General features: G+C 62.2%; 86 protein-coding genes and 7 pseudogenes (1 of these 93 running past the window's edge). 69 read left to right on the forward strand and 24 right to left on the reverse strand.

The features are described 5' to 3' along the window. Positions 1–175 precede the first annotated feature (175 nt). Positions 176–1639 carry an efflux transporter outer membrane subunit gene (locus tag VSR82_RS25500; RefSeq protein ID WP_429463408.1) on the reverse strand — a complete coding sequence of 488 codons (1464 nt, stop codon included), beginning with the start codon at positions 1637–1639 and terminating at the stop codon, positions 176–178. Between the two features lie 96 nt (positions 1640–1735). Here VSR82_RS25500 and VSR82_RS25505 point away from each other — a divergent pair, with 96 nt between their 5' ends. From VSR82_RS25505 to VSR82_RS25525, 5 genes are all read left to right on the forward strand, one after another. Next, positions 1736–2353 carry a TetR/AcrR family transcriptional regulator gene (locus tag VSR82_RS25505; RefSeq protein ID WP_368581472.1) on the forward strand — a complete coding sequence of 206 codons (618 nt, stop codon included), beginning with the start codon at positions 1736–1738 and terminating at the stop codon, positions 2351–2353. An 81-nt stretch (positions 2354–2434) separates the two neighbouring features. Further along, positions 2435–3550 carry an efflux RND transporter periplasmic adaptor subunit gene (locus tag VSR82_RS25510; RefSeq protein WP_429463411.1) on the forward strand — a complete coding sequence of 372 codons (1116 nt, stop codon included), beginning with the start codon at positions 2435–2437 and terminating at the stop codon, positions 3548–3550. Then, positions 3547–6687, forward strand: coding sequence for an efflux RND transporter permease subunit (locus tag VSR82_RS25515; protein ID WP_498858201.1), 3141 nt, complete (start codon positions 3547–3549; stop codon positions 6685–6687). Before VSR82_RS25510 ends, VSR82_RS25515 begins: the two co-directional genes overlap by 4 nt. Before the next feature lie 74 nt (positions 6688–6761). After that, on the forward strand, positions 6762–7568 hold the full coding sequence (locus VSR82_RS25520; RefSeq protein WP_498858202.1) for an oxidoreductase: 807 nt from the start codon (positions 6762–6764) through the stop codon (positions 7566–7568). A gap of 554 nt (positions 7569–8122) precedes the next feature. Beyond that, positions 8123–9877, forward strand: coding sequence for a methyl-accepting chemotaxis protein (locus VSR82_RS25525; protein WP_498858203.1), 1755 nt, complete (start codon positions 8123–8125; stop codon positions 9875–9877). Between the two features lie 246 nt (positions 9878–10123). On the opposite strand, the gene VSR82_RS25530 is transcribed toward VSR82_RS25525, so the two are convergent. The 5 genes from VSR82_RS25530 to VSR82_RS25550 all read right to left on the reverse strand — a co-directional run bounded on the left by VSR82_RS25530 (position 10124) and on the right by VSR82_RS25550 (position 16007). After that, on the reverse strand, positions 10124–11221 hold the full coding sequence (locus tag VSR82_RS25530) for a LacI family DNA-binding transcriptional regulator (RefSeq protein WP_429463419.1): 1098 nt from the start codon (positions 11219–11221) through the stop codon (positions 10124–10126). Positions 11222–11280: 59 nt separating this feature from the next. Then, positions 11281–12240 (reverse strand): dihydrodipicolinate synthase family protein, encoded by a 960-nt coding sequence (locus VSR82_RS25535; RefSeq protein WP_368581478.1) that lies wholly within the window; start codon positions 12238–12240, stop codon positions 11281–11283. A gap of 38 nt (positions 12241–12278) precedes the next feature. Further along, positions 12279–13598 carry an MFS transporter gene (locus tag VSR82_RS25540; RefSeq protein WP_429463421.1) on the reverse strand — a complete coding sequence of 440 codons (1320 nt, stop codon included), beginning with the start codon at positions 13596–13598 and terminating at the stop codon, positions 12279–12281. 53 nt (positions 13599–13651) lie between these two features. Further along, a complete protein-coding gene (gene rbsK / locus VSR82_RS25545; protein WP_429463689.1) occupies positions 13652–14572 on the reverse strand; it encodes a ribokinase in 921 nt (306 codons plus the stop codon). Between the two features lie 496 nt (positions 14573–15068). After that, positions 15069–16007, reverse strand: coding sequence for an alpha/beta fold hydrolase (locus VSR82_RS25550; RefSeq protein ID WP_498858204.1), 939 nt, complete (start codon positions 16005–16007; stop codon positions 15069–15071). A 147-nt stretch (positions 16008–16154) separates the two neighbouring features. On the opposite strand from VSR82_RS25550, the gene VSR82_RS25555 reads away from it, so the two are divergent. After that, positions 16155–16808, forward strand: coding sequence for a TetR/AcrR family transcriptional regulator (locus VSR82_RS25555; protein ID WP_410848394.1), 654 nt, complete (start codon positions 16155–16157; stop codon positions 16806–16808). Positions 16809–17053: 245 nt separating this feature from the next. On the opposite strand, the pseudogene VSR82_RS25560 reads toward VSR82_RS25555, so the two are convergent. After that, positions 17054–17176, reverse strand: a pseudogene (locus tag VSR82_RS25560) (CopG family transcriptional regulator); the annotation flags it as partial. On the opposite strand from VSR82_RS25560, the pseudogene VSR82_RS25565 reads away from it, so the two are divergent. Beyond that, positions 17177–17935, forward strand: a pseudogene (locus tag VSR82_RS25565) (extracellular catalytic domain type 1 short-chain-length polyhydroxyalkanoate depolymerase); the annotation flags it as partial. Between the two features lie 248 nt (positions 17936–18183). Further along, a complete protein-coding gene (locus VSR82_RS25570; RefSeq protein ID WP_410842393.1) occupies positions 18184–18951 on the forward strand; it encodes a DUF72 domain-containing protein in 768 nt (255 codons plus the stop codon). A gap of 390 nt (positions 18952–19341) precedes the next feature. On the opposite strand, the gene VSR82_RS25575 is transcribed toward VSR82_RS25570, so the two are convergent. Beyond that, positions 19342–19812 (reverse strand): PRC-barrel domain-containing protein, encoded by a 471-nt coding sequence (locus VSR82_RS25575; RefSeq protein ID WP_368581687.1) that lies wholly within the window; start codon positions 19810–19812, stop codon positions 19342–19344. Between the two features lie 1939 nt (positions 19813–21751). Between VSR82_RS25575 and VSR82_RS25580 the strand changes: the two genes are divergently transcribed. Continuing rightward, complete coding sequence (locus tag VSR82_RS25580) at positions 21752–22330, forward strand: hypothetical protein (protein ID WP_429463428.1); 579 nt, start codon at positions 21752–21754, stop codon at positions 22328–22330. Further along, positions 22327–22863: a hypothetical protein gene (locus VSR82_RS25585; RefSeq protein WP_429463430.1), complete on the forward strand. Its 537-nt coding sequence runs from the start codon at positions 22327–22329 to the stop codon at positions 22861–22863. The genes VSR82_RS25580 and VSR82_RS25585 overlap by 4 nt, the downstream gene beginning before the upstream one ends. Positions 22864–23165: 302 nt before the next feature. Here VSR82_RS25585 and VSR82_RS25590 read toward each other — a convergent pair whose 3' ends face one another. Then, the gene (locus tag VSR82_RS25590; RefSeq protein WP_498858205.1) at positions 23166–24398 is read right to left on the reverse strand and encodes a YncE family protein; all 1233 of its coding nucleotides are present in this window, start codon (positions 24396–24398) and stop codon (positions 23166–23168) included. A 740-nt stretch (positions 24399–25138) separates the two neighbouring features. Continuing rightward, positions 25139–25520, reverse strand: a pseudogene (locus VSR82_RS25595) (site-specific integrase); the annotation flags it as partial. A 32-nt stretch (positions 25521–25552) separates the two neighbouring features. Between VSR82_RS25595 and VSR82_RS25600 the strand changes: the two are divergent. Continuing rightward, positions 25553–25892 (forward strand): annotated as a pseudogene (locus VSR82_RS25600) (3'-5' exonuclease); the annotation flags it as partial. 36 nt (positions 25893–25928) lie between these two features. Here the strand turns inward: VSR82_RS25600 and VSR82_RS25605 are convergent. Continuing rightward, a complete protein-coding gene (locus VSR82_RS25605) occupies positions 25929–26885 on the reverse strand; it encodes an EamA family transporter (RefSeq protein WP_429463436.1) in 957 nt (318 codons plus the stop codon). 70 nt (positions 26886–26955) lie between these two features. Here VSR82_RS25605 and VSR82_RS25610 point away from each other — a divergent pair, with 70 nt between their 5' ends. Next, positions 26956–27588 (forward strand): CGNR zinc finger domain-containing protein, encoded by a 633-nt coding sequence (locus VSR82_RS25610; protein WP_429463438.1) that lies wholly within the window; start codon positions 26956–26958, stop codon positions 27586–27588. Between the two features lie 685 nt (positions 27589–28273). Here VSR82_RS25610 and VSR82_RS25615 read toward each other — a convergent pair. Then, positions 28274–28822 carry an aspartate carbamoyltransferase gene (locus VSR82_RS25615; RefSeq protein ID WP_410848400.1) on the reverse strand — a complete coding sequence of 183 codons (549 nt, stop codon included), beginning with the start codon at positions 28820–28822 and terminating at the stop codon, positions 28274–28276. A gap of 764 nt (positions 28823–29586) precedes the next feature. On the opposite strand from VSR82_RS25615, the gene VSR82_RS25620 reads away from it, so the two are divergent. Next, on the forward strand, positions 29587–32079 hold the full coding sequence (locus VSR82_RS25620; RefSeq protein WP_498858206.1) for a glycogen/starch/alpha-glucan phosphorylase: 2493 nt from the start codon (positions 29587–29589) through the stop codon (positions 32077–32079). Positions 32080–32268: 189 nt separating this feature from the next. Here VSR82_RS25620 and VSR82_RS25625 read toward each other — a convergent pair whose 3' ends face one another. Continuing rightward, entirely contained in the window at positions 32269–32973 is a 705-nt protein-coding gene (locus VSR82_RS25625) for a GntR family transcriptional regulator (RefSeq protein ID WP_368581489.1), read from the reverse strand. A gap of 301 nt (positions 32974–33274) precedes the next feature. Between VSR82_RS25625 and VSR82_RS25630 the strand changes: the two genes are divergently transcribed. The 9 genes from VSR82_RS25630 (at position 33275) to VSR82_RS25670 (ending at position 44540) form a co-directional block, all read left to right on the forward strand. Further along, positions 33275–33736 carry a hypothetical protein gene (locus VSR82_RS25630; protein WP_410848503.1) on the forward strand — a complete coding sequence of 154 codons (462 nt, stop codon included), beginning with the start codon at positions 33275–33277 and terminating at the stop codon, positions 33734–33736. Then, a complete protein-coding gene (locus VSR82_RS25635) occupies positions 33726–34091 on the forward strand; it encodes a hypothetical protein (protein WP_368581491.1) in 366 nt (121 codons plus the stop codon). The genes VSR82_RS25630 and VSR82_RS25635 overlap by 11 nt, the downstream gene beginning before the upstream one ends. Positions 34092–34338: 247 nt before the next feature. After that, positions 34339–35460, forward strand: coding sequence for a porin (locus VSR82_RS25640; protein WP_429463444.1), 1122 nt, complete (start codon positions 34339–34341; stop codon positions 35458–35460). 173 nt (positions 35461–35633) lie between these two features. Next, on the forward strand, positions 35634–36875 hold the full coding sequence (locus VSR82_RS25645) for an MFS transporter (protein WP_498858207.1): 1242 nt from the start codon (positions 35634–35636) through the stop codon (positions 36873–36875). Between the two features lie 616 nt (positions 36876–37491). Next, complete coding sequence (locus VSR82_RS25650; RefSeq protein WP_429463450.1) at positions 37492–39003, forward strand: aldehyde dehydrogenase family protein; 1512 nt, start codon at positions 37492–37494, stop codon at positions 39001–39003. A gap of 28 nt (positions 39004–39031) precedes the next feature. Continuing rightward, entirely contained in the window at positions 39032–40672 is a 1641-nt protein-coding gene (locus VSR82_RS25655) for a GMC family oxidoreductase (protein WP_368581495.1), read from the forward strand. A gap of 167 nt (positions 40673–40839) precedes the next feature. Next, positions 40840–42102 (forward strand): MFS transporter, encoded by a 1263-nt coding sequence (locus VSR82_RS25660; protein WP_368581496.1) that lies wholly within the window; start codon positions 40840–40842, stop codon positions 42100–42102. A 73-nt stretch (positions 42103–42175) separates the two neighbouring features. Then, the gene (locus VSR82_RS25665) at positions 42176–43465 is read left to right on the forward strand and encodes a DUF3422 family protein (protein WP_368581497.1); all 1290 of its coding nucleotides are present in this window, start codon (positions 42176–42178) and stop codon (positions 43463–43465) included. A gap of 175 nt (positions 43466–43640) precedes the next feature. Continuing rightward, a complete protein-coding gene (locus tag VSR82_RS25670) occupies positions 43641–44540 on the forward strand; it encodes a LysR family transcriptional regulator (protein ID WP_368581498.1) in 900 nt (299 codons plus the stop codon). Positions 44541–44665: 125 nt separating this feature from the next. Here VSR82_RS25670 and VSR82_RS25675 read toward each other — a convergent pair whose 3' ends face one another. From VSR82_RS25675 to VSR82_RS25700, 6 genes are all read right to left on the reverse strand, one after another. After that, a complete protein-coding gene (locus VSR82_RS25675; RefSeq protein WP_410848408.1) occupies positions 44666–45991 on the reverse strand; it encodes an MFS transporter in 1326 nt (441 codons plus the stop codon). 124 nt (positions 45992–46115) lie between these two features. Continuing rightward, positions 46116–49697: an indolepyruvate ferredoxin oxidoreductase family protein gene (locus VSR82_RS25680; protein ID WP_429463452.1), complete on the reverse strand. Its 3582-nt coding sequence runs from the start codon at positions 49695–49697 to the stop codon at positions 46116–46118. A gap of 40 nt (positions 49698–49737) precedes the next feature. Continuing rightward, positions 49738–50748 carry an Ldh family oxidoreductase gene (locus tag VSR82_RS25685; RefSeq protein WP_429463454.1) on the reverse strand — a complete coding sequence of 337 codons (1011 nt, stop codon included), beginning with the start codon at positions 50746–50748 and terminating at the stop codon, positions 49738–49740. Continuing rightward, a complete protein-coding gene (locus tag VSR82_RS25690) occupies positions 50745–51449 on the reverse strand; it encodes a GntR family transcriptional regulator (protein ID WP_429463456.1) in 705 nt (234 codons plus the stop codon). The genes VSR82_RS25685 and VSR82_RS25690 overlap by 4 nt, the downstream gene beginning before the upstream one ends. A gap of 6 nt (positions 51450–51455) precedes the next feature. Then, positions 51456–52610, reverse strand: a complete 1155-nt coding sequence (locus VSR82_RS25695; RefSeq protein WP_368581502.1) for a UxaA family hydrolase — start codon at positions 52608–52610, stop codon at positions 51456–51458. 4 nt (positions 52611–52614) lie between these two features. Continuing rightward, the gene (locus VSR82_RS25700) at positions 52615–52905 is read right to left on the reverse strand and encodes a UxaA family hydrolase (protein ID WP_368592638.1); all 291 of its coding nucleotides are present in this window, start codon (positions 52903–52905) and stop codon (positions 52615–52617) included. 298 nt (positions 52906–53203) lie between these two features. Here VSR82_RS25700 and VSR82_RS25705 point away from each other — a divergent pair, with 298 nt between their 5' ends. The 15 genes and pseudogenes from VSR82_RS25705 to VSR82_RS25775 all read left to right on the forward strand — a co-directional run bounded on the left by VSR82_RS25705 (position 53204) and on the right by VSR82_RS25775 (position 69187). Further along, positions 53204–54175 carry a zinc-binding dehydrogenase gene (locus tag VSR82_RS25705; protein WP_410848412.1) on the forward strand — a complete coding sequence of 324 codons (972 nt, stop codon included), beginning with the start codon at positions 53204–53206 and terminating at the stop codon, positions 54173–54175. Between the two features lie 28 nt (positions 54176–54203). After that, positions 54204–54998 (forward strand): TauD/TfdA dioxygenase family protein, encoded by a 795-nt coding sequence (locus tag VSR82_RS25710; protein WP_368581505.1) that lies wholly within the window; start codon positions 54204–54206, stop codon positions 54996–54998. A 163-nt stretch (positions 54999–55161) separates the two neighbouring features. Next, positions 55162–56307, forward strand: a complete 1146-nt coding sequence (locus tag VSR82_RS25715; protein WP_429463464.1) for a Re/Si-specific NAD(P)(+) transhydrogenase subunit alpha — start codon at positions 55162–55164, stop codon at positions 56305–56307. 10 nt (positions 56308–56317) lie between these two features. Further along, positions 56318–56644, forward strand: coding sequence for an NAD(P) transhydrogenase subunit alpha part 2 (locus VSR82_RS25720; RefSeq protein ID WP_410848414.1), 327 nt, complete (start codon positions 56318–56320; stop codon positions 56642–56644). A gap of 14 nt (positions 56645–56658) precedes the next feature. Next, positions 56659–58110: an NAD(P)(+) transhydrogenase (Re/Si-specific) subunit beta gene (locus tag VSR82_RS25725; RefSeq protein ID WP_498858231.1), complete on the forward strand. Its 1452-nt coding sequence runs from the start codon at positions 56659–56661 to the stop codon at positions 58108–58110. A 21-nt stretch (positions 58111–58131) separates the two neighbouring features. Beyond that, on the forward strand, positions 58132–58806 hold the full coding sequence (locus VSR82_RS25730) for a histidine phosphatase family protein (protein ID WP_429463466.1): 675 nt from the start codon (positions 58132–58134) through the stop codon (positions 58804–58806). A 19-nt stretch (positions 58807–58825) separates the two neighbouring features. Further along, positions 58826–59857: a phosphotransferase family protein gene (locus VSR82_RS25735; protein ID WP_498858208.1), complete on the forward strand. Its 1032-nt coding sequence runs from the start codon at positions 58826–58828 to the stop codon at positions 59855–59857. Positions 59858–59934: 77 nt separating this feature from the next. Next, positions 59935–60699 carry an SDR family oxidoreductase gene (locus VSR82_RS25740; protein ID WP_368581510.1) on the forward strand — a complete coding sequence of 255 codons (765 nt, stop codon included), beginning with the start codon at positions 59935–59937 and terminating at the stop codon, positions 60697–60699. 81 nt (positions 60700–60780) lie between these two features. Continuing rightward, the gene (locus tag VSR82_RS25745) at positions 60781–62013 is read left to right on the forward strand and encodes an acyl-CoA dehydrogenase family protein (protein WP_410848416.1); all 1233 of its coding nucleotides are present in this window, start codon (positions 60781–60783) and stop codon (positions 62011–62013) included. A 38-nt stretch (positions 62014–62051) separates the two neighbouring features. Continuing rightward, positions 62052–63245 (forward strand): beta-ketothiolase BktB, encoded by a 1194-nt coding sequence (gene bktB / locus VSR82_RS25750; RefSeq protein ID WP_498858209.1) that lies wholly within the window; start codon positions 62052–62054, stop codon positions 63243–63245. A 24-nt stretch (positions 63246–63269) separates the two neighbouring features. Then, a pseudogene (locus VSR82_RS25755) lies at positions 63270–64115 on the forward strand (3-hydroxybutyryl-CoA dehydrogenase); the annotation flags it as partial. A gap of 119 nt (positions 64116–64234) precedes the next feature. Beyond that, the gene (gene gltA, locus VSR82_RS25760) at positions 64235–65575 is read left to right on the forward strand and encodes a citrate synthase (protein ID WP_429463475.1); all 1341 of its coding nucleotides are present in this window, start codon (positions 64235–64237) and stop codon (positions 65573–65575) included. A 189-nt stretch (positions 65576–65764) separates the two neighbouring features. Next, positions 65765–66106 (forward strand): BON domain-containing protein, encoded by a 342-nt coding sequence (locus VSR82_RS25765; protein ID WP_368581514.1) that lies wholly within the window; start codon positions 65765–65767, stop codon positions 66104–66106. Positions 66107–66642: 536 nt separating this feature from the next. Beyond that, positions 66643–67353 (forward strand): DsbA family oxidoreductase, encoded by a 711-nt coding sequence (locus tag VSR82_RS25770; protein WP_429463477.1) that lies wholly within the window; start codon positions 66643–66645, stop codon positions 67351–67353. 481 nt (positions 67354–67834) lie between these two features. Continuing rightward, positions 67835–69187 carry an MFS transporter gene (locus VSR82_RS25775; RefSeq protein ID WP_429463481.1) on the forward strand — a complete coding sequence of 451 codons (1353 nt, stop codon included), beginning with the start codon at positions 67835–67837 and terminating at the stop codon, positions 69185–69187. A 48-nt stretch (positions 69188–69235) separates the two neighbouring features. Here VSR82_RS25775 and VSR82_RS25780 read toward each other — a convergent pair whose 3' ends face one another. Next, positions 69236–70300 carry an Ldh family oxidoreductase gene (locus VSR82_RS25780; RefSeq protein ID WP_498858210.1) on the reverse strand — a complete coding sequence of 355 codons (1065 nt, stop codon included), beginning with the start codon at positions 70298–70300 and terminating at the stop codon, positions 69236–69238. A gap of 153 nt (positions 70301–70453) precedes the next feature. Between VSR82_RS25780 and VSR82_RS25785 the strand changes: the two genes are divergently transcribed. After that, entirely contained in the window at positions 70454–71398 is a 945-nt protein-coding gene (locus VSR82_RS25785; protein WP_429463485.1) for a LysR family transcriptional regulator, read from the forward strand. Positions 71399–71719: 321 nt separating this feature from the next. Here VSR82_RS25785 and VSR82_RS25790 read toward each other — a convergent pair whose 3' ends face one another. Next, entirely contained in the window at positions 71720–72439 is a 720-nt protein-coding gene (locus tag VSR82_RS25790) for a TetR/AcrR family transcriptional regulator (RefSeq protein WP_368581518.1), read from the reverse strand. 348 nt (positions 72440–72787) lie between these two features. Between VSR82_RS25790 and VSR82_RS25795 the strand changes: the two genes are divergently transcribed. From VSR82_RS25795 to VSR82_RS25820, 6 genes and pseudogenes are all read left to right on the forward strand, one after another. Continuing rightward, entirely contained in the window at positions 72788–74053 is a 1266-nt protein-coding gene (locus VSR82_RS25795; RefSeq protein WP_498858211.1) for a Zn-dependent hydrolase, read from the forward strand. A gap of 125 nt (positions 74054–74178) precedes the next feature. Further along, complete coding sequence (locus VSR82_RS25800) at positions 74179–75564, forward strand: NAD(P)-dependent oxidoreductase (protein ID WP_429463489.1); 1386 nt, start codon at positions 74179–74181, stop codon at positions 75562–75564. 48 nt (positions 75565–75612) lie between these two features. Next, on the forward strand, positions 75613–76893 hold the full coding sequence (gene preA, locus VSR82_RS25805) for an NAD-dependent dihydropyrimidine dehydrogenase subunit PreA (protein WP_410848424.1): 1281 nt from the start codon (positions 75613–75615) through the stop codon (positions 76891–76893). 54 nt (positions 76894–76947) lie between these two features. Next, positions 76948–78450 (forward strand): NCS1 family nucleobase:cation symporter-1, encoded by a 1503-nt coding sequence (locus VSR82_RS25810; protein ID WP_429463492.1) that lies wholly within the window; start codon positions 76948–76950, stop codon positions 78448–78450. Positions 78451–78492: 42 nt separating this feature from the next. Further along, entirely contained in the window at positions 78493–79950 is a 1458-nt protein-coding gene (hydA, locus tag VSR82_RS25815) for a dihydropyrimidinase (RefSeq protein WP_429463494.1), read from the forward strand. Positions 79951–80098: 148 nt separating this feature from the next. After that, positions 80099–80545 (forward strand): annotated as a pseudogene (locus tag VSR82_RS25820) (IS6 family transposase); the annotation flags it as partial. Here VSR82_RS25820 and VSR82_RS25825 read toward each other — a convergent pair. After that, positions 80527–80598: pseudogene (locus VSR82_RS25825) on the reverse strand (IS6 family transposase); the annotation flags it as partial. The pseudogenes VSR82_RS25820 and VSR82_RS25825 sit on opposite strands and share 19 nt — an antisense overlap. Positions 80599–80944: 346 nt before the next feature. Between VSR82_RS25825 and VSR82_RS25830 the strand changes: the two are divergent. From VSR82_RS25830 to VSR82_RS25860, 7 genes are read left to right on the forward strand one after another with little or no spacing between them, the layout of a single operon-like run. Then, entirely contained in the window at positions 80945–82510 is a 1566-nt protein-coding gene (locus VSR82_RS25830; RefSeq protein ID WP_368581524.1) for a multicopper oxidase domain-containing protein, read from the forward strand. 43 nt (positions 82511–82553) lie between these two features. Then, entirely contained in the window at positions 82554–84146 is a 1593-nt protein-coding gene (locus tag VSR82_RS25835; protein ID WP_368581692.1) for a multicopper oxidase domain-containing protein, read from the forward strand. A 17-nt stretch (positions 84147–84163) separates the two neighbouring features. Beyond that, positions 84164–92305: a cadherin-like domain-containing protein gene (locus VSR82_RS25840; RefSeq protein WP_429463496.1), complete on the forward strand. Its 8142-nt coding sequence runs from the start codon at positions 84164–84166 to the stop codon at positions 92303–92305. Beyond that, positions 92302–92802: a hypothetical protein gene (locus VSR82_RS25845; RefSeq protein WP_368581526.1), complete on the forward strand. Its 501-nt coding sequence runs from the start codon at positions 92302–92304 to the stop codon at positions 92800–92802. Before VSR82_RS25840 ends, VSR82_RS25845 begins: the two co-directional genes overlap by 4 nt. A 38-nt stretch (positions 92803–92840) precedes the next feature. Further along, positions 92841–93623 (forward strand): outer membrane lipoprotein-sorting protein, encoded by a 783-nt coding sequence (locus VSR82_RS25850; protein WP_368581527.1) that lies wholly within the window; start codon positions 92841–92843, stop codon positions 93621–93623. Between the two features lie 26 nt (positions 93624–93649). Beyond that, entirely contained in the window at positions 93650–94492 is an 843-nt protein-coding gene (locus VSR82_RS25855) for a hypothetical protein (protein WP_368581528.1), read from the forward strand. A gap of 2 nt (positions 94493–94494) precedes the next feature. Then, complete coding sequence (locus VSR82_RS25860; protein ID WP_429463499.1) at positions 94495–96129, forward strand: cytochrome c/ABC transporter substrate-binding protein; 1635 nt, start codon at positions 94495–94497, stop codon at positions 96127–96129. A gap of 39 nt (positions 96130–96168) precedes the next feature. Here the strand turns inward: VSR82_RS25860 and VSR82_RS25865 are convergent, their stop codons facing one another. Continuing rightward, positions 96169–96777, reverse strand: a complete 609-nt coding sequence (locus VSR82_RS25865) for a lytic transglycosylase domain-containing protein (protein WP_429463501.1) — start codon at positions 96775–96777, stop codon at positions 96169–96171. 193 nt (positions 96778–96970) lie between these two features. Here VSR82_RS25865 and VSR82_RS25870 point away from each other — a divergent pair, with 193 nt between their 5' ends. Further along, complete coding sequence (locus tag VSR82_RS25870; RefSeq protein ID WP_498858212.1) at positions 96971–97288, forward strand: hypothetical protein; 318 nt, start codon at positions 96971–96973, stop codon at positions 97286–97288. Between the two features lie 77 nt (positions 97289–97365). Next, a complete protein-coding gene (locus tag VSR82_RS25875; protein WP_176108491.1) occupies positions 97366–98154 on the forward strand; it encodes a response regulator in 789 nt (262 codons plus the stop codon). Between the two features lie 33 nt (positions 98155–98187). On the opposite strand, the gene VSR82_RS25880 is transcribed toward VSR82_RS25875, so the two are convergent. Beyond that, positions 98188–99339 carry a sensor histidine kinase gene (locus tag VSR82_RS25880; protein WP_429463506.1) on the reverse strand — a complete coding sequence of 384 codons (1152 nt, stop codon included), beginning with the start codon at positions 99337–99339 and terminating at the stop codon, positions 98188–98190. A gap of 422 nt (positions 99340–99761) precedes the next feature. On the opposite strand from VSR82_RS25880, the gene VSR82_RS25885 reads away from it, so the two are divergent. From VSR82_RS25885 to VSR82_RS25960, 16 genes are all read left to right on the forward strand, one after another. Further along, entirely contained in the window at positions 99762–100343 is a 582-nt protein-coding gene (locus tag VSR82_RS25885; RefSeq protein ID WP_429463694.1) for an SCO family protein, read from the forward strand. A 28-nt stretch (positions 100344–100371) separates the two neighbouring features. Then, the gene (locus VSR82_RS25890) at positions 100372–101061 is read left to right on the forward strand and encodes a response regulator (RefSeq protein ID WP_410848433.1); all 690 of its coding nucleotides are present in this window, start codon (positions 100372–100374) and stop codon (positions 101059–101061) included. A 169-nt stretch (positions 101062–101230) separates the two neighbouring features. After that, positions 101231–101680 (forward strand): type II secretion system major pseudopilin GspG, encoded by a 450-nt coding sequence (gspG, locus tag VSR82_RS25895; protein ID WP_429463696.1) that lies wholly within the window; start codon positions 101231–101233, stop codon positions 101678–101680. A 26-nt stretch (positions 101681–101706) separates the two neighbouring features. Beyond that, positions 101707–102906 (forward strand): type II secretion system F family protein, encoded by a 1200-nt coding sequence (locus VSR82_RS25900; protein ID WP_368581534.1) that lies wholly within the window; start codon positions 101707–101709, stop codon positions 102904–102906. A 20-nt stretch (positions 102907–102926) separates the two neighbouring features. Then, on the forward strand, positions 102927–104639 hold the full coding sequence (locus VSR82_RS25905) for a GspE/PulE family protein (RefSeq protein ID WP_498858213.1): 1713 nt from the start codon (positions 102927–102929) through the stop codon (positions 104637–104639). Then, positions 104620–105495 carry a hypothetical protein gene (locus VSR82_RS25910; protein WP_429463511.1) on the forward strand — a complete coding sequence of 292 codons (876 nt, stop codon included), beginning with the start codon at positions 104620–104622 and terminating at the stop codon, positions 105493–105495. The genes VSR82_RS25905 and VSR82_RS25910 overlap by 20 nt, the downstream gene beginning before the upstream one ends. Beyond that, positions 105492–106022 (forward strand): PilN domain-containing protein, encoded by a 531-nt coding sequence (locus VSR82_RS25915; protein WP_429463513.1) that lies wholly within the window; start codon positions 105492–105494, stop codon positions 106020–106022. The genes VSR82_RS25910 and VSR82_RS25915 overlap by 4 nt, the downstream gene beginning before the upstream one ends. Continuing rightward, positions 106019–106591 carry a hypothetical protein gene (locus VSR82_RS25920; RefSeq protein WP_429463515.1) on the forward strand — a complete coding sequence of 191 codons (573 nt, stop codon included), beginning with the start codon at positions 106019–106021 and terminating at the stop codon, positions 106589–106591. The genes VSR82_RS25915 and VSR82_RS25920 overlap by 4 nt, the downstream gene beginning before the upstream one ends. Beyond that, positions 106588–107322, forward strand: coding sequence for a hypothetical protein (locus VSR82_RS25925; RefSeq protein WP_429463517.1), 735 nt, complete (start codon positions 106588–106590; stop codon positions 107320–107322). Before VSR82_RS25920 ends, VSR82_RS25925 begins: the two co-directional genes overlap by 4 nt. Beyond that, positions 107319–109595: a secretin GspD/PilQ domain-containing protein gene (locus VSR82_RS25930; RefSeq protein ID WP_429463519.1), complete on the forward strand. Its 2277-nt coding sequence runs from the start codon at positions 107319–107321 to the stop codon at positions 109593–109595. Before VSR82_RS25925 ends, VSR82_RS25930 begins: the two co-directional genes overlap by 4 nt. A 3-nt stretch (positions 109596–109598) precedes the next feature. Further along, the gene (locus VSR82_RS25935; protein ID WP_176108502.1) at positions 109599–110156 is read left to right on the forward strand and encodes a type II secretion system protein; all 558 of its coding nucleotides are present in this window, start codon (positions 109599–109601) and stop codon (positions 110154–110156) included. Between the two features lie 8 nt (positions 110157–110164). Continuing rightward, positions 110165–110554 carry a type IV pilin protein gene (locus VSR82_RS25940; protein ID WP_429463698.1) on the forward strand — a complete coding sequence of 130 codons (390 nt, stop codon included), beginning with the start codon at positions 110165–110167 and terminating at the stop codon, positions 110552–110554. Between the two features lie 53 nt (positions 110555–110607). Further along, positions 110608–111156, forward strand: a complete 549-nt coding sequence (locus tag VSR82_RS25945; protein ID WP_429463522.1) for a type II secretion system protein — start codon at positions 110608–110610, stop codon at positions 111154–111156. 374 nt (positions 111157–111530) lie between these two features. Continuing rightward, positions 111531–112034 (forward strand): hypothetical protein, encoded by a 504-nt coding sequence (locus tag VSR82_RS25950; RefSeq protein WP_368581543.1) that lies wholly within the window; start codon positions 111531–111533, stop codon positions 112032–112034. Positions 112035–112547: 513 nt separating this feature from the next. After that, positions 112548–114137 (forward strand): ABC transporter substrate-binding protein, encoded by a 1590-nt coding sequence (locus VSR82_RS25955; RefSeq protein ID WP_429463524.1) that lies wholly within the window; start codon positions 112548–112550, stop codon positions 114135–114137. Positions 114138–114656: 519 nt separating this feature from the next. Next, positions 114657–115343, forward strand: partial view of an acyl-CoA dehydrogenase family protein gene (locus VSR82_RS25960; protein WP_410848441.1) — the 5' portion only. It continues 537 nt past the right edge of the window; 687 of the gene's 1224 nt are visible here — the first part of the coding sequence; the start codon lies at positions 114657–114659; the stop codon falls past the right edge of the window.

Genomic DNA, 115343 nt, shown 5'->3' on the forward strand with positions numbered 1-115343 from the left:
TGTTCCAGTACCATTCGCACAGCCCGCTCACGAACTTCCGGCGAGTACCTCGGGGACTTCTTCTTCGTGTTTTCCATAGCTCCATTTTCTCAAGAAGTGGAGTCTCCGGAAAACCCGGGGCGCTTCATTGCGAGCTTCCCGACGCCGCTTTGCGTGCTTTCGGCGCGTGCGCCAGCTACCTGGTGGCTACCGTCGCCGCGGATTCGCCGGCTTGCCAACCACCCCCGAGCGCCTTGAAAGCAGCAACTGCTGCCCGGGCTGACTCCGTTTGTGCCTGCACTCGCGCATCGGAGGTGCGTAGCAGGCTGTCGTCGGCTTGCAGGACTTCGATCAGGCTGACCACGCCTTTTTGATAGGCTGCAAAAGAGGCAGCTCTTGCGCGGCCGAGCGAGTCCACGCCCTGGTTGAGCACAGCGGCCTGTTCCTCGCGCTTGACCAGTGCCGAAAAAGCGTTCTCCACGTCCTCAGTTGCATGTAGTGCGGCAAGCCGGTACGCAGCCAGCATCTCGGACTGCTGGCCCTTGGCCTGGTTGATCTGCGCATCGATCCGGCCGAAGTCGAACAGACGCCAGCGCAGACCGAGCACGCCGGCGGCCTGGCTGGCGCCGCTCGAGAACAGATTGCCGCTAGCCACGGATGTCGCGCTGCCGATCAGTCCGCTGAGGGAGACCTTGGGGTAGTACTCGGCGATCGCCACTCCAATACGTGCATTCGATGCGGCGAGGTGTCGCTCGGCCACGATCAGGTCGGGCCGGCGTCTGAGCAGCGCGCGGGGGGATCCGGTGGCTCCGATCTGTGGGGGGACGGGGATGTCGCCGGCTTCGAGCAACTCGGCCCGGTGTACGCCGGGCTGGGCGCCGAGCATCACATCCAGTGCATTCATGGCCGCGTCGAGGCCCGTCTCGAGGACCGGGACGGAGGCCCGGACCTGGGCAAGTGCCCCCTCCGCCTGTCTGACCTGAAGCTCGGCTGCCAACCCCTTGCCATACAGAAGGTTGATGGTGGAGAGCAGATCCTGCTGCGTCTGCACCTGCCGCCGCGCAACGTTCAGACGGGCTTGCAATCCGCGGATGCTGATGTAGATGTCGGCGGTCTGTGCCGCCACGGCCAGGCGTGTGGCCGCGGCGCCGGCTTCCGAAGCCTCGTACTCGGCGAGCGCCGCTTCCCGTCCACGACGCAGGCCTCCGAACACATCCAGTTCCCAGCTCGCGCTGAGATTGGCTTCGTAATCGTTGCCGTAGCGGTCGAAACTGGGCGTCGAGTTCAAAACTCGCCCGAGGGGCGTTTCAACCGACTGGTAGACCCTGGCTGCCTGGCCGCTGACATTGCCGGAAGGCAGCAGCGCGGCATTCGCCGCCCCAAGTGCCGCACGTGCCTGGGCGACACGAGCAGAAGCTTGCGCGAGGTCAAGGTTCTGCTCCAGCGCAAGCGCGACGAATCGCGTCAGTTGCGGATCGCCGAACCCCGTCCACCAGGTGTCGAGGTCCGCAGTGGCCGTCGCATGCCGCTGATCGACCGCGGCCTGGCCGATGAACCGCTCCGGCATCGGTACATCGGGCCGAACGTATTCGGGACCTACCGCGCAGCCTGCCGATAGGCTGGCGGCGATAAGCATGGCAAGGGTGCGTTTGGGCAGCATGAGCTTCTTCCGGGGCGAGGAGGGCGGATGAAAGTGACTATAATACAATTTAGTCACTTGTTGTCGATTTTCGGGAGCGGCGGTAAGCTAGGAACCATGAAAAATGCAGCCACCTATCCCATTTCGGCCCGCGGCCCAGCCGACCATGAGGTGCGCGATCAGATCGTTGCGGCGGCCACCGAGCACTTCAGCCGGTATGGCTACGAGAAAACGACCGTCTCTGATCTCGCCAAGTCCATCGGCTTTTCCAAGGCGTATATCTACAAGTTCTTCGAGTCCAAGCAGGCGATTGGCGAGATGATCTGCGCGAACTGCCTGCGTGAGATCGAAAGCGAGGTCAAAGCTGCCGTCGAAGAGGTCGACCGGCCGCCAGAGAAACTGCGGCGGATGTTCAAGGCGATCGTCGAGGCGAGCCTTCGCCTGTTCTCCCAGGACCGCAAGCTTTACGAGATTGCCGCGTCGGCCGCCACCGAGCAGTGGCAGGCGACGCTCGCCTATGAAGAGCGCATCCAGAAGCTGCTTCAGGACATCCTCCAGGAGGGGCGGCAAAGCGGGGACTTCGAGCGCAAGACGCCGCTGGATGAGACCGCGATGGCGATCTACCTGGTTTTGCGCCCGTACCTCAACCCTCTGATCCTGCAACACAGCTTCGATTACACCGATGAGGCGCCGGCGAAGCTGTCCAGTCTGGTGCTCCGAAGCCTCTCACCTTAACGCGCACGAATGGTGACTGTTGACTATATTGGTCACTAGAACCATAATCGGATCCATCATCTTTTCGTCGATGGGTCTTTCATGCTTGCGCGTCGCCTCGCCACCTCAGCCGTCGTCTTCTCCTTGCCGCTTGCGCTGGCCGCTTGCGGCGCAAAAGCACCGCCCGATCCGCGCACGGAGGCGCCGCTGGTGCGCTCCGCCGTCGTTCGGGACGCACCGCCTGCCTCGCGCTCATTTACCGGTACGGTAGCCGCCCGGGTGCAGAGCGACTTGGGGTTTCGGGTCTCCGGCAAGGTGCTGGAGCGGCTGGTCAATGCCGGGCAGAGCGTCAGGCGCGGCCAGCCGCTCATGCGCATCGATCCCGTCGATCTGAAGCTGGCCGCGCAGGCGCAGCAGCAGGCCGTCGCTGCCGCGCGGGCACGGGCGCAGCAGACTGCGGAAGATGAAGCGCGCTACCGCGATCTGCGCGGCACGGGCGCGATTTCCGCGTCGGCCTACGACCAGGTCAAGGCTGCGGCGGATGCTGCCAAAGCCCAGCTCAGCGCAGCCGAAGCCGAAGCCGACGTCGCGCTGAATGCGAGTCGCTATACGGAGCTGGTGGCCGACGCCGATGGTGTCGTCATGGAAACGCTGGCCGAGCCCGGCCAGGTCGTCAACGCCGGGCAGACCGTAGTGCGCCTGGCTCACGCCGGACGTCGCGAGGCCGTCATCCAGTTGCCGGAAACCCTGCGCCCTGAGGTCGGTTCCGTCGCGCAGGCAACGCTCTTCGGCAAGCAGGACGTCACGGTTCCCGCCGAATTGCGGCAACTGTCCGATGCTGCGGACCCGCTCACCCGCACCTTCGAGGCTCGATACGTGCTCGACGGCACGCTGTCCGATGCACCGCTAGGAGCAACGGTCACCATCCAGATCCCGGATGCGCATCGTTCCGCGCAAAGCGCGCTGAAGGTGCCGCTTGGCGCCCTTTTCGATGCGGGCAAGGGACCGGGAGTATGGGTCGTCGACGGTGAGCCGCCGAAGGTCTCATGGCGGCCGGTCACGGTCCAGCATGTGGATGACGACGACGTCCGCATCATCGGCCAGATCAAGCAAGGCGACCGGATCGTCGCGCTCGGCGCGCATCTGCTACGCGAAGGTGAACTGGTCCGTGTGGCGGGGCAGGCTCCCGTGACCGCGACCGAGGGAGCCCGTCCGTGAGCGAAGGTCGTTTCAACCTCTCCGCGCTCGCCGTGCGCGAGCGCTCCATTACCCTGTTCCTGATCTGCCTGATCTCGCTGGCCGGACTCGTTTCATTCTTCAAGCTCGGCCGTGCCGAAGATCCCGCCTTCACGGTCAAAGTGATGACCATCATCACTGCCTGGCCGGGAGCCACCGCGCAGGAAATGCAGGACCAGGTCGCCGAAAAGATCGAAAAGCGCATGCAGGAACTGCGCTGGTATGACCGTACGGAGACCTCCACGAGACCGGGCCTCGCCTTCACGACCTTGACCCTGCTTGACAGCACACCGCCTTCGGAAGTGCAGGAACAGTTCTACCAGGCCCGCAAGAAAATCAGCGACGAGGCAGGCAACCTGCCGCCTGGTGTGATCGGGCCGATGGTCAACGACGAATACGCGGATGTGACGTTTGCGCTTTTCGCGCTCAAGGCGAAGGGCGAACCGCAGCGCCTGCTGGTACGCGACGCCGAGACTCTGCGCCAGCGGCTGCTGCACGTGCCGGGGGTGAAGAAGGTCAACATCATTGGCGAGCAGGCGGAGCGGATCTATGTCGAGTTTTCGCATGATCGTCTGGCGACGCTGGGCGTCAGTCCGCAGGACGTGTTCGCCGCGCTGAACGGCCAGAATGCCCTGACGCCCGCCGGCTCTGTGCAGACGAGAGGCCCGGAGGTGTTCATACGCCTCGACGGCGCGTTCGACGCGTTGCAGAAGATCCGCGATACGCCCGTCGTGGCGCAGGGACGCACGCTGAAGCTATCGGACATTGCCACCGTCACGCGTGGCTATGAAGATCCGGCGAGGTTCCTGATCCGCAACAACGGCGAACCTGCGCTGCTGCTGGGCGTCGTGATGCGCGACGGCTGGAACGGGCTCGATCTCGGTCACGCGCTCGACCGTGAGGTGGGCGCGATCAACGGCGGGCTGCCGCTCGGCATGAGCCTGACGAAGGTCACCGACCAGGCCGTCAACATCAGTTCGGCGGTCGATGAGTTCATGGTGAAGTTTTTCGCTGCCCTGCTGGTGGTCATGCTGGTGAGCTTCGTGAGCATGGGCTGGCGCGTGGGCCTGGTGGTTGCCGCGGCCGTGCCGCTAACACTGGCGGTGGTCTTCCTGGTGATGCTCGCGACCGGCAAGAACTTCGACCGCATCACGCTGGGGTCGCTGATCCTGGCGCTGGGCCTGCTGGTGGACGACGCCATCATCGCTATCGAAATGATGGTGGTGAAGATGGAAGAGGGCTACAGCCGCGTTGCCGCCTCCGCTTATGCGTGGAGTCATACCGCGGCGCCCATGCTCTCCGGCACGCTGGTCACGGCGGTCGGCTTCATGCCCAATGGCTTCGCCCGATCCACTGCGGGCGAGTACACCAGCAACATGTTCTGGATCGTTGGAATCGCGCTGATCGCATCGTGGGTGGTCGCCGTGGTGTTCACCCCCTACCTCGGCGTCAAGATGCTGCCCGACTTCAGGAAAGTCGAAGGTGGCCACGACGCGCTTTATGACACGCCGCGATACAACCGTTTCCGTCAGGTGCTGGAGCGCGTCATTGCGCGCAAGTGGCTGGTCGCCGGGTCGGTCGTGGGCCTCTTCGTGCTGGCCGTCCTCGGCATGGCGGTAGTCAAGAAACAGTTCTTCCCGATCTCCGACCGCCCTGAAGTGCTGATCGAGGTGCAGATGCCGTATGGCACGTCGATCGCCCAGACCAGCGCCGCCACAGCGAAGGTCGAAGGCTGGCTGGCCAGACAGAAGGAAGCGAGAATCGTCACAGCCTATGTCGGTCAGGGCGCCCCGCGGTTCTACTTCTCGATGGGACCGGAACTGCCCGATCCGTCATTTGCCAAGATCGTGGTGCGCACGGATAACCAGGACGAGCGCGAGGCACTCAAACAGCGGCTGCGCCAGGCCATTGCCGATGGGCTTGCGCCCGAGGCGCGCCTGCGCGTCACGCAGCTCATATTCGGCCCTTACTCGCCGTTCCCGGTCGCTTACCGGGTCACGGGTCCGGACCCGGACAAGCTCCGCGGTATCGCGGAGCAAGTTCAGCAGGTGATGGATGCGAGTCCGATGATGCGCACCGTCAACACCGACTGGGGCACGCGCACGCCCACGCTGCACTTCACCCTGCAGCAGGACCGGCTGCAGGCCGTGGGGCTGACATCGAGCGCGGTCGCACAACAACTGCAATTCCTGCTCACCGGTGTGCCTGTCACCGTCGTCCGCGAGGACATTCGCACGGTGCAGGTCATCGCGCGCTCGGCTGGCGAGGTCCGGCTCGACCCGGCGCGGATCGGCGACTTCACGCTCGCTGGCGCAAACGGCCAGCGCATCCCGCTGTCGCAGGTGGGCAAGGTCGATGTGCGCATGGAGGAACCGATCATGCGCCGGCGCGACCGGGTGCCGACGATTACCGTGCGCGGCGACATCGCGGAGAGTCTGCAGCCCCCAGACGTGTCAACGGCGATCACAAGGCGGCTTCAGCCCATCATGGACAAGCTGCCGGACGGCTACCGTATCGAGCAGGCCGGCTCGATCGAAGAATCAGGCAAGGCGACCACAGCCATGTTGCCGCTCTTTCCGATCATGCTCGCAGTCACGCTGCTCATCATCATCCTGCAGGTGCGCTCGATCTCCGCGATGGTCATGGTCTTTCTGACCAGCCCGCTGGGACTGATCGGTGTCGTGCCAACCTTGATCCTTTTCCGGCAGCCGTTCGGTATCAATGCGCTGGTCGGCCTCATTGCGCTATCGGGAATAGTGATGCGCAACACGCTGATTCTGATTGGCCAGATTCATCAGAACGAACAGGCCGGGCTGGATCCGTTCAATGCCGTGATCGAGGCAACCGTGCAGCGTGCGCGCCCCGTGATCCTGACCGCGCTGGCGGCGATCCTGGCGTTCATCCCGCTGACTCATTCGGTGTTCTGGGGGACGCTCGCTTATACGCTGATCGGTGGCACTTTTGCAGGGACGATCCTGACCCTGGTGTTCCTGCCGGCCATGTATTCCATCTGGTTCAGGATCCGGCCGGGCGATACCACTGAACTGCACGGAGGCAGGCATAAGCAGGCGCAGGCTGCGAAAGACCTGCCGCAAGACGTACTCGCTGCCAGGCAATGAACCTTGGCTGCAAGATCAATCGGAGCGGCTGATCCGCCTTTTATTCCCATTCACGTGCATTGAAGGAAACTGTCATGTCCAATTCCAAAGTCGTCGTGGTTACCGGTGGGTCGTCGGGGATCGGACGAGCCACCGCGGAGAAGTTTGCCAGGCAGGGTTGCCGGGTATTCGGCACCGTACGCAACGCTACAACCACACAATCGATCCCCGGTGTGGTGCTGGTCGAGATGGATGTCTGTAACGACGCCTCAGTGCAACGGGCAGTCCAGAGCGTCATCGCAGAAGCCGGGCGCATCGACGTGCTTGTCAATAGCGCGGGCGTGACGCTGCTCGGCGCGACGGAAGAAACGTCGATTGCCGAGGCTCAGTCGCTATTCGATACCAACGTTTTTGGTATCTTGCGCACAACACAAGCGGTACTGCCGCACATGCGCTCGCAACGTTCGGGAAGAATCGTCAATGTGAGCTCAGTGCTCGGCTTCCTTCCGGCTCCGTACATGGGGCTCTATTCAGCATCCAAGCATGCCGTCGAGGGAATGTCTGAAACCTTGGATCATGAGGTGCGCAAGTTAGGAATCCGCGTGGTGCTTGTCGAGCCTTCCTATACCAGAACCAATCTGGATCTCAATGCACCGCATGCGGCTTCCAGAATCGCAGCTTATGACGATGAGCGCGCCATCGTGTCCCGCGCGATTCAAAAGAACGTCGATGAGGCGCCAGCGCCTGATGGCGTTGCAACCACGATTGTCGATGCCGCGTTGGGCGCATGGAGAATGAGGCGCACTCCTAAAGGCCAGGCTTCTCTGCTAAGCAAATTGCGTCGCTTCATGCCTGCCGGACCCGTCGACGCAAACCTGAGAAAGACATTTGGACTCTCGTGATGTTGCCTACCGACTTCACGTCACAACCAGAATTTAAATGAGCTTTCTGCGAAAAGATCCGGCGCACCTAATTGCCGGACGAGCCCTATGACCGTAATTCCGATCACTGACTGGAACGCTCGGTAAGAACCTTCGCGGGAACGGTTTGGTTGCACGGGGCGGTAAGCGTGGTCTCGCGCGAATGGCGCCGTTCCCTCGCAAACTCATGTCGGGACTGCCAACCGAATTTAAAAATCGCTTTCGCGAAGATCACGATTTATTTGCAACGCCAGAGAAAATTGGTGTGATCTCCTATATTAGCCGATCCTATTTCGTCTGATAAAAACGCGCTTAAACAATACCTAAACCGCGATAGTACAAATCAATGCCGCGCCAACGTTTGCGCAATTGATCGGCGGGTCAATCCTGGCTTCAGTTCATTAAGTCCGCCGCCGTAAATACATATGCGAGGCGCATCAGTTTCCACGGGCGCGGCCGCATACCGGTGCGTGACTCGGGCATCAACAACGGTCGCCCGCATTTACGTATCTTTCCGTCGAAAATGGAAGCGAAAAATGATCCTGAATAACTTGTCCGTGAAGACAAAGCTTACGGTTGCTTTCGGAGCATTGGCCGTTGTTGTACTGATTGTTTCAGGACTCGCCTTGAAGGAGCTGAACGACGCGAATGACCGCTTTTCCGGCTACATCAATGGTATTAACGCACGAGCCACAGTGGCTGAAGCTGTCCGCACTGCAGTGGATGATCGGGCCGTGGCGGTGCGCAATCTGGTGCTGGTCACCACGCCTGCCGACATCGAACTTGAAAAGGCCGCCGTCATCGACGCTGAACGCAGAGTCGAGGCTAACCTGGAAAAGTTCAATACCATGGTAGCGGGCGCTTCCGACATGACCGACAAGGCACGCGGACTCGCGGCTGAACTTCCCAGGATCGAGGCGCTTTACCGTCCCGTGGCCCTGGAAATCAACAGGCTGGCGGTGAGCAATCAGCGCGACGCGGCGATTGCGGCAATCGATACCCAATGCAGGCCACTGCTTTCGGCCCTGATCAAGGCGTCCAACGAGTACGAGAACTTCACCCGTGAACGCGCCCAACAACTGGTCCGCGAATCGAGCGATCAATTCGCGACTCAGCGGAATCTGTTGATTGCAATCTGTCTGGTTGCGCTCGTGCTGGCGGTCGTGGCAGGCGCAGTCATCACCCGCAGCCTGCTACGCGCTTTGGGCGCCGAGCCCACGGCACTGGTCGAAGTGACGCAGCGCGTGGCCGGCGGCGACCTGAGCCCGGTGCCGGGGGCGAACAGTGCGCCGACCGGAAGCGTGCTCGCCTCGATGGGCAAGATGCAGGTCAGCCTCGTTCACCTGATCGGTCAGGTTCGTACTTCGGCTGACAATATCGCGACGGGTTCGAGCCAGATCGCGTCGGGCAACGTGGATCTTTCCACGCGTACGGAACAGCAGGCTGCGTCACTGCAGGAAACCGCCGCAAGCATGGAGGAGCTGACGTCGACGGTGAAGCAGAATGCCGAAAACGCGCAGCAGGCGAGCTCGCTCTCGGCCAACGCATCCGAAGTGGCGGGACGGGGCAATCAGGTCGTTGGCGAGGTGGTCGATACGATGAGCGAAATCAGGACGAGTTCTACCAGGATCGCGGATATCACCGGGATCATCGAGGGGATCGCCTTCCAGACCAACATCCTCGCGCTGAATGCCGCGGTGGAGGCCGCCCGTGCAGGCGAGCAGGGACGTGGGTTCGCGGTGGTCGCGAGCGAAGTGCGCAACCTCGCTCAGCGCTCGTCCAGTGCCGCGAAGGAGATCAAGGATCTGATCAACGCGTCCGTGCAGAAGATCCAGAATGGGTCGTCGCTTGCCAACGAGGCGGGGAAGACGATGGCGGAGGTGACACAGGCCGTGGCGCGGGTGACCGACATCATGGGGGAAATCGCAGCCGCGTCGACCGAGCAGAGCCGCGGGATCGAGCAGGTCAATCAGGCGATTACGCAGATGGACGAAGTGACGCAGCAGAATGCCGCGCTGGTGGAAGAAGCGGCGGCGGCGTCGAAATCGCTCGAGGATCAGGGCCGGCAGCTGAACCAGGCCGTGTCGTTCTTCCGTCTGGATTCCCAGGCCGCTGGGCACGCACCGGGCAGACCCGTTGCCCCGGCAAGCGTCCCGGTGGCACGGGTGCGGACTGCGCCGCGAGCACCCCGGAATACCTCAGCCAACACGAGGCCGGTCGCGCTGACGGCTAATGCGACACGCGCCGCTGCAGCCACCACAGTCAACGGAGAAAGCTGGGACACGTTCTGACGCGCGCAGTGGCGACACCCCAGGCCGCGTGGATCGCCCGCGCCGGCGTCAGGCCATTTGATCGCGTGTATTGCGAAAGCGCATGAGCAAGAGTGCGAACAGCACGCTGCCGATCGCTGCGGGCCTCAGTGGGATGTTGCCGCCCGAGCGCATCGGCGGCGGCAATAGATGTTGGCTAGATGCGGCGCGCGTGCGCAACCTTCGAAGGGCAGACCTTCGTGCCCCAGGCAGCAACATCAACAACGGTCATCCCACGCACGGCCCGGTTGACCCGCGCACTTTCAATTCCGCCGGCACGGCGTACCCTTGCCGCGTCGGTCGTCCATCCAGCGCATCGAGCAGATGCTTCGCGGCGACCGTGCCGATCTCGCGCGTGTCCACGTGCATCGTCGTCAGAGGCGGCCGCGCTTCGCGCGCGATCGCGAGATCGTCGAAGCCGGTGACCGAAAGCTGCTCAGGAATCGCGATGCCGAGTTCTTCCGCCTCGCGCAAGACGCCCAGCGCAATATGATCGTTGCCGCAGATCACCGCGGTTGGACGCGGCCCCGGTTGTTGCCAGAGCGCACGCAACGCCCGCCTTCCAAAATCGAGTGTGGATTCGCCTTCGATCAGATGCTCAGGCCGAACCGCGAGACCATGACGTTCGAGCGCGACGCGAATTCCCGCGAGTCGCGCCTGCACGCGGTCGTTATCCCGCGTCGGCTGGATGCAGACCGCGAATGACCGGTGTCCGAGCCCGACGAGATGTTCGGTGATCTGCTCATAGGCCGCACGGTTGTCGAAGCCGATGCAATCGTGGGTGCTTCCCTCGCGCCACGCATAGAGCACGACGTAAGGCACGCGCCACACGCGCAGCGCTTCGAAGAGTTCCGGCGGATGCGCTTCGCCCACGACCGCGATCGCCTCCACGCCACGCGCGAGCATCGCGTGAACCTGCGAGAGCGCTTCATTGGGGTTGTAGTTCGAACAGCCGAGAAAAAGCGTGATGCCGCGCGCGGCGAACTCCGCCTGCATGCCGCTCACCTGCGAGGCGAACACCTGATCGTCGAGCGTCGGAATCACGATGCCCGCGATGTGACTGCGGGTGGACGCGAGCGCGCGCCCGGCCGCATTCGGAAACCAGTTCAGCTCCAGTGCGGCCTGTTCGACGCGCTCGCGCACGCTGTCGGACACCTTGCTGGGCTCGTTGTAGACGCGCGATACCGTCGCCGTTGACACGCCCGCGCGTTTTGCGACATCCGACAGGACAGGGCGGCCCGCGCCGCGGCGGGCGCGCCCGCCGGCCGAACGTCCGGTCGGCGACGGTTCTTCGAGAGTGGAGGCGGAGTCAGAGGAGCGAGCCATCAACGGTGTGATTCGAAAAGAACGCCCGTCATCTTACCCGCGGCGGGGTGACTGATGGGTCAAATCCCCGCGGCGATGCGCGAACGGAAATGCTCGGTGCCTTCGACGATCCTGTCGAGCACCGCGTCGAGCGCCCAGAAGCGCTCGCGCACGTCGTAGTCGATCGCGCGGCAACGAATCGACTGAAACGTGCCGATCCGCTGGTGATACATCTTCGCGAGCGCCGGATAGCCGAGCGCCTCCGATACCGCCGCGAGTACGAGAAAGATCGAAAGCTCCTGTGCGAGCGCCGGGTTCTCGTCGGCGCGGTTGCGCAACCAGTTGTACAGGTCCGGATGAAAGTTCGTGAACACACCGTTGAAACCTGCCGAGCCGGCTTTCATCGCGTCCCAAGCGATCGCGGCATTCGCGTTCAGGATCTTCATCGGCGAGCCCTTCGCCAGCGCGACGCGGCGCTTCACGGTGTCGAGATCGCAGCTGACGTCCTTCAGCATCACGAAGCGGCCGGTATCGATGCACATCTTGAGTTCGTCGTCGGACAGCAGGCGCCGATAAGGGGCGGGGCACTCGTACAGCCCCAGCGGGATGTCCGAGGGCAGGCGGCTCATCAGGCGGTGAAGGTTCGCCGAGAACGCTTCGGTGCCTTCGCGGCGCGGATCGAGCCGGTTCGTCACCAGCACGATGCCGTCCGCGCCCGTCGCGGCGGCCGCGTTCAGCTCCTCGGCTTGCGCGTCCGGATCGTCGCTGATATGGCCTGAGACCACGACCGGCACGCGGCCGGCCACGCGCTCGACCACGAAGCGGCCGAGCGCGGCGCGTTCGGCGAGGCTCAGGAATTGCATTTCGCTCGACTGGGCGACCGCGAAGAGCGCGTCCGAGCCATGCGCGAGATACCACTCGATCAATCGTTCGAGCCCGGCATAGTCGATGGTCCCGGCGTCGTCGAAAGGCGTCAGCATGACGGGAACGATGCCTTCGATCGAGGGCGTCGAGCGCGGCAGGGAAGTGGGGAGGGTCATGTCGGTGTTGTCCTCTTGAGAATTGAATATGACGCTTCTCAGGCGTGAGCGCGCGCCGGCGTACCCGGTTCGACCTCGACCTCGATCGGCTTGCGCACGAGGAAGAGATAGCTCATTGCGCCGACGAAGGCGATTCCCGCAGCCGTCAGCAATGCCGGCACGAAGGACCACGCCTGCGCGATATAGCCCGTGAGAATGGGCGCGAGTGCGCCGCCGAGAAAGCCGCCGAAGTTCTGGATGGCGCCGAGCGAGCCGACGCGGTTGGCGGGTGCTGCCGCGGTTGCCAGTGCCCATGAGCAGGCTGATGCCGCATTGGCGAGAAAGATTACGACCGAGATGCAGACGATGGCGATCGTGTTGCTTTCGACGAGTGCAGCCGGCACGGTGAACGCCACCATGCCGAGCATCGCGATGACGACCGCGTTGCGTCGGCTAGCCACCGGCGAGGCGCTCTTCTTGGTGATGAAGTCCGAGAACCAGCCTGCGCAAAGCGCGCCGAGAAAGCCGCAGAAGAAGGGTATCGAGGCCGCGATCCCCGTGTGCATCAGGGTCATGTGGCGCTCTGTCGTCAGGTAGCCGGGCAGCCAGGTCAGATAAACCCAGTTCAGATAGACCGAGCCGAAGAAGCCGATCAGCATCCCCCAAGTCGTGACGTTCGAGAACAGCGCGCGCCAGTCGGCGAAGCTGAGCTGCTCGGCAGGCTTCGTCTCCACGGCGTCGCCTTTGAGGTAGCGCAGTTCCTCCGCAGTGAGCGCAGCGGGGTTCGGGTCACGATAGATGGCGAGCCAGATCACCGCGACCACGAGACCGAGCGCGCCGGTAACGATGAAGGCCCAGCGCCAGTGAAATTCGACGACGAGCACCGACAGGCACAGCGGTGCGAGCGCCGTGCCGAGCGGCGACGCGGAATTGAAGATGCCGGTCGGCTTGCCTCGCGCGCGCAGCGGAAACCAGTTGCTCACGACGCGCGCCGCCGACGGAAACTGCGGCGACTCGCCGATGCCGAGCACGATGCGCGCGACGACGAACCAGCCGAAGGTGGACACGATGCCGCCCGCGGCTTGCGCGAGCGACCAGATGATCAGGCCGACGCCGAGCAGCCTGCGCGGTCCGATGCGATCGACGAGGCCGCCGACCGGCAGTTGAAAGAGCGCGTAGCTCCAGGAGAACGCCGACAGCAGCAACCCCATTTCGCCGAGCGACAGACCAAGATCCTTGCGGATCAGCGGATTCGCGACCGCGAGCGTGCCGCGATCGAGATAGTTCACGATGCCACTCACCATCAGCAGCGTCAGCGCCACGATCTGGGCGCGGCGCACGCGCGGCGGTGCCTGCTCGGACACGGGGGTTGGGTTCATGCTGTCGTCTCCATGTTGTGTTGTGGATCGGCTGCGATCTCGCGTAGCCGGGTCTATCGAACCGTTGCCGGGAAGGCGGGTTGTGCCCGCACTTCGGCCTGCGTCGGAATGGATGCCTGCGCGCCTTGACGCGTGACGCTGAGCGCTGCGGCCCGCTGTCCGAAGTCGATCGCATCGCGGATGCTGGCGCCGCGCACGCGCTCGGCTGCGAAGCCGCCGACGAAGGTGTCGCCGGCCGCGGTGGTGTCGATCGCATCGACGCGCGGCGCGGGCAGGTGACCTTCTTCTCCGCTTGTCGCGTACCAGACGCCCTCGGCGCCGAGGGTGACGATCACCGTCTCCACGCCTTTCGCGCGCAGGTGTGCTGCGGCTTCGCGCGCGGACGCCGGGCCATCGACGGGCACGTCCGTCAGCAAGTGGGCCTCGGTCTCGTTGAGCACGATAAAAGCCACCTGGCGATACAGCGTGTCCGGAAGCGGCTGCGCCGGAGCCGGGTTCAATAGCACGGGCGTGCCGAGCCTTGCTGCGACCGAAATTGCGTGCCGCACCGTGTCGAGCGGCACCTCGAGTTGGCAAATCAGCATGCCGGCGGCCCCGATGGCGTCTTGCGCCGCATCGACGTGGGCGGGCGTAAGCGCGGCGTTGGCGCCCGGCGAGACGACGATCGTATTCGCACCGTCCGCGGCCACCGTGATGGCGGCGATGCCGGTCGACATGTCGTCCACCGTGTGCAGCTGCGCCGTATCGATGTGCTCGCCGTCCATACGCGCGCGGAGATGCGCGCCGAAGTCGTCGTCTCCGATGCAGCCGAGCATCGCCACGGAAGCGCCGAGACGCGCCGCCGCGACGGCCTGATTGGCGCCCTTGCCGCCGGCGAATGTAGCGAACGCGCCGCCGAGCAAGGTTTCCCCCCGCGCGGGCAGACGCTCCGCGTGCACCACCAGATCCATGTTCGCGCTACCTGCGACGATGATCCGGACCGAAGAGGATGCTTCGGTAGAACGCGTGTTAGCGCTTACATTTTCGGCTGTTTTTAGGGATGACATGCAATGAGGACCGGTGAACGTTGCAATAGGGAACGTGTTAGCGCTTACATTACTCGCCAAGGCACGCCGACGCAATCGAAAAGGCGCGACCTTCGGGAAGTCCCTTAAAAGCTGATGAAGCGCTGTGTCACCACCGGCCAGTCGGCAGTGTGTACTGCCGACCCACTTCTGTCGTTGACAAGTTCCCCGCTCGAACGGCCGCAAGCTGGAGGCGGACATTCAAAGGGGCAAGCAACACGTCTAGTTCGTCAGCTGTTCACCTTAGTGACGAAATCCGGGGCGGAAGAAGATGACGGACCATCGGCGTCATCAGATTCTTAACGAGAAGTCTCGTCGACAAGCAAAGGTAACACTTGAAGCAAGCGCAGATCAGAACTGCGCCACGTAAGTGAAGAACTGCTGACGCACATACGGAAAATATCTTTCAGACTGCCGGCCGGACGTTCCAAGGCTCTGCAGATGGGTCTCGTAATCGCGCTATCCGAGCGGCCAGAAAAGCGTCGATCGCTGCATTGACGGCCACGGGGTTCTCCCGCGCAGCAAGATGGCCAGTCTCCGGCAGCAGCACGAATTCGCTGCCGGCGATCGCATCGACCAGCCTTTGCGTCTGAGCGACATCGAAAATTCGATCCTCACTGCCCGCGATGACGAGGACCGGCACGTCACGAATCCGCCGCATCGTGGCGTGCAAATCTTCGCGGGCGAGCAATATGCCTTTGATGGCGAACGCGATCGACACGGGATCTTCCTGCATTATTCGGCCGAGGTAGGCCAGAAATTCAGGGTGACGAGCCTCGGCCGTTTGCCCGCCGAACCCTTGCCGTACGGCGGGCAGCAGCCAGTCAGGGGCGATCTCGCAGTCTTCTAGCGCGTCGGCTATGCTGCTCATCTGCTCGATGAGTTCCGGCGTCGATGCAGAAGCGGTGCCATTGGTGATGACTGCTGCCTCTACGCGCTCCCGCAGATCTGCAGCTGCAACGCCTGCGACCAAAGATCCCCAAGAATTGCCGACGAGGATGCAGCATTTCACTTTGAGTGCGTCGAGTATCTCTTTCAGACACGCAACGGAATCCTCAACGGTAATCGGACGGCGCAACGCATCCGATCCGCCGATCCCCGGCGGATCGATAAGCACAATGCGATAGTCGGCCGCGAAGTGATCGAACTGATAACTCCACATGGAGGCGTCTAGCATAAGGCTCGGCCAGAAAACCATCGTGCGGCCGTCCTGACTGCCACCGGTACGAACGTTGATCTTGCCAAACGCAGTCAGGACTTTCCGCTCCTGTGTCTGTGTTTTCCAGTTATCGGTCGGTGGTAAGTACGTTAAATGACTTGTACTACTTATCGTTGAATTCAGCATTTGCAAATCTCACTCGGTCGCGACGACGTTGGCGAAAGCCGTTCAGACTTCCAAGGTTCGCAGCCCGCATAAAACACCAAAGACCTAGCGATTCCATCTGAACGACGGTAAGATGGAATCTTATGCACCCATCTTAACCCCGTCAAGATGCTTTCCGATCAAAATTCATCCGCTCCGACCAAATCGTCATATCACCACGGCGATCTGCGCTCTGCCCTGATCAAAACGGGCGAAGCGCTGCTTGAGGAGCAAGGTGTGGCCGGCTTTACGCTGGCCGAATGTGCGCGGCGAGCCGGCGTTTCTAAAGCCGCGCCCGCGCATCATTTTTCGAATATGAACGGCCTGTTGGCCGCGATTGCCAAGAAAGGCGTGGAAGAATTGGCAGAGCGCTTGGAAACGGCGCTGGCCAGGATCGAGGGCGGCCCTGCAGAGCGCTTACGCTGTGTCGCGCGTGTCTATGTCGATTTCGCATTGGACCGGCCGGAGCGCTTTCGTGTCATGTTCGGGCCGCCGCTGCCGGCCGACCAGCACGGCAAAACGCCGTCAGCCCCCAACGACTGCGCGCTGTATGTTCTGGAACGTGAAATCGCCGCTATTCAACTCGATGGGGCGAGCCAGCGCTCGATCGCGGTCTTCGTCTGGTCTTTCGTGCATGGCCTGTCGATGCTGCTTCTCGATCATCGACTCGTACGGCTGATGAAAAACGGAGAGTCCGACCGCAATAGCCTGATCGAGGACACAGTGCGGCTGCTGTCGTTTTCGCCTCTGGGCCAAAACTTGAATACTGCCAAAGCATCGTGAGGATTTACGGGGCAGTCGAGCTCTCTAAGATTCGGATCGCGTTGCATGTGAGTCCAGCGTCGAGCCGCTGAAAATGCGGCGTCACGAGGTCCAAGTGATTTTCAGCTTCTGTGGCACGAAGTTCGGCGTTTTCCAAGAATGCTGGCATCGCCGAATGCCGTGGATTGCCTGACCAACCGGCCGGTCCTCCACTTCAGGTTTCATTCTGTTGGTCCGTTAGCGATTGAGTGCCAGACGTTGCGCTGCTAGCGGATTCTGTCGGCGAGCGCCGTCTTGACCGCAGTCGAGGCGTGAAAGGCCCCCAACTCCACGACGCTTTCGATGGTCGCGAGTGCGAGTTCCGGGGTGACGTCGCCGGCGATGCTGGCGTGATGCTGCACGGCTGCACACAGAACGCCGACGATTTCGCAGCAGGCACGCAGATGAATGCGCTGGCCGAGCGGCACCGATTTCTTGTCGCCTATCCGGAGCAACCGCAGCAGACGAATCCGTCGAAGTGCTGGAACTGGTTCAAACCCGATGATCAGCATTGCGAACGCGGTGAACCGTCATTGATCGCAGGCATAACACGGGAAATTATCGCAGCCCACAACGTCGATCCTGAACGCGTGTACGTCGCAGGTCTGTCCGCGGGTGGCGCAACGGCGGCGATCATGATTGACACGTATCCCGAACTGTATGCGGCGGCGGGGGTGCATTCCGGTCTTCCGGCTCGATGCGCTCACGATCTTCCATCCGCGCTCGCGGCGATGAAGGGCGGCAGGCGTTCCAGACAGGCGCGGCATGCCATGGACGCTGTCACTTCATCGCCGAAACGGCCAGTCATCGTCTTCCACGGATATGCGGACGCCACTGTTCACGTACAAAATGCCATGCAGCTTGTTCATGGTTTCGTCGCACGACCGCATGGCGGCCGCGAACAGCGTCGGAACGATACAGGTCGACGTGCCTGCACCGTATCCCAGCTGGTTTCAGCGGACGGTATCGATGCCGAACTGTGGACTATTCACGGAGGGCCGCACGCGTGGGCAGGCGGCAATGCGAGGGGCAGCTACACCGACCCCGTCGGTCCTGACGCAAGTGCGGAAATGCTGCGATTCTTTCTTGCGCACCCTCAGCGGCGATGAGCCGATGACGCGGGCAGCGAAATGGACCCGGGCTGTTATTGTCACCACGCCGATTGCTGAGCAAACCCGCCTCTGAACCGCTAAACGTGCAGACCGATCAAAAACTCACCGCGAGGATGCCCGGGCATGGCCCCCACGGCAGGGGCAGCGAGAACGGCAGGTTCGCCGCGATCAGTAGAATCTGTCGGTAACGCTGCGGACCGACGAACCCAACATTGGCGCCGACCTTGCTGAATCGAAACCCCCCGATCCATGTGAAGCATTGCGAGAGTCCTTCCACTGCATCGCCGATACGAATCGGATGTGCCGGATGGGGACTGTCAGCCAACGTGGCGGCCCGCTTTCCCGCGCGGGGTAGCCATCTCGAACGATATGCGCAAATCTTTTCTTCGGTTGAAATCAATTCGTCGTTCTATCGTTCGCACCGGCCGGAAACCTATGCCCGATGGGCTGCAAGCGTACCCGATGCATTCCGGTTCTCTGTCAAGGTTCCGCGGAGGATTACGCACGAGCTCAGGTTGCGCGACGCGGATGCGCCCGTCAGCGATTTCGTGCAGGAGGTCACACCGTTGGGCAGAAAATTGGGGTGCCTGTTGCTGCAACTGCCACCCAGCCTGGCGTTCGATGAAGTCGCGACACGAGATTTTTTTACCCTGATGCGTAGCCTCACGGCAGCGCATATCGTCTGCGAACCGCGCCATGCCACATGGTTTACCGAGGAGGGCGCGCAAACACTGAAAAGCGCTGGGATCGCCTGCGTGCGCGCGCATCCTTCGCCGATCGCCGGCGTCGAACCGGTGGGTGATCCGGGGACGCTGTACGTCCGTCTGCATGGCTCGCCAGAGATCTATTATTCGGCATACGACGAGGCGTTCATCGAAGCGGTGGCTGCGCGGCTCTTGGAGGCTCGATCCTCTGCGTCCGAGGTCTGGTGTATTTTCGACAATACCGCGCGCGGCCAGGCGGTTCCTAACGCTCTAACACTGATGGAGAAGCTGGAGGGGGCCGCTTGCTGAGATAGCCCGTCGAAGAGATCCTGGCGCCCACGTCTCTTCAAGAGTCCATCAGGATGCCAAAGGTCGGTTGATAGACGACTGGGCCAAAAATGCCCGTGCGATCAGCCACGAGAGCGCGCGGGATTTAGCCCGCGTATCGATCCAGTCGCGCACAGCCACCCCGGTCGCGGCACCGCCATTAGAAAATATCTGCCGCGGTCGAACCGTTCGCCAAGCTCGGCGAAGCAGCGAAGGGAGGCAGCGAAACCATCCTGGTTGCAGGGGACGTTTTTCCGCGCGTCTGGTACTTCAAGCAATGCGCCTAGGCCACCAAAGCAGGTCACGGCGGCATAGGCGCTGAGTGGCAGATAAGGCATTTACCGCGGACGGCTAACGCCATAGTCTTTTAATTTAATGCTCGCTCGGCCGGAACGTTGGGTCGCTTTCTACGACCTCCTGGGTTGCGGACCAGTACGGCTTCCTGTTGTAGTAGCTGTAGGTTGTCTCTCCCCACTTCGCATCTGCCATCGCCGGCCAGTGGTCCTTGTCGAAGCCGGGATCGTCCTTGAGGCGCTGCGCCGCAATATCAACAAAAAAGCACTTCTGGTCCGTATCGAGAGTGAGCGCGCTCCACGGGATGGCGTGAAGGTTCGAACCCATGCCAAGGAAGCCGCCCTCGGAGAGCACCGCGTAGGCGATGCGACCGTTGCGGACATCGAGCATGATGTCTGAAATCTTCCCGACGTGTTCGCCGTCAGAAGACATCACCTTGGTGCCGTCGAGCGTCGCTGCAGCCATGACCTCCGGCCCCGGGCCTTCGCCGACGCCTCCGCCGACGATGTTGGCTCCGCTTTGAGTGCCTTGCGGGTTGATTGAGCCCATCATTCACCTCCATCAAAAAATAGTGCTCTGTTGGTGCGCAAGGCGCGTGCCCAAAGGAAGTTAGTATCTGTTTCGCAACCGAAGAAACGGTCGTCGAGGGGCTGGGACGAACGGTGAGATTTGTGCAGTTCAGGTCGTGCCAGCAGGCTCAGAATGCCTATCACTTCAGAATGTGAACGCGGCAAACGTTCGCGGCAACGACCAAGCCTGAGACCTCTATTGAGGTTTGTCATGTGTTGTACAGGGGAATGGACCCGCGGAAATGACGAAGCAGTTCTTACGAAGCACACGCCAATCCATGCCAAAGAGCCGCGAGAAACGGGAGTCCACGAGCGGCCCGCTGCAAGGCAGGACGCTGCCCAGCGCCGGCCATTGCGACGGACAGACGTCATAGTGGCATTCTCGAGACATTACGCGCTGCCTACGGTCTGCTGTTGATTTCATGGCCAACTTGCATTGGCAACGGCGACTAGTCAGCGACAGAAGGCACGCGGCTTGCGGCGCCTCATTCACGGGAACCGCAGACGCTGACATGAGATATCTTCTTTTGAGTGAGCCATGAAACATCCAGCTAACACGTTTTTCGCTTCGGCTCTAGTGATGGCACTGTCGGCAACTACATATGCACAAGGCGGCAGAGCAGAAGCGGCGGCAACATCCCATGGCGGCGCCGGTTGGATGAAGACCCCCAGTGGGAGGGAATCCGATTCACCGAATGTCATGGGCAGTGGAGCGGCCAGTGGCCCTGCGACGGTGCCTTCCAGGCGCGGCAAGGCCAATGGTCTGAATATGGGTACCCGTGACGGCGCGAACAGCGACGTCAATAAACCACGGAACAGCCCAAGGCAAGATGGCCGGTAGCGATAACAGCGGGTTGCACGCGGCGTCAACATCGCGCGAGGCTGACGTCCACGCGACACAGCCCGCCTTTCGACTACGCAGCTAGCGATTCGCTGCCGCAATGCAAACTGACAGACTTGCCCCGACACCGGTCGCCGTACGTTGTTGCGCGGTCCATGTCGACCGCGTGATCGGGCCAAGCGAAAAGCTAACAGCCCGTGGGAATTGATGCGTTGGCGGATCGCCAGCTACGCGACACAGCGCAATGACTGATGCGACGCTCCAAGAAAGCAGAAGAAATGTCTACTCTCCTAAATATCCCGATGCATGGCGGTGATGCTCGACTGAACGTCAAAGTGGCGACCGTCCTCGTCGGCCATTCGCCGCGACCGTGATCGTAGGCAAGCACTGGCGCAACGAGTACGGCATCGCTCTCCGCTTCGCCCATCACTCGATAACTGCCCATCTCTATCTGGTATGGCACGCCCGACGCTTGCCGAACGCAGCCAGGTGAGAGCACCGTCTTACAGTCGCCGTTCCAGGTCCCAAGTTCGCCGTCGACATCATAGCGCTCCTGTCGCAACCATCTTGTTTGCAACGGGCGGTGAGGCGACGTAGCCGGCAATCAGGCAGCAGCCCGGCATCGGAGCGCGCGGTTGGCATTTGTGCGCGCCGTTTCCAGTAGTCGCGATCGAGCAGCGCACGTGATGAAGACGGTGTTGAATCCCGAAGTGACAGGAGCAGAGGATGGCGAGAGGTAATTGTAGCGACACCGTTCCATGCCAGCGCAAGATTAGTGCGGTGCGCACAGAAGCCGCCGAAAAGGCGGACTCCGTTTGCATTGTCGGTTCGGTTGTCGGGATTCGATAGTTCCGTCTCAGCGACCGGAGGCCGACGAGCACAGATCACTCTCCGAGAATGGGAACATTGTTTGCTCAAGTGTCTCCGTCGGCGGTGGCACACTGCGCTCGCGCGTGGAAAGCCTCGAGTGCACGGGTCGATCTTCTGTCGTGGACGCGATCGCATATGAGCCTCATCGCCGCAGACTGTTACGCGTGTGGCCTTGATCGACGGCACTGGTAGGGCAGGGACGGTAGAAATGCAGAAGAACTTGGTGTGGGCTGACAACGCGAAGTCCGTTGTCACAGGCAAACGCCCCCACGTAGCAGCGCTGATCGCGCTGGCGCTGGCCGTGTCGTCGGCATTGAGCGGCTGCAGCTCGTTGTACTCGGAAGGCGCGGTCGCGGGCGCCGGTATCGCGGGTGCCGCGGTCGCGGGCAAGGTCACCAGCAATGCGGCGGTCGCGACCGGTATCGGTCTTGGCGCGGTCGCCGCCGCGCGCGCCGGCGTGCAGTATTCGGAGCGCGTGGTCCACACGAATACGCAGAACAGCATCGCGCAGGCGGCCGGTCCGCTCGAAGTCGGGGCGGTCGCTCCCTGGAGCATCATCCACTCTTTCCCGATCGAAGACGACGAGCACGGTCGCGTGACCGTCAGCCGCCTGATCAGCACCGGCGCGCTCGACTGCAAGGAAATCGTTTTTTCCGTCGATCAGACCGCAACGCGCGACAAGCCCGCGAGCAGCGCGTTCTATATCGCATCGGTTTGCCGTGACGGTAAGGACTGGCGTTGGGCGTCGGCCGAACCCGCCACAGAGCGCTGGGGTGCGCTGCAATGAAATTGCGTTCGCCAGGCGTTCCGTGGGGTGATCGGCTTCGGCTCATCGCGGCCGGCGCGCTATGCGTCGGCGCGAGCCTGCTGGCGAGCGGCTGCGCGTCGATCGGCGCCGCGAGCGGCGCGGCGGCGGGTGTCGCTTCGGGCATCGTGACCAGCAATCCGGCCGTCGCGCTCGGCGTCGGCGTGGCGGTGCAGGCCGCCACCGACGAAGCGGTCGCGCGCTACATGCGCAGCATGCACAAGGACCAGCAGGATCTGATGGCGGCGCTGGTCGGCACGATGCCGGTCGGTGAAACGAAACCATGGTCGGTCAAGCACACGTTGCCGATCGAGAACGGTCACGGCCAGGTGCGCGTGACGCGCGCGGTCAACTCGGCGCTCGCGCTGTGCAAAGACTTCGTGTTCTCGGTGCAGGACGGAGACGGCCCGAACGCGCCCGAGAGGTGGTTCACGGCCAGCGCGTGCCAGCAGGACAAGGGCTGGAAGTGGGCGACGGCCGAGCCGGCAGTCGCACGCTGGGGCAACCTGCAATAAAAAAGCGGCGAGTGTTTCTCGCTGCTTCTCGCCTCCGTCATTAACGACGGCAGGCCCCATCGTAAGCCGTTCCCGGAGGACGCAGTCCACCTTGCGCGCGCAGGGCAGCCCCCGATGACCAGGATGCAGTCCTGATGGGGCTGCATCGTTGAGCACAGCCCCGCGTGATAGATCGCACGCTAGCAGGAGTGATTTAACGTCGCTCTGTACATCCGAGAAGCGGCGACGTCTTCCAATCAATGGTCACGCTAGAGCACACGGGTCGACAGGTCCCGCAAAGCGGAAGCGGGTGTGGATCGACGCTACCTTGCGGCGAACACCGAGACCCCGCCATTGACGAATCCATTTGCGGCGCAACTCGGGCATCCTGCTGGCGATGTCGCCGAAGAGTAGGGAACGAAAATCAGCCCTGTCGCCGGGTCGATTGCAACCGAATGCGCATTGTTACCAGTGTTCAGGCGAGTGACAACGCTGCGGGAACCGGCGTCGACAATGGTCAGTACTGGCGTACACGGCGATGCTGCCGAGCAGGCGCCATTCGTCGAGGCATTGCCGGAAGAAGTCCAACGGCTTGCCGCGTTGTAGTAGCGATTGGTGGACACATCGTATTCAAGCTGATCACCTCCACCCGCGTTGAGGGACGCCAGGAGGGCGCCGTTTGAACGATCGATAATCTGCATGAGCAACGGCGCGCCAGTCGTCCCTTCTCGGCAACCGACCGCAATATCGTTCCCAGGCCCGAGCGCCAACCCAGTAGGATCGCAGTTACCTTCCCCATACATCGCGACGCCCGCAAGGGTTGTATAGTTCTGCGTGCCGCCGTTTGGTATTGCCCGAACAGATGCTCCCGGCAGTTTTACGAGTTCACCATGAGGATTCGTCGTGCTGCCGTCTACGTTCACGTAGAAGTTGTCGCTCGTGGCGTCGTACCGGCAGGCTTCGAGTCCGGCAGTGGGTTTACCCGCGTTGTCAGTGAATGTGACCTTTGCCACGACGGTCTGAGTTGCCGTGTTGATGAATGTCGCGAAGGGCGGGTTCTCTTCCGGACTCGAGATCATGAAGATGCCATGGGTCGAATCGAGACAACCTTCATCTGCGCGCACGCCGGTTGTGCTGACCACTATCTTGCTTATCACTGCCCCTGCTGCAGGGTCGACGATCTTCACGGAATTCACGTCCCCCGCATAGATGAGGCTGCCGACAGGCGTCGCGCCGTCCGGACCGGCCTGCGAATTTGGACCGGGTCCAAGTCCCGTAAACGCGAGCGGACCGCTCCCCTGGATTGCCTTGACGAACGACTTCGACGGAATGTCGATCTGATCCAGCGAAGCGTTATTTCTGTCGGTAAAAAAGTAATGGCTACCGGAAACGACGCCGATATCAAACGAAAAGTTGACGCCGGTCTTGATGTTCGGCACGGCAATGTCCGATACATAATGCGGCCCGCTTGTAAGGTTGTCCCCGCCGCCACAGCCCGCAATAACGACCGCCACCGACGCAACCGCCATTGCAATTGCCAAAATGTACCTTCGCATCGCCCACCTCCTCTGATCGTTGAAATATGTCGAGCTTCGTCAATGCGTCCGCAACAGTGGAATCCGCCGCTACAGCATACGCTTTCCATTAAGTAGTCGTCCGTATCGTATTCACCAGGTATCAAACGTGATTTGCTTCAGTTTTTCATAAGGTTTCCGTCGAGCGTTGCCGCTGCCGCTACCCTGAACAAGGCGACTCCGCAATGCAGAGCGGAACTTTTAGCCATTCAATGTCGCGAAGTTCGCCATACCACCATGCTCGGGCTTCGCGTCAAAAACAGCTGACGAAAGGGTGCCCGTCGCGGCGAGATGCAATCGGTTAGCACCGGTTTGCACTTGAACACGTCGCTCAGCTAACTGCAGACTGATAAGACGCGCGCCGTCGGAGTCGATTCTGGAATGTGAGCTGAAGGATGCACCGGGCCATTGTCCGGATCAAATCTTATGGGACGACGCCGCACGGGACGTAGCACAGCTGGCGACCATGGTTGACGGATGTCGGGTGGTGTTTTCGATGAACAAACTCCAGCCGTCGGTCGGTGCACTGCTTGGGGCTCAATTGTGCGGCATCTTCGCACTACTGGCCGTCGGCATCGGGTGTGCGAGCTAAAAGCGCTCCACGCGACGCGTCGGCCGACGCGCCACGAAGTCGAGTGAGGCATCAGGGCTGATGCTCCTTCTTCACGCGTGGTTGCATGCAGCATACCGCGGCGCTGGAAGTGCGCCTGTTTGTTCCGCCTTTCAAGTGCGTCATCTACCTCGATGCCAAGGTAGCGGACTGTACTTTCAAGTTTCGTGTTGCCGAGCAACAACTGGACAGCGCGGAGATTCTTCGTGCGACGATAGATCAACGACGCCTTGGTCCGGTGCATCGTATGCGCACCGTCAGCGGTGTCGTCGAGGCCCCAGCCGCGCATATTGTCGCGTTGACAAGTGAGGAGACTCGTGAATTCGGCTCGGGAACAGGAAGCCGGTTCCATGCAGCCCCGCGTGCCGTATCTATGCCATCACGCTGTCGCGGGTTTGCTCGGTAATCTCAAACTGTACCGGCCGTTGTGTCTTCTGCTGCATGATCGTCGCCCGGCTGGCGATGTGCTCCTCATGACAGACGTCTCGCACCCGGGATGCTCAAGCACACCAAAAAGGAAAACGGCATCCGCACCATCCAGGCGACGTGTGACGTCATCTCACGCTTGAACGACACCTTTGCCGAGCGGCTGCTGTCCTTTCGCCAGGACAACAACGAGCCGGCACCGACGTGCTCATGCTCACGACGATGAACAGTTCGAAGGAGCTTGAGTGGGACCAAGTCTGGATCACACGCTCCGAAGAGACCATCGTTCCGGTCCCAAATCAACCGAGCCAGAAGAGCGGCGACTGTTCTACGTAGCAATGACCCGCGCGCGACGCTGATGTTTTCCGGCACCTCAAAAGAACTTCGCTTCGCGATTCGTAACTGAGGCACAGGTCGAGCAGCCGGCGCGAGCCGCCTGAAGGTGGAAATGCCCATCTGCTCGGCGGTCGCGACGATTAGCGATCGCAGTCCTGCCCGCCTTGCGAAAGTGACGATGCGACAAGATCGCGGCGCTTCTGCGTCCGCCGGGTGGGGTTTCTTTGTTCCAGCCGCCATGCGACACATACCGCGCCGATCGTCAACGGCGCGCCAATGAGCATCCCCATGCTCGGCTGCTCGTCCAGAAAAAGCCACCCTAGCACGACCGCCACCACAGGATTGACAAACGTGTACGTTGCGACCAACGTCGGTTGAACACGGTCGAGCAGCCACACGTACACCGAAAATGCAACGACAGTACCCGCTATCGTCAGGTAAGCCAACGCGACGAGCGAGGATCCTGAGATTCGATCCGGTCGGAAAAGCTGCGCTTCGCCGGCTCCTGCGCTCAGCGCTGCAAGCACGACGCCGCCTGAGAGTAGTTCAATCCCCGAAAGTCTCAGGCCTTGTTTCGTGCCGCCGAAGTTTTGCACGGCGACGGTTGCGAGCGCCCACGAAAGACTCGAGCCTAACAGCGCGGCGAGCCAAAACGCGTCGATAGCCCCCGACGAAGAGGGAGCCCAGGCAATGACGCCTACCCCCGCAAAGCCCGCGCCGAGCGCGAGCCATACGGACCGCGAAGGCGCGCGTCGACCCGGTAGCAGGAGGCGCAGCAGGGCGATCCAGAACGGGATCGTGGCGAGCATGACCGCGGCAAGTCCGGACGGCACATGCCGCTGCGCGAGCGCCAATACCCCATGGCAACCTACGAAAAACAGGAGTCCGCAAACAATTGCCAGCAGCAGCGTTCGCGGCGTCAGTGGGTCGCGTTCGCGCAAGGCACCCCAAAGGAGCAGTATGGTCCCGCCGGCCAGACAGCGGATGCACATCAGCATCAGTGGCGGGAACGAGCGCAACGCGATGGCGACGCAAAGATACGTCGACCCCCAGACGACGTAGATGATTGAAAACGCGATGAGCAAGCGTACACGCATTGGCGCTTTCCACTAATACATAACCGGTTAACAGGTTAGACTACGGTCGGTATTTTGCAAGGAGTCGGCTATGAGCATGGTCAACACCGCGTCACAGGCGAGCAGCGCATTCATCGTCACCGAGGACCCTTGCATACCGTTCGTGAATACGGTCGCATGGAGACTAACCGGGGAGCCTCAGGAGCGGCTCGAGTCCGCCCGCTCATTGCTGGTTGTGCTGAGGGAGCAGCGGCTGGTCGACGATGGCCTGCTGCGTGCGTACCGCGCCCATTGGAAGAGCGATCCCAGGGCGGCTGACAACGCATACCGGCTTGCGATCGAAGCCCGCGAGGCGATGTATGCCGCCCTCTACGGAGCCGCGAGGGAAAAGAAGACGCCCGCGGACCTGTCGTTGCTGTTTCGATTGCTCAGCGTCGAGACGCCGGGCGCAACGCTGCTGCACAGAAACGGTAGGTACGTCTGGTCATGGGACGCGAACGCGTTGCGCGCCGCGGCGTTGATAAGGCCATTCGTCGTCTCGGCGTTGGGGCTCCTGACGGGGCCACGCGCGAAACGGATCAAGCAGTGCGAAGACGCGCGCGGCTGCGGATGGCTTTTCGTCGATGAGAGCCGTGCGCAAAACAGGCGCTGGTGTTCGATGGGGGATTGCGGCAATTGCGCGAAAGCAAGGCGTAACTATGCGCGGGGGCGTGAATCCTCCTGAGCGTCTACAACGATGGCATGCGTCGCAGGTATCTGTGAAGAAATGTGTTGCTCAAAACAATCGGCGGCTAGGGCGAAGCGATTCCGGTGTGACGTGTCGTCTGGCATCGTCTGCCGGTTGATGAAGCGGCCGTCGCTGAGCATGCAGAAGCAGAGTCCGTTGAAGGCGGCTGGGCGAAGGTGACAAGAACGCGGTGAACAGCTTCTTCGAAAGGCAGAGTGTCCGTTCGCTTCCGCGAGAAGAAGGAGGCTGAGCTTCGCTAGGCCGGCGAGTTCGAATTCCACCTTCGATCCCGTTGCCGGCGCTGGATATCAACGTCGAAGTCTATACACGGTTTTCCATGCGTGTCGTGTCGGTGATCATCAAGTTCGACAAGGTGATGGATCAGTCGACCTCATGGTCTGGAACGGTATTCGTGACCAGATAACCTTGTCGGCGTAGGCGTCGTCACCGGACTTTCCAACGCAACGCGAGCGCAGTTCTGCCAACTTGTTTCCAGAGCTGACTATGGAATTTTCAATGGTTGCTTTCCGGCGACGGGGATGAATGCGTGCTGCCGGCCACGAGCGGCCCTTCGGCGCTTACTTCTGACTTCGTAACAAGTCAAAGGTCCGGCGCTGACCCGCCACTGACCGAGCGGGAAATCGGACCGGCCAATCATTGGCATCCTGATCGTGTGCGCTATCTATTCCGCTGTCGAGGCGTCTGCCGGATGATGGTGCGTCATGCTTGGATCGTGCCCTGCCATCGCGTCGTGGCCATGATCGAACAACTGGGCGTCGAACCATTCGTGCAGCGCCATGACGAGGCGAGGCTCGTCCGCGTGATATACGATTTTGCCTCCATCGGGCAAGTCGTGATAGTGGATCGTCAGTTCGCCCGGCTTCGCGGTACGTAGCACGGCTAGGCCCGGCATGTCGTTGCCGTGGATTAGCTCCGGCGCATTGAAATCTCCCTCCGAAAAATGCCGGGCGATCATGGCCAAGTGTCCGCGGATCATGGCGGCCTGCTTCGGATCATGATGCTTCGTGACGACCTGCTGGATTCCGCCGTCGGCCGTCTTCGTAAAGATGTGTGTGGTGGCCGCAAGGGAGAACGGCATCACCTCCGTGCCGTGTTGCTCCACTTCCCTCTGGCGTGCCGTAACGTCGGCGATAGCGGGCGACGAAAGAACAGCTATTCCGAGAAGGACCGCGGTTGAGAGCGCGACAACAGCCGCCGACGGGCGTGACATGAGTTGCTCCAATCGAAATAGAGAACGCATAGTCTAGCGTTCAATGTCCGTTTCCGGTATTGGCGAACGTCCCTTCGGGCTTGCAACCGGCCATAGCCCTTGCATTGGCGCGAAAGGCGGCGGTGGGTCGACATGACCCCGACGTATCCGGCAGGGAGCGACGCCTGTCCGCAGGCGCCGCGACACGCTCACAGCAATGTGAATGAAGGCAGGCGTCGAATAACCCTAAACGTTAGCAGCCCTTGAGTGGGGCGACCGTACGATTCGCCGTAGTGGGTGGACTTGAAGCACCGCAGTGACGCGCGTACGCATACCAAATGTCGCGGCTGATCGCGCCATCGACTGATCGGCCTTGTTTTGGATCGACTCAACCAAGACTCGCGATCGCGAGTGCATGTGCCATACGCGTGAACGTAAAATACCGTTGATACCTATGAGCGGATAAGTTGAACCGAACCACAGCGCGCTCCGGCGCTGCGCACTGGACTTTGGGCGTTCGCCATACACGTTTGGCCTCCTCTGCCAGGCAGAAGCGAAGGTCGAAACTCAAATCCGCGCACTAGATTTGGCGGTAATAGGCCGCTGGTCTGGACTTCTGGGACTGTCGCTAGCGACCGCTGCACGCGGGCTCTCGTTTTCAGGTCAGAAACGCCGTCCGGTTACCTGACCCACTGCGTGAGTTAAATGGGACGCCATTGAAATGCCCGTGCGGCTGATGCAGCTTCGCAGATCGCGAACCGACCGCAACTCGCGGAGGAAGCAACATGAGCACTCTTGAAGGATTCGGCATAAAAGAGAGAACTGGCGACGCGCGCAGTGGGCTGGATGTCGATGCGCTGCGGCATGGCGTTGTCGAGAACGTCATCTGTCTGCAAGGCCGCCATCCTGCCTTGGCCACCGCGCATGATTGGTATATGGCCCTTGCACATACCGTGCGCGACCGCATGTTGGGGCGCTGGGCGGCAACCGTCGAGGGCTACACCGCCCGGGAACTAAGGGTTGCCTGTTATCTTTCCGCTGAATTCCTGATTGGACCGCAACTCGGCAATAACCTCGTCAACCTCGGGATCGAAGCCAACACGCGCGCCGCCATGCAGGCGCTCGGCCAGGAGCTTGATACGCTGCTGGCGATCGAGGAAGAGCCCGGGCTCGGCAATGGGGGGCTTGGGCGGCTGGCTGCCTGCTATCTGGATTCGCTCGCGACGCTCGAAATTCCGGCAATCGGATATGGCATTCGATACGAGTTTGGCATCTTCAAACAGGAAATCTGTGATGGATGGCAGGCAGAAGTGACCGACAAGTGGCTTCAGCGTGGCAATCCATGGGAGTTCGTGCGCCCCGACGTCAACTTTTATGTCTCTTTCGGCGGCCATACAGAATATGAGTTCGATGCGCAGGGCGGCTTTCGCGTGCGCTGGATACCGGCGCACCAGGTGAAGGGCGTGGCCTGCGATATGCCAATGCTTGGATACCGGGTCAACACGTGCAACGCGTTGCGGCTTTGGAAGAGTGAGGCTGTCGAGTCCTTCGACCTGCACGACTTCAATGCTGGCGACTATTACCAGGCCGTGCAGGAAAAGGTAAATTCCGAAACGCTGTCCAAGGTGCTTTATCCCAACGACGAACCCGACGCCGGCAAGCGCCTGCGCCTTGCACAGCAATACTTTTTCGTTTCGTGCTCGCTGCAGGACATGCTGCGCCTGCTCGACCGCAGGCGCGAGCCGGTCGAACGCTTCGCGGAAATGTTCACCGTGCAGTTGAACGATACGCATCCGTCGATCGCGGTCGCCGAACTGATGCGTCTGCTCGTGGACGAGCGACGCCTGCCCTGGGAGCAGGCGTGGAACATCACACAGCGCACGTTTGCCTACACCAACCATACGCTGCTGCCCGAGGCCCTGGAAACATGGGGTTTGCCGCTCTTTCGCAACCTGTTGCCGCGCCCGCTCGAGATCATTTTCGAGATCAATAGTCGGTTTCTCGCTGAGGTCCGGCAACGCTATCCCGGCGACGAAGCGCGTATTGCGAGAATGTCGCTGATCGACGAAACCGGCGAGAAGAAGATCCGCATGGCCCATCTGGCGACAATCGGCAGTCACGCGATCAACGGTGTGGCCGCACTGCATTCGACGCTCCTGAGACAGACAGTGCTGCGCGACTTTGCCGAATTGTGGCCTGAGAGGTTCGACAACGTAACCAACGGCGTCACACCGCGCCGGTTCATGCTGCTGGGCAATCCGCGTCTCGCGCGCCTGCTCGACCAGACGGTGGGCGAGGGATGGGTAACCGACCTGGCGCGTCTTCGCACACTCGAGTCCCACGTCGACGACACGGCTTTCCAGGACGACTGGCGTCGCGTCAGGCGATGCAATAAGGCGGATCTTGCGCAGCTCGTACGGAACAGCACGGGCATCGTTGTCGATCCCGATGCATTGTTTGACATCCAGGTCAAGCGCATCCATGAATACAAGCGGCAACACCTGAATCTGCTTTACATCATTACGCTCTATCAGCGTATTCGCCGCCACCGGGAGCAAGACGTGGTGCCGCGTTGTTTCATCTTTGGCGGCAAGGCGGCACCGAGCTACACGATGGCCAAGCTGATGATTCGTCTGATGACAGGTCTGGCCGAAGTAGTCAACAACGACCCGGCAATGGAGGGGCGGCTCAAGGTCGTGTTTTTCCCAAATTTCAACGTCAAAAATGCCCATTTCATCTATCCGGCTGCCGACCTGTCAGAGCAGATTTCACTGGCTGGCAAGGAGGCATCCGGAACCGGCAACATGAAGTTCATGATGAATGGCGCAATCACGATCGGAACATTGGACGGTGCGAATATCGAGATCCGTGAGGAGGTGGGCGAGGAAAACTTCTTCCTTTTCGGTTTGTCCGCTGAAGAGGTGACGAGTATCAAACGCGAGGGCTATCACCCTCAAGTTCACGTTGAGGGCAATGCGGAGTTGCGCGAAGCGCTGGACCTGATCTCGTCAGGATACTTCTCGCGCGGCGACCGGGAGGTGTTCCGTCCGCTCGTGGACAACCTGCGCAACTTCGATCCGTTTTTGGTGTTGGCCGACTACGCTGGATATGTGGCGTGCCAGGAACTTGTAAGCGTCGCCTGGCAGAATCCGGGACGTTGGACGCGGATGTCGATCCTCAACACAGCACGCTCGGGGAAATTTTCGTCCGATCGCGCGATCGGCGAGTATTGTGAGCGGATCTGGAATATTTCTCCGGTCAGGATCGCGCTTGACTAACCTTAATTGCGACCGGCTCATGCCGCCATCAAGCATTTCCGCAGGGCCTTCGCCGGGCGCTCCGACAAAATGCCGGGCCATGATGCAATCATTCGATATTTCGGCGCGTTCTCATCGCGAACTTCATTTGCGAGGCGGCCGAGGGCAATTCCCCTGGTTCGGTCGAACTCGCGCCAAAACCAAGCGGGCTCATTGGCCGCTCTCCCGCATAACGACCAGCCGGTCGGAGAACGGTCCTGAATAGACTGTCTGGAAATAAAGCGGACGGTTACGCAGCGTATATCCGCGCAATTCCATGATGAACCCTGGCTGGCCACTTGCAATTTTCAACTCTTTCGCGGCAACGTCAGGCAGCGGATCAAACCTGATCCACTGGTCGACATGCTGCGTCGGCAATGACAGACGCTGGGCGACCAGTTCTCGCAAGTTTCGTTCGAGCGCAGCGCGATCGAGTCCGCCCAGTTCCGAGAAATCCTCATCACGCATCCAGAACTCGGTATACAGATCGAACCGGCCAGCCACGCTGATGACACGATCGATGCGGACGTAGCCTTCGCCTCCGAGGAAGTCGGACCAGGGCCCCTTGCGCTTAAGGCGTTTCACTGAACGCGGATGAACATAGGAGGGCAAGTCATTACCGTCGGCATCGCGAAAGCGGAGATAGCGAACGTCCGCGGGTGCCACGCGCGCGCCCGACACGAATGTTCCGCGGCCCTGTTCGCGTGTAATGAGTCCCGAATGCACGAGTTGCATGAGCGCCTTCTGGACGGTGCCCACGCTCACGCCGTGCGTGGCCGCCAGTTCGCCCTCGGAGGGCAGCCGGTCACCCTCGCGAAGGTCGCCAGTTTCGATGTGCCGGATGATCGATTCCGACACCATGGATAGTTTTGTCATTTTTTTCCAAACACTGCGTTGAAATCCCCGTGACGAACTCCCTAACCGCGGGAAATGTACTCGGGGACCTGCCGCTGGAGCATCGAACTCCTCACGCGCCGTATCAGGCGCCAGTCCTATGCATGAATGTAATGCTTAATTTTATCCAAATCAAGAGTTTTTGCCGTCTGATCATAATGTTCTATATAGGAGTTTCCCTTAACTCCTATATAGAAGTGTTGACTCGCCTGTGCGACGCGCCGTATCTTGCAGACATTGGAGACGCAATGTGCTGGGCCACGCGGAAGGAGGTTTTGAGCAAATGAATGTGAAGTCCCACCTGGAGAAGATCGCGAGACTGGAGTTGCTGCGCAATCGCTTTGACCCGCTCGTCGACTTCGAACTTTGGTTTTGGGCCGGCATGACCGCAGGCACCCATGCGGTCAATGCCGCGCTCCATTGCGCGGGGGTTACCGCGAGCGACGACATCCATCCGACACAACCGGGGGTTTATCTCGTGCCTCGCGCCGACGGCTCGCTGACGACCGAATTTCGACCGCTCGGCGACATCCTGCATGTAGGTCGCCCGGTAATCGAGGCTGCGATACCGGAAGACATCGAATCGATGATGCACCTGATGGAGACTGTAGAACGATACCGCGATCCATGCGTGCGTGAAGGCGTGGTACCGACGGCAGCCATCGTCGCCGAATGCGACGCAGCGCTTGCGCGGTGCCAGCGGCTTTTGAATGAGCGCCTGCAAGGAGACGCGCATGGACATTGAAAAACATCTCGAAGCTGCGCGGCGCATCGAGCGATCCCTGAAGAAGTGCGCCGACGACGACTGCGAAATGAAGATCGAGGGGGCGATGCTGGCAGGCACGCATTGGCTGAACGCAGTTCTGCATGGAACGGGTGCGACGGGTCCTGGCGCCGACGTATTTCATACTTATCTGCTGACGGTGAACGAGTACCGGCGTCTATGTGTTGCTGACGAAGAGATGGTCAAGGCGCTTTCCGAAATCGAAGATCTGCGTCCGCCATACGTGCGCGGAAACCGGCCGGGCGCCAAGGCTGCGGCGGATCGAGCGCTCGAATTGCTGTCGGTCATTCGTCGCAAGGCAGAAAACGTCGTTTGATGCGTCATTTTCGCGGCCACACGCGATGGAGAAAACGCCATCGACACGGGTGGTCCCGTTATCGCTGGACGTAGTTCAGCCGCGAGGTAAATCAGTAAATACCAATCAATTGATTCGGCGTACTACGGATGCGTTAGGAGGGCATCGCGATGTATGGACTCCGTTCCGTACGCGTGATCCCCGGCGCACCCGCAAATTCATGATCATTGGTGAAAGGTGATTTGCCTTCCACAGAAAAGGAGATGAAATGAGGAAGACAAAGATAGCCGCCCTTGCGGCTTGCGCGATGACATCGGTACCGGTGTTTGCTCAAAACTCGGTCACGTTGTACGGGCTTGTCGATACCGGTGTCGAATACATCACGCATGCAACGCCGACCGGAGGGACTGTTGTGCGTATGCCGGTGATTGGCGGTGGTGACGCGGCGTCGCGCTGGGGCATCAAAGGTTCGGAGGACCTCGGCAACGGGTTGAAGGCCATTTTCACCTTGGAGAGCGGATTCTCGATGTCCAACGGCTCGTTGCAGCAGGGTGGCCGGTTGTTCGGCCGGCAGGCTTACACCGGCCTGGCTGGACCTTGGGGGCAACTCTCCTTCGGGCGCCAGTACAGCATGACGACCTGGGGAATGTATGATTCGAATATCCTTGGCTCAGGCGGGATGGGTGGTCTGGCTTCGTTCGATCCTTACCTGCTGGCGGCACGCTTCGATAGCGACGTGGTGTATCTGGGCACATTCGCTGGCTTGACCGTGGGGGCGAGCTATTCGTTCGGTCGTGATTCGAGTCCGGCAGGCAACTGCCCGGGCCAGAGCGGCAATGACTTTCTGGCCTGTCGCGCTGTGTCCGCCATGCTCAAGTATGACGCTAACGCTTGGGGCATCGCGACAACCTATGACGAGCAGCGCGGTGGAGCGGGAGCGGCACCCGTCACAGTAGTTCCCGGCTTGCCGGGCATCGCTTTCACGAAGTCATCGGATACTGATCGGCGGTACCAGGTTGCCGCCAAGCTCTTCGTCGGGCCTGTGCAACTGGGCGCCGGGTGGCTGCACCGGCGCATTCAGGGGGACGTGAAATCGGCCACTACCGACCTCGAATATCTTGGCGCGACCTACCCCTATCAGGCCTGGACGTTCGAAGCGCAGATTTCTCGGATCGATAACACTGCGTTCGATGCCGACGGCACCCTTGGTACGGTTCGCGTCAACTACAACTTCAGCAAACGCACCGCGGTATACAGCGTGCTCTCCTACCTGAAGAACAACGGCAAAGGCGGCATCTATTCCGTCTCCGCGGCGAGCACGGTGCCTGCCGCGCCGGCTCCTGGCGGCAATCAGTTCGGTGCGGAGATCGGCATTCGTCACATGTTTTGAGGCCCCAGGCTACAGGCGCCGGGCGACGGGAGTGGTGCTGCCGGGCGTTCTCGTGGCGCGTGACCACCTGTGCAAGCCGCAACCGGCGCAATATAAGGGCAGTCGATTCACGCCGAATGTAATAGACGCTTATTGCGTCGCTGAAACGTTGGTTTGGATCCAGGAGGAATGGCATGGATCGCGAGGGTATCCGCTCCATCGGGTGGTGGACTTATGTTTCGATCGTGATCGGCGCGGCAATCGGCATGTTTGCCGGCGTGACGTCGTTTAACTCGGTACCGGGCATCTTCGCCCGGCCACTCGCGGCGGAGTTCGGGTGGGGCCGGATGGAAATGTCGCTGTCGTTCTCGGCTACGCTGCTTGGCATGGCTATAGGCAGTCCACTCATCGGCATGCTGATGGACAGGTTCGGAATTCGGCGCGTCATCTTCTGGTCTGGCGTCGCTTTCGGCCTCGCCGTCATCTGCATGTCGAAGCAGGACGGCAGCAAGATCATGTGGATCGGACTCTCCGGGCTGATCGGAGTCGTCGGCGCGGCGGTCTCAGTATTGGGCTACCTCGCGGTATTTCCACAATGGTTCGATCGTCGTCTCGGCCTCGCGCTCGCACTGGCTATGTGCGGTCTCGGCGTTGGGTCGATGGTCATGCCGACTTTCGCGCAATATCTGGTGACCCATTTCGGGTGGCGTTCGGCCTATGTCATCCTCGGAGGCGCGTCGCTGCCCTTGATGCTGGTGGCCTGTTCGCTACTGAGGGAGCGCAGGATCGACGCGCCAGATCAGCGCTCAACCGTACCAGTGTGTGCGGAAGGACTGACGCTCGGGCGCGCGATGAAGAGTTACCGGTTGTGGGCGATCTGGCTGACTTTCATGCTGGGGTCGATCTGTACGCTCGCACTGGTGCCGCACCTTCCCAGCATGTTCATCGATCGGGGCCTCAACGTGGAAGACGCTGCACGCGGTGCTTCGATGCTCGGAGTGGGCCTGTTGGCGGGCCGACTCCTCACCGGGGTATTGCTCGATCATGTGCATGCTCCTCTGGTCGCTGTGCTGTTCTTTCTGGGGGGCGCCGCCGGCATCCTGTTGTTTCATATCTCTCGAGACTATCAGGTGCTGTTGCTGGCCGCGGCGCTGATCGGCTTGACGATTGGCGCCGAGGGCGACCTGATTTCCTACCTCGTGCGCGCGTATCTTGGAATGCGCCTGTTTGGCACCCTGTACGGAATCGCTTTCTCGGGATATTGCCTGGGCTCCGTCGTCGGCCCGCTTGGCATCGGCGCCTATTTCGACAGGCACGGTAGTTACGATCTGCTCCTGGTCGTGCTCCCGTGCGTCCTCGTTGGTGCGTGTGCGCTGATATTGACGCTCGGACGTTATCCGGGGACCAGCGGCCGCATCGAGGCGGTTGCGTCGTAACGCAAGGCGATGCGTCGGCGCCCCTACGTCAAACGCATCGCAAGCCCGATCGGCTGCATGATTCGGAGCGTCACATACGAAACTTCGGCCAGATCGCGGCGCTGATTCAACGGTGCCTCGTACCTGACAAAACTCCTTCGCAAAGGGAGTCGCCGCTTCTTTGCTATTCAAAATCCATCTGCTGCCGATCCTTTCCGGCTCGCAGATGCGACAGCGCCATCCGTTCTGCTCGCATTCCTTGTCCCCGCGCCGTTGAAATTCAGTGCGCGGGCGACGTTCACCCCACCGAGCAAATTCCAGGCTGATAGCACCCGTTCACGGAGCACACGCGGATGCCTCGCGTCCGCCTGAAACTCCGCGGACACCTGCAGTCAGCGCGCAGTGCCGCGGCCACCTGCCGACGTTAGAGCGCGCCGCCGCGTGGGGCTCTAGCAGAGGTGTTCTCTTTGTTAGAACACGATTGCTCAACCTGTCTAATTGATCGACACCCCTCTTCAAAACATACTGCTTCGGCATTCAACGCAAACAGTGACTGGCAGCGTTCGATAGCAGCGGTCGAACGACCAACGCAGCCTGTGAGCGAGAGATTCAACCCACATCTGATCGGAGCGTACTGATGGAGCAGTCAACGGTAGAAGGTTTGTTCGAAGCATTTGCTGAGTTTTTCCCCGGCGCGACGGAGATCGGATCCTATGTAGGCGGCAGACTCATTCCGGGCACCGGCGACGAGATCCAGATATACGATCCAGCCAGCGGGGAAAAATCGGTCAGCTATCGGGACGGCGGCGCGGCATGCGCGCAGCAGGCGTGCGTCGCCGCGCAGGAAGCGCAGAAGAAATGGTGGGGGATGACGCATGCCGCGCGCGGTCGAATCCTTTACGCCGTCGCGGCCAAAGTGCGGGAGCACAACGAGCCGCTCGCTCGCCTTGAAGCGATCTCGACCGGCAAGCCGATTCGCGATAGCCGCCGCGAAGCCGAGATGGTGGCGGAGATGTTCGAATTCTATGCAGGGTGGGCCGACAAGTTTTATGGCCACGTGATCCCTGTGCCGACCACGCATCTGAACTACACTCGCCGCGAGCCGTACGGCACGATTCTGCACGTCGCACCGTGGAATATCCCGATGCTGTCGTTTGGGTGGCAAGTGGCGCCGACCATCGCCGTCGGCAACGCCGTGCTGCTCAAACCGTCCGAGCTGACCCCGTTCACGTCGCTCGCGATCGCGATGCTGGCGGAACGAGCCGGGGTGCCGGTGGGCCTGATCAACGTTCTGGCAGGGTACGGTCACACCACCGCTCAAGCGGCGATCGCAGACCATGCCGTGAAGAAGGTCGTTTTCGTCGGATCGCCCGCAACCGGCGTGAGAATCGCCGAAGCTGCGGCAAAGCGCGTCATTCCGTGCATCCTGGAGCTCGGCGGCAAGTCAGCCAACATCGTGTTCGATGACGCCAACCTCGATCAGGCGGCGGCGGGCGCACAAGTGGCGGTCTTTTCGGGCGCAGGGCAGAGCTGCACGGCGGGATCACGCTTGCTGGTGCATCGCAAAGTCTATGACGAGGTGGTCGGCAAGGTCGCCGACGGTGCGCGCAAGCTGCGCGTTGGGCATCCCCTTGAAAACACCACTGAGATCGGCCCCATCAACAACCGGAATCAGTTCGAGCACATCAAGCGAATGATCGCCAGAGGCGTCGAGGAAGGCGCGCACCTTGCCGCTGGGACGACGAAGTTCGGCGACGAAGGATACTTCGTACCCCCAACGCTATTCACGGGCGTCTCGAACGACATGGACATCGCGCGCACCGAGGTATTCGGTCCCGTCATCGCGGCGATTCCGTTCGAAACCGAGGAAGAGGCGATCGCCATCGCCAACGACAACGAGTTTGGTCTGGCGGGCGCCGTGTGGACCAATGACGTCGCACGAGCACACCGTGTGGCGGCACAGGTGGACGCGGGAACCTTCTGGATCAACAGCTACCGCTCGATTCACGTGGGTTCGCCGTTTGGCGGCTACAAGAACAGCGGCTATGGACGCACGAGCGGCATCGAGGCGCTCTACGAGTACACGCAGACCAAGAGTGTCTGGGTTCAGACGGCCGCCTCGGCAGTCACCCCGTTCGGTCGCGCCTGAGCGAAGGAAAAGGAGAATCAAGCCGATCATGAATACGGTACACACTGAGACTTTCGACTATGTGGTGATCGGCGCCGGATCGTCTGGTGCCACGCTCGCTACGCGATTGGCCGAGCGCAACGCAGGGACGGTCCTGTTGCTCGAAGCCGGCGCACCTCGCGATCGGGACTTCTGGGTGAAGGTTCCGATCGGTGTCGCCAAGCTTTTGCAGAACGACAAATACGTGTGGCAGTTTTCCACCGAACCGCAGAAAGATCTGGCCGACCAGAAGGTCTATTGGCCGCGCGGACGCATGCCCGGCGGATCGAGCTCGGTCAACGGCATGATCTATGTGCGCGGTGAGCCGGCGGAATTCGATCACTGGGCCGAACTCGGCAATCGAGGGTGGGACTATGCGTCGCTGCTGCCTTACTTCAGGCGGCTCGAGGCGGTCGCGTTCGGCGAGGACGCTTACCGTGGCAGAAGCGGACCGATTCAGGTGTCGTCGGTGGCTCAGGTCAGCCCGAACCCGCTCAGTGATGGGTTCATCAGCGCATGCCGGAGCGCTGGCATCCCCGCTACCGAGGACTACAACGGCGCATCCTATGAAGGCGTCAGCTACCTGCAACTGTCGACCGGCAGCGGCAGACGTTGCAGCACGGCAGCGGGCTATCTGCGTGGTCGCCCGCATCGAAACCTGCACCTCGTCACCGAGGCGCTTGCCACGCATTTGTTGTTCGACGGCAAACGGACGACAGGCGTCGAATACACGCAGGGCGGGCAGACACGTCGCGCCCTCGCAAGGCGCGAGGTGATCGTCAGTGCTGGCCCGATCAAGTCGCCGCAATTGCTGGAACTATCCGGCATCGGCGACGCGGAACGGCTCCGCGCTCTGGGAATTGCGGTTCAACAGCATTTGCCCGGTGTCGGAGAGAACCTGATCGATCACTTGCAGTCACGCCTTACCTATGCGTGCACGCAGCCGGTTACGTTGAACGAGATCATGCACAGCCGCTGGCGCCAGGGCCGGATGGGACTGGCTTACCTGCTGACCCGCCGCGGAATCATGGGAACGCCGTCCGTTTCCGCCCATGCGCTTGCGCGTTCGGGACCTCATGATGCCCGGCCGAGCGTGAAGATTCAGATCGGCCACCTCAGCGGCGCCGATCGGTACGCCGGCAAGGGATTCGGACTCGATTCCTTCCCGGGCTTCAATGTCGGCTTTTTCCAGCTACGCCCTGAATCCCGCGGGCATTTGCACGTGCGCAGCCGGAATCCGCTGGATGCGCCCGTCATCGAGCCACGCTACCTAAGCAACGAGGCGGACAAGCGGGTCATGCTGGAAGCGTTGCGGATGTCGCGCGAAATCGTCAGGCAGCCCGGCATGGCGGAGTTCGTCGCGCGGGAAACGCGCCCGGGAATCGATGTCCAGGATGACGACGCGCTACTGCAGTACATCCGTCAGTCTGGTCAGACGAGCTGGCATCCAATCGGCACCTGCAAGATGGGCACGGACGCAATGGCCGTAGTCGATCCAGAATTGAGAGTCAGGGGCGTCATCGGTTTGCGCGTCGTCGATTCCTCGGTGATGCCGACGATGTGTTCGCCCAATACCAATGCTGCGTCGATCATGATCGGTGAAAAGGCCGCTGATCTCGTGATGGCAGCACATAGATCGGGAGCAGTCTGATCCCGGTAAGCATGCAATGCGCTGAAGCCCGTCACACGTCGAACTGCCCGATATGGGAGGCGTTCAGACGGAGCGAACCTGACGATTGACATTCCATTCACATCGTAACTGATGCTGCGAGCCACAGCCGCCACCAAGGCCGGCGGGCCGCCCACAGAGGAGACACCATGGATCGGAAAAATGACCGCCCAATCGGGAGGTGGACGTATTGTGCGGTTGTGCTAGGTGCTGCACTGGGCATGTTCGCCGGCTTGACGCCGTCGTTTCATGCGGCTGGAGGTATTTTCGCGCGAGCAGTGGGAGGAGAGTTCGGATGGGGTCGTTCGATGGCGTCCCTGTCGTACTCTGCTTCGATGATGGGGCTCACCGTCGGCAGTCCGCTGGTTGGCATGCTGATGGATCGATTCGGGGTTCGTCGGGTGGTGGCATCGCTCGGCGTTGCCTACGGTTTCGCCGTCATCTGCATGGCCTTGCAGAATGGCGACAAGATGCTTTGGGTCGGGCTGTCCGCTTTGGTCGGCATCTTCGGGGCCGCGGTCTCGGTTGTCGGCTATCTTGCCGTACTGCCGCAGTGGTTCGACCGTCGCCTCGGGCTGGCACTTGCGTTGGCCATGTGCGGTCTCGGCATCGGTACGACGCTGATGCCTTCACTCGCGCAAATGCTGGTATCGGAATTCGGTTGGCGAGCCGCCTACGTCGCGCTTGGGGCCGGCTCGATTCCGCTCACGCTGCTGGCATGCCTGCTGATCAGGGAGCGTAGACGCGCGCCGCGCGGCTTGCGGCGGGTTGATGTCGAACCTGCGGACGGTCTGTCGCTCGTCCAGGCGGCGAAGACTTATCGACTGTGGGCGATCTGGCTGATTTTTCTGGTCGGGTCCTCGTGCACGCTGGCCCTGGTCCCGCACCTGCCGACCATGCTCGCCGATCGCGGCTTCAGCCCGGCCGATGCCGCACGCGGTGCGTCGATGCTCGGAACCGGCTTGCTCGCGGGGCGCCTTCTGACCGGTCTGATGCTCGACCGTATGCATGCGCCGTTCGTCACTTGCGTGTTCTTCGTGTCCGGCGCGATTGGTCTTCTCATGCTGCGTGGTTCGCACGAACTTCCGACGCTGATGATGGCGGCGGCCCTGGTCGGACTGACGATCGGTGCGGAGGGCGATCTGATCTCGTACCTGGTGCGCTCCTATTTCGGTCTGCGTTCGTTCGGGACGCTATACGGCATCTGCTTCTGCGGGTATGGCCTTGGTGCTGTGGTCGGCCCGGTGGCGATCGGCCGCTACTTCGACCGGCACGGCAACTACGATTTGCCGCTCCTGATCTTGCCGTGCATCTTGCTGGTTGCGTGTGTGCTGACTCTTACGCTTGGGCGTTATCGGCGTGCAGGACAACCCGCTACGGGCGAGGTCGCGAGTTCCCTTTCGAAAGCCTGATCACGGTCTTGCCTGCTTGCACCGCGCTCGGCGTGCCGTCCAGCTCATGATTGACGAAGTATGCGAGTTGCCCATGGATCATCCCTTACGAGCCACGCTGGCCGACGAGCTGCACGCACGGCCATTTCTGCGGATCAGTGGGTCGGTGTCATTGACGCATATAGCGGTCTATGCCGACGGCGAAGCGACGATTCACGAAGCGCTTTTAAGGCACCTGTGCCGGCTCACCGGCATTGCCGAGCCCATTGCCGATACCAAGCACTATTCGTTCCGGTGGAGCGACGACAAGCAGCTGAAATGGGAACGACACACCGAGTTCTCTACCTTCACCTTCGTCGCCCGCCGGGATGATACCGATTACTTCTCGGACCTTGCGACGGAACACGTGCCGTCTGCGTGGTTCGAAGCAATCAAGGGGAAGCAATTCGTCGCCGTCAGGACCGAACTGGTGTCGGGCGAGGCCGCCGTTTACGCGTCCGACAATGCAAACAGATGGATCGATGGGTCTGGGATGGTGGGTAGTCATGTGCTCGGAAGCGCGCAGGTGTTTTGCGACTGGACCATCAAGAGCGACGGGTTTTCACGCTTCCTGGTGATCGACAAAGGCTTGCGTGAAGTTCAGAGCGGACGGCTCCTTCAACGTCTCTACGAAATAGAGACCTACAGGATGATGGCCTTGCTCGCGTTGCCGGTCGCTCGCGATATGAGCATGGCGCTGGACGAACTCCAGTATTCACTCGTGCCGATCATGAGAACCATGGATCAGAGCGAAAGGGGATACCGCGATTCGGAACTTTTGGTGAGCCTGACGCATCTCGCTGTGCGAGTCGAGACGCTCGCCGGGTCGGCGCCACGCTTTAGCGCGTCGCGGGCCTATGAGGGTCTCGTGCAAGCCCGCATTCATGAGTTGCGGGAGGAACGGATAGAGGGTATGCCGACGATCGCCGAGTTCATGGAACGCCGTTTCGGCCCGGCGATGCAAACGTGCAACGCGGTCTGGACCCGGCAGGAGCAGTTCGCGGCGCGTGTTGCGAGGGTGGTCGCGCTGCTGCGCACGCGCGTCAATGTCGCGCAGGAGGAGGATACGACGCGGCTTCTCGAAGGCATGAATCAGACGGCACGCAGTCAGCTAAGGCTCCAGCACGCGGTCGAAGGGCTGTCGGTCGCAGCTGTTTCATACTATGTGCTGTCGCTCGCGGGTGCGGCGCTCAAGTCACTCCACGCGGCCGCGCTGCCGCTCGATCCCGAGCTGGTCGAAGGGCTGTTGATCGTCCCGGTCGTATTGTCGGTGTTGATGGTCACGAGGCATAAGAAGCGCGGCGATCGAAAGCCCATGGCCGTGGGTCGCCAGGTTTCGGAATGACGCCATGAGCTTCCCGTCGTTCGCCGACGCAAAGCGACGAGCTTCATTTCGGAAGGTGGATGAAGCTGACGCAAGCGCCCCACCTGCGCCGGAACACGCGTTGCATTGTGACGGCCCAGAATGCGACAATGAATCGCAAGCCCGAAAGCCTTTGTCCAATGCGCGAGGACACAGAATGGACGGTGCAATCAACGAAAGCCGCATTGGATACCTGTACGAAGCCGTACGGCGCGGCACGGTACGGGCGGCTGCCGAGCATCTCGACCTGGCGCCCTCGGCCGTCAGCAGGCAGATCGCCTTGCTGGAACAGGAACTCGCGATGCAGCTGGTGGAGCGAGACAAGCGTGGCGTCAAGGCCACCGAGGCCGGTGCGCTGCTCGTCGAGTATTTTCGCCAGCAGCGTTCCAATCAGGCTGATCTCGTGTCGAAGCTTCAGGAAATCAGGGGGCTGCGTCGAGGACTGGTTACCGTCGTCATGGGTGAAGGGTTTGCCTCCACCATGGTCGATGGACCGATCAAGCAGTTCTGCGAGACCTATCCGGACATTTCAATCACGCTGGATCTTTGCAGCACCAACGAGGTGATGCGCCGGGTGTCGGAGGACGAAGCGGATGTCGGTTTGGTGTTCAACCCGACGCCGGACGCCCGAATCGTGACCCGCGTGAAGTCGCGTCAGCCGATGCATGCGATCGTTTCCCCGACGTTTTCTCTGGTGGGAAAAGTCGAGTCGGTCACGCTTCACGATCTTCTTTCATATCCGGTCGCGTTGACACACCCGGAGCATGGCACGCGGCGGTTGGTCGATGCGGCGATGCTGGTCGACAAGGTCCGGCTTACGCCAGTGATCACGACGAATTCAGTCGCCGTTCTCAAGCTGTTCGCAAAGAGCAATCTCGGCTTCACCTTTCTCACGCCGATTTCCATTGCACCCGAAATCGCCGCCGGTGAGTTAGTGGCCTTGCCAGTGGAGAACCGCTTGCTTCAGAGTCCTGAGGCTCATCTGATCACGCGTGCTGGGCGGCAGCTTTCCCCTGCCGCCAATCGATTGGTTCAGCGACTAAGTTCGCACATTTGAGAAGGCGGATAGCTGAAAACCGCCACCGCCCGTTGGCTTGTTCAACACAAGCGGGGTGGTGGCGGTTTTGCGGGCAGCTTCGCCTGTGTCGGTATGCGAGCAGACAAGCGCTAGTTCGTCGCAAACTATGCGAGCCGGCGTCCCTTCGTTTCGTGGACCATCGCAAGACCGATGAGCGATATCAATCCACAGCCGATCACATAGTAAGCGGGGGCGTTGGCGTCCTTCGTCAAATGGATCAGCAAGGTCGAGAAGAATTGCGAGAAGCTCCCGAAGATCACGACGGCAACGTAATAGCTGACCGACAATCCCGTTGCGCGCAGCCGCTGCGGCAGCACTTCGCTGACCAGCACCAGGGTCGAGGCGGAAGTCATGGCCATTGGGACGGCAAGGCAGCCGGCGACGATCAGCAGGCAAGTCAGAGAGTGCAGATTATTCAGCGCGTAAAACGCCGGATAGATCATCGCCAGCATCGCGACGCGCGACCACCACACGACCTTTCTACGGCCGATGCGATCGCTGAGCCAGCCGGCGAACGGTGAGAGCAGGGTGAGCGCCACCGAGCCCACGAAGCCCGCCCAGATCGATTGCGAAAGCGGCAGATGAAGCTGGATCGCGCCGTAGTTGGGAAGATAGAAAACAACGATATGCACGGCCGATGCCAGTCCAATCATCAGCAGCACACTGGCGAGCAGTTCCCGCCGGTGTTCTTTCACGAGGCGGCGGTGCGAGATCGCATCGCTTTCGCCCCACTTGGTCGGAACCAGAGTCTCGTCCAGACGTGACCGGATCATCACGCTGAGCGGAATCACCAGAATGCCGATCACGAACGAGACGCGCCAACCCCAGGATGACAGCGCGGACTGCGGCAGGAAATTGGTCAACGAAAGGGCGACGAGCGCCGCGAAGATCGCCGCGAGCCCCTGGCTGAACGGCTGCCAGCTCGTATAGAACCCACGTGACTTATCGTCGGCGTATTCGAGCAGCATCGCGCTGGCCGGTCCCATCTCGCCGCCAATCGCAAAGCCCTGAAGCAGACGTGCAATCGTCATGATGACCGGCGCGGCCAGACCGATCTGGGCGTAGGTTGGTGCCAGCACTAGCATCGTGGCGCTCAACGCCATCAGCCACAGGGTAAGCACCACGGCAGGCTTGCGGCCGACGCGGTCGGCGTAGGCGCCGATCACCAATCCGCCGATCGGTCGCATCAGATAGCCGACGCCGAAGGCGGCAAAAGAGAACAGTAACTGGCCGAGAGGGTCGGTCAGTGGAAAGTATTGTGGGCCGATCAGCGTGGCAAAGAAGTTGTAGACGACCGAGTCGTAGAGTTCGAGACCGCTGCCAACCGTGATTGCACCAATGGCCCACGGTTTCGACAACGGTTTGCCGGATGAGACGGCTGAAGTCATCGACGGCGAAGACGTGCTGATGACGGAACGATGATGAGGCATGGTGTCTCCTGGGTTTTTGTCAGGTGTCAGCCAGCATCTGTGTGATGGCTGAAGGGACCGGCGAAGCCGCGTCCCAGCGGGCCGCGGCCCGATGAGCGCATCAGGCCGCGGCAGGTTGCTTCACTCAATTGGCGCTTTGTTCGAGCGCGACGGACGTTCGTTGCGGAGCGCGTTCGCCATCGCGCCACTGGCACATCAAAGCTGCCCAGCGAACCCGTGCGGCATCGAGGTTGCGGGCCTTGACGTGGCCGTAACCGCGGATGATCTCGGGAAGGGCCGCGATCTCCAGCGCCAGTTCGAGCTTGTCCTCCGAAAGCGTCCGCAGAAGTTCCTCGATACAGGCGCGGTATTCGCCGATCAGCGCACGTTCGGTGCGTCGTTCGGCGCTGTATCCGAATGGGTCGACGACGGTTCCGCGCAAGCCCCTGAACGCTGCCACGCCGCGGAACGCGCTACGAACCCAGGGTCCGAAGGCTCGCTTGACATGCTCGCCCTTCGCATTGCGCTTCGACAGGAGCGGGGGTGCGAGGTGATGCACGAGCTTGTAGTCGCCCTCGAACATCTCCGCGATCTTGATCGTGAATGCCGCGTCGGTATGCAGGCGCGCCACCTCGTACTCGTCCTTGTAGGCCATCAGTTTGAACAGGTAACGCGCGACGGTTCTGCTGAGCCGATCGCTGCCAAAGCGGCTCTCGGCCTCCTGCACTCTTGCGACGAACGCTTCGTAACGAGCGGCATAAGCGCGGCTCTGATAGCCGACCAGAAACGCCGATCGCTTCTCGATGAACTCGGCGAGCGACGGCTTCTTCGCGAACTGAATCACCTGGGCGTCAGCGGAGCGCACCGGCACCCTGTTGAGGTCGTGCGCGCAATGACGGCCCCACTCGAAGGCAGCCTTGTTGCTTTCGACCTGCACGCCATTGAGCTCGATCGCACGCATCAGCGCGGCCCGCGTAAGCGGCACTTGGCCCTTCTGCCACGCGTAGCCCAGCAGCATCAGGTTCGAGTAGATCGACTGGCCGAGCAGTTGCGTGGCCATGCGCTCGGCGTCGAAAACGCCGACTTGACCAGGGCCTGCCCCGTTCAGGATTGCCGCGATGGACTGGTCGGTGCCGGCTTGCCAGTCGGGATTGCGCACGAAAGCCGCGGTTGGCGTCACGTGGCTATTGAGCACGACATAAGTGCGCCCCGGATGCATGGTGGACAGGGTGAATTTGTTCGCGCCCACCACCGTGTCGCAAGCCAGCACGAGATCGGCCGACGCGGTATCGACCCGCGTCGCGTGCAGGGCATTGTCGTCACTCGCGATCTGGATGTGGCTCCAGGTGGCGCCGCCCATCTGCGCCATGCCGGTTGCATCCTGCGTGGTCACGTACTTGCCTTCGAGGTGCGCCGCCATGCCGAGCACCTGGCCGATCGTGACGATGCCCGTACCGCCCACGCCGGCCACCAGGATGCGCCGCGCGATGGCAGCGTCGGGCAGCGTCGGCTCGGGCAGGGCCGGCATCTCGGTGAGCTTCGCGCTGCGCGCTGCCGCGGGCTTCTTGAGCTGACCGCCTTCGACCGTGACGAAGCTCGGGCAGAAACCCTTGACGCAGGAAAAGTCCTTGTTGCACGTGTTCTGATTGATCTGGCGTTTGCGGCCGAACTCGGTCTCGAGCGGTTGAACGGCGACGCAGTTGCTTTCGACCGAACAATCACCGCAGCCTTCGCACACGAGCTCGTTGATGATCACCCGCTTTTCCGGATCGGGCATCGTGCCGCGTTTGCGTTCGCGACGCTTCTTGGTGGCGCAGACCTGGTCGTAGATGATCGCGGTGGCGCCCTCGAGCTCGCGCAGCTCGCGCTGCACGTCATCGAGCGCATCGCGATGGCGTACCGTGACGCCGGGCGCGAGATCCGTCACGCCCGCGTACTTCTCCGGCTCATCGGTTACCACTACGGTGCGCTTCACGCCCTCAGCGGCAAGCTCGCGGGTCATGCCAGGCACGTCGAGCTGACCGTCGACCGGTTGGCCGCCCGTCATCGCCACGGCGCTATTGAACAGGATCTTGTAGGTGATGTTGACCCCGGCATTGACCGACTGTCGGATGGCGAGCAGCCCGGAGTGGTTATACGTGCCGTCGCCCAGATTGGCGAACATGTGGGAGCGCTTGCTGAACGGCGCCTGTCCCATCCAGGACACGCCTTCGCCGCCCATCTGGGACCAGGACGTGGTCGAGCGGTCCATCCACACCGCCATGCCGTGACAACCGATCCCTGCGGTGGCGAGCGATCCCTCCGGAACTCGGGTGCTGGTGTTGTGCGGGCAGCCGGGGCAGAACCATGGCAGGCGGTCCGCGCCGCCGCTCGCGCCTTCGGCGGCGGTACGTTCGGCCGCGTCGATCTGCGCGAGGCGCTGGTCCATGCGGGCGACCACGTCCGGTGGCACGCCGAGCTTCTTCAGGCGCCCGGAGATCGCCCTGGCGACCATCGCGGGCGTGAGATCGGCCTTCGCGCGCAGCAGCCAGTCGTCGCCCGGCCTGCCGTGGCTCCATTCGCCGCCGATGTCTTCACCGTCGGCGCGACCGTACTTGCCGAGCACGACAGGCCGTGTATCCGGGTTGCAGTGATAAAGCTCGTCCTTCAACTGCTGTTCGATCAGCGAGCGCTTTTCCTCGACGACGAGGATTTCACGCAGGCCGCGCGCGAACTCGCGCACACCCTGAGGCTCGAGCGGCCATACCACGCTGACCTTGTGCAGCCGGATGCCGAGCTCGCGGCACAGCTCTTCGGTGAGCCCAAGGTCGATCAGCGCCTGGCGCGTGTCGTTGTAGGCCTTGCCGCTCGCGATGATGCCGAGCCGATCGTTCGGACCTTCGATGACGTTGTGGTTGAGCCGGTTCGCGCGGATATAGGCGAGCGCGGCCGGCCACTTGTACTCCATCATCCGGGCTTCCTGGGTGAGCGGGTCGTCCGGCCAGCGGATGTGCAGGCCGCCTTGGGGCACCGCGAAGTCTTCAGGCAGCAGGATGCCCACCCGGTCGACAGCAGTCAGCACCGACGAGCCGGACTCGACCACTTCCTGCACGGTCTTCATGCCCGCCCACAAGCCGCTGAAGCGGCTCATCGCGAAGGCATGAACGCCGAGGTCCAGGATGTCCTGCACGTTCGCGGGAAAGAACACCGGCAGTCCGGCAGCGATGAACGTGTGGTCACTCTGATGCGCGAGCGTGCTGCTCTTGGAGACGTGGTCGTCTCCGGCTAGCGCGATCACGCCACCGAGGGGCGCGGTGCCCGCGAGGTTGGCGTGCTTGAGCGCGTCGCCGCTGCGGTCCACACCGGGGCCTTTGCCGTACCAGATGCCGAACACGCCATCGTATTTTTTGCTCGCCGGGTCGAACTCGAGCTGCTGCGAGCCCCAAACCGCCGTGACGCCGAGTTCTTCGTTGACGCCTGGTTTGAACACGACATGGTTGTTCGCAAGGTGCTTCTTGGCCTGCCACAGCGCCTGGTCATAGGTGCCGAGCGGTGAGCCCCGGTAGCCGGAGATGAACGCGGCGGTATTGTGGCCGCCTTGCGCATCGCGTGCGCGCTGCACGAGCGGCAGGCGCACGAGCGCCTGGACGCCGCTCATGAAGGCACGCCCGGAATCCAGCGCGTACTTGTCGTCGAGGGTGACGGCCTCCATGGCCTCACGGTTTGCTTCTGAGAGTGGGGCATTCATTGCTGTTACTCGTCAATTGATGTTGTCAGGGGCAGGGCGATTACGCAGGAAAGCGCACGCCAAGCTGCTCGCCAAGTGCGGCCAGTTCGTCGGCGATCGCGGTGGGCAGCGTCATGCCGCGTTCGCGGGCTTCGCGCTCGAGCACGTCGCCACGCGCACCCGGCAGCCGGGCGTCGCCGCCTGCTGTCACGTAGGTCTCGGTCCACTGGCGCATGTACTCGTCGAAGGCCTCACGCCCCGTATAGGATTCGGGACGCACGAGCCAGAGGAACGCGTCCTGCATCGCATCGCCGCGCGGCGAGTTGAGTGAACCCGCGGTAGCGGCGAGCGCGCCCGCCAGGCACTCGACCATCATCGCGATGCCCATGCCCTTGTGTCCGCTCATCGGCATCAGCGAGCCTTCGAGCGCGCACTGCGGATCCGTGGTGGGCCGGCCTTGTGAGTCGAGCGCCCAGCCTTCGGGAATGGACTTGCCTTCGCGGGCGGCGAGCAGAATGTGGCCTCTCGCCGCCACGCTGCAGGCCACGTCGAAGACGATCGGCGCTTGTCCCGGCAAAGGGCAGCCGAAGGAGATCGGGTTGTGTCCGATCGCCGGGCCGCGAAAGCCTTCGAGCGCGAGCGCCGGCGGCGTGTGCTGCCCCATCACGCTGAAGGCGCCTGCTTCGGCGGCCAGCAGCGTGTGGATGCCGAGCGCCCCGAGATGGCCGCACGACTGCATCACGACGAGCACGGAGGCGCTCGTGTTCAGCGCTTCGAGCGCAAGGCGCACGGCGTGAGGGCCGGCAATCTGTCCCATTGCGCCGTCGGCGTTCAGCACGATGCCGCCCGGGAAAGCCCGATGCGACATCGTGGGCTTCGGATTGAACTCCCTGTTCTTCAGCCGGTTCACGTAGGACGAAAGGCGCGTCATGCCATGCGTCTTGTAACCCCGCAGCTCGCTGCGAACGAGGATCGACGCAGCTTCCGCGGCGTGATCCCGTGGTACGCCGCAGGTTTCGAAAATCCGCGCGGTCCAATGCCCGATGGTGTCAGGTGACCAATGCGTACTCATTGCCCGTTCTCCCGCTCGATGACAAGACGCTCCTGAAACGGCCCGGCATAGACGGACTGGTAGTAGAGCGGCCGATTGCGCAGTGTGTAGCCGCGCAATTCCTTGATTAAGCCTGCCTGGCCCGTTGCGATCATCAGTTCTTCAGCGACGGCCGAGGGCAGTTCGCCAAACCGGATCCACTGGTCCACGCGCAAGGTGGGCAGCGAAAGCCGTTGACCCACGAGTTCGCGGAGGTTTTTTTCGAGTGCGGAGCGGTCGAGGCCACCCAGCTCCGCGAAGTCTTCCTCTCGCAGCCAGAATTCGCTGTAGAGATCGAACCGCCCTCCGACGTTGATCATGCGCTCGATTCGCACGAAGCCGTCGCCGCCCAGAAACTCCGACCACGGCCCCTTGCGTGTCGTGCGCTTGACGGAGCGCGCGTGGACATAGCAAGGCAGATCGTTGCCGTCTGCGCCGCGAAAGCGCAGGTAGCGAACGTCCGCGGGAGCCACGCGCGTGCCCGACACGAAGGTGCCGCGACCCTGCTCGCGCGTGATGAGTCCGGAGTGCGAGAGCTGGGTGAGCGCCTTCTGGATCGTGCCGACGCTTACATGGTGCCGTGCCGCCAGCTCGCCTTCGGAAGGAAGGCGATCACCCTCGCGCAATGACCCCGATTCGATATCGCGGATGATGGCATCCGACACCATGGACAGTTTTGTCATCTTGCTTCAGAGGCTGCGTTCGAAACGGCTGACCGCTGTTTCGCGGACATCGAGCACTTCGCTCGCGAGGCAGGTGCCAGACGCGACGTCCAGCGCGTATTCGTACAGCCGGTCACCGATATCGGAAATCTTCATGGCCTGTTCGAGCACGCCGCTCGCATCGAAATCGATGTTGTCGCGCATCGTCCTGACGGTATTGATGTTTCCGCACACCTTCACCGTCGGCGCAACCATGTTGCCGATCGGATTGCCGACGCCAGTGCCGAAGAACGTAAGCTGACAACCACCCGCGGCAAGCGCTGTGAGGTTTTCGACCGCCGCCGCAGGGGCATCCATGAAGTGCAGACCCTTGCGGCGAGGAGCTTCGCCGTATCGCAGCACGCCGACGAGGGGGCTCGAGCCTGCCTTCGCCATCGCGCCGAGCGCCTTTTCCTCGACCGTCGTCAAGCCGCCTTTCTTGTTGTCGGGCGACGGCTGCGATTCGCGCATATCGACGCCCCGGTCGATCGCGCCTTGCTCCATGTTGCGCACCGCGGAGACGAATGCCGCCTTGACCGTTTCGTCGATGGCCCGTGCAGCGAACAGATGCTCGGCGCCGATGAACTCCGAGGTCTCCGAAATGATGACCGTGCCGCCCTCGGCGATGATCTGGTCGGCCATCCGGCCGATCGTCGGGTTGCAGCTCAGTCCGGAAGTCGTATCGGACCCACCGCACTCGACGCCCACGACCAGTTCGGAAACAGGACACGGCTCGCGGCGCAAGCGGGATGCGGCAATCGAAAGGCGCATCGCCTTGCGTGTGCCTTCCGCAATGCAGGCGATGGTGCCGTTCGGCTGCAGATGCACCGTTTCGACCGCTTTCCCGGTGGCGCGGATGCGGGACGCCACTTCTTCGGTGGACGATTCTTCCAGTCCCACCAGCAGGACGCTTGCGATATTCGGGTTGCGCCCGAGACCGGCCAGCGATTCATAGGCGAAATCGAGATCCGCGCCGAACTGCCCGCGCACGAACAGCGTCGTGACCGGGATCGTGCCTTCGACCGCCTCACTGATCGTGCGCGTAACGGGATTGCAGTTATCCATGACGGAAATCACCGCAACCCAGTTGCGCACGCCAACGGCGCCGTTTTCGCGTCGATAGCCAAGGAATGTTTTCATCACGTAGTTACCTCGTTTTCAGATCACCGCGAGCGCGGGTGGAATCGACGTTATGAACATGGGTGTGCTCGCCAACCCGGAGCGCGCGGCGAGCAGTACCGATGACCTGGCCGTACTTGAGTACCTTGGCGCCTTCCGTAGTCGGTGCGATGCAGACTTTGTGGCCAAAGGGGACGTCCTGCGTCAGGGTCACCTGGCCGGTTACTTCTCCCTGCAGGACGCAGGTTTCCCCTTCCTGTCCGGGGTCCAGCAGTGTTGCCACGTTGTCGGTGGCATGAAGCACGATGGCGCGAGGCATTGGTTAAACTCCTATATAGATCTATGAACTAGCGTAGGACCGGTGGATCCAGCGAATCGCGTTTGAAATTGCGCGAATCCGTGGAAACAGAATAGGTCGAGTTCGCGAAGTCCTATATAGGTATTTTCCATGGTCCTATATATAAGTTGTTGACACTCGAAGGGGGCGCGACTATCTTTGACTCAACGAAAGCAATCCGCCGACTGCGTCAACGAGGCGCGAATATTCGTCGGAAAAAAGCGCTAGCGGGTCGCAAAGCGGACCAGACAGAACGAGTTCTTCAAAGGAGACGACGTCGATGAAAGCAGTGCGTGTAATACCGGCCCCGTCGGGCGGCATCGTGGAGGTGCAAGACATCCCGGTCCCGGTCGTTGGCGCGGGACAGGTTCTGGTCAGGGTGCGCGCGGCCGGCCTGAATCGTGGCGAGATCAATCAGGCTCGCGACCTGCGCTCGGGCAATACGATCACCACGGGCGTCGAATTTGCCGGGGAAGTGGCGGCAGTCGGAGAGGGCGTCAGCGGCTGGCGCGAGGGCGATCGCGTGATGGGACACGGCAAGGGTTGCCAGGCCGAGTACGTGCTCTCTGATCCCCGGGCCTTGATGGCGGTGCCGGAAGGGCTTTCCTGGATCGAAGCGGCGGCTTTCCCGAACGTGTTCATCACCGCGCACGACGCCGTGATCACCAATGGGGAACTGCGCGCAGGCGAGTCGGTGCTGATCAACGGCGCCTCGGGCGGCGTTGCGATGGCGGCGATTCAGATCGCGTCCGTATGGGGTGCCAAGCCCGTGATGGCCCAATCGCGCTCGGCCGCGAAGCTCGATCGGCTGGCCGAATTCGGCGTCGACGTAGGCATCGACTCGTCGCACCAATCACAGCTCGATGTGGTGATGGCCGCCACCGACAAGCGAGGGGTCGATCTGATCATCGACACCGTGGGCGGACCGGTCTTCGAGGCGAACATGCAAAGCCTCGCGGTCAAGGGTCGGCTCGTCAACATCGCCCGACTCGGCTCGGCCACCGCTCAGATCGATCTGAGCCAGCTCTGGCTCAAGCGTTTGAAGCTGATTGGCGTGACGTTCCGCACCCGTACCGAGGAGGAGCGGCTGCAGTGCATCGAGGCATGCGCGCGCGACTTGCTGCCCCATCTCGCAGCGGGCCGCATCGGCCTGCCGATCGATCGCACCTTCGCAATGGATGCGATCGGCGAAGCACATGCCTACATGCTGCTCGATCAACATATCGGCAAGATTGTCCTCACCACAAACTAAACCTCAAGCAGAGGAAAAGGAGATATTCATGGGTATCCAGATCACTCCGCTCACCGGTTCGGTGGGCGCGCGCGTCGAAGGCATCAACCTCAACGAACCGGTCGACGTGACGAACTTCGAAGTGCTGCATCGCGCGTTTCTCGACTACGGTGTGCTCGTATTTCGCGGCCAGCGGCTGCAGCCTTCGGCTCACGTCGAGTTCGCCAAACTCTGGGGCAAGCCTGCGCAAAACAATCCGCTCGATCCGAGCGTGCCGGGCTTTCCGGGACTTATCCAGGTAACCAAGATTCCGAAGGAAACGGCGTCGACCGAGGCGTGGCACTCCGATTCGATCTATACACCGGTGCCACCGAAGATCTCGATCCTGTCGGCAGTCGTGGTACCGCACGGCGGCGACACGATGTGGTGCAATCAATACCTTTCGTACGAGCGCTTGTCTCCGACCATGCAGCGCATGCTCGAAGGTCTGCGTGCGCGGTTCACGGGGCTGCGACTGGCCAGAATGCGAGGGATCGACAAGATTCCCGAGGCGGTCCACCCGATCGTGCGCACGCATCCGGAGACGCGCCGCAAGGCCCTCTACGTCGGCCACCGTGAGACCGCCCAGCAGATCGAAGGGATGACCGTCGCCGAAAGCCGCCCGTTGCTCGACTTCCTGTACGAACACTCGACCACGCCGGACAACGTATACCGCCATATGTGGCAGGAAGGCGACGTCGTCATGTGGGACAACCGCTGCACCATGCACTACGCGGTGCACGACTACGGCGAGGCTGAACGCGTGCTCAACCGCATCACCCTCGAGGGCGAAGTGCCGGTCTGACAGGAGCCGATGTAGAACGAATGCGCTTTCGACATCAATTTATTTCGGACGTCGAATGATGAGACGTGCGGCATATCGCGCGCCGTTCCCGGCGCGCGAAGACCGCATCGTCAGGTGAACCACAGAGACTATCGGCGCAGGTAAGCGCAAGGTGAGGTCTGAAATGCAGATTGGAGTGCCCGCCGAGTCGCGGGGTCAAAAATCGCTCGTCGCGGCAACGCCTGAGACGGTCAAGATGCTCGTGTCGCAAGGACGCAGCGTGACCGTCGAGTCGGGTGCCGGTGAATGCGCGCACTACACGGACGACGCTTACCGCAAAGCGGGCGCGCAGATCGGGGATGCGGCGGCGGCCTTCGGCGCGCAAATCGTGCTGAAAGTTGCATCGCCGACTGAATCCGAACTGTTGCTGATGAAACGCGGTTCGGTGCTGGCGGGCATGCTCGACCCGTTCAATACCGACAACACCCGCCGTCTTGCCGACGCGGGGCTGACTGCGTTCGCGCTCGAAGCCGCGCCCCGCACGACGCGCGCGCAAAGCCTCGACGTGCTGTCGTCGCAGGCGAACATCGCGGGCTACAAGGCGGTCCTCGTCGCGGCGGAGCACTATCCGCGCTTCATGCCGATGCTGATGACAGCCGCGGGCACGGTGAAAGCCGCACGGGTGCTGGTGCTCGGTGCAGGCGTCGCGGGACTTCAGGCGATTGCGACGGCCAAGCGCCTCGGCGCGGTCATCGAAGCGTCGGACGTGCGCCCCGCAGTGAAAGAGCAGATCGAATCGCTCGGCGCGAAGTTTCTCAACGTGCCCTACGAGACCGACGAAGAGCGCGAGGCTGCGGCAGGCACGGGCGGCTATGCGCGGCCGATGCCGGCGAGCTGGCTGCAACGCCAGACGGCGCTCGTGCACGAAAAGGCGAAACAGGCCGATATCGTGATCACGACGGCGCTGATTCCCGGGCGCGACGCGCCGACCTTGATCTCGTCCGAAACGGTGCAGGCGATGAAGACGGGCTCCGTCATCGTCGATCTTGCCGCGGGACGCGGGCCGGCCATCGGCGGACATCGAGGCGGCAACTGTCCGCTCACCGAGACCGACAAGGTCGTCGTCACGGAGAACGGCGTGAAGATCGTCGGCTACACGAACCTGGCGGCGATGGTGCCGACCGATGCGTCCTCGCTCTACGCGAGGAACCTTGTCGACTTCCTGAAGCTGATCGTCACGAAAGACGGCACGCTCAATATCGATCTCGCGGACGACATCGTCGCGGCAACCCTGCTCACGCACGAAGGCGTGGTCAAGCGCAACGGATGAGGGGAGCGCAATGGAAGTTATCAATCACACGGTGATCAACCTGATCATCTTCGTGCTGGCGATTTATGTCGGCTACCACGTCGTCTGGAACGTGACGCCGGCGCTGCATACGCCGCTGATGGCAGTCACGAATGCGATCTCCGCGATCGTGATCGTCGGGGCGATGATTGCCGCGGGCCTCACGCTCGGCGGCGCGGGCAAGTTCTTCGGCACGGTCGCCGTCGGGCTCGCCGCGGTGAACGTGTTCGGCGGCTTTCTCGTCACGAGACGCATGCTCGAAATGTTCAGGAAGAAGGAACCGAAGAAACTGGCCACTGGCGGCAAGGAGGCCGTATGACGTCCTTTGATTTCGTGAGCGCGAACGTCGTCACGCTCTTTTATCTGCTCGCGTCTGTCTGCTTCATTCAGGCGTTGAAGGGGCTCTCCAACCCGAAAAGCGCACGCGCCGGCAATGCATTCGGTATGGCTGGCATGGCGATCGCCATTCTGACGACCGTCGCGCTGATCGCGAAACAGGCCGCATCGCTCGGCTCCAACCTTGCTTTGGGACTGGCGCTTCTGTTTGCCGCGTTAGTCATCGGCGGCGCGGTCGGTGCGTTCGTCGCCGCGCGGGTGGAGATGACGAAGATGCCGGAGCTCGTCGCCGCGATGCACTCGCTGATCGGCGTGGCCGCCGTGTGCATCGCGTACGCGGTCGTGTCGGAACCCGCGGCATTCGGACTTGGTGTCCAGGACGCGCCGCATGCGGGCTTCATCCCCTACGGCAACCGGATCGAACTGTTCATCGGCACGTTCGTCGGCGCGATCACGTTCTCGGGTTCGGTGATTGCGTTCGGCAAGCTGTCGGGCAAATACAAATTCCGCCTGTTTCAAGGCGCACCCGTCGTCTATCCGGGCCAGCACCTGATCAATCTCGTGCTCGCGCTGGCGATGATCGGCTTCGGCGTGCTGTTCTTCCTCACGCAGTCGTGGCTGCCGTTCATCATCATGACGATCATCGCGTTTGTGCTCGGCGTGTTGATCATCATTCCGATCGGCGGCGCAGACATGCCGGTGGTCGTGTCGATGCTGAACTCGTACTCGGGCTGGGCGGCGGCGGGCATCGGCTTCTCGCTGAACAATCCGATGCTGATCATCGCCGGCTCGCTGGTCGGGTCGTCGGGTGCGATCCTGTCGTACATCATGTGCCGCGCGATGAACCGCTCGTTCTTCAACGTGATCCTCGGCGGCTTCGGCAACGAGCCGGGCGCGGCCGCGGGCGGCGCGGCGGAGCAGCGTCCGGTGAAATCGGGTTCGGCCGATGACGCGTCGTTCATGATGGGCAACGCCGAAACCGTCGTGATCGTGCCGGGCTATGGGCTGGCCGTGGCGCGCGCGCAGCATGCGTTAAAAGAGTTGACCGACAAGCTGGTCGAGAAGGGCATCGAGGTGAAGTACGCGATCCACCCGGTGGCCGGCCGCATGCCGGGGCACATGAACGTGCTGCTCGCCGAGGCCGAAGTGCCGTACGACATGGTCTACGAGATGGAGGACATCAACGGCGAGTTCGGCCAGGTCGACGTGGTGCTGGTGCTCGGCGCGAACGACGTGGTGAATCCGGCCGCGAAGAACGATCCGAAGTCGCCGATCGCGGGCATGCCGATCATCGAGGCGTACAAGGCGCGCACGGTGATCGTCAACAAGCGCTCGATGGCGGCCGGCTACGCCGGGCTCGACAACGATCTCTTCTACATGGACAAGACCATGATGGTCTTTGGCGATGCGAAGAAGGTGATCGAGGACATGGTCAAGGCCGCGGCGTGACGGATCGGACGAGGAAAACTCATGGCAGAACTTTATCTCGTGCGTCACGGCCAGGCATCCTTTGGCGCGAGTGACTACGACGTGCTGTCCGAGGTCGGCGAGCGTCAGGGGGTCTGGCTCGGCGAATACTTCGCGCAGCTCGATCTGAACTTCGACCGCGTGATGACGGGCGGCATGCGCCGCCACAGACAGACACTCGACGCAATCTGTCGCGGCATGGGTCGTTCGTTCGGGCCGGTCGAGCAGCATGCCGGCTTGGACGAGTACAACTTTCAGGCGCTCTTCGACGGACTGGATGACTCACATCAGGATTTGAAGGCGTGGCGCGGTGCTTCCCGGCAAGAGTTCTACCGGAGCCTGAAGCGGGTGCTGCAACTGTGGTCGAAGGATTTGATCCGCAGTCCGATTCCGGAGACATGGCGGGAGTTTCAGCATCGCGTCGAAGCGGCGAGGCAGGCGATCCAGCAGAGCCCGGCTGAGCGGGTGCTGGTGGTGACCTCGGGCGGTGTGATGGCGGCCATCGCGCAACAGGCGCTGCAGGCGCCGGCCGACGCCGCGATTGCGCTGAATCTGCAGATCCGCAACAGCAGCTTTTGCCGGTTCTTCTTCAATCGGGATGCGTTTCACCTCGCCAGCTTCAACAGCGATCCGCACCTCGATCGCGCAGACCGGCGCCGCTTCCAGACTTTTGGTTAATTGAGAACAGGGTGAAACGATGACGAACGACGCCATGCAAATAGATGTGGGAACACTTGCCCCGTATCTCGAGCGGACGATCGAAGGGTTCAACGGGCCGGTCAGTGCGCAGAAGTTCGCGGGCGGTCAGTCGAATCCGACCTTCCTGCTGAAGGCGGCCAGCGGCAACTACGTGTTGCGCCGCCAGCCCGGCGGCCCGCTGCTGAAGTCGGCGCATGCGGTGGATCGCGAGTTCCGCGTGCTCGAGGCATTGACGAAAACGGACGTGCCGGTCGCGCGCGCATATCACCTGTGCACGGATTGCGATGTGATCGGCACGATGTTCTACGTGATGAGCTTCGAGGAGGGACGCATTTTCTGGAATCCCGCATTCCCGGAGATTTCGCGTGACCAGCGAGGCGAGTATTACGACGCGATCGTGCGCGCGATGGCGACCTTGCACGACGTGGACGTCGATACGGTCGGTCTGTCCGACTATGGCCGGGCCGGAAATTACTTCGAGCGTCAGATCAATCTGTGGACGAGGCAGTACCGGGCGTCGGAGACGAGCCGTATCGACGCGATGGAGAAGCTGATCGCGTGGCTGCCGCTTCATTGCCCCGCCGACGACGGAACCCGCTCGCTCGTGCACGGCGATTTCCGCGTCGACAACCTGATCTTCGATTCGCAGCAGTGCCGGATCAAGGCCATGCTCGATTGGGAATTATCGACGCTGGGCAATCCGCTTGCCGACCTGGCTTACTTCTGCATGTGTCTGCGGCTTCCCGCCAATGGGCCGGTCGCGGGCCTTCAAGGAATGAACCGGGCTGCGCTGGGTATTCCGGACGAGAAGGCGATCGTCGCGCGGTACTGCGAATTGCGCGGCATTCCGGGAATCTACGGCTGGTCCTTCTATCTCGCGGTCAGCTTTTTCCGCCTCGCCGCCATCGCACAGGGCGTCAAGAAACGTGCGATGGAGGGCAACGCTTCGCATGCCAACGCGGGCGCAGTCGGCGAAATGGTGGAACAACTCGCGCAGATGGCAGTGAGCGCGCTGGAAGAGCAAAGCTGACAGGCTGCGGAGGAGCGCACTGCGCAAACGGGTGACGCCCCAACGAACATGAATCATCGACAGGAGTACGGAGCAGCATGAGCACCAAACTTTTCGATCTGAGCGGAAAAATCGCGCTCGTCACGGGGGCCAGCCGAGGCATCGGTGAAGAAATCGCCCGGTTGCTGGCGGAGCAGGGCGCGCACGTGATCGTGTCTAGCCGCAAGCTGGAAGAGTGTCTGGCCGTCGCGGAGAAGATCCGCCGCGAGGGCGGCAACGCCGAAGCGCTGGCCTGCCACGTGGGCCGCATGGAGGACATCGCAAGAACGTTCGACTACATTCGCACGCACCATGGGCGCCTCGACATACTCGTGAACAATGCGGCGGCCAACCCGTATTTCGGGCACATCCTCGATACCGATCTCGCGGCATACGACAAGACCGTTGAAGTGAACATTCGCGGCTATTTCTTCATGTCCGTGGAAGCCGGCCGATTGATGCGCGAGCATGGCGGCGGCGCCATCGTCAACACCGCTTCGGTGAATGCGCTGCAGCCGGGCGATATGCAGGGCATCTATTCGATCAGCAAGGCGGCGGTCGTCAACATGACGAGGGCGTTCGCCAAGGAGTGCGGCCCATTCGGGATTCGCGTCAATGCGCTGCTTCCCGGCCTGACGCGGACGAAGTTCGCCAGCGCGCTGTTCGAGACCCCGTCGATCTACGAAGAGTGGATGAAAAAGATCCCGCTTCGTCGTCACGCTGAGCCGCGCGAGCTTGCCGGCGCGGTGCTGTATCTCGTGTCCGATGCCGCGAGCTACACCAATGGGGAATGCCTGGTCGTGGACGGCGGGCTGACCATCTAGTGAAAGGAGTCGCCGCCGCTATATCGTCGCGACCGGATCGGTGCACGGTTTTGACGCGGCAGGCGAACGAAAGGAGACACGATGCAATTCGATTACACACCGAAGGTCCGAGAGCTGCAGTCGAAGCTGCTCGATTTCTTCGAGACTCATATCTATCCGAACGAGCACCGGTACCAGGCCGAGATTCAGGCCAATCGGCAAGCCGGCAACGCGTGGATTCCGACGCGCATTATCGAGGAACTGAAGCCGCTCGCACGCAAGGCCGGACTTTGGAATCTGTTCCTGCCGCGCTCGCCACGCGCGCCGGAAGGTCTTTCGAACCTCGAATACGCGCCGCTGTGCGAAATCATGGGACGGGTGCCCTGGTCGCCCGAAGTGTTCAACTGCTCGGCACCGGACACGGGGAATATGGAAACGCTCGAGCGTTACGCGAGCGAGGCATTGAAGGACCGCTGGCTGGAACCGCTGTTGCGCGGCGAGATTCGGTCTGCGTTTCTGATGACGGAGCCTGCAGTCGCCTCGTCGGATGCGACGAACATCTGCTGCCGCATCGAGCGCGACGGCGATCACTACGTGATCAACGGGACCAAGTGGTGGTCGTCGGGCGCCGGAGACCCGCGTTGCAAGATCTACATCGTGATGGGCAAGACCGATCCGGACGCGGAGCGTCATCAGCAACAGTCGATGATCGTGGTGCCGGCCGATGCGCCGGGTATTACGGTCAAGCGCTATCTGCCCGTGTTCGGGTACGACGATGCGCCTCACGGCCATATGGAAGTCGAACTGAAGGATGTGCGCGTGCCCGTGGCGAATCTGCTGCTCGGCGAGGGCCGCGGCTTCGAGATTGCACAAGGCCGGCTCGGGCCGGGCCGCATTCACCACTGCATGCGCAGCATCGGCGCCGCCGAACGTGCGCTCGAATTGATGTGCGAACGCAGTCTCAGCCGCGTGGCGTTCGGCAAGCCGCTGGCCGAGCAAGGCGTGACGCAGGAACGCATCGCCGAAGCGCGCTGTGAGATCGAAATGGCACGCCTGCTCACGCTGAAAGCGGCGTGGCTGATGGACACGGTCGGCAACAAGGCGGCGCGAGCCGAAATCGCGATGATCAAGGTCGTCGCGCCGAACGTGGCGCTGAAGGTCTTGGACTGGGCGATCCAGTTGCACGGCGCCGCGGGGGTATCGGACGATTTCCCGCTGGCCTATGCGTGGGCGAACCAGCGCACGCTTCGGCTGGCGGACGGCCCGGACGAAGTGCATCGCAACGCGATCGCCCGGCTCGAACTCCAGCGGCATTCTCGACGAGACCGCGGTTGACGGGCGCTGTAAAACAGTTCTGATCTCAGGAGTCGGGCATGCAAAGGGAAGTGGTGGTTGTCGGCGGTGTGCGCACCGCGATTGGAAAGTTCGGCGGTAGTCTCAGGGATCAGCCGCCCACCGCGCTCGGCGCATTCGTCGCACGCGAGGTGCTGGCGCGCGCAGGCGTACAGGGCCAGGACGTCGGTCGTGTGGTGTTCGGCAACGTGATCGCCACCGAGCCAAGGGATCTCTATCTGGCCCGGGTCGCGGCGCTGGATGCCGGCGTCTCCGAGGAGACGCCGGCAATGACGGTGAACCGTCTGTGCGGCTCGGGACTGGAAGCGGTCATTTGCGCTGCTCAGGCGATTCTGCTCAGTGACGCCGAGGTCACGCTCGGCGGTGGTGCGGAGAATATGAGTCGCGCGCCTTATCTCGCGACAGACGCTCGTTTTGGCGCGCGGATGGGCGACAGCCGCCTCGTCGACATGATGCTCGGTGCGTTGCACGACCCGTTTCATTCGATTCACATGGGCATCACCGCCGAGAATGTCGCGCGCAAGTACGGCATCACGCGAGAGCAGCAGGATGAGCTCGCGCTGGAGTCGCATCGGCGCGCGGCGCGGGCCATCGCGGAGGGACGTTTCGCAGATCAGATCGCCGCGTTGAAGAGAACCGTGAAAGGGCAAACCACGGTGTTCGATACCGACGAGCACGTGCGCGCCGACCTCGGATATGACGAGCTTGCCGGTTTGCGTCCCGCGTTCGTCAAGGAAGGCGGCACCGTGACGGCAGGCAATGCCTCGGGCATCAACGACGCGGCAGCGGCGCTTCTGATGATGGACGCCCAAACCGCCAGCACGCGCGGGATCAGCCCGCTCGCGCGCCTCGTTTCATACGCGCACGCGGGAGTGGATCCGCAGTACATGGGCATCGGTCCCGTGCCCGCGACGCTCGCTGCGTTGAAGCGCGCGGGGCTGCATGCGTCGGATCTCGATGTGATCGAGTCGAACGAGGCGTTCGCGGCACAGGCGTGTGCGGTGACGGGGATGCTCGAACTGGATCCGCAGAAAGTCAATCCCAATGGGTCGGGCATCTCGCTCGGCCATCCGATCGGCGCCACCGGTGCGCTGATCACAGTCAAAGCCCTCCATGAGCTCGAACGAATCAATGGACGCTATGCGCTCGTGACCATGTGTATTGGAGGCGGGCAGGGGATTGCGGCGATATTCGAGAATCTTCGGCGCGCCTAGGCTCGTCGATCGCAGGGGAACAACATGTCAATCGAAACGATCAGCGTGATCGGTGCAGGTGCGATGGGCAGCGGTATCGCCCAGGTGGCCGCCGTTGCCGGCCTGGATGTCGTGGTCATCGACGTAACCGAAGCCGCGCTGGAAAAAGGTCTTGCCGCAATCAAAGCTGGCCTGGAGCGGCTGGTCAGCAATGCGAAGCTAGACCACGCAGCGCGAGAAGCCGCTCTCGCGCGCATCCAGATATCGACCGACTATGAGCGGCTCGCGAACAGCGATCTGGTTATCGAGGCGGTCACGGAAAACGTCGAAATCAAGCTCGGCATTCTGAAGCGAATCGAATCGGTCGCCAACGGGAAGGCCGTTATCGCCACGAACACCTCTTCGATATCGATCACGACGCTGGCCGCATCGCTAGCGGATCCTTCACGGCTCGTCGGGATGCATTTCTTCAATCCGGTGCCGACCATGCAGCTCGTCGAGATTATCTGCGGTCTGCAAAGCAGCGCAGCGGCCGCTGAAGCTGTCGTCGATCTGACGCGACGTCTCGGCAAGACCGCGGTTCGAGTCAAAAATTCGCCGGGTTTCGCCGTCAATCGAATTCTCGTTCCGATGATCAACGAAGCCTTTTTCGTACTCGCGGAGGGCGTGGCGACCGCGGAGGAAATCGATGCCGGAATGCGGCTCGGCGCCAACCATCCGATTGGTCCGCTTGCGCTCGCGGATCTCGTGGGGCTCGACGTGTGTCTTTCTGTGATGGATGTCCTTCACAGCGACATCGGCGATCCGAAGTACCGCGCATGTCCGCTTCTGAGAGAACTGGTTCGTGCCGGACGGCTCGGTCGAAAGACCGGTCGCGGCGTGTTCCAGTACGACTCATCGCCCCCGGAACGACGCTCGCGTCTCGTCAGCGACCCGAACGACTCGGTGCGGCCGGACGTAGAAGAAGTCATGAATTGATGGCTTTTTGCATTCTTTTGGAGTTCGCTAATATGAAGCAGTCCACGATCAAAGCCACACTATCGTTCAGCGATAACTCGCCGAGCGTTGAAATGCCGATTTACAAGGGCACGATTGGCCCGGATGTCATCGACATTCGCAAACTGTACGGCCAGACCGGCAAATTCACGTACGACCCGGGCTTCATGTCGACGGCGGCGTGCAATTCGGCGATCACCTACATCGACGGCGACAAGGGCGAACTGCTCTACCGCGGCTACGCGATCGACAACCTCGCGCAGAACGCCGACTTCCTGGAAACCTGCTATCTGCTGCTGAAGGGCGAACTGCCGAACGCGCAGCAGAAAGCCGAGTTCGAGAACACCGTCAAGCAGCACACGATGGTGCACGAGCAGATGCAGTTCTTCTTCCGCGGCTTCCGCCGCGACGCGCACCCGATGGCGATTCTGGTTGCCGCGGTCGGCGCGCTGTCGGCGTTCTATCACGACTCGCTCGACATCAATAACCCGCGTCACCGCGAAGTGTCGGCGATCCGCATGATTGCGAAGCTGCCCACGCTGGTCGCGATGGCGTACAAGTACAGCATCGGCCAGCCGTTCGTGTATCCGAAGAACGACCTGTCGTACAGCGCAAACTTCATGCGCATGATGTTCTCGAACCCGTGCGAAGAGTACGTGGTCAACGACGTGCTGGTGCGCGCGCTCGACCGTATCCTGATCCTGCACGCGGACCACGAGCAGAACGCGTCGACGTCGACCGTGCGTCTCGCCGGTTCTTCGGGTGCGAATCCGTTCGCGTGTATCGCGGCCGGTATCGCATGTCTGTGGGGCCCGGCGCACGGCGGCGCGAACGAAGCCGCGCTGAACATGCTGGAAGAAATCGGCTCGGTCGACAACATTCCCGAGTTCATCAAGCAGGTGAAGGACAAGAACTCGGGCGTGAAGCTGATGGGCTTCGGCCACCGTGTGTACAAGAACTATGATCCGCGCGCGAAGCTGATGCGCGAAACCTGCCACGAAGTGCTCGAAGAACTGGGCCTGCACGACGACCCGCTGTTCAAGCTCGCGATGGAACTCGAAAAGATCGCGCTCGAAGACGAATACTTCGTGTCGCGCAAGCTGTACCCGAACGTCGATTTCTACTCGGGTATCGTGCAGCGCGCGCTGGGCATTCCGACGTCGATGTTCACGTGTATCTTCGCGATGGCACGCACGGTCGGCTGGATCGCGCAGTGGAACGAAATGATCGCCGATCCTGAGCAGAAGATTGGTCGTCCGCGTCAGCTGTTCGTCGGCGAGGGTAGGCGTGTGGTTGGCCAGTGCGGCGAAGCTCGGGCAGGTGATCAAATGCGGCAACCGGGTGAGAGTGAGTAACGCCAGGATGTGCGTGCGATGTGCTGGCAAGCGGCAAGCCGCTCGGCCGCAACGAATCTTTGAGTGCAGCGTCGTGAGATGGAACCGGCGCACTGACATTCTGGCCTCGATAGAGGAAGCGTCGGTCAGGACGCTGATCGGTTGGCCGCCGTTGTGCGCCAACCCATTTGGCGTCAACAGGAGAGAACTATGCTAGGGAAAAAGCTTCTTGTCGCTGCGGCCGGTGTGCTCGCACTAGCGGCGACCGCAAATGTCTTCGCACAGGCAAGCGACGCCGGCACGGCGGCATCGAGCGCCAAGTCGGCAAAGCAGGCCAATCGAGCGCTCGCCAGGGAGGTCCGCCGCGCTCTGTCCAGGACGAAAAACCTGAACATCAGCAACATCAATGTGCGGGCGAACAATGGCGCGGTCACGCTCGCGGGTACCGTGCCAGACGCTACGATGATCGATAGGGCTGGCGAGGTTGCCAAGGGAGTCGCCGGAGTCAGTTCCGTGAAAAACACGGTTTCCATCCGCCCGCCAGGGCAGTAGCAGGTCCGAGGGTGAACGTGTCCGTGTGCATTGGCGCACACCACCCTTGACCGGCAGTCGCACGGCACTAGGACGTCAAGACGATCGCCGACTTCAGACGAGATAGCGGCCAGGCCATACGCAACGATTGCCGGCAATTTGTGATGCTTCGGGTTAACGCCGGTTGGCGCGAAAACCTAAAACCATGGCGCCTGATCATCAAAGCGCATCGCGGGATTGCCTTATCGTGTGTGTGACCGAATCGCCGATGTTTCGAGCGGTATTTCATAGGCGCCCGCGTGTCCCGTTCTTGCAGCGACGAACCATCACATGCCCGGGCACGCGCGCTTCTGCCGGGATGCGAGCGCCGCGCCCCGTCCCGCTGACGCTGAGTTATTCGATGAGCCGGGACTTCCTGAGTACCGGGTATGCAGATGGAGCGCGCCGGCATGATCGTTGACGCGCGGTACTAACGAGTTTGGGAAACTATACGAAATGATTTTGTGTTTCACACGGACCAGCCTGCTGGGCCACGCCGATCGCGAGGATACTCCTCGATGACCTCTTCTGACCAAATCCTGAATGAGAAAGGCTGCAGTGAAGGAGGCGAGCGATCCGTCCTCAAGATCGAAACGTTCTTCGACTTCGTTTGCCCCTGGTGTCTGATCGGCAAGCGCAATCTGGATGTGGCCGTTTCGCGTTTCGAAAGCTCGCGGCCCGATGTGCGCGTATCGGTGCAGTGGCGTTCTCACCAGTTGCTGCCCGGCATGCCTGTCGAGGGTTTGCCCTACCAGGCGTTCTATCGCGATCGTCTTGGGAGTGCGGAAGCCGTGGCGGCGAGGCGTGCGCAGGTGCAGCGAGCAGGCGATGACGCGGGCATCAAATTCGCCTTCGACCGCATCGAGGTGATGCCGAACACCGCCGCTGCGCACGAACTTGTGACCTTCGCGGCGAGCCGTGGAACCGGCGTGCAGACGACGGAATTGATCGACCGGATTCTCACCGCCTACTTCATGGAAGGCGAGAACGTTGGCGACAGCGAGGTCCTCGCGCGCCTTGGCCTCGAATTCGGCCTCGAGTACACGAGTCTGACGGCACACCTGACGGCGTCAAAGCGTGCCGCGAATCTCGCCGGCCAGCGACGCTCGTTCGGCGACGCGAAGGTGAGCGGCGTGCCGCATTTCGTGTTCAACACGCACTACTCGCTGTCGGGCGTCTATTCGCCAATGGCGTTGGCAAGTGCCATGACGCTTGCCGTCGCGAATTGAAGTCGTACGGCAACGTCGCGCGCATACGTTTTGATCCCGTCTGCGTGGACCGCAAAAAGGCCGGAGTTATCCGTCATGAAAGTGCGGATAGCGGGGCGGGCCATCGCGACGCTGCACGCGGCGCGCGCTTGCGGCGGACAAGCTCCCGGGCACCGCGCTCGATGTCTTCGAGCACCACCTGACGGCGGCCGACCGGGAGCGGCTTCATGCCGAATTCATCCATGCATGCCTCACAGGCGACGGCCCGAACGAGGCGGACCGCAATGACCTGGGCGGTGCCAGCTCATAGCGTTCCGGCCGCCGGCGACGACTCGGGTTTGCCCCTAGTTCGCGATAAACAAATGGAATTGCTTTTCGACGAATTTTGATTGGATTTCCAACGGATGCGGACATATCGTGCGTCAGTCCAATGCCGCAATGCGTGCGTTCGGATCGAAAAACGGCCTCGCCGATAGAACAAAACATCCAGGAGACTTACCTTATGGAGCAATCCTCTACGGCGCCGCGTGTGCCGGAGTCGGGCGCTAGTGGCGCTCAGAACATCGCTTCCAACGACCAGGCTTCGCCAAGGGTGCGGCGAATTCAGCGTACCGCGCTTGTTTTGCTCCTCCTGAGCGGGGTCATCAACTATATCGATCGCGCAACGCTGTCCATCGCGAACCCGCTGATCCGGCACGATCTTGGACTCTCGGTCGCGGAAATGGGCCTGCTGCTTTCGGCGTTTCTCTGGGCTTATGCGTTTGCGCAACTGCCAGCGGGCGCGCTGGTCGATCGCTTCGGCGCGCGCGTCATGTTAACCGTCAGCCTGGCGACATGGTCGGTGGCGCAAGCGTTCGGCGGCGTCGTGAACAGCTTCGGCCAGTTCTTCACCGCTCGCATGGTGCTGGGAATAGGGGAGGCACCGCAGTTTCCAACGGCGGCCAAAGTCGTTCGCGACTGGTTCGGCAAAAAAGAGCGCGGCGCCGCGACCGGCATCTGGAACAGTTCGTCGACGCTTGGCACTGCAATATCGGCGCCTTTGCTGACGGTCTTAATGTTGACCGTGGGATGGCGATGGATGTTCGGCATCATGGGAATCGCGGGCCTCCTCGTTGCACTGTGTTTTTTCCTCGTGCATCGCGACCCGCATCACGTCGACTTGACGCCGCGGGAGCGCGCGCATCTATCCGACGTCGATGGGGAAGCCCAGAGCCGTCCGACATGGCGCGAGTGGCGCCGTCTGTTCGACTTCGGCACCACGTGGGGCATGCTGCTTGGATTCTTCGGCACGATCTACGTCTTATGGCTTTACAACGCGTGGTTGCCGACGTATCTGCAAATGGAACTTCACCTGACTATTGCGAAGTCGGGATGGGTGGCTGCGGTTCCCTATCTCTTTGGCGTGGTGGGCAGTCTCTCTGGCGGAAAGATTTGCGATGTGCTCGCGCGGCGAGGGGTATCGGCAATCAACAGCCGGAAGTACCCGATGGCGGCCTCGCTTGTCGGTGTCGCCGTGTTCACGGCACTGACCGGTCTCACGCACAGCGCAACGCTGGCGGTCGTGTTCATCTCGATCTCGATGTTGCTGCTGTATGTCTCTAGCAGTGCGGCCTGGGCGACGGCGTCCGTTGCTGCGCCCGCCAATTGCACCGCGTCCATCGGCGCCATGCAGAATTTCGGGGGCTACTTCGGGGGCGCGCTGGCACCGGTGGTCACGGGCTTCATCGTGCAGCAAACACACTCGTTCCAGCCCGCGCTGTTCGTAGGGGCGGGTGTTGCCGCTGTCGCGGTGATCGGCTATTGGCTACTCGTACGCGGCCCAATACCGCCGGCCGCGCTTACCCGTGATGTGTAACGGCAAAACGACGCTACCGCGGGCGAGGGTCTGGGGCTCTCGCTCTAATCAGTCAGGTAGTGCGGCAGGAAGCCGGATTTCATAGCGCTGCGCGCAGGCCTCAAGCGCCGGGGCGATCGTCGGGTGCAGTGCCACTCCGTCGCGCAGTTGCTCGCGCTTGAGGCTGAGTCCGCGATCTCCCGGCATCCGCACACCTGCCGTTCCGGGGCGCGGCGGATTATCTCTGCATGCATCGCCGAGCCAGTCCATCTGCCGCGCGAACGCTCCGAGACCGCCAAAAGCCGCCGGATCGTATAGCGACAGAAACACGGTGGCGCCCCATCCATCGGCAGGATCGGCTCGACCGTGGCCTGCCAGGCCTCCCGTCAGCGCCTCGATCAACAACGCCAGCCCGAAGCCCTTATGCCCCCACGTCATGCCGCCAATCGGTAAGATGGATCCCGGGGGCTCAGCGGAGAGCACGCCGGGATCTCGGCTGGGCTGCCCGTCCGCATCGAGAAAGCATGCTTCCTCGAAGAGTTGTCCCGCTTTATGTTGGCGCGCGGTCATGCCGTTCGTCACGGTCGACGAGGAGATATCGATCAGAAACGGCGTGCCCGAGGTTGGAATGCCCGCCGCGATCGGATTAGGTGTAAATACGGACCGCGTGCCGCCGTGAGGGGCCACGCTTTGCACCGCCGGGTCGGAACTGCTGAGCAAGATCATGAATCCTTCGGCAGTGGCGTTCTCCAGATAACTGGCAAGGCATGCGATGTGGTGGCTTCGCCGAATCACCAACGTCGCGCTGCCATACTTCCTCGCCCGCGGCGCCAGCGTTTCGATGCCACTGACAACCAGCCACGGGCCCGGAAGACGCCGACCGTCCCACAACACGCTGCCGCCCCGGTCTGAAACGACCTCGGGCTCGCCGTAGCAGGTCATCGTCGCGTTTTCGATCTCACGGATATATGCGGGCAGCAACGCAAGGCCGTGCGTGTCATGTCCCATCAAGTCACCGTCTACGAGCGTACGAGCGACTGTGCGCGCTTTGACGTCCTCCATTCCGACCCTGACCAGCAGACGCTGTGCGAAGTCTTGCAGTTCATCGGCGGAGTAGCGGACTGATGTATTCATCGTGATTGGGTCAGTGAGGGTGATTGTTCGAAGATTGCCGGGTCGGAAATGCCCGACGCGCTTCGGATTGTCGTTTGAGCTTTTGATAAGCGTCCAATTGCGAATTGAGTAAAATCAATTCCATCTGGTTATGAGTTTGTCTGTGTTTACCCTATGCCGCAAGATTGCACCCTCTCCGTTACCCAACTGCTGACAAAGCTGCGCTTCAGGCATCTCCAGTTGCTTGAACTGCTCGGGCGTAGCCGCAACCTCCGTATCGCGGCTGAGCAGATGCACGTCACGCAGCCGGCCGCCACGAAGATCCTGAGCGACCTGGAGGCGATGTTTGGTGCGTCGCTGTTCGACCGGCTACCGCGCGAAATGCGGCCGACCGATCTCGGTACGCTGTCCGTGCGCTATGCGAGCACGACGCTGTCCGCTCTGGGCAAGTTTTCGAGCGAGTTCGCGACATTGAAGAATGGCGGCTATGGTCATCTCACGGTCGGCTTCATTCCGGCTTCCGCCGCACAACTCGTCACCACCGCCATCAAGGAGATCCAGCGCCGACGCCCGAGACTCGTCATCAAGCTGGTCGAGCAAAGTAGCGATCAACTCGCGACATGGCTTGAGGAAAGGCGACTAGATGTGATGATTGGGCGCCCGACAGAGCCACGACATGAAGCGCTTTTCAATGTGGTCGATTTATTGGCGGAGCCGGCGCGTGTGGTCGTCGGGCAGCATCATCCGTTGCTAAAGCAGCGGCGCATCGGGATCGCCGACCTGGGCGAGTGGCCGTGGATCTTGTATCCGCAAGGCACAGCCATGCGGCAGCTGTTCGAAGAGACGTTCGCGGCGGCTGCCATGGTCGCGCCTGTGGGCATCGTGGAAACCCCCTCGATTTTTTCGACGCTAGAGTTGCTGCAGGCCACCGACATGATCTCCCTTCAACCAAAGGCAGCGATGGACAGGTACGTCAAGCATGGCCTTCTAGGTTATCTGGACGTGCCGATACGGCGGACAATGTCGAACTACAGCGTCATTACACGAAAAGACGAAGCTGCTTCGCAAGCGGTGAACGAATTCGTTGCCATCCTCTTCGCAATAGCCGCGCAATGCTAGGTTGGTCAACGTGACGGTCGTGAGAGTACGTTTCCCAATTGCGTAACCAGGCACAGTGTCGGCATTATCTTCATGTGCTTGCTGGTAAACCTCGGGTGTCACGGTCTCAGCATCTAGCTGCCTGGTGTACGACGCAGTTCGGCCTCACGCTCGCGAAGTCGGCGAGGTGGACCGCTGCATCGGTTTTCGGCGTACCGGTTGCCATCTGAACCCACCTTCGTCACGTATCAGATGGGCGCGCTCATTAATCGATCCAACGACCGTTGTTCAATCGACGGGTGCCACGATTCGCGGACGGCACGAACGGTTGAATCCGCATCGTCATTCGGCCGGCGATCGCGCTCCACTCGCTCGCAGGATCATGCTCACCACTTCTTCCGTAGTCGCCTCGAAGCGCTTCGTCGCTAGCGCGCGCTTGCCCGAGAGCGCGCATATCTGTGCCTCGAAATCGGCATAGTGCTGAGTGGTTGCCCAGATCATGAACAGTAGGGTCGGCGGATCGACGGGCGCGAGCAAGCCTTTGGCAATCCATCGCTCGATCAGCTTCACACGTGTGTCCATCCACGGCTTCACGCGTTCGAGCAGGATCTCCTGCATATGCGCCGCACCGCTGATGATTTCGTTGGCCCACACCTTCGAGCCGAGCGGGCGGCGCCGTGACAGGGCCATCTTGGCGCGTACGTAGCCGCCTATCGCCTCGACCGGATCGTCGCTTGCATCGAACACGTTGGCGGCCGCGTTCCATTCCTCGAAAACATCGTCGAGTACGCGCCAGTAGAGCGCGAGTTTGGTCGGGAAATAGTAGTGCAGATTGGCCTTCGGCAAGCCCGCGCGCTCGGCGATCAGCGCCGTGCTCGCGCCTTCGAAACCGCGTTCGGCGAACACGGCTTCGGCACATGCGAGCAGGTGAGATTCATTCGACGCGCGAATCGCGGCTTTGCGCCGGCCGGGCCTATGCGTTGCGTCAGCGGTTGGCTGCGCCAGCGCCGTGCCACGCGTCCCGAAGGGCACGGGTCGCGCGGTGGGTTCGTCGTTGCGCATAGTGTTCGGTCCATTCGAAAGAAATGAGAAGCGCGTCGGCCGCGCGCGTGCCGGCTTCATTGTAGCCACGATGCAAGTGCGTCGCGTATTCACCCGCGTCGGCAGAAGCGCGCAAGTCGGACGTCCGCGTGCTTTTCGCGCACTGCAGCATCGATGGCACGGTTCTCGCTCGTAACTCCGCATTGAATTAGCGAAGTTTATCGTCTAAAACCTGTCCAATCGGACAGGATTCGAAGGGCGGGATTTCAGGAGCCGCATAGTGCTATCCAGGCGTGCACCGCGATGGCTCTTCGCGCCCCAAACGGTGGCGTGCAGGCACGTTTGACGAACACGGACAGGAGGACACGTATGAACGCAGTAAGCGAAGCCGCGCTGACGACCGCGATCCACGTGAACGGCCAGCGCTTGTGGGACAGCCTGATGGCGATGGCGAAGATTGGCGCGACCCCCAAGGGCGGCGTGTGCCGTCTCGCGCTGACCGACCTCGACAAGCAGGGCCGCGATCTCATCGTGCAATGGGCGAAAGAGGCGAACTGCACGGTGAGTGTCGACCAGATGGGCAACGTGTTCATGCGCCGCGCGGGGCGTGACAACGACCTGCCGCCCGTGATGACCGGCTCGCACGCCGACTCCCAGCCGACGGGCGGCCGCTTCGACGGTATCTATGGTGTGCTCGGCGGGCTCGAGGTGATTCGCTCGCTGAACGATTACGGCATCGAAACCGAGCGGCCTGTTGAAACGGTGATCTGGACCAACGAAGAGGGCTCGCGCTTCGCGCCGGCGATGGTCGCCTCCGGCGTATTTGCCGGCGTGTTCACGCTCGAGTACGGGCTTTCGCGCAAGGACGTCGACGGCAAGACCATCGGCGAGGAATTGCAGCGGATCGGCTATGCGGGCGCAGTGCCGTGCGGCGGTCGCAAGATTCACGCTGCGTTCGAGCTGCACATCGAACAAGGGCCAATACTCGAGGCCGAAAACAAAACGATAGGCGTGGTCACCGACGCGCAAGGCCAGCGCTGGTACGAAGTCGTGCTCACGGGGCAGGAGGCGCACGCGGGGCCTACGCCCATGCCGCGCCGCCGCGACGCGTTGCTGGGCGCCTCGCGTGTGGTGCAGCTCGTCAATGAAATCGGCCTGCATCACGCGACGCTCGCGTGCGCGACAGTTGGCATGATGCAGGTGCATCCGAACTCGCGCAACGTGATTCCCGGCCGCGTGTTCTTCACCATCGACTTTCGCCATCCGCAGGACGAAGTGCTCGCGCAGATGGACGCCGAACTGCGCGAAGGCATCGCGAAGATCGCGCAACAGGGCAAGCTGGAAGCCGAAGTGGAGCAGATTTTCTACTACGCGCCCGTGCCGTTCGACGAGGCGTGTGTGAAGTCCGTGCGCGCGGCGGCCGAGCGCTTCGGCTATTCGAATCGGGACATCGTGTCGGGTGCAGGTCACGACGCGTGCTATCTCGCGACGGTCGCGCCGACCTCGATGGTGTTCGTGCCGTGCATCGACGGCATTAGCCACAACGAAGTCGAGGACGCGACGATCGAATGGATCGAAGCCGGCGCGAACGTGTTGCTGCACGCGATGCTCGAACGCGCGAGCGAACCCGGCTGACGCACGACGATTGAACGCTAGCGGTCTCAGCGCCGCGCTGTCTTTCCAACGATTCCCCTGTACCGGCCGCGCGCATCACGCGCACGGCCGGCGGACCCGTGTTTTGCCTCGCAAGGAGCACCCGGATGTCCCAGACCACCTCGAATGCCGCCGACGGCATCGCCGCAGGCCGTCTCAGCGCCGAGCAGCTCGGCTGCAATTTTGCCGACGTCGCGCCGCCGCTTTCCGCGAACGCGGCCGTGATCGCGGCCGACCGCTGTCATTACTGTTACGACGCACCCTGCGTAAACGCGTGCCCCACGGGCATCGACATTCCCGGCTTCATCCGCAAGATCGGCAACGGCAATCTGAGGGGGGCGGCGCGCGACATTCTGAGCGCGAACCCGCTGGGCGGCATGTGCGCGCGAGTGTGCCCCACCGAAATTCTCTGCGAAGGCGCCTGCGTGAGAAATCATCAGGATGGCGAGCCGGTTCGGATCGGCGCGCTGCAACGTCATGCCACCGACTTCCAGATGGCGCGCGAAGCCGCCGGTGCGCCTGCGCTCTTCAAGCGCGCGAGCGACACGTGCCGTCAGGTCGCGGTGGTCGGCGCGGGTCCCGCGGGTCTTGCCTGCGCGCACACGCTCGCGCTGGCCGGGCATCGCGTGAGCGTCTTCGATGCGGGCAAGCATCCGGGCGGTCTGAACGAGTACGGCATCGCGGCGTACAAGACCGTCGATGATTACGCACAGCGCGAGGTGCGGTGGCTGCTTTCAATCGGCGGGATAGAACTGCGCCAGGGCCAGCGGCTGGGGCATGACATGACGCTAGAGGAACTACGCGCAGCGTACGACGCGGTGTTCATCGGCGTGGGACTCGGCGGCACGCACACGCTGTCCGTCGAAGGCGAAATGCTCGACGGCGTGCTCGATGCGGTGGATTTCATCGCAAGCGTTCGCACGGCCGACGATCTAGCCAGCGTGCCCGTCGGCCGCAAGGTGGTGGTGCTCGGAGGCGGCAACACGGCAATCGACGCCGCCGTGCAAAGCCGCAAGCTGGGCGCGGAGCGGGTGACGCTCGCCTATCGTCGCGGCGCAGCGCAGATGAGCGCCACCTGGGCCGAACTGGAGTTCGCGCGTAGCCAGGGTGTGGCCGTGGCCGAATGGATGAAGCCGCTGCGAATCGTCGGCGACACGCAGGTGCAGGCCGTGGAATTCGAGCGCACCGAGCTCGATATGGCCGGCGCGTTGCGCGGCAATGGGGAGATCGTGCGCGTGGAGGCCGACATGGTGCTGAAGGCCATTGGCCAGAAGCTCTTACCCGCAGGCCTTGATGGGCTGCAACTGACCGACGGAGCCGGGCGCATCGCAGTGGACGCGAACGGCGCCACCTCGCTCACGGGCGTTTTCGCAGGCGGCGACTGTGCCGGCCACGCCGGAACCGATCTGACCGTTCAGGCCGTGCAGGACGGCAAGCTCGCCGCGCACGCGATCGACCGCTTCCTTGCGAACCTGTCTGCGAGAGCCGCCTGAGCCGCGCGAAAGCTACATTGAATCAAGCTAAAACGAAGGAGTCGCATCATGGCCGACTTGCGCTGCACGATTGCCGGCATTCAATCGCCGAACCCGTTCTGGCTCGCTTCCGCGCCGCCCACCGACAAGGCCTACAACGTCAACCGCGCGTTCGAGGCGGGTTGGGGCGGCGTGGTCTGGAAGACGCTCGGGCTCGACCCGCACGTCGTGAACGTGAGTTCGCGCTACGGTGCGACCACCTGGCGCGGCCAGCGCATCGCAGGCCTGAACAACATCGAGCTGATCACCGACCGGCCGCTCGACGTGAACCTCAAAGAGATCGCGCAGGTGAAGCGGGACTGGCCCGACCGCGCGCTGATCGTCTCGCTGATGGTGCCGTGCAACGAGCATGACTGGAAGTGGATCCTGCCGCAGGTGGAAGCGACCGGCGCGGACGCGGTGGAACTCAACTTCGGCTGTCCGCACGGCATGAGCGAGCGCGGCATGGGCGCAGCGGTCGGACAGGTGCCCGAGTACATCGAAATGGTCACCCGCTGGGTGAAAGAAGGCACGCGCCTGCCTTGCCTCGTGAAGCTCACGCCGAACGTCACCGACATTCGTCAGGGCGCGCGCGCGGCGATGAAGGGCGGGGCGGACGGCGTCTCGCTGATCAACACGATCAACTCGATCGTAGGCGTCGATCTCGACGTGATGGCGCCGCTGCCCACTGTGGACGGCAAGGGCACGCATGGCGGGTATTGCGGTCCCGCCGCGAAGCCGATTGCGCTGCACATGGTCGCGGAGATTGCGCGCGACCCGCAAACGCATGGCTTGCCGATCTCCGGCATCGGCGGCATTTCCGACTGGCGCGACGCCGCGGAATTCATCGTGCTGGGAGCGGGCAGCGTGCAGGTTTGCACCGCCGCGATGCACTACGGCTTCCGCATCGTCGGCGACATGATCGACGGCCTGTCCAACTGGATGGACGACAAGGGCTACGCCAGCCTCGACACGATTCGCGGCCGCGCCGTGCCGAACGTCACCGACTGGCAATACCTGAACCTCAACTACGACATCAAGGCACGCATCGATCAGGACCGCTGCATCCAGTGTGGGCTCTGCCACATCGCCTGCGAAGACACCTCGCATCAGGCGATCACCGCCATCCGCGATGGCCAGCGCCACTTCGAGGTGGTCGATGCGAACTGCGTCGGGTGCAATCTATGCATGCATGTTTGCCCGGTCGATCAATGCATCACGATGGAGCGCGTCGATTCGGGCGAGCGCTACGAGAACTGGACCACGCACCCGAACAACCCGGCGCGTGTCGCCGACCCGAAAGCCGCCTGACACGTTGAAGCCGGACCGAGCCGAACCCACGACAAGCGACGGAGAACCCACTTCATGAGCCAGCCCTTAGCCGTCGACGCCACTGCGCGCCGCGCCGAAAGCGATCTATACAACGATGACCTCGCGCCCACCGGCGTCGCGCAGCGCACATGGCGCTGGTATCACTTCGCGGCACTATGGGTGGGCATGGTGATGAACATCGCCTCGTACATGCTCGCCGCCGGCCTCACCGAGCAGGGCATGTCGCCCTGGCAGGCGGTGCTCACCGTGCTGCTCGGCAATCTGATCGTGCTCGTGCCGATGCTGCTGATCGGTCATGCGGGTACCAAGTACGGCATTCCTTATGCGGTGCTGGTGCGAGCATCGTTCGGCACCCAGGGCGCGAAGCTGCCCGCCATGCTGCGCGCCATCGTGGCGTGCGGCTGGTACGGCATTCAATCATGGCTGGGCGGCAGCGCCATCTATACGCTCGCCAACATCCTCACGCACAACGCGCTGGTGGGCAACGCAATGCCGTTTCTTGGCATTTCGATCGGGCAGGCCAGTTGCTTTCTCATCTTCTGGGTGCTGCAGCTGTACTTCATCCTGCACGGCACCGATTCGATCCGCTGGCTCGAAAGCTGGTCCGCGCCCATCAAGGTGGTGATGTGCGCAGTGCTCGTGTGGTGGGCCTGTTCGAGGGCAGGCGGAGTGGGCTCGATGCTGTCGCAATCGTCGCAGTTCGTTGCCGGCGGCAAGAAGGCGGGCCTGTTCTGGGCGACGTTCTGGCCGAGCCTCACGGCCATGGTGGGTTTCTGGGCCACGCTCGCGCTCAACATTCCCGACTTCACGCGCTTCGCAAAAACGCAAAAGGACCAGTTCGTGGGCCAGGCGATCGGCCTGCCCATTCCGATGGCATTGCTCTCGGTGGTCTCCGTGGTCGTGACGTCGGCAACGGTCGTGATTTACGGCAGGGCGATCTGGGACCCGATCGACCTCACGAGTCGCATGGAGGGCGTCGGCGTGGGCATCGCGCTCGTGATCCTCACGCTCGACACGATGTGCTGCAATCTTGCCGCGAACCTCGTCGGCCCAGCCTACGATTTTTCGAGCCTGTGGCCCAAGGGCATTTCGTACAAGACGGGCGGGCTCATCACCGCGGCCATCGCCATCGCGATGATGCCGTGGAAGATCCTCGCGACCACGCAGGGCTACATCTTCACTTGGCTGGTCGGCTATTCGGCGCTGCTTGGGCCGGTGGCCGGCATCCTGATGGTCGACTACTTTCTGGTTCGCAGCACACGCCTCGATACGACCCAGCTCTTCGAGGAAAACGGCGAATACGCGTACTCGAACGGCTGGAACCCGGCGGCCGTGATCGCGCTGATCGCCGGGGTGCTGCCGAACCTGCCGGGCTTTCTGAATGTCGCGTTCCCGAATGTGTTTGCCTCGGTGCCCGACGCGTTCAAAAGCATTTATACCTATGCGTGGTTCGTGGGGCTCGCGATTGCGGCGCTCGTCTACGGCGTGATGATGAAAGTCGGCCGGAGCCGGCGCCCGAGCGTGGCGAGCGCGTGAGCGTTTCAAGCGTCAATGTTCAACTGAAGGAGACTTGGCATCATGGCGATCCTGATTCGAGGCGGCACCGTCGTCAATGCAGACAAGAGTTGGCGTGCGGACGTGCTCTGCGAAAACGGCGTTATCCAGAGCGTCGGTGAAAACCTCGACGCGCCCGCGGGCGCGACCGTGGTCGACGCCGGCGGTCAATATGTGATGCCTGGCGGCATCGATCCGCACACGCATATGGAACTGCCCTTCATGGGCACGACCGCCAGCGACGACTTCTACACGGGCACGGCGGCGGGGCTTGCGGGCGGCACGACATCCATCATCGACTTCGTGATTCCCAACCCGAAGCAGGCGCTGATGGATGCCTTTCGCGAGTGGCGCGGCTGGGCCGAAAAAGCCGCTGCCGACTATGGCTTTCACGTGGCGGTGACGTGGTGGGATGAAAGCGTGCATCGCGACATGGGGCTGCTCGTGAACGAGCATGGCGTGTCGAGCTTCAAGCACTTCATGGCCTACAAGAACGCGATCATGGCGGACGACGAGATCCTCGTGAACAGTTTTGCCCGCTCGCTCGAACTGGGCGCGCTGCCCACCGTGCATGCGGAAAACGGCGAGCTCGTATTTCAATTGCAACGTCAGTTGCTGGCGCGCGGCTTCACGGGTCCGGAGGCGCACCCGCTGTCGCGGCCGCCTGAAGTCGAAGGCGAGGCAGCGAATCGCGCGATCCGCATCGCCCAGGTATTGGGTGTGCCGGTGTACATCGTGCATGTGTCGGCGAAAGACGCGCTCGAGGCGATCACGCGCGCGCGCAGCGAAGGTCAGCGCGTATTCGGCGAAGTGCTCGCGGGGCATCTGGTGATCGATCAGGCCGTTTATCGCGACCCGGACTGGACGCGCGCCGCCGCCCACGTGATGAGCCCCCCGTTCCGTACGCAGGAGCATCGCGACGCGCTCTGGCGCGGACTTCAGGGCGGGCTGCTGCACACCACCGCGACTGACCATTGCGTGTTCTGCGCTTCGCAGAAAGCCATGGGCCGCCATGATTTCACGAGGATCCCGAACGGTTGCGGCGGCGTTGAGGATCGCATGGCGGTGTTGTGGGATCAAGGCGTGAACACCGGCCGGCTCACGCCGAACGAGTTCGTGCGCGTCACCTCCACCAATGCCGCGCAAATCTTCAACCTCTACCCGCGCAAGGGCACGGTGGCCGTCGGTGCCGACGCCGATATCGTCGTATGGGATCCCGAGGCCACGCGCACCATCTCGGTCAAAACGCATCATCAGAACGTGGACTTCAACGTGTTCGAGGGCATGACGGTGCGCGGCGTGCCGACCCACACCGTCTCGCAAGGCGAACTCGTCTGGCTGGACGGCGACCTGCGGGCGCGGCGAGGCGCCGGACGTTACCTGAAGCGTCCCGCGAATCCCGGCTATGTGCAGGCGTCGCGCCTCGCGAGGAGCCTGAAAGAGACGCAGCCCGTGCATCGCGAGGGTGACGCACCACAATAAAAGCGGCGACGCCTTGAGGCACAGCAGGGAAGGTCCAGCGCTCGGCGCGGCAGGATTGGTGTAATGCCGGCTCTGGCGCAAATAGCGCGGGGGCGAATCGGTTAAGGTGTCGGGCTGAACGAATTGAGAACCGACGATCAGCAAGCTGATGGGGCTGGACGAACTGTTCGCCGGCCGCCACTTTGACCGCGATGTGATCATTCTGTGTGTTCGCTGGCACCTGCGCTACAAGCTTAGCCTGCGAGATCTGGTCGAAATGATGGCGGAACGGGGCGTGGCTCTGGCGCACACGACGATCCTGCGCTGGGTGCGGCGCTTTGCGCCGGAGTTCGTCAAACGGTGGAACCGCTTTGGCAGGCCCGCTGGCCAGTCGTGGCGTGTCGATGAGACCTACCTGAAGATTCGTGGTAAGTGGGTTTACCTTTATCGAGCGGTTGATCGGGCTGGCCTGACGGTTGACTTCATGCTCCGTGCAAAGCGCGACGTGGAGGCGGCACAAGCCTTTTTCAGGAAGGCGATCAAACATCAAGGCCAGCCACCAAAGACCATCACGCTTGACGGCTATGCGGCCTCGCACGGTTCGCCACGCAGTGTGACGAACATTTCATCGAGGTGCCACGTGCTACGCGGCTTGCGGTGCGCCGCTTTCGGCGCTTAAACGTTCAAATCTAGCGTGCAGCGCGGTCAAGCGTCAACCTGATCGGATACCGGGTGTGTGATTGCGCACGTAGATATCCACCTGGCATCGCGAGCGCCGCTTGCCCTTATGAGCACGCGGCTCATGGCGGCTAGAAGATCCCGTTCGCAGCAAACACCTCCCACCCCCGCAGGGTTCGCCCCTACCGCAAGTGTAGGGGGTTGACCCATCCCGGACGCCTGCACGCATCTGCAGAATTCATCTACGGGTTCAGGTCGACGGTACCCAGTGAGTGCCCCAACGTAGAGCATGACCTCCAGCGCGGTTCGCGCTGGCTGCCCACTGAACGGAGGTCATATGTTCAGCATTCCAATCTGCCGGAACGGTTTTGCAGCGCTGCTGCTGCTATTCGCGTTGCCATCATTTGCGCAGTCGTTCCGCGTGCAATGTCCAACGACGACGACGCTCCATCCGACCGCATTGCCGGCCGGTGCGGGCGAACCGGCCTACACCGGCCCGTCCGAGACGTTGATCAATCATGCTATTACGCCGACGAATAAGATCAACGGCGCTATCAAGTGCCAGCAGATCTCAGGCGGCGATGGATACGCGACGATGGGCGACGGCACGCAAACCTATATGTTCTCGTTCGGCCCGCTGTCCGGTCTTGCCGACATTCGCAACGGACTGCCCGGCACCGAGTTCGCCTCGGTGTTCAACGTCCAGGGCGATGCGAAAACCAATCCGAACTACAACGGCGCGGTCGGCCTCGTGCCCGACCCGGAATCAGTGCCACCCGGTCAGTTGACGGGTCACGTCGACCCGCGGCCGATCATGGACATCGGCGTGATGAACGGCAACATTCCCGCGCCGACCATGGCCATCGACGAGGACGACGAGTTCTTCCTGACACTCACCAACGTCGGGATGATCATGCGCCCCGACCTGTTCGAGCAGCACACGGTGCACTTTCACGGCTATCCGAACGCGTCCGCGTTCTACGACGGGGTGCCGGATGCGTCGGTGGCGATCAACATCGGTGCGAGCTTTACGTACTACTACCTCGCGCCGGATGCCGGCACTTACTTCTGGCACTGCCACATCACGCCGCCTGAGCATTTGCAGATGGGGATGGTCGGGCAGATCTACGTGCGGCCCAGGCAGAACCGCGTCAAGACGGGGACGCTCTACGCCTCGCTGCAGACGCAGCAGACCGATCCGCGCACGGCATGCGGCAGCGACATTCTGTGTTCGACGCCGCTGCCGCCGCAAAACAGCGTGATGCACGTGAATAACAAGAGCGGCACGCCGACGCTTTACGCCTACAACGATGGCGACGGTTCGACTGCTTACGACGTCGAGTATCCGATCCAGATCCACGGCTTTGATCCGAACTTCCACTTCATCGGCATGACGTTCAATCCTGAGCCATTTGTCGACATGAAGGACAAGCATTTCATGTTGAACGGCCGCAGCTATCCGGACACGGTGACGCCGGGGCCGATGCAGACTCCGGTGGCGGACGGAACGAAGCACTATTCGCAACCGCTGCCCGCACTGGTCAACATTCCGGCCGGCGGCCGTGCGCTGCTCAGAATCTCTGACCTCGACGTCACGGAGTTCCAGACGCTCGCTTCGCTGGGTATTCCGATGCACGTGATCGGCATGAATGCGCGGCTGCTGCGCGACCTGGCTGGCAACGACATGACCTACAACACCAACTCGGTCACCCTGGGCGGCGGCGAGTCGGTCGACGTGATTCTCGACGCGAGCGATACGACCAAGTACGCGCCGGGCTCGGTCTATTACCTGTACACGCCGAACCTCGATCACCTGTCCAACGACGCCGAGAACTTCGGCGGGTTAATGACCGAGGTCCATATCTGCCACTCGGTGGACCCGACCACGAAGTCCTGCTCCTAGGAGAAATACCGTGGCTATTTTCGTCAACGCAAGGGGGATCGCCATGCGTGCGTACCCCGCATGCCTGGCGCGATTGGCACGCTACGCGCGATTCGGCGCCGCGTTGCTGGCGGCACTGATTTGCCTGCATGCGCAGGCCGCCGCGCCGGGCATCACCGGAACGACGTTCAATCTGAGCGCCGAGGCGAACCGTATCAGTCAACCGGACGGTTCGAGCATTTACGCGTGGGGTTACGGGTGCCGCACGGCGCCCGCGGGATTCTCGCCAGCGGGCATTGCGGGCGCGAACTGTCCCAGCATGCAGGTTCCGGGGCCGACACTGATCGTCAAACAGGGCGACGTCGTAACGGTCACGCTTACCAACAACCTGCCGGCCGCCGCGGGCAATACCTCGATCCTGTTTCCGGGCTTCCAGGTATGCGCCGCGGCGCTGAATCCGGACGGCACCTGTCCGGCGACGCAGACCGGCGTGCCGGGTGTGCTGACACGCGAGGCGACCCACGGCAATACGGTCACCTACAGCTTCGTGGCTGCGACGCCGGGAACGCATAGCTACTACAGTGGCACGCAAGGCGATCTGCAGATCGAAATGGGCTTGTCCGGCGCGCTGATCGTGTTGCCGACCAGCTCGCCCGGGACCCTCGCGGTGCCGACGGGCTGCCGCGCCGTATCCTCGACGCTGCCCGACGGACAGCCCGATTACCGGAATGCCGCGGCGGCCTACAACCACAGCGCGACCTGCTACGACCGCGAGTATCTGTTCCAGTTTTCCGAAATGGATCCGCGCATTCACTCGCAGGCGGAACAGCAGGCGGCCAAAGCGTGCACCCAGTCCACCGGTTGTATGACCGTCGAAACCGAGCCCTATCACCCGGCCTATTTCCTGATCAACGGGCGCTCCATGCCTGATGACATGGACCCGAACTACGCGCCGCAATATCCGAATCAGCCGTACAACGGCAATCCGCACATGCATCCCGGCGAACTGGTGCTGCTGCGGGTGATCGGCACGGGGCGCTGGCAGCATCCGTTCCACGAACACGGCAATCACGTGCGCGTGCTGGCGCGCGACGGCAACCTGCTGCTCAGCAAGACGGATGCGACCAAGCTCGCCGGCCCCTTGCTGTTCACGACCACGACCACGCCGGGCCTCGCGATGGACGGCATCTTCTACTGGACCGGCAAAGGCCTGAATTGGGACGTGTACGGACACAAGCCGGGCGATGGCAGCGTCTGCATTCCGGATGCGAACGGCTACTACACCGCTGACCCGAAAGCGCCGAATTACTACGAGTGGTGCGCCGATCACAACAAGGCGCTGGAAGCTCATCCATTTGGCAACGTGGGCAGCGGCGGTCCGGTCACCTTGCCGGATGCGCGTGTGCTGACCAACGGCGCCTGGTTCGGTGGCAGTCCCTATCTCGGGCCCGACGCCACGGCACGAGCGACCGCTTACAACGGAACGACGCCGCCCAGCGGCACGGTTGCTAACTCACCGTCTGCGGAAGCCGGCTTCGCCTACATGTGGCACTCACACAATGAACGCGAGATCACCACGAACAACATTTTCCCTGGCGGAATGATGATGATGATGCTCGTGGATCCACAAGCTTTCACGATCAACGAAGGCAATTAGAGGCGGGGAGAAACGCGATGAGATCCACCCATTTCAAAGGGACGCTCCTCGGTCTGATCAAGGCGGGCGTCGCCGCAACGATTGTGCTCACGGCGAGCGGCATGGCCTGCGCCCAAAGCGTCAGTCTGACGGCGCAGGCCTCGACGATTGCGCTTCCCGACGGACAGGTCGTGCCGATGTGGGGTTACGCCTGTTCAGCGGCGGCGACGGCGCCCGCCACATGCGCGGCGTCGAATGCGGGCGCGGGCGCAAACTGGTCGCCTGTCGTGATCACGGTGCCGCCCGGCTCGCTGACCATCAATCTCACGAACAGTCTGCCGGGGTCGATACCGACTTCGCTTGTCGTGGTCGGCCAACTCGGTGTCGGCCAAGGCACGACGGCGACGAGCACGGCAAGCCCGGTGCATGCGACGCAAACCGCGACCACCTGGCCGATCGCCAGCAGCGCGAGCGGCGCGAGTTTCACGCCGCCCGCCCAGCCGCCGCGTGTGCAGTCGTTCGCCAACGAAGTGACGCATGGAAAGACGACCTCCCTGACCTGGAACAATCTCAGCCCCGGCACTTACCTGATCGAGTCGGGCACGCATCCGTCCATTCAAGGGCCGATGGGCCTGTACGGCGTACTGGTGGTCAGAACGCCGGCCAATGGCTCGACGCGCGCGCTGGCCTATCCCGGCGTCAGCTATGACGCGGACGTGCCGCTCGTGCTAAGCGAAATCGATCCGGTGCAGAACGCCGCCGTGGCATCGGCGGTGACGACGTCCGGCTTCAGCGAAACCACAGTCTGGTCCGGTCAGCCGAACGGTTGCGGCAATCCGTCGTCGTCGACGTATGGCACCTGCTATCCGCCGGCGGTGAACTACGACCCGCGCTATTACCTGATCAACGGCATCGCGTTCGACCGCAACAACGCGGCCGGTTCGACCTTTGCGGCTGCAGCGCCGGCCTCGACGGGGCTCGTGCTGCTGCGCTTCGTCAATGCCGGGCTGCGCATGCACGTGCCGTCCGTGGTGGGCGCGCAAACCGGCAACCCGGCGATGTCCGGCTTGTCGCTGCTGGCGGAAGACGGCAACGTTTTGCCGGGCAATCTGCGGGTTCAGTCGGAGGTGTTCCTCGCTGCCGGCAAAACCTATGACGTGCTGATGAATGCGCCTGCAACGGGCGCACTCGCGTTGCCTGTGTTCGATCGCGAGTTGAGCCTGTCCACCAATAATCAACGCGATGGGGGCATGCAGGGGTATATCAGCGTGAACGGTGGCGCAACGCCGGTGTCGACGGCTGCCAACACCGGCGCCGTGGCCAACCCCGACAAGTATTTCCTCGTGCCCGGCAACACCCTGAGCGTGGCCGATCCCGCACGCGGCGTGATCGCCAACGATGTGGGCGTCTCCGGCGTGCAGGTCAAGACCCCGCCGACAGGCGGCGTGCTCACGCTGAATCAGAACGGCACCTTCACGTATGTGCCGAACAGCGGCACGACGTCGGACAGCTTCGTCTATCAGGCGAACGGCAATCCCGCGCTGACAGCGCTAGTGACACTGGCGCCCTGCACGGCAAGTTCTCATTGCCTGTCCGGCGCACCCGTTGCTCAGGCCGACTCGTACACCAGCAATATCGCTTCGCTCCTGCACATCGGCGCACCGGGCGTGCTCGCCAACGACACTGACCCGTCTGGCCTGCCGCTCACCGCGACCTTGTCGGGTGCGGTAACGGGCGGCACCGTCACGCTGAACGCCGATGGTTCGTTCAACGCCGTACCGTCGGTGCCGCCGAAGGGCAGCTCGACAGCCACGGTCACGTTCCACTACAAGGCGGTCAATTCGCAGAACACGGCTAGCGCACCCGCAACGGTCACCGTGAAGTTCAACGGCGGCAGCGGACTCGCCGTGGCGGTTAAGGACGCGCCGACCGGCACGTTGATCAAGGACTATCGCTGGATCATCGAGGAGGACCGCACGTTCCAGATCGACCCCGCCTGCCAGGTGAACGGCGCCGGGCGTCCGGCTACCTGTCCGCCGTTGCCGGTGCCGAGTCTCGGCACCAGTTTCCATACCAGCTACATGCCGGTGATCGCGTCGGGCTGCGTGGGAACCGTATCGTGCGAGTCCGGGCAGACGGTGCTCGATCCGTCCAGCAACTCGCATCTGCCGGCCGTGTGCGACGTCGGCAACGGAGTATGCCGCACGGACGCGGCGCAACAGACTCCGGTCGATCCGGCGCAAGTCGCGCTCGATCCAACCAGGCATTACTACATTTCGATCCTGCCGGGCGACGCGGGCAACACGTTCTCGCAAGGCTCCGGCACGCCGCAACCGGGGCCGAACGGTACGCAACGGCAATTCGACATCTCGAAGGACTGCCCGTCCGGTCCGGGCGGCGCGGACTTCGCGCCCGGTACCGGCAAATGCGGTCACGCAATGGGCGGCGCGCCGATCGCAGCTGCGCAAACGGCAGTGAACGTGCTGTTGCAACAGACCCCGCTGCAGACCGCGAAAATCTCGGTGTTCGTGTTTGAAGATGACGCGCCGGTCAACGGCGAAGTGGACGTGAGCGGCGGTACGGACGCATTCGGCACGGCGCGCGAACCGGGCCTCGGCGGCTTCGAAATCAAACTCTTCGACGACGCGGGCGGCACGGGCGACCCGACCGGGCAGATGAGCTACGACATGTTCAACATGCCGCTGTCCAACTCGCTGGCCGGAATGAAGGACCCGGCCACCGGTCTCGACGCTTGCCCGATCTCGAAGACGACACATGACGGCATCGTCGGCATGATCCCGACATGCCCGAAATTCGAGTCCGACGGCAAGACACTGTCGCCGCTGGTGGGCCAGGCGATCATCGCCAATCTGATGCCGGGGCGCTATGGTGTGCAAGCGTACCCTGCGGCCGACCGTATCGGACGCGGTGAAGAGTGGCTGCAGACCAACACGCTCGACGGCCAGAAAGCTCACGATGCGTTCATCAAAGTCGGCGGCCCGGCGTACTTCCAGGAATTCGGGCCAGCGGGTTTTCACGTGACGATCGGCTTTGCAAATCCGAAGATCATCAATGCGCGACTGCCTGCTCTTTGCAAAGGCGTGACCTGCAACAACGGCATCAAAGGCCGGATTACCAACCTGCACTACAGCCGGCCGCCTAATGAAAACCTCTATGGCGCCGGCTCGCGCGACTCGCTCAGCTTCACGCAGTGTTATGTGAGCGTCGGCGATCCGGACGGCGAGGATGTTGCGTTCACCAAGTGCGCGGCCGACGGCTCGTTCAGCGTGAGCGGCTTGCCCGACGGCACGTACAGAATCACGGTGTTCGATCAGTGGAACGATCAGATCGTCGACGGGCTGGCGACGGCCGCAGCGGTGAAGGGCGGACAGACGGCGAACGTCGGCGAGCTGTCAGTGCTTCAATGGCACACCAATCTGTACACGCGAACCTTCCTCGATACCAATGGCAATGGCGTGTCGGATGCCAGCAAGCCCGGTGTCGCGCTCGTACCCACCACCATCCGGTTCCGCGACGGCAGCTATTCGAACTTCAATACCACCGACCTGAACGGCTATGCGTCGTTCAACGAAGTATTCCCGCTGTTCAACTGGTACATCGCCGAGACCGATACGACGCGCTACAAGCAGACCGGCGTCCATGCGGTCTACGATGCGGGCGGTCCGCCGGATGGCACGCCCGGCGGCGGCACCTCGACCATTGCGGCTCACTACGCCAACACCAAGGAATCCGCGACGTCGCACCTGCCAACCAACCTGCGCTTTCCCGGCTCGGTGTATTGCAACGACGCGGACTGCAACGATCGCTCAGGCACCAATCCATCGACGGGACGGATCGATCCGCCATGGGTGACGACCATGGGCTGGCAAGGCTTCTCCGGTCAGAGCTCGTTCATCGAATTCGGCAAGGCGCCGTTCGGCCCGACCGAAAACGGCGGCATTCACGGCGAAGTAGTCTATGCGTCGACACGGCCGTTCGACGACCCGGCCCAGCTCGTCCACACGAGCTGGACGCCGAACGTGCCGAACGTCACCGTGAACCTCTATCAGGAGAACGTTGCCGCGGACGGCACCCAGAGCCTCGCGCTCGTGGATACGACCAAAACCAGCAGTTGGGACGACTGGGCGCAGGGCTTCCGCTCGGACGGCGTGCCGAACATGAACTGTCCGGGCCAGGAAACCACGGACCCGTTCTTCTTCACGCTGAAAAACTCGAAGCAGTGGCTCGATTCCCAGCAGCGCGCGTTGCCGGCAAACTCGCAATTCAAGTGTTATGACGGCATGCACGCGTTCAACCAGTTGCAGCCCGCGCCGTATGACGGGATGTATCAGTTCCCGAGCGTGACGGGCCGCAACCCGACCACCGGCAAGCCGACCGGCACGAACTGCTCGATCTGCGTGACCAACCCGTCCGGCGACGGCACGAAGATGCTGCCCGCAGGCAAGTACGTGGTCGAAGTCATCGTCCCGCCGGGTTATGAACTCGTGAAGGAGGAGGACAAGAACATCCTGATCGGCGATAACTACATCGCGCCGGTGACGCAACAGTTCGGCAGTCTCGGCAACATCTTCATCCTGCCCGACCAGGCGGCGGTGAATTCGAGCTACAACGCCAACAATGCGCAGAACCCGACCACGGATCTCGGCATGCAGCCTCGCAACGAAGAGGTCACCGGCGTCATTCAACCTGCCTGGCCGTGCGTGGGCGCGCTGCGGATCGTGCCCGACTACATCAGCCTGTTCCCCGGTTCGCAGGAAGTCGCACCGTTCGCGGGCGCGTCCCGGCATCTGTGCGACCGCAAGGAAGTCACGCTGACCAACCAGATGTCGGCGGTCGCGAAGTTCTGGGTGTTCAGCTCCACGCATGTCGCCGCTCACTTCACGGGCTTCATGCTGGATGACTTCTCGTCGGAATTCGACCCGTACTCGCCGCAGTTCGGTGAAAAGTTCGCGGTGCCGAACGTGCCGGTTTCGCTGAAGGACTTTGCCGGCAACGAAGTGTCGCGTGTGTATTCGGATCAGTGGGGCATCTTCAACGGCCTGAACTATTCGACGTGGCAAGTGAATCCGCCGAACCCGACGGGTTACGCGCCGACCATGATGGTGGCCTGCATGAACGATCCCGACATGCCCGATCCGGCGCATCCCGGCCAGACGAAACGCGATCCGCTCTATAACCCGGCGTACAGCCAGTTCTGCTACGAGATTCCGTTCATGCCCGGCCAGACGCAGTACATGGATACCCCGGTCGTGCCGGTCCAGGCGTTCGCGGACGGCTACAACCAGCCCGACTGCGCGTATCCCGACGCGACCCCGGCCGTCTCGACGGTGACCGGCGACTCGAGCGGCGGCGGGGCGGGTCCGTGGGTCAGTGCGGCCGGCCATGCGCTGACGATCAAATCGCTCGGCGACCAGACCGTGGTCAACCATGCCTATACAGGACCGGCCGCGACCACGGCGCCGTATAACCAGAAGTTCGTCACGCGTCACTATGGCTTCGGGGCCGCGCAGGGCACGGGCACCGTGACGATTGGCGGTGTCGTCGCGCCGGTGACCTCGTGGAGCGACACGCAGATCACGGTGACGGTGCCGAACCTGAGCGCGGCGCAATCGAGCTGCACGATCCAGCAGCGTGGCGTCAACACGACGACGCGTTGCGGTGAACTGTCGATTACGGCCGGCAACGGCAAGAAGTCGATCGATACCGTCACGGTCACGATCGGCGGCAAGGCGCCGACGTATGTGGCTGGCGAGAACGGCACGAGCAACGCCATTCAGAAGGCCATCGATAGTGCAACCCCGGGTGACATGATCATCGTCGGACCCGGCGTCTACAACGAGATGCTGTTGATGTGGAAGCCGGTTCGTCTGCAAGGCGTCGGCGCGAGTTCCGTGACGGTCAACGCGAATCCCCACCCGTCCGGCAAGATGGACCCGTGGCGCAGACAGGTCGACTGCCTGTTCGGCGTGGCGCTAAACGGTGGGCTGATCAGCTCCGGCAACCCGTACGACCCGACCGGAAAGTACTCGTGCAGCACCGCGATGCAACGAAAAGTGGATGCGATTCCGCTGGAACCGACGATAGGCTGGGACAACACGCTCAACGGCAACCTCGGCGAACTGCTGATCGAACCCACGCTGATGGGTGCCTACGAAGGCGCCGCCATCACGGTGCTCGCCAAGGGCGTGCGCGACGTGAACAACGCGGCAGATCCGAACTGCACGGCCAACGGCATCTGCACGCCGCTCACCAGCAGCAACACGGATTGCACTCAGTACCCCAGCAACTTCCTGTGCAATCCGTCGCGGGTGGACGGCATGACCTTCACGAATAGCTCGCAAGGCGGGGGCGGGATCTTCCTGCACGGCTGGAACCACTACACGGAGGTGTCGAACAACCGCGTGTCGAGCAACGCCGGAACGCTCACGGGCGGCATCACGATCGGCCAGGTCGAAGTGCCGGACGGCACGATCGCGGCGAACGGCATCACGCAGTTGCCGTTCGCGTACAACACCCATGTGAACGTGCACCACAACGCGGTGACCGCGAACGCATCGTATGGCGATGAAATCAACTCGACGACGCCTTCGTCCGCAGCCGGTGTGACGTTCTGCTCGGGCGCCGACAACTATCACTTCAACTACAACTGGGTGTGCGGCAATATCAGCAGCGGCGACGGCGGCGGCATCGCTCACTTCGGCTTCAGCTACAACGGCGACATCTCGCACAACTGGGTGATCTTCAACCAGAGCAACAACCCGACGTTGCCCACGTACGGCGGCGGCATCATCGCCCAGGGCGTGCCGCCGGACGGCACCTTCTGTGAAAACTCGACGGTCGACATCGACTGCGCGCCGCAGCTTTCCGACGGCGTCGGCCCGGGCCTCGTGATCGATGGCAACCTGATTGTCGGCAATACCGCGGAAAGCGGTAAAGGCGGCGGTCTGCGCTTGCAGAACATCAACGGCACGGACGTGCAGCGCAGTCCGAACAACCGCAACGCGTGGCACGACGTTAGCGTGATCAACAACATCATCGCGAACAACGTGGCGGGCTGGTCGGGTGGTGGCGTGTCGCTGCAGGACGCGGTGCGGGTGAGCTTCGTCAATAACACGGTGATCTCGAACGATTCGACTTCGTCGGCCGGCGTGCTGTTCAACACGGCGCTGGCTGCACAGGCGAACGTCGGGCCGCCGAACTGCACGACGGTGGGCGCCGAAACGACCTGCAGCCCGATCACGACATCCACGTTCCAACCGTCGGGTCTCGAGGTCGCGCGGCATACGTCGAACTTCATCAGTGCGTTCACGAGCCCGAACGTGGTGTGTCCTGGCAACCTGCCGAACTGCACGAGGTTCTCCAACCCGGTGCTGACGAACAACGTGTTCTGGCAAAACCGCTCGTTCTATATCACCGTGGCTGGACTCAATCCGAACATTCCGGGCCTGCAGAACACGGTCGCACTGAACCCGACGCTGAACCAGTCGGGCCAGAAGACCGGGTATTGCGATCCGCATGCGATGTATTGGGACATCGGCGCGTATGGCGATGTGAAGCCCTCGACTCACGAGTCGGGGGTGACGCTGGCCCCGCAGTATTCGATCCTGACCGATGCCGGCGATTACCCGAACGCGCACAACAGCGGTGCGAATCCGAACGTGGTCAGCCAGTACTGCAACGGTTCGCGTGTGCCGCCTGAAGGTGGCGGTAACGGCTTTGCGGTGCCTCCGGGGATTGCCGACACGGTGCTGCCGAATCCGCTCTTCAGCCTGCTGCCCTCGGCCACGCCGGATGAAGGCAACAACTGGATCAACATGTCGTACGGGCCGCTGTCGCTGTTCAACGCGACGATCCCGTCGGGCACCGCCGGCTACGGCGTGCCGCTCGGCAACTATGCGATCCAGTCGAATTCGCCGGCGGTCAACGCAGCCACGCCGGTTGGTGCGCCGAACCACGACTTCTTCGGCACGGCCCGCCCGCAAAACGGGGGGGTCGATATCGGCGCGGTCGAGTTGCCGCGCACGGGTGGACTTGCCGGTCTCGCTGGGCTGGTGACAGGAAGCAATCTGTCGTTCGGTCCCGCAGGGCTCGACCAGTTGCTGAACGTCATCAACGACGCGACTCAGGTGCAAAGTACCCTGACGGGAGCCTTGCCATGAAACACCCATTGTCGTCGGCGTGGCGCAGAGCATCGCTGCTATCGGGAGTTTGTCTGGCCGCGACCATGCTGGATGCAGCCGCGGCGCAGCAAAACCCGGCGGCCGCGACTTCGGCAGGGGCGTCGCCGTATATGCCGGTGAAAGTGCCGCAGCACGCGCAGCAGCTGTATCAAATGATGCATGGCGTCGACAACCTGAGCGTGCGGCGCACCGCCTCCGGCAATCTGCTGCGCTTCAGCTATCGGGTCACCGACCCGGCGGTCGCGCAGTTGCTCGGCGACAAGAACTCGACGCCGTATCTGTATGGCGAGAGAAGTCATGCATTGCTCGAAGTGCCGGTGATGGACACGATCGGCCAGCTTCGCCAGACCGGTCCGCAGGAGGTCGGCCAGCAATACTGGGTGGTGTTCTCCAACAAAGGCAACCTGATCAGGGCAGGCGATCGCGTCAACGTGCTGATCGGCACGTTTCATATCGATGGACTGGTGGTCGAATGATCGCGTCAGCGATCCGCGAAGAAAGGGAGGGGTGAGCCATGAAGCGGTTGTTTTCGATGACGGTCCCGATGGCGGCCTTGCTGGCCGCGGCCCTGATGCCGGCCGCGGCGTCGGCGGCCGACCTGAGCGCGGCGCAGATCGTGGAGCGCAACGTCGCTGCGCGCGGCGGTCTGAAGGCGTGGCACGCCGTCAACACGATAACGATGACAGGACAGATCGACGTGGGCGGCACCAAACCAGTCAAGCTGCCGTTCACGATGACGATGAAGCGGCCGCACAAGAGCCGCTTTGAACTTCGTTTCGACAATCAGACCGCGTATCAGGTCTACGACGGTTCGCAAGGCTGGAAAGTCCGGCCGTTCCTCGGACGAAATGACGCCGAGCCTTATACGTCCGCCGAGGCGAAATCGGCCGCGAACACCGCCGATCTCGACGGCCCGCTGATCGACTACGCGAGCAAGGGCAGCCAGGTCGCGGTGCAGGGCATGGATACCGTGGAGGGCCACCGCGCCTACAGGCTCATGCTGACGACGAAAGATCACACCGAGCGTCATGTGTGGATCGACGCGACGAACTTTCTCGAGCTGAAAATGGATGGCGACCCGCGCAAGCTTGACGGGCGCATGCACAACGTCGCCGTCTACTTCCGCGATTACCACGCGGAAAACGGCCTGGTCGTGCCGCATACGCTCGAGACAATAGTCGCGGGCGTGAAGCAGACCCATCAGATGACGATTCAGCACGTGACGGTGAATCAGGCCGCCGACGATTCGCTGTTCGCCAAGCCGCAACTCGTCATGGTCAAGGTGCCGGCTCGCTAGCGACGGCAGCACACCGGGAGAAGGTCATGAAACGGATTTCTTGGTGGTGGTTGCTGGTGGCGATCGCCGCCGCGTTCGCGCTGGAGCAGATGCCGGCCGCGAGGTCGGACGACAGCCTTGGCACGGAGGAAATCGTCGCGAGGAACGCCGAGGCTCGCGGCGGCGCGGATGCCTGGCGCAAGGTCATGTCGATGGAGTGGGTCGGGCACGTGGACAGTCCGAATGCACCCGCGTCGAATCTGCCATTCATGCTCACGTTGAAACGTCCCGACCTTACTCGCTTCGAGGTCACGGCGGCCAATCAGATGATCGTGCACGTATTCGACGGCAAGGAAGGCTGGAAAGTGCGCCCGTCGGGAAGCGGCGGTCCGGATGTGCGCCCCTATACGAGCGATGAAGTGAAGTTCGCGCGCGACGCGCAGGTCATCGACGGCCCGTTGCTCGATCACGCCGCGAAGGGCATCGACGTCGCACTCGAAGGCACCGACAAGGTCGAAGGACGCGATACCTATCGTCTGTCGCTGCGCTTGCCCTCCGGTGCGACGCGCCACGTGTGGGTCGACGCGCAGAATTTCCTCGATGTGAAGTCCGACCGCGAGGCGCGCGGTCCTTCGGGCCAGCCCGCGATCGTCGAGGTGATGTATCGCGACTTCAGGGACGTGGATGGCGTGCGGATTCCGTTCGTCATCGAAAGCGGCCCGATCGGGACGGATAGGAAAGACCGGCTGGTGATCGACAAGGTCACGCTCAATCCGCCCCTCGACAGATTGACGTTCGCCAAACCTGTTTGGCAGGGGCGGCACGCTTCCGTCACGATCGGCGCCGACACCTCGCCGGCGAGCGGCTCGCCGGTCCGGCCGGTTCCTTAGTCATGCGCCGCGCCGGGTTCTTTGGGGTAGCGGCCGCGCTTGCCGCGCTGCTGCTGGCCGGCGTGCAACTAGCGCGCGGCGCGCCTCCCATCGATGCCGGCGAGTCGATCTACCAGCGCGGCATTGCCGGCTCCGGGGAAGCGGTTCAAGCGAGCCACGATGGCGGCGTGCGCATGCAAGGCGCCGCCGTCGCATGCATGAATTGCCACCGGCGCAGCGGGCTCGGCGCGCGCGAAGGCAACAACACCATTCCGCCGATCAGCGGGCAGTATCTGTTCCACCCGCGGGTTCAGAATCCCGAGGAGCTGGAGATGCCCTACGTCGACGGCATGCGGGCCAATCGCGAGCCGTACACGGACGCGACGATCGCCCGTGCGATCCGCGAAGGCGTCGACTCCGAGGGCAAGCCACTCAGCAATCTGATGCCGCAGTTCGCGCTGAACGACGCGGACATGGCGGCGTTGATCGGCTATCTGAAGCGGCTCGACCGGCGCAGGGCGCCGGGCGTCACGGATACCGTGCTGCACTTCGCGACGATCATCACACCGGACGCGGATCCGGTGAAACGGCGCGGCATGCTCGACGTGCTGGAACATTATTTCGCCGACAAGAACGCTTCGCCGCTCGGTGCAACGCCGCCGCTGCGCACCTCGCGCAAGATGATGTTCATGGTCAACCGGCGCTGGGAGTTGCATGTGTGGGAACTGCACGGCCCACCCGAGACCTGGCACGAGCAGTTGAAAGCGTATCTGACGCAGCAACCCGTATTTGCGGTGTTGTCGGGAATCGGCGGCAAGAACTGGGCGCCCGTTCACGACTTCTGCGAGCAGGAAGCGGTGCCGTGCCTCTTTCCCAACGTCGACGTGCCAGTCGAGACCGACCAGGACTTTTACTCGATGTATTTCTCGAAGGGCGTTCTGCTCGAGGCCGGGCTGATCGCGAAGCGTATTCTCGACGCGAATAGCGGCTCACCGGCTGGCATGGTGAAGACCGTACGCCAGGTGTATCGCGCGGGCGACAGCGGCGAGGCGGCGGCGCTTGCGCTCGCGAGCGCACTGAAGGACCACGGCGTGAGCGTATCGAGCCACAGGCTCGCGCCGGGCGATAGCGTTGCCGAAGCGCTTCGCGGTGCGCGTGGAACAGATGCGCTGGTGCTGTGGCTGCGGCCACCTGATATCGCGGCGGTCGCAGGCAAGCCGCCCGCTTCGACTCAGGTCTTTGTGTCGGGACTGATGGGTGGCCTGGACCGCATACCCTTGCCGCAAAGGTGGCGCGACGCCGCGCGTATCGCCTATCCGGTCGACCTGCCCGAGGGACGGCGCGTGCGTGTCGATTACGCGTTCGGCTGGTTCGCGATCAGGCATATTCAGGTCGTCGACGAGCGCGTTCAGGCGGATACCTATCTCGCGTGCGGGCTGCTCGCCGAGACCCTCAGTCACATGGCCGATGCGTTCGTCAGAGACTACCTGGTAGAACGCGTCGATGACATGCTCGACCATCGGATCCTGACGGGCTACTATCCGCGCCTGACGCTCGCGCCGGGTCAGCGCTTTGCCTCGAAGGGCGGTTATCTCGTTCGCTTTGCGCAACCCGAGAACACGCGTGTCGTTGCCGATGGCGCGTGGATCGTGCCCTAGCAGCCGGGCAGGGCGGCATGACAGCGCCGCCGGCGCGCATCAGCCGCTGACCGTCAGCAGACGCCGGTAGCGGTCCAGCACGCGCGGCACGTACTGACGCGTCTCGGGGATCGAAGGGATGCGATAGCCGGCCTTGATCACGGCGTTCTCGCCCGCGTTGTACGCGGCCAGCGCAAGTTCCATGTCGTCCTGGAAGAGATCGAGCAGGAAGCGTAGATAGCGCGCGCCTGCCAGCACGTTGTCGCGCGGATTGAACATGTTGCCGCCCGAAAAGCGCCGCGCGGTGTCGGGCATCAACTGCATGAGACCTTGGGCACCTTTGTCCGATACCGCATTCGGGTTGTAGCGCGACTCGACGTCGATCACCGCGCGCAGCAGTTCGGGCGCCACGCGAAAGGTGCGGCTTGCTTCTTCGATCACGGCGCTGAATGTGCTGTTTGTACGTTTCGCACTTCGCTCGGGCGGCGGGTCCCCCGCGACGATCACGCGCAGTCCCGCCGTGCCCGGTGTATTGGTCAGGACGATCGCACCTTGGCTGTCGACCGCGCCAAAGATGTCCGCATGCGCGAGCCCAGTTGATGTCATGCCGAGGGTCATCGTGACCGCCCGAAGCGTACTCGCCGACAGCAAAAAAGAGCGCTTGCGCATGTTCGACATCCCTCCGCGTCGTCATTGTGAGTCGCGCAAAAGGACCTGAGCAATGGGGCACCCTCCTACTTTTGGAGGTGCGCCGAGGAGGGTATTTACTGATTTGCAGGAATGTTACATCTGTAACGAATCGTGAGATCCGTCAGGCTTGGCTATTGTTTGTCATTCGCCTCAAGGAAGGAAAATAGTTCCGATGGGGGCGGATGGCGTAGTTTGTACTACCTCGCATTCGCGAAACACAGGAAGGACGCACTTTATTCCTATTTTTACCAAAATCAGTTTTTCCGTCGAACGTATCTGTTTTGAAACGTTTTTCGCCAACTTAGTTAATCAAACTAAAGGTTGCGTCGTGCTTCCCGACTCTGGAAAAGGTCCTGAGCCAGATGGCGCGAACCTTGCACAGCAAGGCCGCGCGGGCAATCGGATGTGGTCAAAAAATATGTTAAGTCAAAGTAAGGATAGGTTAATTTATTGGAAAGAAATATCCAAGGAATCAGAAAGAAATATTTGAAAGAAGAAAATCGTCCTGCCACAGGCGCTTACGGTTGATGAATCAACCGTCCATGCTCTAACGAGGGAGTGGGGATCGTGAATACCAAATATCGCGTCCTGGTCAGCGAGGATCATGATCTGCTGCGAAAAGGATTGTGCTCGATGCTGTCAGCACAAGGCGAATTTCCTGTTGTCGGAGAGGCGACGGACGGCAAGCAAGCCTGCCAGTTCGCCATGGCGCTCAATCCTGATCTGATCCTGATGGATCTGTCGATGCGCGGCATGAACGGCATCGACGCGAGCGCGGCGATCAAGCGCCGTTCGCCTCACGTGCGTATCCTGGCGCTCACCGTGCATCAAAACGAAGAGTACGTGCGTGAAGCGCTGCGTGCGGGCGTCGACGGTTATGTGCTGAAAGATGTTTCGTTCGACGAACTGATTGTTGCGATGCGCGCGGTGATGCAGGGAAAAAAGCATCTGAGCGCCGATGTGTACGGCTACATGGTCGACTCTTTCATTACCGGCCGCGAAGCAGTGGCGCCGAAGAACGCGTGGGACATTCTCACGGCGCGCGAGCGCAGTGTGCTGAAGCTGATTGCTGAAGGGCGTACCAACCGCCAGGTCGGAGAGTATCTGAACCTCAGCCCGAAGACGATCGAGAAGTATCGGGCGAGCGTGATGCACAAGCTCGCCATCGAGAATCTGACGGAACTCGTGCTGGTCGCGATCAGCATGGGGCTGTTGACTTCGCTCGCGACCAAATGCGCGGAACGCGATTCCGACAAGCCAGTCCAGCCGCCGGTTGCGCATCCGGAGCCGCCAGCGGCACCCGGCGATGTCGAGGAACTGCCAGCGTCGAGGCTCAGTGGACCAGCAGCCGGATGAGGGCAGCGCGCGGGGGTGAGCCGGCGGTGTCCGTCAAAGCGTCCAACTCGCCGATACGAGTGTGCCGATGGCGTCGGAAGAGTGGATCGAGAGAAAGCCACCCTGCGATTCGACACGGTGTTGCATGCCGGCGAGGCCGAGGCCCATCGAACCAATGTCCTCAGGTGACAGGGGGCGCGTATCGTAGCCGGTGCCGTTGTCCTGAACGGTGAGCAGCAGACCGGTGTCGATCCGTTGCAGGGTGAGCCGGATCTCGGTTGCCGCTGCGTGTTTGACGATGTTATTGAGCGCTTCCTGAGCGAGGCGGAAAATGTCCGCCTTCAGGTAGTCGGGCACATCGCGGTCGTCGACGTCGCAGCGGAAGTTCACCGCCAGGCCTTCGGCACTGCGCTCGACGCGCCGGCACAGCGTGCTCAACGCGACGGCGAGACCCAGCCGGTCGAGTGCTAGCGGACGGAGTTCGCCGCATATCTGTCGCATCTCGCCGATCGCCTCGCGGATTTGCAGGACGGTGGCGTCGAGCTTTTGCGCGGCGTCTTCGGCTTGTCCGTGACGCAGGCGCATGCGCGAGTCCTCGACCATCAGCTTGATCAGCGTGAGCGCCTGGCCTAGACCGTCGTGCAGTTCGGCGGCGAGGCGTTGACGCTCGCGTTGCTGACCGATCATCAGATACTTCAGCCGATCGCGGGCCGCCGCTTTGGGGAGATGGACGCCAGGCGCAAGCGAGGCATCGGCTGCAAGGGGTTCCTCGAAGAGCATCAGTTGCGCGGCTTGCCCATCGGGCGGTCTCTGCTGCGCCTCGTCGGACGCGATCGGTTGGCGGTGCAGTAACAGCAAGGTGGGACGGCCATTGCGCAAGGTCAGCATCGTGGTGATCGGAGCAAAGTCGTGAGCGGGATCGACCGATAGCTGGGCGGCGAGCGATGCGCGTTCGCCCTCGGGCGCCATGTCAAGCAGCGAGCGGCCGACGAGTTCGCCGTTCGCGTATCCGAGCAACGCTGCGGCGCTGCGGTTCACCGACAGGAACGCGCCATGCGCCGACAGGATCGCAAGCGCGGCGCCGCGCGCGTCAGTGACGTTGTCCAGTCGCGTTTCGTCGAGTCGCGCCGCGATCCCAAGCTTGCGCATCGCATCGACAAGGTCGCGCAACCTCAGTTGCCGTGCAGCGGGCGGAGGTGCCTGCATGGGATCTCCCCAGCGAGTTTGCTTAAGGAAACCTTAAGCATTGGTTATGAATTGTAGGTCCGCGCACGTCGCTCTGCCAACGGGACAACTACGCACGTCACGCGGGGGACACTCCGCTTTATGCGGGGTGGATGTTACCGCTGGTAGACGTACCCTACCGCGTTTTGGGGGACTTTATCCAATGACGTGCGCGGGCGATTTCATGAGACTGAATTGAACGGCCGGGCGCGTCGCTGTGCTTCTTATCGCGCCATTGCCATTCCATTGTCTCAGGAGACCCCATGAAGACGAACCGCACATGGATGATCCGCGCGCTCGTGCTGACCGGCGCAGGGCTGACAGGCGTCGGCACCGTGGCCGCGACTGCCGAAGACGTCGCCGATGGCGCCGCGATCGAGGTGCAACATCATCAGGCGACGGACATGCAGCCGGCGCCTGCCGGGAAGATGGCCCATGAGATGGCCCACGACACCGCGATGCACATGCATCACCACCATGACATGACCACGGGCACGGTGCGCTCGACTGTGCAATACACACTGCCCGCGGTGACGCTGGTTCGCGACGACGGCAAAGCTGTTTCGCTCCCCGACGAGCTGAACGACGGCCGTCCGGTCATCCTGACGTTCATCTACACGAGTTGCACGACGATATGCCCAATGGTCAGTCAAACCTTCGAGGAATTGCAAGCGAGGCTCGGCGCCGACCGTGACAAGGTTCATCTCGTGTCGATCTCGATCGATCCCGAAGAGGACACGACAGCCCGCCTGAAGGCCTACGCCGCCCGCTTCGATGCCGGCCCCGAGTGGCAGCACTACACCGGCACCGTCGAGGCTAGTATCGCGGCTCAACGCGCGTTCAACGTCTATCGTGGCGACAAGATGAATCACACCGCCGTAGTCTTTTTCCGCGCGGCACCCGGCGAGCCGTGGCTGCGTCTGGACGGTCTCGCAACGCCGGCCGAACTGCTGAGTGCTTACCACGACGTCGTCGCCTCGAACTAGTCATGGCGGGCCGCCAGGAGCGAGCAAAGTGGCGACGACTTATCACGTACTCATCGCCGAGGATCAGCATCTGTTGCGCGGCGGTCTCCGTACGATGGTGTCCTCCCTGCCTGACTACACCGTCGCGGGCGAGGCGACCGACGGTATCAAGGCGTGCAGTCTCGCCTGGGCCATCCGGCCCGATCTGATCCTGATGGATCTCTCGATGCCAGGCATGAGCGGCATCGAGGCCATTACCGTGATCAAGTATCGGATCCCGCAGGTGCGGATCATCGCGCTGACGATCCACAGCAGCGACGAACACGTGCAGGAGGCGTTCGCGGCGGGCGCCGATGGCTACGTGATCAAGGACGCCTCGTTCGAAGAACTCGTCGGCGAAATGCGCCTCGTGATGGAGGGCAAACGCAACCCCGCGTTCGAACAGCATGCCGGGAACGGCGTATCGTGCGATCCGCTGCCAGGCGTTTCGCGCCATGCGCAGCTATGGCACACCTTGACCGCTCGCGAACGCGCGGTGCTGAGGCTTGTCGCGGAAGGCTGCACCAATCGGCAGGTCGGCGAGTATCTGCAACTCAGCCCGAAGACCATCGAAAAGCACCGCGCGAGCCTGATGCGCAAGCTCGACGTGACGAACGTCACCGGCCTCGTGCTGATCGCGCTCGACATGGGTGTGCTGCCGTTGTCGAAACCGGCGCGCGCGCTCGATCGCTTCCTGTGAACGACGCGGGAACTGGAGGGTCTTTACCCATCCCTTTGGTCTGGTCTCCCTACTTCTTGCCGGTGTCCACCTGAACAAGAATGAGTAAAACGGCTCTGGTGTTATCGGGCCGGTGGGTCGACAGAAAGGGGGCACCGTGCGCAACGAATCTTTCCCGATCAGGGCCGCCATGCGCAGCAGCGTGACGTTCCCTCCAGGCATTGGCGATGCACGTCGGCGCAACGGCGGTTTCACGCTGCTCGAACTGCTCGTGGTCATGGTCATCATCGGCTTGCTCGCGGGGCTGGTCGCGCCGCGCTATTTCGAACAGGTTGGCAAGTCGAACACCAAGATCGCGCGGGCCCAGATCGACTCGTTGAGCAAGGCGCTCGATCAATACAGGCTCGACATGGGCGTCTATCCGACGACCGAGGAAGGCCTTCAGGCTCTGATGACCAAACCTCAGGACGCAACGAACTGGAGTGGCCCGTATCTGCAGAAAGCGGTGCCGCCGGATCCGTGGGGTCGCCCCTACCATTACCGCTCGCCCGGCGAGCATGGCGACTACGACCTGTACTCGCTTGGTAAGGACGGCAAGGCGGGCGGCACCGGTGAGAACACGAACGTCACGTCCTGGTAGTGCGGCTCTCAGCGAGGAGAATCGACGTGAAGTACCTGCTGCGCGGCTTCGATACCAGCGGTTCAGTGCAGACGCTTCGCGTCGACTGCGATTCGTCCGCAGCCGCAATAGCGCTCGCGCGCGCAAGGGGATTGCGCGTGGTGTCGGTACGCGCGCAAGCGCGAGGTCAGCGCCGGTCTGGCTGGAGCGCAATGCCGGGCGCGAAATTCAACGTCGAGCTGTTCGCGCGCGAACTCGCGGCATTGCTCGATGCCGGCGTCGGCGTGATCGACGCATTGCGCACGCTACGCGGCAATGAGCGCCGCGAGGCGTCGGCGGAGATCTATGGCGATCTGCTGCGGCAGCTCGAAGAAGGGCACTCGCTGTCCGCGGCGCTCGAGCATGCTAGCCGCGTGTTTCCCCCTATCCTCGTGGCGTGCGTGAAAGCCAGTGAACAGACCGGCGGTCTTGCCGACAGTCTGACGCGCTATTCACGCAACAGTGCGCTGCTTCACGAACTGCGCGGCCGCGTGGTGTCGGCCGCGATCTATCCATCCGTGCTACTGCTCGTAGGCGCGGCCGTCGTGCTGTTTCTGCTGGGTTTCGTCGTGCCGCGCTTTGCGACCCTGCTCGAGCATAGCGGACGCGAGCTGCCGCTGCTCTCACAGTTGCTGATGGCCTGGGGCGGCATGGTGCATGCCCACGGAATGGCCATCACTGTGGGCCTCGCCGTGGTGGCGGTGACGGTCGGCGTCGCGCTGCGCCGGGTCGCGGCGCGCAACTGGATCGCGGATCGCCTGCTCGCATTGCCGGGGATTGGTCTGCACTTCCGCGTGTTTCGCCAGTCGCAGTTTTTTCGCACTACAGCGATGCTGGTCGAAGGCGGCATTCCCGCCACGCGTGCCTTCACACTCGCCAGTGGACTTGTGAGCCGGGCCGATCAGACGGCCGTGGAAAGTGCCATGCAGCAGGTACGCAATGGCGCGAGGATCTCCGACGCGTTCCAGCAAGCGGGTCTCGCCAACGCGATTACCTATCGCTTGCTGACCGTCGCTGAGAAGACCGGTGGCCTGGGTCCTGTTCTCGACAGAATCGCCGCATTCCAGGAAGCGCAAGTGTCGCGCACGATCGATCTGATTTCACGACTGATCGAGCCGGCGATGATGATTTTCATCGGCGTGGTGATCGGAGGGATTGTCGTGTTGATGTACATGCCGATCTTTGAAATTGCGTCGAGCATCCAGTAGGCCGTGTCGAGGGGAAACGCATGGATACGATCAGCGAGGCACCGCAATCTCAGGGCGTTGAATTGCGTGACGCGCTGCGCGCGCTCAGCGACACGCACGGCTCGGGCATTCGCGCACTGGAAGAGTTGATGGTGCAGGCGTCGCTAAGCGCCGACGAAATGGTGGTTCGGCTCGCCGGGCAGTTCCGCATGAAGTCGATCGGCATGCAGGAATTGAACCGGCTGGAAGCGGATTTCGAGGTACTGCCGTTCGTCGAAGCCACCACCCGGCTGTGCGTGTGCTTTCGCGAGCCGGATCAGAACGGCGCGCTGCTGTTCGTGATCGCCGATCCGCTCGACGCCCGCACGCGCGGCGTGATGGAGCACCGGATGCGTGCGCGGCCCACTTCGCGGTACAGCTGGGCGCTGGCGAGCGTCGGTGACCTCACCGCGTGGCTCGCCATGCGCGAAAAAGACGTGCGCGCGATGGATTCGCTCGCCCTCGACGATGAGGTGCAGCACACCGCCGATCCCGCTTCGCTCGCGCTGACGTTGCAGGGCATCAGCAGCGACGACAGCGCCGTGGTGCGTCTGCTCAACTCCACCATCTACGACGCGTTGAAGATGATGGCGAGCGACATCCATCTGGAATGCCGTGCAAACGGGCTGAAGATCAAGTGCCGGGTGGATGGCGTGCTGACCGTGGTCGGCCGTGCCGAGGGACGCGATGTCGCGGACCAGGTGCTGTCGCGCGTGAAGGTCATCTCCGAACTCGACATCGCGGAGCGCCGCGTGCCACAGGACGGTCGCTTCAAGGCGGTGTACGCGGGCCGCGAAATCGACTTTCGCGTGTCGATCATGCCGAACCAGTTCGGCGAAGATGCGGTCCTGCGCATTCTCGACCGTTATCAGCTTTCGCAGGCGCCGGGCGGATTGACACTCGAAACACTGGGATTTCGTAGCGACGACACGCGCTTCATGCGCTCGGTGGCGTCCATGCCCTACGGAATGCTGCTGGTGACGGGGCCGACGGGCAGCGGCAAAACGACGACGTTGTACGCGATTCTCACCGAGATCAACGACGGCCTGGAAAAGATCGTCACGATCGAGGACCCAGTCGAATATCAACTGGGGGACATCCTGCAGATACCGGTGAATGAAGCGAAGGGACTGACGTTCGCCCGCGGATTGCGATCGATCCTGCGGCACGATCCGGACAAGATCATGGTCGGTGAAATCCGCGATCCTGAAACCGCGCAAATCGCCGTGCAGGCGGCGTTGACCGGACACCAGGTGTTCACGACGGTGCACGCGAACAACGTGTTCGACGTGATAGGCCGCTTCACGAACATGGACGTCGATCCGTACAGCTTCGTGTCGGCCCTGAATGGCGTGATTGCGCAGCGGTTGTTGCGCCAGTGCTGTGCCGACTGCGTGGTGGACGACACGGTCGATCGAGACACATTGGCCCGTTCCGGCATCGATCCGGACAACGTGGGCAGCTACCGCTTTCGCCACGGCGCTGGCTGCGCGGCTTGCCGTGGCAGCGGCTACCGCGGGCGGCGCGCGGTCGCGGAAACGCTGCGCATGAACGACGAGTTGCGGCAATTGTTATCGGAGCGCGCGCCACTTGGGCACATCAAGGCGGCCGCACTGCGCTATGGGATGCAGACCATGCGCACGGCCGCGCTCTCGCTCGTGAAGCAGGGCGAAACCACACTCGAGGAGATCAACCGTGTCACCATGGTTGAATAGTCCGCTCGCCATCGGCGTCGGTACACGCGAACTGGTCATGGCGGCGACGGCGCCGCGCTGGAGGGTTGCGCGCCGTCATGCCGCAGCGCTTGCGGAACCCACGAGCGTTGCCATTCCCGATGAGCAGTGCTTCACCGAAAGAGGCGTACTCGACGCGTTGAACATTGCATTAGCCGCGGACGCCGGGCAGACGGCGCGCACGGTATTGGTCAAACGCCGGGCGCACATCATGCTGGACGATTTCTGGGCGAGCCACGCCATCTTGCGCGGCGACTTCCGCACACTGAGCGCAAGCGAAACCAACCAGATCGTGCTCGCTCACTTCTCTGATCTGTATGGCATCGAGGCCGAGTCCGTGCAGGTGCGCTTTTCGGTGCAGCGCGGGGGCCACGCGGTCTTCGCGAGTGCCATCGCTTGCACGCTGCACGACGGCATCCACGATGCGGGGATGGCGGCGGGCGTCGACGTCCGGTCTCTCAAGCTATGTCTGCCAGAATTGCTCAATCGCGTGCAGGACGCCGCCGGCGCCGGCGCCGGCACGGCGCTGCTGTTGTTCGTCGCGGACACGCTGATGCAGGCTGTGCTGTTCGAGGAAAACCGTTGGGTCGCCTATGACTCGCAGCGTATTTTTCCCGGCGACGCTAGCGACGCCGAGCGGATCGCCGCACGCGCCGAACAGTCGTTCGAGCGTCTCGCCGGACGAACGAGCGGGAAACGCGAAGAATGCAGAATATGTCTGTGCGGCGCCGAATTGGATCCTGCGCCATTCGAGGGGCGCTTTTGCGCGACGCAGAGCGTCGCGCAACCGGCGATGGACAAGCCGGTCGCGTATCGTTTGATGGAGGCCGCGCGATGATGCCCCGCCTTCACATCGATTTTGGCCGCCGCCGCTTGCAGGGCGCTCCCGCGGGGATGGTGCTGCTGTGTGTCGCCAGCCTGTTGTTGCTGGTGAGTGGTGAACGGCTCTGGCACGCCTACGACGAAAGCGACCGCGTGCAAGCGCAACAGGACGCGCAGCGGCACCGGCTGTTTGCGGAATCGCACTCCGCGAAGACGCCGCCAACGCCTGCCACGCGGCTCGCGGAAAACCAGAGCCTCGCGGTGTTGCGCGAGTTGACCGTGCCGTGGCAGGACCTGCTGTCGATCGTCGAGGACTATCCGGACCACGACGTCGCGCTGATAGGCATCGATCAGAGTCCTGCGCAAAGCCAGATCCGTATCACCGCGGAAGCGAAGAACTTCGACGCAATGATCGCGTACCTCCGGTATCTGCAGGGCAGTGTGCTGCTGCGCGAAGCCGTGCTCAACGATCACGTTATCGAAACCAATGTGCCTGGCACGCCGGTGCGCTTTCAGATTACCGCCGTCTGGAGAAAGTCATGAACGGCGCTCAGATGGAGGACAGGTTGCTCACGTGGCGTTTCGAGCTGCGGCGCACGCTCGGACTGCCGGGCTTGCTCGGCGCATTGCTGCTGGGGGCGGCGGCGGTGGTCGCCGTAGCGGCTATGCGAGTCGACGCAAACGTCGATTCGCACGAGCTGCGCGACTCCGAGCGTCTTGCGCACCCCGCCAGGGCGCGTCATGCCGACGCCGAGCGTGCGGCGGTTGTCGACGCGGTTTCACTTCATGCGTTACCCGAACTGTTCCCGGGTTTCGCGCAGAGCGCCGACGATATTGCGACGATCCTCGCCCAGGCGCACGACAGCAACCTGACGCTCGGCTCGGCCGAGTATCTCGTGACCAACGATTCAAGCGCGCATTTTGTGCGCTATCAGATGCTGCTGCCGGTCAAGGATCAGTATGGTGCGATCCGGCGTTTTCTGGCGTCGGTGCTCAATAACGTACCGAACGCGGCGTTGCGCGAGATCCATGTCGAACGCCCCGCGGTAGATGGCAACGTACTGGATGCGCGGGTGCGCTTTGAACTCGTCTATCGGGCAGCGCAGCCATGAAGCCCGATCTCGTCGGCCGCGTGTTGCTGATGGTCTGCGCGATCGCTGCGGTAGGGATGTCTTTGCGTGAGCTGAAAGCCGTGCTGTGCACGCCGACGGTCGTGACTGCGATGACAGGCGCGCTTCGCAGCGGGGCTGCGCTGCGGATGGTTGCCTTGCATCGCGACGGGGCGGCGCGTGCGGCCGGTGCGGTGCCGGCTGCTGCGCCGGCCGTGGCAAGTGCACCGAATGTCGCGAGTGTGGCGAGCCCAGTGAAAGCAGCGAATCCGGCAAGCATGACGAATGCGACAAACGCCGCGAGTTCAGCAATTTCAGCAAGTTCGCCGACTCCTGTCAAAACGACCGGGTCAGCGAAATCAGCAGCGACAGCGCGCGACAAACTCCGCGCGCTGCGTACGCCACTCTCGCTTGAATCCGCGAACAATCCGTTCGCCGCGTCGTCGTGGCTGCCGCCACCGCCGCCCGTGGTCGTGGCCCCCGCGCCACCGGAGCCCGTTGCGCCGCCCACCGCGCCGCCCGTGCCGTTTACCTATCTCGGCGAACTCGACGCCAAAGCGGCAAAACCCCAGGTTTTTCTCAGCAACGGCGATCGCCTGCTGATCGTTTCGCCGGGTGAAGTCATCGACGGGCAGTATCGCATCGAGTCGATTTCGGAGAGTGGCGTCGTGCTGACTTATCTGCCTCTCAATGAGAGACAGGTACTAACCACTCAAGCGAAGGACAATAAATGAAAACCGCACGCAACCGGGGTGAAAGCCGCCACGGTGACAGCGGCTCGTGGAAACATCTGTCCGCTGCCAGATCGCCTCGCGACCAGCGTCCCACCGTCAATTGGGCCGCGGGGCGGCTCGCGTTGCTGAGCATCGCAACCATGCTTGCCTTCAGCGGCTGCATTCATCCGCCGACCCGTGAGAGCGATCCGACCAACGCCGAGTTGCAGCTCAACTATCTGCGCGACCGCGATCATAAGGTCAATGCGCTGCTCGACGAAGCCGACCAGTTGCGTCAGAGCTATCAATTCGATCTGGCGATCCAGAAGCTCTACGCGGCCAGCCGGCTCGATCCGAACAGCGAACGAGGGCGCAATATCGGCGCAGCGATCGATCGGGATCGCCGCGATCTGGTCTCGCTGCAGGAGGCCGACCGGATGATGCAGCGAGGTTCATATACGTTGGCTTCCGAACGCATTCACCGCGTGCTGGCCCAGAATCCAACCAATGCGATGGCGCTGCAGATGGCGAAGGAGATCGACGAAAAACGGCAGCAGCAACGTGCGGCGAAAGATGAGGACATTGCGGCTTCGTCGATCATGCGCACACCGGTGACGCTGCAGTTCCGCGACGCGAATGTGCGGATGGTGTTTGAAGCGTTGTCGAGGACCTCGGGCTTGAACGTGATCTTCGATCGGGACGTGCGTGCCGATCTGAAGACCACGATCTTCGTGACCAACGCGTCGCTGCAGGACACGGTCAACATGATCCTGATGCAGAACCAGCTCGACAAGAAACAGCTCAACGCGAACACGCTTTTCATCTACCCGGCTACCGCCGCGAAGCAGCTCGAATACCAGGAGCTGAAAGTGCGCACATTCCAGTTGTCGAACGTCGAAGCCAAGCAGGTCCAGTCGCTATTGAAAAGCCTGTTGAAGATCAAGGAGGTCGTCGTCGACGAGCGCGCCAATACCGTCACGATCCGGGGCACGCCGGATACGATTCGCGTCGCCGAGGAAATGATCGCGGCGCAGGATCTGCCGGAGCCCGAGGTGATGCTGGAAGTGAAGGTTCTGGAGGTGTCCCACGACCGGCTGACCGACCTCGGTATCGAGTGGCCTAACACATTTACGATGTCGACGCCGTCTACCGTGGACACGTGGGGCGCGTTGCGTCATTTGCCGCTCAATGCATATAACGTCAGCGGTCTGTCGGCCACAGCGAACTTCAAGCTCAGCGACGTCGATGCCAACCTGCTGGCGAGTCCGCGCATCCGCGCGCGCAACAAGGAAAAGGCGCGGATTCTGATTGGCGACAAGGTACCGGTGATTTCGAGTTCGAGCACGCCGAGCACGAGCGGGCCGTCTTACGCACAGACCATTCAGTACCTCGATGTCGGCATCAAGCTCGAGGTCGAGCCACAGGTCTACCGTGACGGCGACGTGGGCATGAAGCTGAACCTCGAAGTCAGCAACATCACCAAGACGATTTCCAGCAGTAACTCGTCAACGGGGCTCACTTCGCTCGCCTATCAGATCGGCACGCGCAGTGCGTCGACGAGTCTGCGGGTGCGCGATGGCGAGAGCCAGATCCTCGGCGGCCTGATTCAGGATGAGGACCGCGTGACCGCCGACAAAGTGCCGGGGCTCGGACAGTTGCCCGTGCTCGGGCGCCTGTTCTCGAATCACAACGGCGACCACTTGAAGACGGAAATCGTGCTGCAGATTACGCCGCATATCGTGCGTCCGCAGCAATCCGCCGACGCCGATACGCAAGAGCTGTGGTCGGGGACCGACGTGAATGTGCATGCGGAGCAGTTGCGGCTCGATCCGGTGGGCGCCGAGGCGGCTCAACAGGTGCCGGTCCCCGCGGTGCGTGCGCCCGGCAGTGTCGGAGGCGGCACGACAGGGGCGTCACGCGATTCCCAAGCCGCTGCGCAGGGTTCCGGCACGGTGCCGCCGACCAGTTCGTTCGGCCAACTGCCGCCGGCGCCGCGCACCACGCCTCCGCCCGCGCCCTACGGTGGCCGTTTCTCGACACTGCCGAGCGTGCCAGCGGCGCCGCCGGGCCCTGTGGCGGTTCCGGGAGCGGAGCAGAGCGGGGCTGAGAGCGCTGCGGCCCCAGACGCGAATGCGGCACAGCCAGGCACTCAGGCTCAGGCCCCCGCGGCCGCTCCTGCACCCGCTCAAGCGCCGGCTCCGCCGCCCGCCTTTCCGCCGGGGAACGTCGTGATGCCGCCAGGGGATATGCCGAGCGACAACCCGCTGCGTCCGATTCAGAACGGTGGTTACTGAGCCATGAAAGCGCAGGCGGACGCATTGGCTTCGCGTGGCCGGTCGGGCGCTCGCCAGCGCGGTTTCACGCTGATCGAGCTGGTGATTACGCTGGCGCTTGTCGGCATCCTGGCGCTCGCGATCATGCCGTTCTCGGAACTGATCGTGCAGCGTCAGAAGGAGCAGCAACTGAGCGCGGCGCTGCGTGAGATTCGCACCGCACTGGACGCTTACAAGGAAGCGAGCGACACCGGCCTGATCGAGCGGGAGGCGGATGCATCCGGCTATCCGCCCTCGCTGACCGTGATGGTGACGGGCGTGAAGAATGCGAAAGATCCCAAAGGCGGCTTGCTGATGTTTCTTCGCCGCGTGCCCCGCGATCCGTTCTTTACCGGGGACGCGGATATTGCGGCCGAGGACACGTGGAACGTGCGCGCCTTCGGCGAGGCACCGAATCCAGGTGAGGGCGGTGACGCGGACAACGGCTCCGCCGGCAATTCGCGCGCCGGTAAGGACGTGTTCGACGTGACATCGAAATCCGATCGGGTCGGCATCAACGGCATTCCATACAAACAGTGGTGAGCCGCATCATGACAACCGTGCGCGCGCGTAAAGCCACAGGCTTCACATTGATCGAACTGGTGGTCGTCATGGCGATCATCGGTCTGTTGCTGACGGTTGCATTGCCCCGTTACATGCACAGTATCGAGCGCGGCAAGGAGCAGGTGCGTCAACAGAACCTGGCAGTGATGCGGGACGCCATCGACAAATACTATGGCGACAACGGCCAATACCCGGACACGCTCGACGATCTGGTGACAAGGCACTATCTGCGCGCAATTCCGGTGGACCCCATCAACGGTGACGATAAATGGGCGGCGGTGGCATCGCCTGACGAGAGCAAGACGGGTGTCTACGACGTCATGCCGGCGAGCAGTCCGCAGGGGATGCCGAAAGATCGGGCGGGAGCGGCGCAATGAGCGATGTGAGCCCGCGGGCAATCCGACGTCACCCTGTCACTCGCGAAAATGGAATGGTTCTGCTGGCGCTCCTGATTGCGCTGATGCTGATGTCGATCGCATTGATGGGCGCGCTCGACGTGTGGTCGCTTGAGCGGCAGCGCGAACGGGAGCGGCAACTGCTGTTCGTAGGCAATCAGTACCGGCTCGCGATTCTTCGCTACTACCGCGCTGGAAGGGCGCTGCCGGCGTCGATCGACGAACTGCTCGACGACTCGCGTTTTCCGGCGCCGCTGCATCATTTGCGCCGCGCCTATCCGGATCCGGTGACGGGTAAGAACGATTGGGTTTTGATGCAACAGGGCGCGCGTATATACGGCGTGTATAGCAGTTCCACCGACTTGCCGATCAAACACGCTGGTTTTCCGCTTCTCTATCAGGACTTCGAAAATCAGAAGACCTATGGCGGCTGGCAGTTCTTCTATTTGCCGCCGGTCGTGCGTAACTACACGAACACGAACACGAACACGCTGAGCGCGCCGTCGAAGCCGCCAACCTCCTTCGATCCTCTGAACGGCTCGTTGCCCACTTTCAATGGGCGCAGCATGGGCGGCTTGCGCTGAACAGACAGTGGCCCAGTTGCAGCGGAAGATGGAAATCATCATACAGACGATTGCTCCCGTCCATCGTTCACGATGTAGATATCGGTGTCACGGACATGCGCTGCAAACAATGTCCGACGCCTGCGTTACAACGGCAACCATCGCCAGTTTTAATGCGCCGGCCCTAGGCGCAACGCGCCAAGTTTTTCGTAGCATTACCTGAATTCGCCTATAACAAGGACAGAACAGGTGGTAAACATGCCACGACCGGCTCTCGAATTCCCTATTGGATATCCGCAAAGCACCGTCAGCTCCTCGGACACAAGTCCCGAGGAGGCTCCATGCGTCAGTTCGAGCCACCTGTCACGACAGTTCGACCAGCCGGGAGACACGACATGAAGATGATTGGTTTGCTGGGACTGTTGGCGAGTGCCGCTGTGCAGGCTCAGGTCACCCTGCCGTTGCCGCCGGCATTCCCGACCACCCTGCCGTTGCCGCCAGGATACCCAACGCTGCTTGGGGTCTCGTGTGGCGGCGTGAATGTGACCAGCTATGTCACGGGATTCGACGAGAACGGGTATATCCGTGGCGAGGTGTACGCGTGGACCCGCTGCGGCAGTTCGGGGCGCGGCGGCGGCTATCACAGCCAGACCTATCAGTCCTGGCACACCATCCTGTGGGACCTGCGCCAGAACTACAAACTGCAGCCTTATGACAACCTGGTTCCGGACCCTGCATTCACGGCAACCGATGCGTCCGGCAATAGCATCCGAAACACATGTTCCGTTACAACCGACGGGCAGCCGGCCTGCGTCGCCAGTGCCTATATCTATTATGTTCCGCCCACTATGACGCCGATTTCGGACACCGTGACCGCCAACCCCGTGTGTGGGCAATAGCCGCCGCTAGACACTGTTGTTAATCAAGGGCATACGCGTGAAGAAACGGGACTGTGCCAAAAGCGGGGGCTGGATTGGGGTCTGCGAATATGACTGAAGGTAGTGTTAATAGCGCCCAATGAACTCCGACTCTTCTTAAGTGCCTTCCGTTCTCCAATTGCGAATCAGACTGTGCGGCGCCAGGCCGCCGGTCTCGCAGCGACTGCATCAGCTCAAGTCGTTCTACGGCATCCGCAACGTGGAGGATGTCGCGACGTGTCTGAACGGATACGACCAGACCGCCTACCCGGAAGGCACTGAGTGGCGTTTCACGCGCCTCTATTTTTTTCGATCACCCGAAGCACCACGTCGACGAGCGATTGCTCGGCTGAGTTTCGAGGTAAAGCAGAGACCCAAAGGCAGACAGGCGGCAGAGATCTGAAACGGCGATGCAAAGCAAATCACTTTTGCTTGTTTTTCGAGCCGTTCAAAGCGCCTTAGTATCCATGACTCTTACAATAAAACAGGTTAACTATGAGCTTGCGAAACAGGTGGTACGGATACGCTTTCGGGGTATTGATCAGTTCGACGACGATGTGCGCCGGCATGCTTGCCGCGCAGGCCGAGCCCAACCACGGTGGCACGCTGACATGGCTCGTCACCCCGGAGCCGGCGTCGATCGTCCCCTTGACGACCACTGCCGGCGGCAACGCGGAGATCGGTCCCAAGGTGGTTGAGGGGCTGCTGACCTACGATAAGAATCTGAATCCGCAACCGCTGCTGGCGACCGCATGGTCGGTCGGTAAAGACGGGCTCGAGTATCGCTTCACGCTTCGCCGGGGTGTGAAGTGGCACGACGGTAAGCCCTTCACGTCCGCCGACGTTGCGTTCTCGATTCTCACGCTCAAGCAGGTGCATCCGCGGGGCCGAAGCACGTTCGCGAACGTGACCGACGTAAAGACCCCGGACCCCTACACCGCGGTGATTGAATTGTCGAAGCCGGCGCCGTTCCTGCTGACCGCGCTAGCGGGCACCGAATCGCCGATCATCCCGAAACATCTGTACGAAGGCACGGACATCGTTTCGAGCCCATACAACAGCGCTCCGGTCGGCACGGGCCCGTTCATCTACAAGTCGTTCGTGCATGGCAGCTATATTCTTCTCGAACGCAATCCGGACTACTGGGATAAACCGAAGCCGTACATCGACAAGATCCTCGTGCGCTTCCTGCCCGATGCTGCCGCTCGTGCGGCGGCGCTCGAATCCGGCGCGGCCAACCTCGGGGACCAGGCGATTCCGCTGTCGGATGTGAAGCGCTTCGCGACGCTGCCGAACTTCACCGTGGATACGACCAACTGGCCGTACGTCAGCAACCACCAGCAGCTGATCTTCAATCTGGACACGCCGGTTCTTAAGGACAGGGCGGTACGCAAGGCCATTTCGCAAGCGGTCGACGTCAATGCATTGAACCGGGTCGTCTGGTATGGCTATGGCCAGGTGTCCGCGGCCGCAATCGGCGCGGCGAATACGAAGTACCACGACGCCGATATTCACTACTTCCCCTACGATGTGGCCCAGGCCAATGCGGCGCTCGACGCCGCTGGATTGAAACGTGGACCGGACGGCAAGCGCTTCAAACTGCGCCTGCTCTTCAACCCGTTCCAGGACCCGCGTGCCGCCGATTTCGTGCGGCAATCGCTCGCGCGAATCGGCATTGACGGCGAGGTCGAAAGCTACGATTTCGCGACCTACGTGAAGAAGGCCTACACCGATCGTGCCTTCGACATCACGCTCGAAGCACTGTCGAATGCATTCGACCCGACGGTTGGCGTGCAGCGGGTGTTCTGGTCGAAGAACTTCAAGGTCGGGCTGCCGTTCTCGAATGCCGCGCATTACTCCAGTCCGGAAGTCGATCGACTTCTGGAAGCAGCATCGGTGGAAACGGACGATGCAAAGCGCCGGCAGCTATTCATACAGTTCCAGCAACTCGTTCATGACGACATCCCATCGATCGAGTTCGGTGCAAATCCCAATATCACGATCGTTGCGAAGAAAGTGAAGGACTACGCGCCGACGGGTGAGGGGATTCGTGGCAGTTTCGCCGATCTGTATATTCAGCCGTAAAGCGGTTCGCTAGCGGCTATGGGACGCAAGCGCCGCTCGCTTCGCGCCTCGCGAAGCGCCAATGCGGCCTCCCGACCTTCGTCCTAACGTCACCCGACGACACTCGGGTGACATCTCTTTGGCAGCCGCCCGCGATACGACAAGCGGGCGCGACGGCTTTGCGCATTCTCCCTGGGCACCCGCGCTATCGCAATCGCTCACATCGCAAGCATTTCTGATCTTTGAAGCGCGCCGCGTTCGCAGCACGGCTCGCCTGTTGCTTTAGCGTGCCTTGGGCCGTTCGGACAAACGCGGCCGTCGCTATGTCTGCGGTTGCGCACCGTGCTCGCGCAAATTCTCGCAATGTGCGCCGCACATCGAGGTCGCGGCATTTTCATTGCAGACACGCGAATAACGTAAGCGCAAATCGGTTGTTATCCGCGCCGATGCGCGTCCCTATACTGGCACGCTGTCCTGTCGATGAAATCCGACGCCCGGCGCACGTATGCCGGTCTGCCTGTCCAGTATGAGGAACGACGAATGGCTGAATCCGATCAACATACCACCGCTGCGCACGAGCGCCTAAGAACCGCGCTGGCGTCGCTACCCGCGCTCGCGCATGCCCTGGCGCAAGACGCCGCGTCACGGGAAGCGCGCCGCGAATTGCCGTTCGACGGTTTCGCATTGTTCCGCCGCTCCGGTCTCGCACGCCTGCGCCTGCCGCTCGAATGGGGCGGACTCGGAGGTTCGCTCGAAGACGAGTTCGAGCTCATCGCGACGCTTGCGGCCGCGGACAGCAATCTCGCGCACGCGCTACGCATCCACTTCGACCAGGTCGAAGCATTACTGCTGTCGCCACGCACGCCGTTCAACGAGATCCAGATTCAGCGCATCGCCGATGGCGCGATTTTCGGCGGCGCCTCGACTGAGCTGGGCACCTCGCGCCCCGGCGAAATCACGACCCAGTTGCGCCGCGACGGTGCGCACTACCGCCTAAGCGGCCGCAAGTACTACGCGACCGGCACGGCGTTCTCCGACTTCGCGCGCCTGAACCTGCAGGACGAGAACGGCGACCCGGTGCTCGCCATCGTGCCGGTGAAGCGCGAAGGCTTGCGTGTGCTAGACGACTGGGACGGCATGGGGCAACGCATGACGGCAAGCGGCAGCCTCGAATTCGACAACCTGCTGGTTCGCGACGACGAAGTGACGCCGCGCGTGCAGACGACG

The sequence above is a fragment of the Burkholderia sp. JPY481 genome, assembly GCF_038900515.1.
Taxonomy (GTDB): domain Bacteria; phylum Pseudomonadota; class Gammaproteobacteria; order Burkholderiales; family Burkholderiaceae; genus Paraburkholderia; species Paraburkholderia youngii.

Coding starts and splice junctions, on each gene's coding strand:
- VSR82_RS25500 (WP_429463408.1), bottom strand. CDS start 1,639: ATGCTGCCCAAACGCACCCTTGCCATGCTTATCGCCGCCAGCCTATCG.
- VSR82_RS25505 (WP_368581472.1), top strand. CDS start 1,736: ATGAAAAATGCAGCCACCTATCCCATTTCGGCCCGCGGCCCAGCCGAC.
- VSR82_RS25510 (WP_429463411.1), top strand. CDS start 2,435: ATGCTTGCGCGTCGCCTCGCCACCTCAGCCGTCGTCTTCTCCTTGCCG.
- VSR82_RS25520 (WP_498858202.1), top strand. CDS start 6,762: ATGTCCAATTCCAAAGTCGTCGTGGTTACCGGTGGGTCGTCGGGGATC.
- VSR82_RS25525 (WP_498858203.1), top strand. CDS start 8,123: ATGATCCTGAATAACTTGTCCGTGAAGACAAAGCTTACGGTTGCTTTC.
- VSR82_RS25530 (WP_429463419.1), bottom strand. CDS start 11,221: ATGGCTCGCTCCTCTGACTCCGCCTCCACTCTCGAAGAACCGTCGCCG.
- VSR82_RS25535 (WP_368581478.1), bottom strand. CDS start 12,240: ATGACCCTCCCCACTTCCCTGCCGCGCTCGACGCCCTCGATCGAAGGC.
- VSR82_RS25540 (WP_429463421.1), bottom strand. CDS start 13,598: ATGAACCCAACCCCCGTGTCCGAGCAGGCACCGCCGCGCGTGCGCCGC.
- VSR82_RS25550 (WP_498858204.1), bottom strand. CDS start 16,007: ATGCTGAATTCAACGATAAGTAGTACAAGTCATTTAACGTACTTACCA.
- VSR82_RS25555 (WP_410848394.1), top strand. CDS start 16,155: ATGCTTTCCGATCAAAATTCATCCGCTCCGACCAAATCGTCATATCAC.
- VSR82_RS25575 (WP_368581687.1), bottom strand. CDS start 19,812: ATGGGCTCAATCAACCCGCAAGGCACTCAAAGCGGAGCCAACATCGTC.
- VSR82_RS25580 (WP_429463428.1), top strand. CDS start 21,752: ATGCAGAAGAACTTGGTGTGGGCTGACAACGCGAAGTCCGTTGTCACA.
- VSR82_RS25585 (WP_429463430.1), top strand. CDS start 22,327: ATGAAATTGCGTTCGCCAGGCGTTCCGTGGGGTGATCGGCTTCGGCTC.
- VSR82_RS25590 (WP_498858205.1), bottom strand. CDS start 24,398: ATGCGAAGGTACATTTTGGCAATTGCAATGGCGGTTGCGTCGGTGGCG.
- VSR82_RS25605 (WP_429463436.1), bottom strand. CDS start 26,885: ATGCGTGTACGCTTGCTCATCGCGTTTTCAATCATCTACGTCGTCTGG.
- VSR82_RS25610 (WP_429463438.1), top strand. CDS start 26,956: ATGAGCATGGTCAACACCGCGTCACAGGCGAGCAGCGCATTCATCGTC.
- VSR82_RS25615 (WP_410848400.1), bottom strand. CDS start 28,822: ATGTCACGCCCGTCGGCGGCTGTTGTCGCGCTCTCAACCGCGGTCCTT.
- VSR82_RS25620 (WP_498858206.1), top strand. CDS start 29,587: ATGAGCACTCTTGAAGGATTCGGCATAAAAGAGAGAACTGGCGACGCG.
- VSR82_RS25625 (WP_368581489.1), bottom strand. CDS start 32,973: ATGACAAAACTATCCATGGTGTCGGAATCGATCATCCGGCACATCGAA.
- VSR82_RS25630 (WP_410848503.1), top strand. CDS start 33,275: ATGAATGTGAAGTCCCACCTGGAGAAGATCGCGAGACTGGAGTTGCTG.
- VSR82_RS25635 (WP_368581491.1), top strand. CDS start 33,726: ATGGACATTGAAAAACATCTCGAAGCTGCGCGGCGCATCGAGCGATCC.
- VSR82_RS25640 (WP_429463444.1), top strand. CDS start 34,339: ATGAGGAAGACAAAGATAGCCGCCCTTGCGGCTTGCGCGATGACATCG.
- VSR82_RS25645 (WP_498858207.1), top strand. CDS start 35,634: ATGGATCGCGAGGGTATCCGCTCCATCGGGTGGTGGACTTATGTTTCG.
- VSR82_RS25650 (WP_429463450.1), top strand. CDS start 37,492: ATGGAGCAGTCAACGGTAGAAGGTTTGTTCGAAGCATTTGCTGAGTTT.
- VSR82_RS25655 (WP_368581495.1), top strand. CDS start 39,032: ATGAATACGGTACACACTGAGACTTTCGACTATGTGGTGATCGGCGCC.
- VSR82_RS25660 (WP_368581496.1), top strand. CDS start 40,840: ATGGATCGGAAAAATGACCGCCCAATCGGGAGGTGGACGTATTGTGCG.
- VSR82_RS25665 (WP_368581497.1), top strand. CDS start 42,176: ATGGATCATCCCTTACGAGCCACGCTGGCCGACGAGCTGCACGCACGG.
- VSR82_RS25670 (WP_368581498.1), top strand. CDS start 43,641: ATGGACGGTGCAATCAACGAAAGCCGCATTGGATACCTGTACGAAGCC.
- VSR82_RS25675 (WP_410848408.1), bottom strand. CDS start 45,991: ATGCCTCATCATCGTTCCGTCATCAGCACGTCTTCGCCGTCGATGACT.
- VSR82_RS25680 (WP_429463452.1), bottom strand. CDS start 49,697: ATGAATGCCCCACTCTCAGAAGCAAACCGTGAGGCCATGGAGGCCGTC.
- VSR82_RS25685 (WP_429463454.1), bottom strand. CDS start 50,748: ATGAGTACGCATTGGTCACCTGACACCATCGGGCATTGGACCGCGCGG.
- VSR82_RS25690 (WP_429463456.1), bottom strand. CDS start 51,449: ATGACAAAACTGTCCATGGTGTCGGATGCCATCATCCGCGATATCGAA.
- VSR82_RS25700 (WP_368592638.1), bottom strand. CDS start 52,905: ATGCCTCGCGCCATCGTGCTTCATGCCACCGACAACGTGGCAACACTG.
- VSR82_RS25705 (WP_410848412.1), top strand. CDS start 53,204: ATGAAAGCAGTGCGTGTAATACCGGCCCCGTCGGGCGGCATCGTGGAG.
- VSR82_RS25710 (WP_368581505.1), top strand. CDS start 54,204: ATGGGTATCCAGATCACTCCGCTCACCGGTTCGGTGGGCGCGCGCGTC.
- VSR82_RS25715 (WP_429463464.1), top strand. CDS start 55,162: ATGCAGATTGGAGTGCCCGCCGAGTCGCGGGGTCAAAAATCGCTCGTC.
- VSR82_RS25720 (WP_410848414.1), top strand. CDS start 56,318: ATGGAAGTTATCAATCACACGGTGATCAACCTGATCATCTTCGTGCTG.
- VSR82_RS25730 (WP_429463466.1), top strand. CDS start 58,132: ATGGCAGAACTTTATCTCGTGCGTCACGGCCAGGCATCCTTTGGCGCG.
- VSR82_RS25735 (WP_498858208.1), top strand. CDS start 58,826: ATGACGAACGACGCCATGCAAATAGATGTGGGAACACTTGCCCCGTAT.
- VSR82_RS25740 (WP_368581510.1), top strand. CDS start 59,935: ATGAGCACCAAACTTTTCGATCTGAGCGGAAAAATCGCGCTCGTCACG.
- VSR82_RS25745 (WP_410848416.1), top strand. CDS start 60,781: ATGCAATTCGATTACACACCGAAGGTCCGAGAGCTGCAGTCGAAGCTG.
- bktB (WP_498858209.1), top strand. CDS start 62,052: ATGCAAAGGGAAGTGGTGGTTGTCGGCGGTGTGCGCACCGCGATTGGA.
- gltA (WP_429463475.1), top strand. CDS start 64,235: ATGAAGCAGTCCACGATCAAAGCCACACTATCGTTCAGCGATAACTCG.
- VSR82_RS25765 (WP_368581514.1), top strand. CDS start 65,765: ATGCTAGGGAAAAAGCTTCTTGTCGCTGCGGCCGGTGTGCTCGCACTA.
- VSR82_RS25770 (WP_429463477.1), top strand. CDS start 66,643: ATGACCTCTTCTGACCAAATCCTGAATGAGAAAGGCTGCAGTGAAGGA.
- VSR82_RS25775 (WP_429463481.1), top strand. CDS start 67,835: ATGGAGCAATCCTCTACGGCGCCGCGTGTGCCGGAGTCGGGCGCTAGT.
- VSR82_RS25780 (WP_498858210.1), bottom strand. CDS start 70,300: ATGAATACATCAGTCCGCTACTCCGCCGATGAACTGCAAGACTTCGCA.
- VSR82_RS25785 (WP_429463485.1), top strand. CDS start 70,454: ATGCCGCAAGATTGCACCCTCTCCGTTACCCAACTGCTGACAAAGCTG.
- VSR82_RS25790 (WP_368581518.1), bottom strand. CDS start 72,439: ATGCGCAACGACGAACCCACCGCGCGACCCGTGCCCTTCGGGACGCGT.
- VSR82_RS25795 (WP_498858211.1), top strand. CDS start 72,788: ATGAACGCAGTAAGCGAAGCCGCGCTGACGACCGCGATCCACGTGAAC.
- VSR82_RS25800 (WP_429463489.1), top strand. CDS start 74,179: ATGTCCCAGACCACCTCGAATGCCGCCGACGGCATCGCCGCAGGCCGT.
- preA (WP_410848424.1), top strand. CDS start 75,613: ATGGCCGACTTGCGCTGCACGATTGCCGGCATTCAATCGCCGAACCCG.
- VSR82_RS25810 (WP_429463492.1), top strand. CDS start 76,948: ATGAGCCAGCCCTTAGCCGTCGACGCCACTGCGCGCCGCGCCGAAAGC.
- hydA (WP_429463494.1), top strand. CDS start 78,493: ATGGCGATCCTGATTCGAGGCGGCACCGTCGTCAATGCAGACAAGAGT.
- VSR82_RS25830 (WP_368581524.1), top strand. CDS start 80,945: ATGTTCAGCATTCCAATCTGCCGGAACGGTTTTGCAGCGCTGCTGCTG.
- VSR82_RS25835 (WP_368581692.1), top strand. CDS start 82,554: ATGCGTGCGTACCCCGCATGCCTGGCGCGATTGGCACGCTACGCGCGA.
- VSR82_RS25840 (WP_429463496.1), top strand. CDS start 84,164: ATGAGATCCACCCATTTCAAAGGGACGCTCCTCGGTCTGATCAAGGCG.
- VSR82_RS25845 (WP_368581526.1), top strand. CDS start 92,302: ATGAAACACCCATTGTCGTCGGCGTGGCGCAGAGCATCGCTGCTATCG.
- VSR82_RS25850 (WP_368581527.1), top strand. CDS start 92,841: ATGAAGCGGTTGTTTTCGATGACGGTCCCGATGGCGGCCTTGCTGGCC.
- VSR82_RS25855 (WP_368581528.1), top strand. CDS start 93,650: ATGAAACGGATTTCTTGGTGGTGGTTGCTGGTGGCGATCGCCGCCGCG.
- VSR82_RS25860 (WP_429463499.1), top strand. CDS start 94,495: ATGCGCCGCGCCGGGTTCTTTGGGGTAGCGGCCGCGCTTGCCGCGCTG.
- VSR82_RS25865 (WP_429463501.1), bottom strand. CDS start 96,777: ATGCGCAAGCGCTCTTTTTTGCTGTCGGCGAGTACGCTTCGGGCGGTC.
- VSR82_RS25870 (WP_498858212.1), top strand. CDS start 96,971: ATGGGGGCGGATGGCGTAGTTTGTACTACCTCGCATTCGCGAAACACA.
- VSR82_RS25880 (WP_429463506.1), bottom strand. CDS start 99,339: ATGCAGGCACCTCCGCCCGCTGCACGGCAACTGAGGTTGCGCGACCTT.
- VSR82_RS25885 (WP_429463694.1), top strand. CDS start 99,762: ATGCAGCCGGCGCCTGCCGGGAAGATGGCCCATGAGATGGCCCACGAC.
- gspG (WP_429463696.1), top strand. CDS start 101,231: ATGCGCAGCAGCGTGACGTTCCCTCCAGGCATTGGCGATGCACGTCGG.
- VSR82_RS25905 (WP_498858213.1), top strand. CDS start 102,927: ATGGATACGATCAGCGAGGCACCGCAATCTCAGGGCGTTGAATTGCGT.
- VSR82_RS25915 (WP_429463513.1), top strand. CDS start 105,492: ATGATGCCCCGCCTTCACATCGATTTTGGCCGCCGCCGCTTGCAGGGC.
- VSR82_RS25920 (WP_429463515.1), top strand. CDS start 106,019: ATGAACGGCGCTCAGATGGAGGACAGGTTGCTCACGTGGCGTTTCGAG.
- VSR82_RS25925 (WP_429463517.1), top strand. CDS start 106,588: ATGAAGCCCGATCTCGTCGGCCGCGTGTTGCTGATGGTCTGCGCGATC.
- VSR82_RS25930 (WP_429463519.1), top strand. CDS start 107,319: ATGAAAACCGCACGCAACCGGGGTGAAAGCCGCCACGGTGACAGCGGC.
- VSR82_RS25935 (WP_176108502.1), top strand. CDS start 109,599: ATGAAAGCGCAGGCGGACGCATTGGCTTCGCGTGGCCGGTCGGGCGCT.
- VSR82_RS25940 (WP_429463698.1), top strand. CDS start 110,165: ATGACAACCGTGCGCGCGCGTAAAGCCACAGGCTTCACATTGATCGAA.
- VSR82_RS25945 (WP_429463522.1), top strand. CDS start 110,608: ATGGTTCTGCTGGCGCTCCTGATTGCGCTGATGCTGATGTCGATCGCA.
- VSR82_RS25950 (WP_368581543.1), top strand. CDS start 111,531: ATGAAGATGATTGGTTTGCTGGGACTGTTGGCGAGTGCCGCTGTGCAG.
- VSR82_RS25955 (WP_429463524.1), top strand. CDS start 112,548: ATGAGCTTGCGAAACAGGTGGTACGGATACGCTTTCGGGGTATTGATC.